The 100,778-nt window shown below is 68.2% G+C and carries 106 protein-coding genes, 3 tRNA genes and 10 pseudogenes (1 of these 119 running past the window's edge); 88 read left to right on the top strand and 31 right to left on the bottom strand.

Going from position 1 to position 100,778, the window contains the following annotated elements; translation table 11 throughout:
- Window positions 1-254 (top strand): EF-Tu C-terminal domain-related protein (locus RUMESO_RS01380; protein WP_037277413.1); only part of this gene is annotated, 254 nt, incomplete at its 5' end.
- 136 nt (window positions 255-390) lie between these two features.
- On the opposite strand, the gene RUMESO_RS01375 is transcribed toward RUMESO_RS01380, so the two are convergent.
- A complete protein-coding gene (locus tag RUMESO_RS01375; RefSeq protein WP_037277411.1) occupies window positions 391-1,044 on the bottom strand; it encodes a glutathione S-transferase family protein in 654 nt (217 codons plus the stop codon).
- Window positions 1,045-1,165: 121 nt separating this feature from the next.
- Complete coding sequence (locus RUMESO_RS01370) at window positions 1,166-1,888, bottom strand: lysophospholipid acyltransferase family protein (RefSeq protein ID WP_051520890.1); 723 nt, start codon at window positions 1,886-1,888, stop codon at window positions 1,166-1,168.
- 113 nt (window positions 1,889-2,001) lie between these two features.
- Here RUMESO_RS01370 and RUMESO_RS01365 point away from each other — a divergent pair, with 113 nt between their 5' ends.
- From RUMESO_RS01365 to RUMESO_RS01105, 53 genes and pseudogenes are all read left to right on the top strand, one after another.
- Window positions 2,002-2,688, top strand: a complete 687-nt coding sequence (locus RUMESO_RS01365; protein ID WP_051520889.1) for a tellurite resistance TerB family protein — start codon at window positions 2,002-2,004, stop codon at window positions 2,686-2,688.
- 45 nt (window positions 2,689-2,733) lie between these two features.
- Window positions 2,734-2,809 (top strand) — tRNA-Trp (locus tag RUMESO_RS01360).
- A 162-nt stretch (window positions 2,810-2,971) separates the two neighbouring features.
- On the top strand, window positions 2,972-3,343 hold the full coding sequence (locus tag RUMESO_RS01355; RefSeq protein ID WP_037277409.1) for a hypothetical protein: 372 nt from the start codon (window positions 2,972-2,974) through the stop codon (window positions 3,341-3,343).
- A 123-nt stretch (window positions 3,344-3,466) separates the two neighbouring features.
- On the top strand, window positions 3,467-3,982 hold the full coding sequence (locus tag RUMESO_RS01350) for a DUF3224 domain-containing protein (protein WP_037277407.1): 516 nt from the start codon (window positions 3,467-3,469) through the stop codon (window positions 3,980-3,982).
- Between the two features lie 24 nt (window positions 3,983-4,006).
- Entirely contained in the window at window positions 4,007-4,219 is a 213-nt protein-coding gene (locus tag RUMESO_RS01345; protein WP_037277406.1) for a hypothetical protein, read from the top strand.
- Window positions 4,220-4,286: 67 nt separating this feature from the next.
- Window positions 4,287-4,484: a preprotein translocase subunit SecE gene (secE, locus tag RUMESO_RS01340; protein ID WP_037277404.1), complete on the top strand. Its 198-nt coding sequence runs from the start codon at window positions 4,287-4,289 to the stop codon at window positions 4,482-4,484.
- Between the two features lie 168 nt (window positions 4,485-4,652).
- Entirely contained in the window at window positions 4,653-5,186 is a 534-nt protein-coding gene (gene nusG, locus RUMESO_RS01335; protein WP_037277403.1) for a transcription termination/antitermination protein NusG, read from the top strand.
- Window positions 5,187-5,329: 143 nt separating this feature from the next.
- A complete protein-coding gene (gene rplK, locus RUMESO_RS01330) occupies window positions 5,330-5,782 on the top strand; it encodes a 50S ribosomal protein L11 (RefSeq protein WP_037277402.1) in 453 nt (150 codons plus the stop codon).
- 2 nt (window positions 5,783-5,784) lie between these two features.
- Window positions 5,785-6,486 (top strand): 50S ribosomal protein L1, encoded by a 702-nt coding sequence (gene rplA / locus RUMESO_RS01325; protein ID WP_037277401.1) that lies wholly within the window; start codon window positions 5,785-5,787, stop codon window positions 6,484-6,486.
- 263 nt (window positions 6,487-6,749) lie between these two features.
- Window positions 6,750-7,265, top strand: a complete 516-nt coding sequence (gene rplJ, locus RUMESO_RS01320) for a 50S ribosomal protein L10 (RefSeq protein WP_037277400.1) — start codon at window positions 6,750-6,752, stop codon at window positions 7,263-7,265.
- 69 nt (window positions 7,266-7,334) lie between these two features.
- Window positions 7,335-7,715, top strand: coding sequence for a 50S ribosomal protein L7/L12 (gene rplL, locus RUMESO_RS01315; protein WP_037277399.1), 381 nt, complete (start codon window positions 7,335-7,337; stop codon window positions 7,713-7,715).
- A 245-nt stretch (window positions 7,716-7,960) separates the two neighbouring features.
- Window positions 7,961-12,098: pseudogene (rpoB, locus tag RUMESO_RS01310) on the top strand (DNA-directed RNA polymerase subunit beta).
- Between the two features lie 81 nt (window positions 12,099-12,179).
- The gene (rpoC, locus tag RUMESO_RS01305; RefSeq protein ID WP_037277398.1) at window positions 12,180-16,427 is read left to right on the top strand and encodes a DNA-directed RNA polymerase subunit beta'; all 4,248 of its coding nucleotides are present in this window, start codon (window positions 12,180-12,182) and stop codon (window positions 16,425-16,427) included.
- A gap of 453 nt (window positions 16,428-16,880) precedes the next feature.
- Window positions 16,881-17,774 (top strand): DMT family transporter, encoded by an 894-nt coding sequence (locus tag RUMESO_RS01300; RefSeq protein WP_037277396.1) that lies wholly within the window; start codon window positions 16,881-16,883, stop codon window positions 17,772-17,774.
- 305 nt (window positions 17,775-18,079) lie between these two features.
- A complete protein-coding gene (gene rpsL, locus RUMESO_RS01295; RefSeq protein WP_037277395.1) occupies window positions 18,080-18,451 on the top strand; it encodes a 30S ribosomal protein S12 in 372 nt (123 codons plus the stop codon).
- Between the two features lie 11 nt (window positions 18,452-18,462).
- Window positions 18,463-18,933: a 30S ribosomal protein S7 gene (gene rpsG, locus RUMESO_RS01290; RefSeq protein ID WP_037277394.1), complete on the top strand. Its 471-nt coding sequence runs from the start codon at window positions 18,463-18,465 to the stop codon at window positions 18,931-18,933.
- Between the two features lie 90 nt (window positions 18,934-19,023).
- Window positions 19,024-21,141, top strand: a complete 2,118-nt coding sequence (gene fusA / locus RUMESO_RS01285) for an elongation factor G (RefSeq protein WP_037277393.1) — start codon at window positions 19,024-19,026, stop codon at window positions 21,139-21,141.
- A gap of 88 nt (window positions 21,142-21,229) precedes the next feature.
- Window positions 21,230-22,405, top strand: coding sequence for an elongation factor Tu (tuf, locus tag RUMESO_RS01280; protein WP_037277391.1), 1,176 nt, complete (start codon window positions 21,230-21,232; stop codon window positions 22,403-22,405).
- A 128-nt stretch (window positions 22,406-22,533) separates the two neighbouring features.
- On the top strand, window positions 22,534-22,848 hold the full coding sequence (gene rpsJ / locus RUMESO_RS01275; protein ID WP_037277390.1) for a 30S ribosomal protein S10: 315 nt from the start codon (window positions 22,534-22,536) through the stop codon (window positions 22,846-22,848).
- Window positions 22,849-22,861: 13 nt separating this feature from the next.
- Complete coding sequence (gene rplC, locus RUMESO_RS01270) at window positions 22,862-23,716, top strand: 50S ribosomal protein L3 (RefSeq protein ID WP_037277389.1); 855 nt, start codon at window positions 22,862-22,864, stop codon at window positions 23,714-23,716.
- Window positions 23,716-24,333, top strand: a complete 618-nt coding sequence (gene rplD, locus RUMESO_RS01265) for a 50S ribosomal protein L4 (protein ID WP_037277387.1) — start codon at window positions 23,716-23,718, stop codon at window positions 24,331-24,333. Before rplC ends, rplD begins: the two co-directional genes overlap by 1 nt.
- Complete coding sequence (locus RUMESO_RS01260) at window positions 24,330-24,629, top strand: 50S ribosomal protein L23 (protein ID WP_037277386.1); 300 nt, start codon at window positions 24,330-24,332, stop codon at window positions 24,627-24,629. The genes rplD and RUMESO_RS01260 overlap by 4 nt, the downstream gene beginning before the upstream one ends.
- A 125-nt stretch (window positions 24,630-24,754) precedes the next feature.
- A pseudogene (gene rplB / locus RUMESO_RS01255) lies at window positions 24,755-25,595 on the top strand (50S ribosomal protein L2).
- Window positions 25,596-25,598: 3 nt separating this feature from the next.
- Entirely contained in the window at window positions 25,599-25,877 is a 279-nt protein-coding gene (gene rpsS, locus RUMESO_RS01250; RefSeq protein WP_037277385.1) for a 30S ribosomal protein S19, read from the top strand.
- A gap of 3 nt (window positions 25,878-25,880) precedes the next feature.
- Window positions 25,881-26,273, top strand: a complete 393-nt coding sequence (gene rplV, locus RUMESO_RS01245) for a 50S ribosomal protein L22 (protein WP_037277384.1) — start codon at window positions 25,881-25,883, stop codon at window positions 26,271-26,273.
- Entirely contained in the window at window positions 26,273-27,010 is a 738-nt protein-coding gene (rpsC, locus tag RUMESO_RS01240; RefSeq protein ID WP_037277383.1) for a 30S ribosomal protein S3, read from the top strand. The genes rplV and rpsC overlap by 1 nt, the downstream gene beginning before the upstream one ends.
- Window positions 27,011-27,023: 13 nt before the next feature.
- Window positions 27,024-27,437, top strand: coding sequence for a 50S ribosomal protein L16 (rplP, locus tag RUMESO_RS01235; protein WP_037277381.1), 414 nt, complete (start codon window positions 27,024-27,026; stop codon window positions 27,435-27,437).
- An 88-nt stretch (window positions 27,438-27,525) separates the two neighbouring features.
- Window positions 27,526-27,732 carry a 50S ribosomal protein L29 gene (gene rpmC, locus RUMESO_RS01230; protein WP_037277379.1) on the top strand — a complete coding sequence of 69 codons (207 nt, stop codon included), beginning with the start codon at window positions 27,526-27,528 and terminating at the stop codon, window positions 27,730-27,732.
- A 4-nt stretch (window positions 27,733-27,736) separates the two neighbouring features.
- The gene (gene rpsQ / locus RUMESO_RS01225) at window positions 27,737-27,976 is read left to right on the top strand and encodes a 30S ribosomal protein S17 (RefSeq protein ID WP_037277377.1); all 240 of its coding nucleotides are present in this window, start codon (window positions 27,737-27,739) and stop codon (window positions 27,974-27,976) included.
- 71 nt (window positions 27,977-28,047) lie between these two features.
- Entirely contained in the window at window positions 28,048-28,416 is a 369-nt protein-coding gene (rplN, locus tag RUMESO_RS01220) for a 50S ribosomal protein L14 (protein WP_002722508.1), read from the top strand.
- Window positions 28,416-28,724, top strand: coding sequence for a 50S ribosomal protein L24 (gene rplX / locus RUMESO_RS01215; protein WP_037277374.1), 309 nt, complete (start codon window positions 28,416-28,418; stop codon window positions 28,722-28,724). Before rplN ends, rplX begins: the two co-directional genes overlap by 1 nt.
- Entirely contained in the window at window positions 28,724-29,287 is a 564-nt protein-coding gene (rplE, locus tag RUMESO_RS01210; protein WP_037277373.1) for a 50S ribosomal protein L5, read from the top strand. Before rplX ends, rplE begins: the two co-directional genes overlap by 1 nt.
- Before the next feature lie 20 nt (window positions 29,288-29,307).
- The gene (rpsN, locus tag RUMESO_RS01205) at window positions 29,308-29,613 is read left to right on the top strand and encodes a 30S ribosomal protein S14 (RefSeq protein WP_037277371.1); all 306 of its coding nucleotides are present in this window, start codon (window positions 29,308-29,310) and stop codon (window positions 29,611-29,613) included.
- A 10-nt stretch (window positions 29,614-29,623) separates the two neighbouring features.
- Window positions 29,624-30,016: a 30S ribosomal protein S8 gene (gene rpsH / locus RUMESO_RS01200; protein WP_037277368.1), complete on the top strand. Its 393-nt coding sequence runs from the start codon at window positions 29,624-29,626 to the stop codon at window positions 30,014-30,016.
- Between the two features lie 10 nt (window positions 30,017-30,026).
- Window positions 30,027-30,565: pseudogene (gene rplF, locus RUMESO_RS01195) on the top strand (50S ribosomal protein L6).
- A gap of 12 nt (window positions 30,566-30,577) precedes the next feature.
- A complete protein-coding gene (gene rplR / locus RUMESO_RS01190) occupies window positions 30,578-30,937 on the top strand; it encodes a 50S ribosomal protein L18 (RefSeq protein WP_037277363.1) in 360 nt (119 codons plus the stop codon).
- A 120-nt stretch (window positions 30,938-31,057) separates the two neighbouring features.
- Window positions 31,058-31,627, top strand: coding sequence for a 30S ribosomal protein S5 (gene rpsE / locus RUMESO_RS01185; RefSeq protein ID WP_037277361.1), 570 nt, complete (start codon window positions 31,058-31,060; stop codon window positions 31,625-31,627).
- 2 nt (window positions 31,628-31,629) lie between these two features.
- Window positions 31,630-31,818 carry a 50S ribosomal protein L30 gene (gene rpmD / locus RUMESO_RS01180; RefSeq protein WP_037277359.1) on the top strand — a complete coding sequence of 63 codons (189 nt, stop codon included), beginning with the start codon at window positions 31,630-31,632 and terminating at the stop codon, window positions 31,816-31,818.
- 90 nt (window positions 31,819-31,908) lie between these two features.
- Window positions 31,909-32,400, top strand: a complete 492-nt coding sequence (gene rplO, locus RUMESO_RS01175) for a 50S ribosomal protein L15 (protein WP_037277358.1) — start codon at window positions 31,909-31,911, stop codon at window positions 32,398-32,400.
- Between the two features lie 105 nt (window positions 32,401-32,505).
- On the top strand, window positions 32,506-33,873 hold the full coding sequence (gene secY, locus RUMESO_RS01170; RefSeq protein WP_082483289.1) for a preprotein translocase subunit SecY: 1,368 nt from the start codon (window positions 32,506-32,508) through the stop codon (window positions 33,871-33,873).
- Window positions 33,874-33,905: 32 nt separating this feature from the next.
- On the top strand, window positions 33,906-34,589 hold the full coding sequence (locus tag RUMESO_RS01165) for an adenylate kinase (RefSeq protein WP_037277353.1): 684 nt from the start codon (window positions 33,906-33,908) through the stop codon (window positions 34,587-34,589).
- Window positions 34,590-34,793: 204 nt separating this feature from the next.
- Window positions 34,794-35,162 (top strand): 30S ribosomal protein S13, encoded by a 369-nt coding sequence (gene rpsM / locus RUMESO_RS01160; protein ID WP_037277352.1) that lies wholly within the window; start codon window positions 34,794-34,796, stop codon window positions 35,160-35,162.
- Between the two features lie 12 nt (window positions 35,163-35,174).
- Window positions 35,175-35,567 carry a 30S ribosomal protein S11 gene (gene rpsK, locus RUMESO_RS01155; protein ID WP_037277351.1) on the top strand — a complete coding sequence of 131 codons (393 nt, stop codon included), beginning with the start codon at window positions 35,175-35,177 and terminating at the stop codon, window positions 35,565-35,567.
- Window positions 35,568-35,689: 122 nt separating this feature from the next.
- Window positions 35,690-36,706: a DNA-directed RNA polymerase subunit alpha gene (locus RUMESO_RS01150; protein ID WP_037277349.1), complete on the top strand. Its 1,017-nt coding sequence runs from the start codon at window positions 35,690-35,692 to the stop codon at window positions 36,704-36,706.
- 137 nt (window positions 36,707-36,843) lie between these two features.
- Entirely contained in the window at window positions 36,844-37,269 is a 426-nt protein-coding gene (gene rplQ / locus RUMESO_RS01145; RefSeq protein ID WP_037277348.1) for a 50S ribosomal protein L17, read from the top strand.
- A 104-nt stretch (window positions 37,270-37,373) separates the two neighbouring features.
- On the top strand, window positions 37,374-38,693 hold the full coding sequence (locus RUMESO_RS01140; protein WP_037277347.1) for a replication-associated recombination protein A: 1,320 nt from the start codon (window positions 37,374-37,376) through the stop codon (window positions 38,691-38,693).
- 81 nt (window positions 38,694-38,774) lie between these two features.
- Window positions 38,775-39,134, top strand: a complete 360-nt coding sequence (locus RUMESO_RS01135) for a fluoride efflux transporter FluC (protein ID WP_037277345.1) — start codon at window positions 38,775-38,777, stop codon at window positions 39,132-39,134.
- Window positions 39,131-40,162 carry an RluA family pseudouridine synthase gene (locus RUMESO_RS01130; protein WP_037277344.1) on the top strand — a complete coding sequence of 344 codons (1,032 nt, stop codon included), beginning with the start codon at window positions 39,131-39,133 and terminating at the stop codon, window positions 40,160-40,162. Before RUMESO_RS01135 ends, RUMESO_RS01130 begins: the two co-directional genes overlap by 4 nt.
- Entirely contained in the window at window positions 40,159-40,884 is a 726-nt protein-coding gene (locus RUMESO_RS01125; RefSeq protein ID WP_037277343.1) for an ATP12 family chaperone protein, read from the top strand. Before RUMESO_RS01130 ends, RUMESO_RS01125 begins: the two co-directional genes overlap by 4 nt.
- A gap of 195 nt (window positions 40,885-41,079) precedes the next feature.
- Window positions 41,080-42,103, top strand: a pseudogene (locus tag RUMESO_RS01120) (amino acid ABC transporter substrate-binding protein).
- Between the two features lie 70 nt (window positions 42,104-42,173).
- On the top strand, window positions 42,174-43,400 hold the full coding sequence (locus RUMESO_RS01115) for an amino acid ABC transporter permease (protein ID WP_037277342.1): 1,227 nt from the start codon (window positions 42,174-42,176) through the stop codon (window positions 43,398-43,400).
- Window positions 43,400-44,716, top strand: a complete 1,317-nt coding sequence (locus RUMESO_RS01110; protein ID WP_037277341.1) for an amino acid ABC transporter permease — start codon at window positions 43,400-43,402, stop codon at window positions 44,714-44,716. The genes RUMESO_RS01115 and RUMESO_RS01110 overlap by 1 nt, the downstream gene beginning before the upstream one ends.
- A 9-nt stretch (window positions 44,717-44,725) precedes the next feature.
- Window positions 44,726-45,502, top strand: coding sequence for an amino acid ABC transporter ATP-binding protein (locus RUMESO_RS01105; RefSeq protein WP_037277339.1), 777 nt, complete (start codon window positions 44,726-44,728; stop codon window positions 45,500-45,502).
- A 240-nt stretch (window positions 45,503-45,742) separates the two neighbouring features.
- Here the strand turns inward: RUMESO_RS01105 and nfi are convergent, their stop codons facing one another.
- The 7 genes and pseudogenes from nfi to yidC form a co-directional block, all read right to left on the bottom strand.
- Entirely contained in the window at window positions 45,743-46,453 is a 711-nt protein-coding gene (nfi, locus tag RUMESO_RS01100) for a deoxyribonuclease V (RefSeq protein ID WP_051520888.1), read from the bottom strand.
- Between the two features lie 5 nt (window positions 46,454-46,458).
- Window positions 46,459-46,959, bottom strand: coding sequence for a SixA phosphatase family protein (locus RUMESO_RS01095; protein WP_037277337.1), 501 nt, complete (start codon window positions 46,957-46,959; stop codon window positions 46,459-46,461).
- Complete coding sequence (locus RUMESO_RS01090; protein ID WP_037277334.1) at window positions 46,956-47,603, bottom strand: hypothetical protein; 648 nt, start codon at window positions 47,601-47,603, stop codon at window positions 46,956-46,958. Before RUMESO_RS01090 ends, RUMESO_RS01095 begins: the two co-directional genes overlap by 4 nt.
- Entirely contained in the window at window positions 47,600-48,499 is a 900-nt protein-coding gene (argB, locus tag RUMESO_RS01085; protein ID WP_037277332.1) for an acetylglutamate kinase, read from the bottom strand. The genes RUMESO_RS01090 and argB overlap by 4 nt, the downstream gene beginning before the upstream one ends.
- Before the next feature lie 8 nt (window positions 48,500-48,507).
- Window positions 48,508-49,160, bottom strand: a pseudogene (gene yihA, locus RUMESO_RS01080) (ribosome biogenesis GTP-binding protein YihA/YsxC).
- Window positions 49,157-49,912, bottom strand: a complete 756-nt coding sequence (locus tag RUMESO_RS01075; RefSeq protein WP_037277330.1) for an MOSC domain-containing protein — start codon at window positions 49,910-49,912, stop codon at window positions 49,157-49,159. The pseudogene yihA and the gene RUMESO_RS01075 overlap by 4 nt, the downstream one beginning before the upstream one ends.
- A complete protein-coding gene (gene yidC / locus RUMESO_RS01070; RefSeq protein WP_037277328.1) occupies window positions 49,909-51,789 on the bottom strand; it encodes a membrane protein insertase YidC in 1,881 nt (626 codons plus the stop codon). The genes RUMESO_RS01075 and yidC overlap by 4 nt, the downstream gene beginning before the upstream one ends.
- Before the next feature lie 342 nt (window positions 51,790-52,131).
- Between yidC and RUMESO_RS27630 the strand changes: the two genes are divergently transcribed.
- On the top strand, window positions 52,132-52,263 hold the full coding sequence (locus RUMESO_RS27630; RefSeq protein WP_281177512.1) for a hypothetical protein: 132 nt from the start codon (window positions 52,132-52,134) through the stop codon (window positions 52,261-52,263).
- On the opposite strand, the gene ttcA is transcribed toward RUMESO_RS27630, so the two are convergent.
- The 4 genes from ttcA to rpmH are packed head-to-tail and all read right to left on the bottom strand — an operon-like array spanning window position 52,239 to window position 53,839.
- Complete coding sequence (ttcA, locus tag RUMESO_RS01060) at window positions 52,239-53,123, bottom strand: tRNA 2-thiocytidine(32) synthetase TtcA (RefSeq protein WP_037277326.1); 885 nt, start codon at window positions 53,121-53,123, stop codon at window positions 52,239-52,241. The two genes, RUMESO_RS27630 and ttcA, sit on opposite strands and share 25 nt — an antisense overlap.
- A gap of 16 nt (window positions 53,124-53,139) precedes the next feature.
- Window positions 53,140-53,361, bottom strand: a complete 222-nt coding sequence (gene yidD, locus RUMESO_RS01055) for a membrane protein insertion efficiency factor YidD (protein WP_037277324.1) — start codon at window positions 53,359-53,361, stop codon at window positions 53,140-53,142.
- Complete coding sequence (rnpA, locus tag RUMESO_RS01050) at window positions 53,358-53,714, bottom strand: ribonuclease P protein component (protein WP_037277474.1); 357 nt, start codon at window positions 53,712-53,714, stop codon at window positions 53,358-53,360. Before rnpA ends, yidD begins: the two co-directional genes overlap by 4 nt.
- Window positions 53,705-53,839, bottom strand: coding sequence for a 50S ribosomal protein L34 (gene rpmH, locus RUMESO_RS01045; protein WP_037277473.1), 135 nt, complete (start codon window positions 53,837-53,839; stop codon window positions 53,705-53,707). The genes rnpA and rpmH overlap by 10 nt, the downstream gene beginning before the upstream one ends.
- Window positions 53,840-54,033: 194 nt before the next feature.
- Between rpmH and RUMESO_RS01040 the strand changes: the two are divergent.
- The 9 genes and pseudogenes from RUMESO_RS01040 (at window position 54,034) to RUMESO_RS01005 (ending at window position 65,089) form a co-directional block, all read left to right on the top strand.
- Window positions 54,034-55,507 (top strand): annotated as a pseudogene (locus RUMESO_RS01040) (sensor histidine kinase).
- A gap of 94 nt (window positions 55,508-55,601) precedes the next feature.
- Window positions 55,602-55,678 (top strand) — tRNA-Arg (locus RUMESO_RS01035).
- Window positions 55,679-56,170: 492 nt separating this feature from the next.
- Complete coding sequence (locus RUMESO_RS01030) at window positions 56,171-58,705, top strand: glycosyltransferase (RefSeq protein WP_082483288.1); 2,535 nt, start codon at window positions 56,171-56,173, stop codon at window positions 58,703-58,705.
- 12 nt (window positions 58,706-58,717) lie between these two features.
- Window positions 58,718-59,656, top strand: coding sequence for a hypothetical protein (locus RUMESO_RS24785; RefSeq protein ID WP_156362579.1), 939 nt, complete (start codon window positions 58,718-58,720; stop codon window positions 59,654-59,656).
- An 8-nt stretch (window positions 59,657-59,664) separates the two neighbouring features.
- Window positions 59,665-60,702 (top strand): GSCFA domain-containing protein, encoded by a 1,038-nt coding sequence (locus RUMESO_RS01025; protein ID WP_037277321.1) that lies wholly within the window; start codon window positions 59,665-59,667, stop codon window positions 60,700-60,702.
- On the top strand, window positions 60,699-61,733 hold the full coding sequence (locus tag RUMESO_RS01020; RefSeq protein ID WP_156362577.1) for a hypothetical protein: 1,035 nt from the start codon (window positions 60,699-60,701) through the stop codon (window positions 61,731-61,733). The genes RUMESO_RS01025 and RUMESO_RS01020 overlap by 4 nt, the downstream gene beginning before the upstream one ends.
- A 101-nt stretch (window positions 61,734-61,834) precedes the next feature.
- On the top strand, window positions 61,835-62,296 hold the full coding sequence (locus RUMESO_RS01015) for a hypothetical protein (protein ID WP_037277318.1): 462 nt from the start codon (window positions 61,835-61,837) through the stop codon (window positions 62,294-62,296).
- Window positions 62,293-63,528 (top strand): hypothetical protein, encoded by a 1,236-nt coding sequence (locus RUMESO_RS01010; protein WP_037277317.1) that lies wholly within the window; start codon window positions 62,293-62,295, stop codon window positions 63,526-63,528. Before RUMESO_RS01015 ends, RUMESO_RS01010 begins: the two co-directional genes overlap by 4 nt.
- Window positions 63,529-63,823: 295 nt before the next feature.
- Entirely contained in the window at window positions 63,824-65,089 is a 1,266-nt protein-coding gene (locus tag RUMESO_RS01005; protein WP_037277315.1) for a nucleotide sugar dehydrogenase, read from the top strand.
- Between the two features lie 247 nt (window positions 65,090-65,336).
- Here RUMESO_RS01005 and RUMESO_RS28250 read toward each other — a convergent pair.
- Window positions 65,337-65,459 (bottom strand): annotated as a pseudogene (locus RUMESO_RS28250) (transposase domain-containing protein); the annotation flags it as partial.
- A 335-nt stretch (window positions 65,460-65,794) separates the two neighbouring features.
- Between RUMESO_RS28250 and tnpA the strand changes: the two are divergent.
- From tnpA to RUMESO_RS26710, 4 genes and pseudogenes are all read left to right on the top strand, one after another.
- Window positions 65,795-66,148 (top strand): IS66-like element accessory protein TnpA, encoded by a 354-nt coding sequence (gene tnpA / locus RUMESO_RS01000; RefSeq protein WP_037277313.1) that lies wholly within the window; start codon window positions 65,795-65,797, stop codon window positions 66,146-66,148.
- Window positions 66,145-66,492: an IS66 family insertion sequence element accessory protein TnpB gene (gene tnpB / locus RUMESO_RS00995; protein ID WP_037277312.1), complete on the top strand. Its 348-nt coding sequence runs from the start codon at window positions 66,145-66,147 to the stop codon at window positions 66,490-66,492. The genes tnpA and tnpB overlap by 4 nt, the downstream gene beginning before the upstream one ends.
- A 58-nt stretch (window positions 66,493-66,550) precedes the next feature.
- Entirely contained in the window at window positions 66,551-68,050 is a 1,500-nt protein-coding gene (gene tnpC, locus RUMESO_RS00990) for an IS66 family transposase (RefSeq protein WP_037277310.1), read from the top strand.
- Window positions 68,051-68,080: 30 nt separating this feature from the next.
- Window positions 68,081-68,743 (top strand): annotated as a pseudogene (locus RUMESO_RS26710) (transposase); the annotation flags it as partial.
- Window positions 68,744-68,769: 26 nt separating this feature from the next.
- On the opposite strand, the gene RUMESO_RS00975 reads toward RUMESO_RS26710, so the two are convergent.
- Together RUMESO_RS00975 and RUMESO_RS00965 are read right to left on the bottom strand one after the other, a co-directional pair.
- Window positions 68,770-69,977 (bottom strand): IS3 family transposase gene (locus RUMESO_RS00975; RefSeq protein WP_245639100.1). Its coding sequence is split into 2 segments (ribosomal slippage): window positions 68,770-69,653 and window positions 69,653-69,977, totalling 1,209 coding nucleotides; the frame shifts between segments, so codons are not numbered across the junction.
- A gap of 323 nt (window positions 69,978-70,300) precedes the next feature.
- Entirely contained in the window at window positions 70,301-70,618 is a 318-nt protein-coding gene (locus tag RUMESO_RS00965) for an Arc family DNA-binding protein (protein WP_037277307.1), read from the bottom strand.
- 84 nt (window positions 70,619-70,702) lie between these two features.
- Between RUMESO_RS00965 and RUMESO_RS23710 the strand changes: the two genes are divergently transcribed.
- The 5 genes from RUMESO_RS23710 (at window position 70,703) to RUMESO_RS00945 (ending at window position 73,489) form a co-directional block, all read left to right on the top strand.
- Window positions 70,703-70,861, top strand: a complete 159-nt coding sequence (locus RUMESO_RS23710; protein ID WP_082483287.1) for an Arc family DNA-binding protein — start codon at window positions 70,703-70,705, stop codon at window positions 70,859-70,861.
- A 132-nt stretch (window positions 70,862-70,993) separates the two neighbouring features.
- A complete protein-coding gene (locus tag RUMESO_RS00960) occupies window positions 70,994-71,572 on the top strand; it encodes a hypothetical protein (protein WP_037277306.1) in 579 nt (192 codons plus the stop codon).
- 97 nt (window positions 71,573-71,669) lie between these two features.
- Window positions 71,670-72,206, top strand: coding sequence for a hypothetical protein (locus tag RUMESO_RS00955; RefSeq protein ID WP_037277305.1), 537 nt, complete (start codon window positions 71,670-71,672; stop codon window positions 72,204-72,206).
- A 9-nt stretch (window positions 72,207-72,215) separates the two neighbouring features.
- Complete coding sequence (locus RUMESO_RS00950; protein WP_037277304.1) at window positions 72,216-72,401, top strand: hypothetical protein; 186 nt, start codon at window positions 72,216-72,218, stop codon at window positions 72,399-72,401.
- Window positions 72,398-73,489, top strand: coding sequence for a tyrosine-type recombinase/integrase (locus tag RUMESO_RS00945; protein WP_169791111.1), 1,092 nt, complete (start codon window positions 72,398-72,400; stop codon window positions 73,487-73,489). The genes RUMESO_RS00950 and RUMESO_RS00945 overlap by 4 nt, the downstream gene beginning before the upstream one ends.
- A gap of 28 nt (window positions 73,490-73,517) precedes the next feature.
- Here RUMESO_RS00945 and RUMESO_RS00940 read toward each other — a convergent pair.
- Window positions 73,518-73,593, bottom strand: a tRNA-Ile gene (locus RUMESO_RS00940).
- Window positions 73,594-73,693: 100 nt separating this feature from the next.
- Between RUMESO_RS00940 and purM the strand changes: the two genes are divergently transcribed.
- The 4 genes and pseudogenes from purM (at window position 73,694) to RUMESO_RS00920 (ending at window position 77,099) form a co-directional block, all read left to right on the top strand.
- A complete protein-coding gene (gene purM, locus RUMESO_RS00935) occupies window positions 73,694-74,734 on the top strand; it encodes a phosphoribosylformylglycinamidine cyclo-ligase (protein WP_037277466.1) in 1,041 nt (346 codons plus the stop codon).
- On the top strand, window positions 74,731-75,327 hold the full coding sequence (gene purN, locus RUMESO_RS00930) for a phosphoribosylglycinamide formyltransferase (RefSeq protein WP_037277303.1): 597 nt from the start codon (window positions 74,731-74,733) through the stop codon (window positions 75,325-75,327). The genes purM and purN overlap by 4 nt, the downstream gene beginning before the upstream one ends.
- A 40-nt stretch (window positions 75,328-75,367) precedes the next feature.
- Window positions 75,368-76,536, top strand: a pseudogene (rnd, locus tag RUMESO_RS00925) (ribonuclease D).
- Window positions 76,537-76,688: 152 nt separating this feature from the next.
- Entirely contained in the window at window positions 76,689-77,099 is a 411-nt protein-coding gene (locus RUMESO_RS00920) for a SufE family protein (RefSeq protein WP_037277301.1), read from the top strand.
- Between the two features lie 320 nt (window positions 77,100-77,419).
- Here RUMESO_RS00920 and RUMESO_RS00915 read toward each other — a convergent pair whose 3' ends face one another.
- Both RUMESO_RS00915 and RUMESO_RS00910 read right to left on the bottom strand, forming a co-directional pair.
- Window positions 77,420-78,067 (bottom strand): DUF1638 domain-containing protein, encoded by a 648-nt coding sequence (locus tag RUMESO_RS00915; RefSeq protein WP_037277299.1) that lies wholly within the window; start codon window positions 78,065-78,067, stop codon window positions 77,420-77,422.
- Window positions 78,045-78,746, bottom strand: coding sequence for a corrinoid protein (locus RUMESO_RS00910; protein ID WP_037277297.1), 702 nt, complete (start codon window positions 78,744-78,746; stop codon window positions 78,045-78,047). Before RUMESO_RS00910 ends, RUMESO_RS00915 begins: the two co-directional genes overlap by 23 nt.
- Window positions 78,747-78,903: 157 nt before the next feature.
- On the opposite strand from RUMESO_RS00910, the gene RUMESO_RS00905 reads away from it, so the two are divergent.
- Window positions 78,904-79,986 (top strand): PA0069 family radical SAM protein, encoded by a 1,083-nt coding sequence (locus tag RUMESO_RS00905; RefSeq protein ID WP_037277294.1) that lies wholly within the window; start codon window positions 78,904-78,906, stop codon window positions 79,984-79,986.
- Between the two features lie 317 nt (window positions 79,987-80,303).
- Here RUMESO_RS00905 and bmt read toward each other — a convergent pair whose 3' ends face one another.
- Window positions 80,304-81,317, bottom strand: a complete 1,014-nt coding sequence (gene bmt, locus RUMESO_RS00900; protein WP_037277292.1) for a betaine--homocysteine S-methyltransferase — start codon at window positions 81,315-81,317, stop codon at window positions 80,304-80,306.
- Window positions 81,318-81,449: 132 nt separating this feature from the next.
- Window positions 81,450-81,773: a DUF1476 domain-containing protein gene (locus RUMESO_RS00895; RefSeq protein WP_037277289.1), complete on the bottom strand. Its 324-nt coding sequence runs from the start codon at window positions 81,771-81,773 to the stop codon at window positions 81,450-81,452.
- Window positions 81,774-81,927: 154 nt separating this feature from the next.
- On the opposite strand from RUMESO_RS00895, the gene purC reads away from it, so the two are divergent.
- The 6 genes and pseudogenes from purC (at window position 81,928) to RUMESO_RS00865 (ending at window position 90,161) form a co-directional block, all read left to right on the top strand.
- Window positions 81,928-82,692: a phosphoribosylaminoimidazolesuccinocarboxamide synthase gene (purC, locus tag RUMESO_RS00890; protein ID WP_037277285.1), complete on the top strand. Its 765-nt coding sequence runs from the start codon at window positions 81,928-81,930 to the stop codon at window positions 82,690-82,692.
- 6 nt (window positions 82,693-82,698) lie between these two features.
- On the top strand, window positions 82,699-82,938 hold the full coding sequence (gene purS, locus RUMESO_RS00885) for a phosphoribosylformylglycinamidine synthase subunit PurS (protein WP_037277283.1): 240 nt from the start codon (window positions 82,699-82,701) through the stop codon (window positions 82,936-82,938).
- An 81-nt stretch (window positions 82,939-83,019) separates the two neighbouring features.
- A pseudogene (purQ, locus tag RUMESO_RS00880) lies at window positions 83,020-83,687 on the top strand (phosphoribosylformylglycinamidine synthase subunit PurQ).
- 70 nt (window positions 83,688-83,757) lie between these two features.
- Window positions 83,758-85,488, top strand: a complete 1,731-nt coding sequence (locus tag RUMESO_RS00875) for a sensor histidine kinase (RefSeq protein WP_037277282.1) — start codon at window positions 83,758-83,760, stop codon at window positions 85,486-85,488.
- A gap of 13 nt (window positions 85,489-85,501) precedes the next feature.
- Entirely contained in the window at window positions 85,502-86,836 is a 1,335-nt protein-coding gene (locus RUMESO_RS00870) for a sigma-54-dependent transcriptional regulator (protein ID WP_037277281.1), read from the top strand.
- Window positions 86,837-87,230: 394 nt separating this feature from the next.
- On the top strand, window positions 87,231-90,161 hold the full coding sequence (locus tag RUMESO_RS00865; protein ID WP_037277279.1) for an Rne/Rng family ribonuclease: 2,931 nt from the start codon (window positions 87,231-87,233) through the stop codon (window positions 90,159-90,161).
- A 35-nt stretch (window positions 90,162-90,196) separates the two neighbouring features.
- Here RUMESO_RS00865 and RUMESO_RS00860 read toward each other — a convergent pair whose 3' ends face one another.
- The 8 genes from RUMESO_RS00860 to tyrS form a co-directional block, all read right to left on the bottom strand.
- Window positions 90,197-90,436 carry a sulfurtransferase TusA family protein gene (locus RUMESO_RS00860; RefSeq protein ID WP_037277277.1) on the bottom strand — a complete coding sequence of 80 codons (240 nt, stop codon included), beginning with the start codon at window positions 90,434-90,436 and terminating at the stop codon, window positions 90,197-90,199.
- Window positions 90,433-90,867, bottom strand: a complete 435-nt coding sequence (locus tag RUMESO_RS26705; protein ID WP_037277275.1) for a cupin domain-containing protein — start codon at window positions 90,865-90,867, stop codon at window positions 90,433-90,435. The genes RUMESO_RS00860 and RUMESO_RS26705 overlap by 4 nt, the downstream gene beginning before the upstream one ends.
- On the bottom strand, window positions 90,864-91,229 hold the full coding sequence (locus RUMESO_RS26700) for a hypothetical protein (RefSeq protein ID WP_037277273.1): 366 nt from the start codon (window positions 91,227-91,229) through the stop codon (window positions 90,864-90,866). Before RUMESO_RS26700 ends, RUMESO_RS26705 begins: the two co-directional genes overlap by 4 nt.
- A gap of 72 nt (window positions 91,230-91,301) precedes the next feature.
- Window positions 91,302-92,042 (bottom strand): sulfite exporter TauE/SafE family protein, encoded by a 741-nt coding sequence (locus tag RUMESO_RS00845; protein WP_037277271.1) that lies wholly within the window; start codon window positions 92,040-92,042, stop codon window positions 91,302-91,304.
- Complete coding sequence (gene eno / locus RUMESO_RS00840) at window positions 92,042-93,316, bottom strand: phosphopyruvate hydratase (RefSeq protein ID WP_037277270.1); 1,275 nt, start codon at window positions 93,314-93,316, stop codon at window positions 92,042-92,044. The genes RUMESO_RS00845 and eno overlap by 1 nt, the downstream gene beginning before the upstream one ends.
- Before the next feature lie 32 nt (window positions 93,317-93,348).
- Window positions 93,349-94,251 carry a DMT family transporter gene (locus RUMESO_RS00835; protein WP_037277464.1) on the bottom strand — a complete coding sequence of 301 codons (903 nt, stop codon included), beginning with the start codon at window positions 94,249-94,251 and terminating at the stop codon, window positions 93,349-93,351.
- A 23-nt stretch (window positions 94,252-94,274) separates the two neighbouring features.
- The gene (locus RUMESO_RS00830) at window positions 94,275-94,697 is read right to left on the bottom strand and encodes a Fur family transcriptional regulator (RefSeq protein WP_037277269.1); all 423 of its coding nucleotides are present in this window, start codon (window positions 94,695-94,697) and stop codon (window positions 94,275-94,277) included.
- 313 nt (window positions 94,698-95,010) lie between these two features.
- Entirely contained in the window at window positions 95,011-96,258 is a 1,248-nt protein-coding gene (tyrS, locus tag RUMESO_RS00825; RefSeq protein ID WP_037277268.1) for a tyrosine--tRNA ligase, read from the bottom strand.
- A 60-nt stretch (window positions 96,259-96,318) separates the two neighbouring features.
- Between tyrS and RUMESO_RS00820 the strand changes: the two genes are divergently transcribed.
- Together RUMESO_RS00820 and RUMESO_RS00815 are read left to right on the top strand one after the other, a co-directional pair.
- On the top strand, window positions 96,319-97,413 hold the full coding sequence (locus RUMESO_RS00820) for an anhydro-N-acetylmuramic acid kinase (protein WP_037277266.1): 1,095 nt from the start codon (window positions 96,319-96,321) through the stop codon (window positions 97,411-97,413).
- Between the two features lie 237 nt (window positions 97,414-97,650).
- Window positions 97,651-98,316, top strand: coding sequence for an outer membrane protein (locus RUMESO_RS00815; RefSeq protein WP_037277264.1), 666 nt, complete (start codon window positions 97,651-97,653; stop codon window positions 98,314-98,316).
- A 40-nt stretch (window positions 98,317-98,356) separates the two neighbouring features.
- On the opposite strand, the gene RUMESO_RS00810 is transcribed toward RUMESO_RS00815, so the two are convergent.
- Entirely contained in the window at window positions 98,357-99,571 is a 1,215-nt protein-coding gene (locus RUMESO_RS00810) for a pyridoxal phosphate-dependent aminotransferase (protein WP_037277262.1), read from the bottom strand.
- Window positions 99,572-99,606: 35 nt separating this feature from the next.
- Window positions 99,607-99,876 carry a hypothetical protein gene (locus tag RUMESO_RS00805; protein WP_037277259.1) on the bottom strand — a complete coding sequence of 90 codons (270 nt, stop codon included), beginning with the start codon at window positions 99,874-99,876 and terminating at the stop codon, window positions 99,607-99,609.
- 98 nt (window positions 99,877-99,974) lie between these two features.
- Here RUMESO_RS00805 and RUMESO_RS00800 point away from each other — a divergent pair, with 98 nt between their 5' ends.
- Window positions 99,975-100,460: a cupin domain-containing protein gene (locus RUMESO_RS00800; protein ID WP_037277258.1), complete on the top strand. Its 486-nt coding sequence runs from the start codon at window positions 99,975-99,977 to the stop codon at window positions 100,458-100,460.
- 175 nt (window positions 100,461-100,635) lie between these two features.
- A protein-coding gene (cysS, locus tag RUMESO_RS00795) for a cysteine--tRNA ligase (protein ID WP_082483286.1) crosses the window boundary here: on the top strand, window positions 100,636-100,778 show its 5' end (the start). The gene runs 1,390 nt beyond the window's last position; the window shows 143 of its 1,533 coding nt (coding positions 1-143); the start codon lies at window positions 100,636-100,638; its stop codon lies off the right edge, out of view.

The following is a 100,778-nucleotide window of genomic DNA, read 5'->3' as shown; positions in this document are numbered from 1 at the left end:
TCCTGACCAAGGAGGAGGGCGGGCGCCACACGCCGTTCTTCGCCAACTACCGGCCGCAGTTCTACTTCCGCACCACCGACGTGACCGGCACCGTGCAGCTCCCCGAGGGCACCGAGATGGTGATGCCGGGCGACAACCTGAAGTTCAACGTCGAGCTCATCGCCCCCATCGCCATGGAGGACGGCCTGCGCTTCGCCATCCGCGAAGGCGGCCGCACCGTCGGCGCCGGCGTCGTGTCGAAGATCATCGCGTAAGGCTAGGGCCCAGGCTCTGGACCAAGGGGCGTCCTTCGGGGCGCCCCTTTTTCGTTTTCGGGCCCATGCGGAGAAGGAGGGGGCGCCCGCCCAGCGCGATCCTTCGGGAAAGGTCGGCCCCGAGCCGCTGCGGCGGTCAGGACCTCGGCGACTCTCCGGTGAACACCGCCCGCTGCGCCTCGAACGCCCGCTGGTAGGCGGGCCGCGCCTGGGCTCGGGCAACATAGGCGGCGAGGTTCGGGTATTCGTCCAGCAGGCCCGATGCGCCCAGCCGGAGCAGCGCGTGCACCATCAGGAGGTCGCCCGCGCTGAACCCGCCGTCGAGCCAGTCGGCCCCACCCAGATGGGCCGAGAGATCGCCCAGCCGGACGCGGATGCGGTCGTCGACGAGGGGCAGGCGCTCCTTGGTCCAGGGCTTGTCGCGCTCCGCGATCACGGCGGTCGCGCGCTCCAGGATCGGCGGCTCCACGGTGCCGAGCGCGGCGAACATCCAGGCGATGGCGCGGGCGCGGGCGTTCGGGTCGTCCGGCAGCAGCCCGGCACGGCGCTCCGCGACGTGGAGGACGATGGCGCCCGACTCGAAGAGGACGAGGTCGCCCTCCTCGTAGGTCGGGATCTGGCCGAAGGGGTGACGCGCCCGGTGCTCGGGCTCCTTCATCTCGCGGAACGAGACGAGGCGGACGTCGTAGGGCTGGCCGACCTCCTCGAGCGCCCAGCGGACGCGCATGTCGCGGGCCAGTCCCTTGCCGCCGTCGGGCGAGCGTTCGAAGGCGGTGATGATAGGGGTCACGGCGGGGCTCCTCCTGCGCGGGAAGGATGGCCTGGGAGGCAGGCTGTCAAGGCAAAGGCGCGGCGGAGGCGGGCCGGTCCTGGGGCCAGCCTTCCGACGTGCTCGCGGGCCGGAGCCCGCCCTACGGGCGATCCGGCTCGGGCCGGCGACTGATTCCGCCCTCCGGCCCCAGCCCGGCCAGCGCGCGGGCCTCGGCGCTGGCGGCGTTCAGCGCCTCGGTGAGGCTTTGCAGCATCCCGGCATGGGTCGCGGGATCGACGCGGCGGGGGAGGTCGCGGCGCCACAGGCGCCAGACGACGGCGCCCTGGCTGAAGGGCTTGGGCAGGATCGTGCGGTCCCAGCTTCCTAGGCGCAGGTGGCGGCGGGTGGCGGCGCCGTAGACGAAGACCGGCCGCCCCGTGGCCCGCGCCCATTCGAGCGGCGCGTCCTTCATCACGCGCGCCGGACCCTGCGGCCCGTCGCCGGTGAGGCCGACGCTCTGCCCCTCGCGCTGGCGGCGCAGGACCTCGCGCGAGGCCGACATGTTGCCCTTGCGGGAGTCCATGGCGACCGGGACGAGGCCCACGTGCCGCAGGAGCCCCCCCGCGACCCGGCCCGCGAAGCGCGGGGTGTGGAGGGCGGCGACGGGCCCCCAGTCGCGGCGCCAGTGGACGCCGACCATGGCGAGCCCCTCGTGCCAGAGCACCACGACGATCGGCCCCTCGCGCAGCGCGGCCTCGACCTCGGATTCGCCGCGCCGCTCCCACCGGGTGGTGGCGACGCAGAGGCGGACCCAGAGGCCCAGGAGGCCACCGAGACCGTCCGTGATCCAGGGCTGCCGTTCGAGCCATTTGCGCGGGCGCATCGTGGTCCCTCCCCCGGGCGGCGATAGCGCGGGCGCGCGGGGACGGGCAAGCCTTGGAGGAGCGGACCGTGCGCCCTATCTGCCCCTTCGGAAGTCAGCCAAGGAGGCCCGCCATGACCGACGCCACCGCCCGCACGATTCTCGAACGTCTCCTGACCGAGGGCCGGGCCCTCGCCCAGCAGGCCGAGGACGCGGCCGCCGAGCGCCTGGGGGTGGGCGACGACCCGGCCTCGCGCCAGCGGCTGCGGCAGACCGGCCTCGCCGGGGGCGCCGCTCTGGGCGTGGCCGCGATGCTGCTGGGAAGCCGGCGGCGCAGCAGCTTCTCGCGGAACGCGCTGCTGATCGGCGGCCTGGGCGCGCTGGGCAAGATCGCGATGGACGCCTGGAGCAAGGGGGGCGGGCAGCACGCGCTCCCCTCCGAACGGGCCATCGGGCAACTCGGCGACCGGGACGCGGAGGACCGGGCCCACACGATCCTGATCGCCATGGTCGCCGCCGCCAAGGCCGACGGCCACATCGACGAGGAGGAGCAAAGCGCCATCGAGGCCGAGATGGACGACGCGCCCGAGGCGGTCCGCGCCCTCATGGACGAGGCGCTGCGGGCGCCCTCGGACCCGGAGAGCATCGCCGCCCGCGTCACCGGCGGCCAGGAGAGGCGCGAGGTCTACGCGGCCTCGGCGCTCCTGTGCGGGCGGGATCATCCGATGGAAGTGGACTACCTCGACAGGCTCGCCCGGGCGCTGGGGCTGTCGGAGGAGGAGGCGCGGCGGATCGAAGGGGACGTGCTGGCCACGGCCTGACCCTCTTGATCCCCGGCGGCGGGTGGGCTAGTGCGGGGTCGGCCTAGGGGTATAGCTCAGCCGGTAGAGCGACGGTCTCCAAAACCGTAGGTCGCGGGTTCGAACCCTGCTGCCCCTGCCACGTTCCTCCCGATCCTGTTCGCGCGGCGGCGCCCCGAGGGGGCTCGGCCGGGTCGCCGGGCTTCTGGGCGCGCGCGCCACAGTCCGCCGCATTTCGGACGCGGGGCGGTGCAAATTCCGCTCCACCTCGGGTCTACCAAGGGGGCGAGCACGGAGCCCGCCCATGTCCGAGATCGCCGACCTGACCACCCGCCGCGCCCGCGTCCTGGCGCAGGCCTTCATGACCTCCTACCAGCGCCAGCGCGACGCGATGCGGATCGTGGGCCTGCCCTCGGCCGAGCTGGCGGAGGGGGACGACGGCGACACCATCGTCGCGGACGTGGCCGCCTGCATGACGGTGGCGACCTCGCTGCCCCGCGTGGGGCTGACGCCCGCCGTGCTCGACCGGATGCGGACGGCGGAGGAGGGGGCCTTCCACGTCCTGAGCAAGGCGGCCGAGGCCTACTTCGGCTCCGAGGCGCTGCGGCGCGAGCTCGGGCGCATCGCGGTGGAGCCGTTCCGCCTCCTGCGCGAGGCCCTGCCCGGGACCGCCTGAGGGTAGGCCCCCGGGCCCAGGACCACGACGATCACACAGGCGTGAGGATTCGTGCTAACCTTCCCCCGTCGGCTCCCTCCCCAGGGGGTCCGGCGCGGTGCATTGCAGAGGGAGGTTGACGACATGACGACACGAGCAACCGGCCCGGTCCTTGGGGCCATCCTGCTCCTGGCCGGCGGGGCCTCCGCAAGGGCGGAGGAGATCACCGTCGACGACGCCTACTTCGCCTATGGCGGGACGGGGACGACCTACAGCCTGGCGGACGACCACCTCTACTGGGTCGGCGACCTCACGGGGATGTCGACCACCCATGGCGCCGGCGACCCCCGCTTCGACAACGTGGCCGTGCAGTGCCCCGGCTGGCTCGACATCGACATCGGCGCCAACCGGCAGAAGGGCGCGGGCTTCTGCACCCACATCGCCCCGGGGGGCGCCACCTTCGTCTCGGAATGGAGCTGCGAGGGGACGATCGACCCCGACACCTGCACCGGCTCCAACACGGTGGTGAGCGGCAGCGGGACGGGTGCGCTGGAGGGCCTGACCGGGACGGGGACCATCGCCGCCACGGCCACCATCGTCCATGCGAACGGGGCCACATCGTCCTACACCATGGTGGACATGACCTACGTCCTGCCCTGACCGGGCGGGGCCGGTCGCCGCGGCATGGGCGCCTCGGACGCGAGTGGGACCCTCCCGCATCGGCCGGATCGCCTGATCCTCACCCTGGCCCTCGAAGGGGCCAGCTTCGCCCGCCTCGACGCCGAGAGGCGGGCGTTCGTCCCGCCGCGCCTGAACCGCATCCCTGCCCATGCGATGCTGTTCCACCACCTCCCCGGGGCCGGCGGCCGCAGCCGAGGTCCCTTCGCGGGCGCGTGACGGCGGCGCCCTTGCGCTCGGTCCGGGGCGCGCGTATGTCGCGCGGGTTCCGCCTGGAGGACGCCGCATGGCCACCAACCCCGTCGAGTTCATCAACCAGGCCCGCGCCGAGATCGGCAAGGTCGTCTGGCCCACGCGGCGCGAGGTCCTGCTGACCACGGGCATGGTCCTGTTCCTGGCGGCGCTGGCGGCGGTGTTCTTCAGCCTGGTGGACCTGCTGATCCGGACGGGGCTCACGGGACTGCTCTCCGTCGTGGGCGGCTGAGGAAGGGCCTTGCGCTCGGCGCCCCAGGGGCGTAAGAGCGCCGGGCTCTGAAGGGGACGGGCGCGGGTGCGGCGAATCGCGCCCCCGCCCCGTTTTCGTTTGGAGCGGGGGCCAAGGCCCTCACGGGAAGGGGCCGGCAACGTCCGGTCGGGCATGGGTGCGGCAAGAATGGCGAAACGCTGGTATTCGGTCTCGGTGCTGTCGAACTTCGAGAAGAAGATCGCCGAGCAGATCCGCGCCAAGGCCCAGGAGCAGGGCCTGACGGACCGCATCGACGAGGTGCTCGTCCCCACCGAGGACGTGATCGAGATGCGCCGGGGCAAGAAGGTCCAGGCCGAGCGGCGCTTCATGCCGGGCTACGTGCTCGTGCACATGGAGCTGTCGGACGAGACCTATCACCTCATCACCTCGATCAACCGCGTCACCGGCTTCCTGGGACCCCAGGGCAAGCCGATGCCGATGCGGGACAGCGAGGTGAACGCGATCCTGAACCGGGTGGAGGAGGGCGAATCGACGCCGCGCAACCTCATCCGCTTCGAGATCGGGGAGCGGGTCAAGGTCAACGACGGCCCGTTCGAGGACTTCGACGGCATGGTCGAGGGCGTCGACGAGGAGCATCAGCGCCTCAAGGTCTCGGTCTCGATCTTCGGCCGCGCCACGCCGGTCGATCTGGAATTCTCCCAGGTGACGAAGCTCGCCTGAGGAGGTCGGCCCCGGAAACGGGGTCCGTGGGAGGGAAAGGGGACGCGTCCCCGGGACCCGGACCACGCAAGTAAGGCCCCCTCGGCGCGCCGGGGCGGGAGTTGGACAAGGGGGCTTGTCCCCCACGATGAAGGAGAGGCCACATGGCCAAGAAAGTCATCGGGTCGCTGAAGCTGCAGGTGAAGGCCCAGCAGGCGAACCCCTCCCCGCCGGTGGGCCCCGCCCTCGGCCAGCGGGGCATCAACATCATGGCGTTCGTGAAGGAATTCAACGCCAAGACCGCGGACATCGAGGCGGGCGCCCCCGTTCCGGTGGTCATCACCTACTACGCCGACAAGTCGTTCTCCCTTGAGCTGAAGACGCCCCCGGCGTCCTTCTTCCTCAAGAAGGCGGCCGGTCTGAAGCCGGTGGGCAAGCGCAACCGTCCCAAGGCCTCGACCAAGCCGGGCAAGGAAGTGGCGGGCACCGTGACCCTCGCGCAGGTGCGCGAGATCGCGACCGCCAAGATGAAGGACCTGAACGCGATCTCCGTCGAGGCGGCCATGCAGACGATCATGGGCTCGGCGAAGTCGATGGGCATCGAGGTGAAGGGCTGATCATGGCGAAGCTTGGCAAGCGTATCCGCGCCGCGCGCGCGGCCTTCGAGGGCAAGGACAACCTGCCGCTGGCCTCGGCCGTGGAGCTCGTGAAGGCGAACGCCTCCGCGAAGTTCGACGAGACCGTGGAGGTCGCGGTGAACCTGGGCGTCGACCCGCGCCACGCCGACCAGATGGTCCGCGGCACGGTCAACCTGCCCAACGGCACCGGCAAGACGGTCCGCGTGGCGGTCTTCGCCCGTGGCGAGAAGGCCGACGAGGCCCGCGCGGCCGGGGCCGACATCGTCGGCGCCGAGGACCTGATGCAGACGATCCAGGGTGGCACGATCGACTTCGACCGCTGCATCGCGACCCCGGACATGATGCCGATCGTGGGCCGCCTGGGCAAGATCCTGGGCCCGCGCAACCTGATGCCGAACCCGAAGATCGGCACCGTGACCCCCGACGTGGCGGAGGCCGTGCGCGCCGCCAAGGGCGGCCAGGTGCAGTTCAAGGTCGAGAAGGCGGGCATCGTGCACGCCGGCATCGGCAAGGCCTCGTTCGATGCCGAGAAGCTCGCGGAGAACATCCGCGCCTTCGTCGACGCCGTGAACCGCGCCAAGCCCACGGGCGCCAAGGGTGCCTACATGAAGAAGGTCTCCATCGCCTCGACGATGGGCCCGGGCGTGTCGGTCGACCTCGCGTCGGCCACGGACAACGCCTGACGAGATTCCCTCCGGGCCGCAGGGCACGGGGGGTCTGGCGGGGCCTGCAAGGGCCCCGTCCTGTCCGAGACGGAGGGCGGGGGACGGTCGAGAGATCGGGCCCGGAAGTCCTTCCCGAGACGGGACGCGAGACCAGGATTTCCGTTTTGGGGGCTTCCCCGGGGCGGGCGATCTGAGGCTCGGGTTCCGTAACAAGGACCCGAACGCAGCCCCGCGAGGGGGTGCACCTAGAGCCGGGGGAAACCCCAACTTGGAGTGAAACTGTGGATAGAGCCAAGAAAGAGAAAGTGGTCGAGGAACTCGGCCAGATCTTCGAAAGCTCTGGCGTCGTGGTGGTCGCCCGCTACGAAGGCATGACGGTTGCACAGATGCAGGACCTGCGCGCGAAGATGCGTGATGCGGGCGGGTCCGTTCGCGTGGCCAAGAACAAGCTCGCCAAGATCGCCCTTGATGGGAAGCCCGGCGTCAGCATGGCTCCCCTCCTCACGGGCATGACCGTGTTCGCCTATTCCGAGGACCCCGTGGCTGCGGCCAAGGTCGTCGATGCCTACGCCAAGACCAACGACAAATTCGTGGTCCTGGGCGGGGCGATGGGGAACGCGGCTCTCGACCCGGCCGGGGTCAAGGCCGTTGCCCAACTGCCGTCGCGCGAGGAGCTCATCGCTTCGATCGTGGCGTGCATCGGGGCACCGGGCGCGACCCTTGCCGGTGCGATTGGCGCGCCGGCCGCGAACATTGCGGGCATTCTCTCGACCATCGAAGAGAAGGCCGCCGCCTGAGCAGCGACGTGATGCCGCGGGGGGCCTTGGCCCCTTGCGTTGGAACCCTTATCTGAACGGAAAGCACAAATGGCTGATCTCAACCAACTGGCCGAGCAAATCGTCGGCCTCACCCTCCTGCAAGCCCAGGAGCTGAAGCAAATCCTCAAGGACCAATACGGCATCGAGCCCGCCGCCGGCGGCGCGGTGATGATGGCCGCCGGTCCCGCCGCGGGCGCCGCCGCCCCGGCCGAGGAAGAGAAGACCGAGTTCGACGTCGTCCTCAAGGACGCGGGCGCCCAGAAGATCAACGTGATCAAGGAAGTCCGCGCGATCACCGGCCTCGGCCTCAAGGAAGCCAAGGACCTCGTGGAAGCCGGCGGCAAGGTCAAGGAAGGCGTCTCCAAGGCCGACGCCGAGGCCATGAAGAAGAAGCTCGAAGAGGCTGGCGCCAAGGTCGAGCTGGCCTGATCGGAATGCGCCTCGGCGCGAACTGATCGACCGAATTGGGCTGGGGCCGCCGGACGGCGGCTCCAGCCTGACCCGTCTTGGAGGCCGGCCCCCGATGGGCCCGCATCTTGGACCGGTCGAACGGGTCGTGAGGCTGCCCTTGGGAAGGCGGTCTCGGATGGACCTTCGAGGAAGTCCGCTCTCACTGAGAGGCGCGCCGCGGCCCCGGCGTCGTGCCCCTCGCAGAGAAAAGGGTGACGTTGCTCATGCCCCAGTCCGTCCGTGGCCAGAAGCGCCTCCGCAAGTACTACGGCAAGATCCGCGAAGTGCTGGAGATGCCGAACCTCATCGAGGTTCAGAAATCCTCCTACGACCTGTTCCTGAAGTCCGGCGAGGGCGACAAGCCCAACGACGGCGAGGGCATCCAGGGCGTCTTCCAGTCGGTCTTCCCCATCGAGGACTTCAACGGCACCGCCCGGCTCGAGTTCGTCCGCTACGAGCTGGAGAAGCCCAAGTACGACGTCGACGAATGCCAGGCGCGCGACATGACCTATGCCGCGCCGCTGAAGGTCACGCTGCGCCTGATCGTCTACGAGGTGGACGAGATCACCGGCGCCAAGACCGTCAAGAACTTCAAGGACCAGGAAGTGTACATGGGGGACATGCCCCTCATGACGCCGAACGGCACCTTCATCGTGAACGGCACCGAGCGGGTCATCGTCTCCCAGATGCACCGGTCCCCCGGCGTGTTCTTCGACCACGACAAGGGCAAGACCCACTCCTCGGGCAAGCTGCTGTTCGCCTGCCGGATCATCCCCTACCGCGGCTCCTGGCTCGACTTCGAGTTCGACGCCAAGGACCTCGTCTTCGCGCGCATCGACCGTCGCCGGAAGCTGCCGGTGACGACGCTGCTTTATGCGCTCGGCATGGACCAGGAAGACATCGTCTCCGCCTATTTCGATACCGTGGACTTCCGGCTCGAGCCCCGGACCCGCCAGTGGGTCACGAAGTTCTTCCCCAGGCGCGTCTCGGGCACCCGTCCGACCTATGACCTGGTGGATGCCGCGACCGGCGAGGTGATCGTCAAGGCGGGCGACAAGGTCACGCCGCGCATGGTCAAGAAGCTGCAGGACGAGGGTCAGGTGACCGAGCTCCTCGTGCCCTTCAAGTCCATCGCCGGCCGCTACGTCGCGCAGGACCTCATCGACGAGAACACCGGCGCCATCTTCGTCGAGGCGGGCGACGAGCTCACGCTCGAGGTCGACCGCGACGGCGAGATCATCGGCGGCACCGTCAAGGCGCTGCTCGACGCGGGCTTCACCTCGATCCCCGTGCTCGACATCGACAACGTGAACGTGGGTCCCTACATCCGCAACACCATGGCGGCGGACAAGAACATGAACCGGGAAACCGCGCTCATGGACATCTACCGCGTCATGCGCCCGGGCGAGCCGCCGACAGTCGACGCGGCCTCGGCGCTCTTCGACACGCTGTTCTTCGACAAGGAGCGGTACGACCTCTCCGCCGTCGGCCGCGTGAAGATGAACATGCGCCTGGACCTCCAGAAGCCCGACACCCAGCGGACGCTCGACCGCGAGGACATCATCGCCTGCATCAAGGCGCTGGTGGAACTGCGCGACGGCAAGGGCGAGATCGACGACATCGACCACCTCGGCAACCGCCGTGTGCGCTCGGTCGGCGAGCTCATGGAGAACCAGTACCGCGTGGGCCTGCTCCGCATGGAGCGCGCCATCAAGGAACGGATGAGCTCGGTCGACATCGACACCGAGATGCCGCAGAACCTCATCAACGCGAAGCCCGCCGCGGCCGCGGTGCGGGAGTTCTTCGGCTCCTCGCAGCTCTCGCAGTTCATGGACCAGACCAACCCGCTCTCCGAGGTCACGCACAAGCGGCGTCTCTCGGCGCTCGGGCCGGGCGGCCTGACGCGGGAACGCGCGGGCTTCGAGGTGCGCGACGTGCACCCGACCCACTACGGCCGGATGTGCCCGATCGAGACGCCGGAAGGCCCGAACATCGGCCTCATCAACTCTCTGGCGACCTACGCCCGCGTCAACAAGTACGGCTTCATCGAGACCCCCTACCGCAAGGTGGTGGACAGCAAGGTCACCGATGACGTGCAGTACATGTCCGCGACCGAGGAGATGCGCCACGTCATCGCCCAGGCGAATGCCAACCTGACCCAGGAAGGCTCCTTCGCCAACGAGCTGGTGAACACCCGGCAGGCCGGCGACTACACCCTCGCGCCCCGCGAGCAGGTGGACCTCATCGACGTGTCGCCCAAGCAGCTCGTGTCCGTGGCCGCCTCGCTGATCCCGTTCCTCGAGAACGACGACGCGAACCGCGCGCTCATGGGCTCGAACATGCAGCGGCAGGCGGTGCCGCTCCTCCAGGCCGAGGCGCCGCTCGTCGGCACCGGCATCGAGGAGGTCGTGGCGCGCGACTCCGGGGCGGCGATCATGGCCCGCCGGTCGGGCATCATCGACCAGGTGGACGCGACCCGCATCGTGGTCCGCGCGACCGAGGATCTCGAGCTCGGCGACGCCGGGGTCGACATTTACCGGATGCGCAAGTTCCAGCGCTCCAACCAGAACACCTGCATCAACCAGCGCCCGCTGGTGAAGGTGGGCGACACCGTCCGCAAGGGCGAGGTCATCGCCGACGGCCCCTCCACGGAGTTGGGCGAGCTCGCGCTCGGCAAGAACGTGGTCGTCGCCTTCATGCCCTGGAACGGCTACAACTACGAGGACTCCATCCTCATCTCGGAACGCATCGTGCAGGATGACGTGTTCACGTCCATCCACATCGAGGAGTTCGAGGTCGCGGCGCGGGACACCAAGCTCGGGCCCGAGGAGATCACGCGGGACATTCCCAACGTCGGCGAGGAGGCGCTGCGCAACCTCGACGAGGCGGGGATCGTCTATATCGGCGCCGAAGTGGGGCCGGGCGACATCCTCGTGGGCAAGATCACCCCGAAGGGCGAGAGCCCGATGACGCCGGAGGAGAAGCTCCTCCGCGCCATCTTCGGGGAGAAGGCGTCCGACGTGCGCGACACCTCGCTGCGTCTGCCTCCGGGCGACTACGGCACGGTGGTCGAGGTGCGGGTCTTCAACCGGCACGGCGTCGACAAGGACGAGCGCGCGCTCCAGATCGAGCGCGAGGAGATCGAGAGCCTCGCCCGTGACCGGGACGACGAGCTCGCCATCCTCGACCGCAACATCTACGCGCGCCTTCGCACGCTCCTGATCGGCAAGACCGCCGTGAAGGGCCCGCGCGGCTTCAAGGCCAACTCGACCATCACCGAGGACTCGCTCAAGGAGATCGGGCGCGGCGCCTGGTGGCAGTTCGCGCTGGCCGAGGAAGGGGACGCCAAGATCGTCGAGGCCCTGAACGAGCAGTACGAGGTGCAGAAGCGCACGCTCGACGCCCGCTTCGAGGACAAGGTCGAGAAGGTCCGTCGCGGCGACGACCTGCCCCCGGCGTGATGAAGATGGTCAAGGTCTTCGTCGCGGTGAAGCGCAAGCTGCAGCCCGGCGACAAGATGGCCGGCCGTCACGGCAACAAGGGCGTCATCAGCCGCGTGGTGCCGATCGAGGACATGCCGTTCCTGGCGGACGGCACGCCCGTGGACTTCTGCCTCAACCCGCTCGGCGTGCCGTCGCGGATGAACGTGGGGCAGATCCTCGAGACCCACATGGGCTGGGCCTCGCGTGGCCTCGGCATCCAGATCGACGAGGCGCTGCACGAGTACCGCCGGTCGGGCGACCTGACCCGGTGCGCGAGGCCATGCGCATCGCCTATGGCGAGGAGGCCTATGAGGAGGCGCTCTCGCAACTGGGCGAGGACGAGCTGGTCGAGACCGCCGAGATCGGGTCCAAGGGCGTGGCCGTGGCGACGCCGGTCTTCGACGGCGCCAAGGAGGGCGACGTGGACGACGCGCTGAAGCGCGCGGGCTTCGACACCTCGGGGCAGTCGGTCCTCTTCGACGGCCGCACGGGCGAGCAGTTCCAGCGGAAGGTCACCGTCGGGGTGAAGTACCTGCTGAAGCTGCACCACCTCGTGGACGACAAGATCCACGCGCGTTCGACCGGTCCCTACTCGCTCGTCACCCAGCAGCCGCTGGGCGGCAAGGCGCAGTTCGGCGGCCAGCGCTTCGGCGAGATGGAGGTCTGGGCCCTCGAGGCCTACGGCGCCGCCTACACGCTGCAGGAGATGCTGACCGTGAAGTCGGACGACGTGGCGGGCCGGACGAAGGTCTACGAGGCGATCGTCAAGGGCGAGGACAACTTCGAGGCCGGCGTGCCGGAATCGTTCAACGTGCTCGTGAAGGAAGTCAGGGGCCTCGGCCTCAACATGGAGCTCATGGACGCGGAGACCGAGGAGTAACGACTCCTCCGGCCTTCGGGGCGGCCCCTTGCGGGGGGCCGTCCGTGTCCCCATTTCCATCGCCCCCCGGAAGGGAACGAGATGAACCAGGAACTGACGAACAACCCGTTCAACCCCCTGACCCCCGCCAAGACCTTCGACGAGATCCGTGTCTCCCTGGCGTCGCCGGAGCGGATCCTCTCGTGGTCCTTCGGCGAGATCAAGAAGCCCGAGACGATCAACTACCGCACGTTCAAGCCCGAGCGTGACGGCCTGTTCTGCGCGCGCATCTTCGGGCCGATCAAGGACTACGAGTGCCTCTGCGGCAAGTACAAGCGCATGAAGTATCGCGGCGTCGTCTGCGAGAAGTGCGGCGTGGAAGTGACGCTCCAGAAGGTCCGCCGCGAGCGGATGGGCCACATCGAGCTCGCCGCCCCGGTGGCGCATATCTGGTTCCTGAAGTCGCTCCCCTCGCGGATCGGCCTCATGCTGGACATGACGCTTCGTGACCTCGAGCGCATCCTCTACTTCGAGCAGTACGTCGTCATCGAGCCGGGCCTCACCGACCTCAAGCAGAACCAGCTTCTGACCGAGGAGGAGTTCCTCGACGCGCAGGACCAGTACGGCACCGACGCCTTCCAGGCGAACATCGGCGCCGAGGCGATCCGCGAGATGCTGGCCGCCATCGACCTCGAAGGCGAGGCCGAGCACCTGCGCGCCGAGCTCAAGGAAGCCACCGGCGAGCTCAAGCCCAAGAAGATCATCAAGCGGCTCAAGATCATCGAGAGCTTCATCGAGTCGGGCAACCGGCCCGAGTGGATGATCATGACCGTGATCCCGGTCATCCCGCCCGAGCTGCGCCCGCTGGTGCCGCTCGACGGCGGTCGCTTCGCCACGTCGGACCTGAACGACCTCTACCGCCGGGTCATCAACCGGAACAACCGCCTCAAGCGGCTGATCGAGCTGCGCGCGCCGGACATCATTGTCCGCAACGAGAAGCGGATGCTCCAGGAGTCGGTGGACGCGCTCTTCGACAACGGCCGTCGCGGCCGCGTCATCACCGGCGCCAACAAGCGCCCGCTGAAGTCGCTGTCCGACATGCTCAAGGGCAAGCAGGGGCGGTTCCGCCAGAACCTGCTCGGCAAGCGCGTGGACTTCTCGGGCCGCTCGGTGATCGTGACCGGGCCCGAGCTGAAGCTGCACCAGTGCGGCCTGCCCAAGAAGATGGCGCTCGAGCTGTTCAAGCCGTTCATCTACTCGCGTCTTGAGGCCAAGGGGCTGTCCTCGACGGTCAAGCAGGCCAAGAAGCTCGTGGAGAAGGAGCGTCCCGAGGTCTGGGACATCCTCGACGAGGTCATCCGGGAGCATCCGGTGCTGCTGAACCGCGCGCCGACGCTGCACCGCCTGGGCATTCAGGCCTTCGAGCCGATCCTGATCGAAGGCAAGGCGATCCAGCTCCACCCGCTCGTCTGCTCGGCCTTCAACGCCGACTTCGACGGCGACCAGATGGCCGTGCACGTCCCGCTGTCGCTTGAAGCGCAGTTGGAAGCGCGCGTCCTGATGATGTCCACGAACAACGTGCTGTCGCCCGCGAACGGCAGCCCGATCATCGTGCCGTCGCAGGACATGGTGCTCGGCCTCTACTACACCACCATCGAGCGCGAGGGGATGCCCGGCGAGGGCATGGTCTTCCGTGACATCGAGGAGGTGGAGCAGGCGCTCTCCGCCGGCGTCGTGCACCTGCACGCCAAGATCACCGCGCGGATCAAGCAGATCGACGAGGAAGGCAACGAGGTCTGGCAGCGCGTCGAGACTACGCCCGGCCGCCTGCGTCTGGGCAACCTGCTGCCGCTCAACGCCAAGGCGCCGTTCTCCCTCGTCAACCGCCTCCTGCGGAAGAAGGAGGTCCAGCAGGTCATCGACACCGTCTACCGCTACTGCGGCCAGAAGGAATCGGTCATCTTCTGCGACCAGATCATGGGGGCGGGCTTCAAGGAGGCCTTCCGCGCCGGGATCAGCTTCGGCAAGGACGACATGGTGGTTCCGGACGCCAAGTGGCGGCTGGTCGAGGAGACCCGCGAGCAGGTCAAGGACTTCGAGCAGCAGTACATGGACGGCCTGATCACCCAGGGCGAGAAGTACAACAAGGTCGTGGACGCCTGGTCGAAGTGCAACGACAAGGTCACGGCCGCCATGATGGAGACCATCTCGGCCGTCCAGAAGGACGAGAACGGCGCCGCCAAGGAGCCGAACTCGGTCTACATGATGGCCCACTCCGGCGCCCGGGGCTCGGTCACGCAGATGAAGCAGCTCGGCGGGATGCGCGGCCTGATGTCCAAGCCCTCGGGCGAGATCATCGAGACGCCTATCATCTCGAACTTCAAGGAAGGCCTCACGGTGCTCGAGTACTTCAACTCGACCCACGGGGCCCGGAAGGGTCTGTCGGACACCGCGCTCAAGACCGCGAACTCGGGCTACCTCACCCGCCGTCTCGTGGACGTGGCGCAGGACTGCATCATCCGCATCCCCGATTGCGGCACCGACCGGGCGATCACCGCGACGGCCGCCGTGAACGACGGCGAGGTCGTGTCCTCGCTCGCCGAGCGGGTGCTGGGCCGGGTGGCGGCGGACGACGTGCTGCGGCCGGGCTCGGACGAGATCCTGGTCGCGGCGGGCGAGCTCATCGACGAGCGGCGCGCCGACCTCATCGAGACCTCCGGCGTGAGCCGGATGCGCATCCGCAGCCCGCTCACCTGCGAGAGCGACGACGGCGTCTGCGCGGCCTGCTACGGGCGCGACCTCGCCCGGGGCACCATGGTCAACATCGGCGAGGCCGTGGGCATCATCGCGGCCCAGTCGATCGGGGAGCCGGGGACCCAGCTCACCATGCGGACGTTCCACATCGGGGGCGTGGCGCAGGGCGGGCAGCAGTCCTTCCTCGAGGCGAGCCAGGCCGGGACCATCGAGTTCCGCAACGCGCAGCTCCTGCTCAACGCGGCGGGGGAGCAGATCGCCATGGGGCGGAACATGGTCCTCGCGATCATGGACGACCAGGGCGAGGAGCGGGCCCTCCACAAGGTGGGCTACGGGACCAAGGTCTTCGTGAAGGAAGGCGCCCGCGTCGAGCGGGGCGAACGCCTGCTCGAATGGGACCCCTACACGCTCCCCATCATCGCCGAGAAGGGCGGTGTGGCGCGCTACGTGGACCTCGTGGGCGGCATCTCGGTGCGCGAGGAGACCGACGAGGCCACCGGCATGACCCAGCGGATCGTGTCCGACTGGCGGTCGGTGCCCAAGGGCGGCGACCTCAAGCCGGCGGTCCTGATCGTGGACGCGGACGGGAACACCGTGCTGAACGACGCCGGGAACCCCGTCTCCTACCAGATGTCCGTGGACGCGATCCTGTCGGTCGAGGACGGCCAGCAGATCCAGGCCGGTGACGTCGTCGCGCGCATCCCGCGCGAGGGCGCCCGGACCAAGGACATCACCGGGGGCCTGCCGCGGGTGGCCGAGCTCTTCGAGGCGCGTCGCCCGAAGGACCACGCCATCATCGCGGAGATCGACGGCTACGTCCGCTTCGGCAAGGACTACAAGAACAAGCGCCGGATCACGATCGAGCCGACCGACGAGAGCCTCGAGAAGCGCGAATACATGATCCCCAAGGGCAAGCACATTCCCGTCCAGGAAGGTGACTTCATCCAGAAGGGCGAGTTCGTGATGGACGGCAACCCCGCCCCGCACGACATCCTCGCGATCCTGGGGGTCGAGGCTCTGGCCGACTACATGATCAACGAGGTGCAGGAGGTCTATCGCCTGCAAGGCGTGAAGATCAACGACAAGCACATCGAGGTCATCGTCCGGCAGATGCTCCAGAAGTGGGAGATCGCGGACTCGGGCGACACCACGCTCCTCAAGGGCGAGACGGTGGACAAGGCCGAGTTCGACGAGGCCAACGACAAGGCCATCGCGCGGGGCGGACGCCCGGCGCAGGGCGAGCCTATCCTGCTCGGCATCACCAAGGCGTCGCTCCAGACCCGTAGCTTCATCTCGGCGGCGTCGTTCCAGGAGACCACCCGCGTCCTCACCGAGGCGGCGGTCCAGGGCAAGGTCGACAAGCTCGTGGGCCTCAAGGAGAACGTCATCGTCGGCCGGCTCATCCCGGCCGGCACCGGCGGCGCCACCGCGCGGGTCCGCAAGATCGCGACGGACCGCGACCATGCCGTCATCGAGCAGCGCCGCGAGGAGGCCACCGCGGCCGCCCAGCTCGCCGCGCCGCAGGCGATGGACATGGGCGAGGCGCAGGACCTCGACAGCCTGCTCGTGGACACGCCGGAGGAAAGCCGGGAGTGATCCCGCGCCGGGTATGATGTTGGAGAGGCCCCCGGAGACGGGGGCCTTTTCGTTTGGACGGAGGAAGTCGAGGGGCATGGGGCTGATTCGCTGCTGATGCCCCCAGGATGCCGGAGAAGGGTTAACGAAGTCCGTCAGCAACGGGCGTTGCGTCGGGGTGGGGGTCGGGCGTTAACCATTCCGGTCTGTCGCGTGGAAGCTGCGAGACATCCCAGAGGCTTCCATCGGAGGCGCGTCGCGGGTCCCGTTAACCTGTCGTCCTGCAGGTGTCTGCTCGGGTCGCTGCGTGGCAGAGCCATCGAAGGGTGGGCTCCGGCCCGCCATCAGACTTGGGCAGGCGGTGCTCCCGTAGCCGGCGGCGCATGGCGGGCCGGAGCTCGCCCTACGGGTGGTGCGTTTCCGGGATCGCCCGGTCTGGCCTCCGCCCCGCGCGGCTGATAGCCCACCGGGGCCATGACCTCCTCCCCGAACCTGCACGGCGCCGCGCTGATGGTCGCCGGCATGACCTCCTTCACGCTCTCCGACGCCTGCATGAAGGCGCTCGGGACGGCGATGCCGCTGTCGCAGTCGCTCCTCCTGCGCGGGGCCGCGGTCACGCTGATCCTGGCGCTGGTGCTGGGGAGGGCCCTGGCCGAGCCGGTCGGGCGGCGGGACTGGGGAATCATGCTCCTGCGCGCGGCGGCCGAGGCGGGGGCGGCGTGGTTCTTCTTCCTGGCGCTGGCGCGGATGCCGCTGGCCAACCTGTCGGCGGTGATGCAGGCCTCGCCGCTGGCGATCACGCTGGCGGCCTGGCCGGTGCTGGGGCAGCGGGTGGGGGCGGGGCGGCTCCTCGCCATCCTGGGGGGACTGGCCGGCGTCCTCCTGATCGTGCGGCCGGGGGCGGAGGGCTGGGGCTGGCCGGTTTGCCAGGCCCTGGGCTCGGTGGCCTGCGTGACGGTGCGGGACCTCGCCTCGCGCGGGCTGGGGCCCAAGGTGCCGACGCCGCTGGTGGTGCTGGTGACGGGGGCGGGGGTGGCGCTGTCGGGCGCCCTGGTCGCGCCGTTCCAGGGGGGCTGGGTGGCGCTCGACGGGCGGGCGGCGCTGCTGCTGGCGGCCACGACGGTCTTCGTGATGGGCGGCTACGGCGGGATCACGGCGGCCATGCGGCGGGGCGAGGTGAGCTTCGTCGCACCCTTCCGCTATGCGGGGCTGCTCGTCGCCATCGTCGTGGGGGTGGCCGCCTTCGGGACCTTTCCCGACTCGCCGACGCTGCTGGGCGCCGGGGTGGTGGTCGCGACGGGGCTCTTCACCCTCCTGCGCGAGGCCCGGCGGCCCCGGCCCGAGGAGGAGGCCGCGCCCGGCGTCTGACGGGGCCGCGACAGCCGGGCGCAGCCGGGCCGGGCTCTGTTGACATCCCGCCCTGTTGCCCATATGTCGCCCGCACCCTGACGAGGGGCGTGGTCCGTGCCGCGCGTCCGTCCGGGTGCCGAAGATTATCAGGTGCACGATCCGGGCCGGCAACGCCCCGATCCTCTGCGAGCCAAACCGCATCGGTCGCAGGTAGCGAGAACGATGCGGGCTTTTTGTGCTTCACGCGTGCCGTGGGGCTTCATCGACGGCGGAGCCCTTCGGGCCCGCGGCACAGAAACGGTAGGAAACGGGAAACAAACCCCATGCCGACGATCCAGCAGCTGATCCGGAAGCCCCGGCAGCGCCAAGTCACCCGGTCCAAGTCGCAGCACCTTGAGGGCTGCCCCCAGAAGCGCGGCGTCTGCACCCGCGTCTACACGACGACCCCGAAGAAGCCGAACTCGGCCATGCGGAAGGTCGCCAAGGTGCGCCTGACGAACTCGTTCGAGGTGATCTCCTACATCCCCGGCGAGAGCCACAACCTGCAGGAGCACTCGGTGGTGCTCATCCGTGGCGGCCGCGTGAAGGACCTTCCCGGCGTGCGCTACCACATCCTGCGCGGCGTCCTCGACACCCAGGGCGTCAAGAACCGCAAGCAGCGCCGGTCGAAGTACGGCGCCAAGCGTCCGAAGTGAGGATCTGAAGAATGTCCCGTCGTCACGCCGCCGAGAAGCGCGAGATCCTGCCCGACGCCAAGTACGGCGACCGGGTGGTCAGCAAGTTCATGAACAACCTGATGGTCGACGGCAAGAAGTCCGTCGCCGAGACCATCGTCTACAACGCCTTCGACCGGGTGCAGCAGCGTGCCCGCAAGGAGCCCGTGGAGGTCTTCCACGAGGCGCTGGACAACGTGAAGCCGGCCGTCGAGGTCCGCTCCCGCCGGGTCGGCGGCGCGACCTACCAGGTCCCCGTCGAGGTGCGCCCCGAGCGCCGCGAGGCCCTGGCGATCCGCTGGCTGATCGACGCGTCCAAGAAGCGCAACGAGAACACCATGGAAGAGCGCCTCGCGGGCGAGCTCCTCGACGCGATGAACGGCCGGGGCACCGCCGTGAAGAAGCGCGAGGACACCCACAAGATGGCCGACGCCAACAAGGCGTTCAGCCACTACCGCTGGTAACACCGGCACGGGGGCGCGCCCGGCGTGCCCCCGCCCATCCGTGACACGAACGCCCGGGGCCCCGCCTCGGACCAAGCGAGGAAAAGGCCCATGGCCCGCGAATACCCTCTGCGCCTGTACCGTAACTTCGGGATCATGGCGCATATCGACGCCGGCAAGACGACGACGACCGAGCGCATCCTCTACTACACCGGCAAGTCCCACAAGATCGGCGAAGTCCATGACGGCGCCGCGACGATGGACTGGATGGAGCAGGAGCAGGAGCGCGGCATCACGATCACGTCCGCCGCCACGACCACGTTCTGGGAGCGCACCGAGAACCCCGGTGAGCACGTCGGCGAGAAGCACCGCTTCAACATCATCGACACGCCCGGACACGTGGACTTCACCATCGAGGTCGAGCGCTCGCTCGCCGTGCTCGACGGCGCCGTCTGCCTGCTCGACGCCAACGCCGGCGTGGAGCCCCAGACCGAGACCGTCTGGCGCCAGGCCGACCGCTACGAGGTCCCCCGGATCGTGTTCGTCAACAAGATGGACAAGATCGGCGCGGACTTCTTCAACTGCGTCCGCATGATCAAGGACCGCACGGGCGCGACCCCGTGCCCCGTCGCGCTGCCGATCGGGGCCGAGGACAAGCTCGAGGGCATCATCGACCTCATCACGATGGAAGAGTGGACCTGGAAGGGCGAGGACCTCGGCGCCTCCTGGACCCGCCAGCCCATCCGTGACGAGCTCAAGGGCCTCGCCGACGAATGGCGCGGCAAGATGGTCGAGCTCGCCGTCGAGATGGACGACGACGCCATGGAGCGGTACCTCGAGGGCGAGGAGCCCGGGGTGGAGGAGCTGCGCAAGCTCATCCGCAAGGGCTGCCTGAGCATGGCCTTCGTCCCCGTGACCGCCGGTTCCGCGTTCAAGAACAAGGGCGTCCAGCCCATGCTGAACTGCGTGATCGACTTCCTGCCGAGCCCCCTCGACGTGCCCGCCTACCAGGGCTTCAAGCCGGGCGACGAGACCGAGACGCGGAACATCCCCCGCTCGGCCGACGACGAGCAGCCGTTCTCGGCGCTGGCGTTCAAGATCATGAACGACCCCTTCGTGGGCTCGCTCACCTTCACGCGCATCTACTCGGGCACCCTCAAGAAGGGTGACGGCATGCTCAACTCGACCAAGGGCAAGCGCGAGCGCGTGGGCCGGATGATGATGATGCACGCCATCAACCGGGAAGAGATCGACGAAGCCTTCGCGGGCGACATCATCGCGCTGGCGGGCCTCAAGGACACCACCACGGGCGACACGCTCTGCTCCGAGAAGGAGCCGGTGGTCCTCGAGACCATGACCTTCCCCGAGCCGGTGATCGAGATCGCCGTCGAGCCCAAGACCAAGGCCGACCAGGAGAAGATGGCGACCGCCCTCGCTCGCCTGGCCGCCGAGGACCCGTCCTTCCGCGTCGAGACCGACATCGAGTCGGGCCAGACGATCATGAAGGGCATGGGCGAGCTTCACCTCGACATCCTCGTCGACCGGATGCGTCGCGAGTTCAAGGTCGAGGCGAACATCGGCGCGCCGCAGGTGGCCTACCGCGAGACCATCTCGCATCCGGTCACGCACACCTACACGCACAAGAAGCAGACCGGTGGCTCGGGCCAGTTCGCCGAGGTCAAGCTCGACATCAACCCGACCGCTCCGGGCGAGGGCTACTCGTTCGAGTCGAAGATCATCGGCGGCACCGTGCCCAAGGAGTACATCCCGGGCGTCGAGAAGGGCATCAAGTCCGTCATGGACTCGGGCCCGCTGGCCGGCTTCCCGGTGATCGACTTCAAGGTCGCGCTGGTGGACGGCAAGTTCCACGACGTGGACTCCTCGGTCCTGGCCTTCGAGATCGCCTCGCGCATGTGCATGCGGGAAGGCCTCAAGAAGGCGGGCGCGAAGCTCCTCGAGCCGATCATGAAGGTCGAGGTGGTGACCCCCGAGGAGTACACGGGCGGCGTCATCGGCGACCTGACCTCGCGCCGGGGCATGGTGCAGGGGCAGGACAGCCGCGGCAACGCGAACGTCATCAACGCCTTCGTGCCGCTCGCGAACATGTTCGGCTACATCAACACGCTGCGCTCCATGTCCTCGGGCCGCGCGCAGTTCACGATGCAGTTCGACCACTACGAGCCGGTCCCCGAGAACATCTCGCAAGAGATCCAGAAGAAGTACGCCTGACGGCGACGCGGGGCGGCGATGCCCGCCCCGCACCCCCAGACTGCCGGGCCCCGGCCTGGTGAATGTGTGACGAACAGGAGAAGCCATCATGGCGAAGGCGAAGTTCGAGCGGAACAAACCGCACGTGAACATTGGGACGATTGGTCACGTGGACCATGGCAAGACGACGCTGACGGCGGCGATCACCAAGTACTATGGGGACTTCAAGGCCTACGACCAGATCGACGCGGCGCCGGAGGAGCGGGCGCGGGGGATCACGATCTCGACGGCGCACGTGGAGTATGAGACGGCGAACCGGCACTACGCGCACGTGGACTGCCCCGGGCACGCCGACTACGTGAAGAACATGATCACGGGCGCCGCGCAGATGGACGGCGGCATCCTGGTCTGCGCGGCCTCGGACGGGCCGATGCCGCAGACGCGCGAGCACATCCTCCTGGCGCGCCAGGTGGGGGTGCCGGCGCTGGTGGTGTACATGAACAAGATCGACCTGGTGGACGACCCCGAGCTGATCGAGCTGGTGGAGATGGAGCTGCGCGAGCTGCTCTCGTCCTACGAGTTCCCGGGCGACGACATCCCGATCATCAAGGGCTCGGCGCACCAGGCGATGATCGGCGAGTCGAAGGAGATCGGCGAGGACTCGATCCGGGCGCTGATGGCGGCGGTGGACGAGTACATCCCGACGCCGGTGCGGGCCGTGGACCAGCCGTTCCTGATGCCGATCGAGGACGTGTTCTCGATCTCGGGCCGGGGCACGGTGGTGACGGGCCGCGTGGAGCGGGGCGTGATCAACGTGGGCGACGAGGTGGAGATCGTGGGCATCCGCGAGACCCGCAAGTCGACCTGCACGGGCGTGGAGATGTTCCGCAAGCTCCTGGACCGCGGCGAGGCGGGCGACAACATCGGCGCGCTTCTGCGCGGCGTGAACCGCGACGACGTGGAGCGCGGGCAGGTGCTGTGCAAGCCCGGCTCGGTGAAGCCGCACACCAAGTTCGAGGCCGAGGCCTACATCCTGACCAAGGAGGAGGGCGGGCGCCACACGCCGTTCTTCGCCAACTACCGGCCGCAGTTCTACTTCCGCACCACCGACGTGACCGGCACCGTGCAGCTCCCCGAGGGCACCGAGATGGTGATGCCGGGCGACAACCTGAAGTTCAACGTCGAGCTCATCGCCCCCATCGCCATGGAGGACGGCCTGCGCTTCGCCATCCGCGAAGGCGGCCGCACCGTCGGCGCCGGCGTCGTGTCGAAGATCATCGCCTGATCCTCGCTTGACTTACCCGAGGGCGCGCGCTAGACGCGCGCCCTCAGCATTAGACGACCGGTCCGACGTGGCCCGGCAATCCCGCCGGTTCACCTCTCGACCGTTTTGAGCCTTGAAAGGCAAGACCGATGGCCGTCCAGAGCCAGACCATCCGCATCCGCCTCAAGGCGTTCGACTACCGCGTGCTGGATGCCAGCACCGCCGAGATCGTGTCGACCGCCAAGCGCACCGGCGCCAATGTCCGTGGCCCCATCCCGCTTCCGAACAAGATCGAGAAGTTCACGGTGCTGCGCGGCCCGCACATCGACAAGAAGTCCCGTGACCAGTTCGAGATCCGCACCCACAAGCGGCTCCTGGACATCGTGGACCCCACCCCGCAGACCGTGGACGCGCTGATGAAGCTCGACCTCGCCGCGGGCGTGGACGTCGAGATCAAGGTCTGAAGAGGGTCATCGGATGCTCCGTTCGGGCGTGATCGCAAAGAAGGTGGGGATGACCCGCCTGTTCCTGGAAGACGGCAAGCAGGTTCCCGTCACCGTCCTCCAACTCGACAACGTTCAGGTCGTCGCGCAGCGCACGGTCGAGAAGGATGGCTACAGCGCCGTCCAGCTCGGCGCCGGCGCCGCCAAGGCCAAGAACACCACCCAGCCCATGCGCGGCCACTTCGCCAAGGCGCAGGTCGAGCCCAAGCGCAAGATTGTGGAGTTCCGGGTCGACCCGGACAACCTGATCGGCGTGGGCGAGGAGATCATCGCGGCCCACTACTTCCCCGGCCAGTTCGTCGACGTGTCCGGCACGTCGATCGGCAAGGGCTTCGCGGGCGTCATGAAGCGGCACAACTTCGGCGGCCTCCGGGCGTCGCACGGCGTGTCGGTCTCGCACCGCTCGCACGGCTCCGTGGGCCAGTGCCAGGACCCCGGCCGCATCTTCAAAGGCAAGAAGATGGCCGGCCACATGGGCACCACCCGCGTGACCACGCAGAACCTGCAGGTCGTCCGCATCGACACCGACCGCGGCCTTGTGATGGTCAAGGGCGCCGTGCCGGGCAACAAGGGCGGCTGGGTCACCGTCAAGGACGCCGTCAAGAAGCCGGCGCCCGAGAACCTGATCTTCCCGGCCGCGCTGCGCTCGGCCGAGCGTGAGGCCAAGCGCCTCGCCGAGGAGGCCGCCGCCCAGGCTGCCGCCGAGGCGGAAGCCGCCGCGCGCGCCGCCGCCGAGGCCGAGCAGGCCGCCATCGAGGCCGCGGAAGCCGCCGCCAAGGAAGCCCCGGCCGGCGAAGAGCCCGCCGCTGACGAGGGGAGCGCCCAGTAATGCAGGCCCAAGCCATCACCCTCGCCGGCGAGAGCGCCGGCACCGTGGAGCTGGACGACGCGATCTTCGGCCTCGAGCCGCGCGCCGACATCCTGCACCGCGTCGTCCGCTGGCAGCGCGCCAAGGCCCAGGCCGGCACGCACTCGACCCTCACCCGGGCCGAGGTCAGCTACTCGACCAAGAAGATCTATCGCCAGAAGGGCACCGGCGGCGCTCGCCACGGGTCGAAGAAGGCGTCGATCTTCCGGCACGGCGGCGTCGCGAAGGGCCCGACCCCTCGCAGCCACGCGCATGACCTGAACAAGAAGTTCCGGAAGCTCGGGCTGATGCACGCGCTCTCCGCCAAGGCGCGTGCCGGCGAGCTGGTCGTGGTCGAGAACCTCGACATCACCGAGGCCAAGACCCGCATCCTCGCGAAGCAGGTCGAGTCGCTCGGCTGGAAGCGTGCCCTCGTCATCGACGCGGCGGTCAACGACAACTTCGCCCGCGCCGCCCGCAACATCGAGACCCTGGACGTGCTGCCGGCCATCGGCGCCAACGTCTACGACATCCTGCGCCGCGACACGCTCGTGCTCACCCGCGCCGGGGTCGAAGCCCTGGAGGCCCGCCTGAAATGACCGCGACCCCCGCCCAGTACGACATCATCCGCCGCCCGGTCATCACCGAGAAGGCCACGCTCGCGTCCGAATCGAACGCGGTCGTCTTCGAGGTCGCGCCGGAGGCGACGAAGCCCCTCATCAAGCAGGCCGTCGAGGCCCTGTTCGGGGTGAAGGTGAAGGCGGTCAACACCGTCGTCACCAAGGGCAAGAACAAGCGTTTCCGGGGCCGCCCCGGCACGCGCAACGACGTCAAGAAGGCCTACGTGACCCTCGAGGAGGGTCACACCATTGACGTCTCCACGGGTCTCGCGTAAGGGACCGCACCTGACCGGCCCCGGGCGCAACCCCGGGGCCTCGTCATTCCAAGCCGGGGACCTTCGGGGCCCTTCATCTAACGGACGCACCGTACGGTGCGCGAAGCAGACGGAAGACAGAAAGCATGGCACTCAAGTCGTACAAGCCGACGACGCCTGGCCAGCGTGGGCTGGTTCTGATCGACCGTTCGGAGCTCTGGAAGGGGCGCCCCGTCAAGGCGCTCACCGAAGGTCTGCACAAGACCGGCGGCCGGAACAACACCGGGCGGATCACGATGTGGCACAAGGGTGGCGGCGCCAAGCGCCTCTACCGCGTCGTCGATTTCAAGCGTCGCAAGTTCGACGTCCCCGCGACCGTGGAGCGGATCGAGTACGATCCCAACCGGACCGCGTTCATCGCCCTCATCCGCTACAATGATGGCGAGCAGTCCTACATCCTCGCACCCCAGCGCCTCGCGGTCGGTGACACCGTGGTGGCCGGCGCCAAGACCGACGTGAAGCCCGGCAACGCGATGCCCTTCTCGGGAATCGCCGATCGGGACCATCGTCCACAACGTCGAGCTGAAGGCCGGCAAGGGCGGGCAGATCGCGCGCGCCGCCGGGACCTACGCGCAGTTCGTCGGCCGCGACGGCGGCTACGCCCAGCTCCGCCTGTCGTCGGGCGAGCTGCGGATGGTCCGGCAGGAATGCATGGCCACCATCGGCGCCGTGTCGAACCCTGACAACTCGAACCAGAACCTCGGCAAGGCGGGTCGCTCGCGCCACATGGGCATCCGCCCGACCGTGCGCGGCGTCGCCATGAACCCGATCGACCACCCGCATGGTGGTGGTGAAGGCCGGACCTCGGGCGGCCGTCACCCGGTCACCCCCTGGGGCAAGGGCACCAAGGGCAACCGCACCCGCAATCCCAACAAGGCGTCGCAACGGCTCATCGTCCGCTCGCGCCACGCGAAGAAAGGCCGCTGATCCATGTCGCGTTCCGTTTGGAAAGGCCCCTTCGTCGATGCCTACGTCCTCAAGAAGGCCGAGGCCGCGCGGGGGTCGAGCCGCAACGAGGTCATCAAGATCTGGTCGCGCCGCTCCACCATCCTGCCCCAGTTCGTGGGGCTCACCTTCGGCGTCTACAATGGCAAGAAGCATATCCCGGTCAACGTCACCGAGGAGATGATCGGCCAGAAGTTCGGTGAGTACTCGCCGACGCGCACCTACTACGGCCACGCCGCCGACAAGAAAGCCAAGAGGAAGTAAGCCATGGGTCAGGAGAAGAATCCGCGCCGCGTGGCGGAGAACGAGGCGCAGGCGAAGTCGCGCATGCTGCGCATCTCACCGCAGAAGCTGAACCTCGTGGCCGCCATGATCCGGGGCAAGAAGGTCGAGAACGCTCTCGCGGACCTCACCTTCTCGAAGCGCCGCATCGCCGGCGACGTCAAGAAGTGCCTCCAATCGGCCATCGCCAACGCCGAGAACAACCACAACCTCGACGTCGACAGCCTGGTCGTCGCCGAGGCCTGGGTCGGCAAGAACCTGGTCATGAAGCGGGGCCGCCCGCGTGCCCGTGGCCGCTTCGGCAAGATCATGAAGCCGTTCTCGGAACTCACCATCACCGTGCGTCAGATCGACGCTGTCCAGGGGGAGCAAGCCTGATGGGCAACAAGGTCAATCCCGTCGGCATGCGTCTGCAGGTCAACCGGACCTGGGACAGCCGGTGGTTCGCCAACTCCAAGGACTTCGGCGACCTGCTGCTTGAGGACGTCCGCATCAAGGACTTCATCAAGAAGGAAGCCAAGGCCGCCGGCATCAGCCGCATCATCATCGAGCGTCCGCACAAGAAGTGCCGCGTCACGATCCATGCCGCCCGCCCCGGCGTCATCATCGGCAAGAAGGGCGCCGACATCGAGACGCTGCGCAAGAAGGTCGCGGCGCTCACGAAGTCCGAGCTGCACCTCAACATCGTCGAGGTCCGCAAGCCCGAGCTCGACTCGGCCCTGGTCGGAGAGAGCATCGCCCAGCAGCTCGAGCGTCGCGTCTCGTTCCGCCGCGCCATGAAGCGCGCCGTGCAGAACGCGATGCGCATGGGCGCCCTCGGCATCCGCGTGAACGTGTCGGGCCGCCTGGGCGGCGCCGAGATCGCGCGGACGGAGTGGTATCGCGAGGGCCGCGTGCCCCTGCACACCCTTCGCGCCGACATCGACTACGCGCTGAGCGAGGCCGAGACGCCCTACGGGATCATCGGCATCAAGGTCTGGATCTTCAAGGGCGAGATCATGGAGCACGATCCGCAGGCGCGCGACCGCAAGGCCGCCGAGCTGCAGGACTCGGCCGTTCCGCGTGGTGCCCGTCCCGAGCGTCGCGACCGTGATCGCGAACGCGGCGACCGGTAAGGAGTAGAGAAAAATGCTTCAACCGAAGCGCACCAAGTTCCGCAAGCTCCACAAGGGCCGCATCCATGGCGACGCCAAGGGCGGCTCGGACCTCAACTTCGGCACCTTCGGCCTGAAGGCGACCGAGCCCGAGCGCGTCACCGCGCGCCAGATCGAGGCCGCCCGCCGGGCGCTGACCCGTCACATGAAGCGCCAGGGTCGCGTCTGGATCCGCGTCTTCCCGGACGTGCCGGTGACCTCCAAGCCCATCGAAGTGCGCATGGGCAAGGGCAAGGGCTCGGTGGACTACTGGGCCTGCCGCGTGAAGCCCGGCCGCATCATGTTCGAGGTTGACGGCGTGCCCGAGGATGTGGCAAGGGAAGCCCTCCGACTCGCGGCGATGAAGTTGCCGGTCAAGACGCGCACCATCGTCCGCGAGGACTGGTAGGGATTTCGCGGGGCCCCCGTCGTTCGGGGGCCCTGTGCATTGGAAAAGCGGCGGCCTGGCTGCCGACTTCTGAGAGGAAGATACGGCGATGAACGCCAAGGACCTTCGCGGGCAGACGCCCGACCAACTGCGCGACCAGTTGGCGCAGCTCAAGAAAGAGAGCTTCAACCTCCGCTTCCAGCAGGCGACGGGTCAGCTCGAGAACACCGCGCGGATGCGGTCCGCTCGCCGCGAGGCCGCCCGCGTCATGACCATCCTCAACGAAAAGGCGGCCCAGGCCGCGCAAGAGGCCTGAGCCCATGCCCAAGCGCATCCTCCAGGGCGTCGTGACCTCCGACAAGAACGACAAGACGGTGACCGTCCTCGTCGAGCGTCGCTTCACGCACCCGATCCTCAAGAAGACGATCCGACGGTCCAAGAAGTACCGCGCCCACGATGAGCTGAACCAGTTCAAGACGGGCGACTCGGTCCGCATCATCGAATGCGCGCCGAAATCGGCATCGAAGCGCTGGGAGGTCCTCACGGCCGAGCAGGCCTGAGCGACCCTTCCGGTTCAAACGAAACCCAGGGGACACGGGCTCCCAGCCCCCCTTAGGTCGGGAGAAACCACATGATCCAGATGCAGACCAATCTGGATGTCGCTGACAACTCCGGCGCCCGCCGGGTTCAGTGCATCAAGGTCCTGGGCGGCTCGCACCGGCGCTACGCGTCGGTGGGCGACATCATCGTCGTCTCCGTCAAGGAAGCGATCCCCCGGGGTCGCGTGAAGAAGGGCGATGTCCGCAAGGCCGTCGTCGTGCGCACCGCCAAGGAAGTCCGCCGCGAGGACGGGACGACCATCCGCTTCGACCGCAACGCCGCCGTCATCCTGAACAACCAGGGCGAGCCGGTCGGCACCCGCATCTTCGGGCCGGTCGTGCGCGAGCTGCGCGCCAAGAACTTCATGAAGATCATCTCGCTCGCCCCGGAGGTGCTGTGATGGCCGCCAAGCTCCGCAAGGGTGATCGCGTCGTCGTGCTCGCGGGCCGCGACAAGGGCAAGACCGGCGAGATCGAGCAGGTCCTCCCCAAGGAAGGCCGCGCCGTCGTCGGCGGGATCAACATGGCGATCCGCCACGTGAAGCAGTCGCAGACCAGCCAGGGCGGCCGCGTGCCCAAGGCGCTGCCCATCGACCTGTCGAACCTCGCGCTCGTGGACGCCAACGGCAAGGCCACGCGCGTCGGCTTCCGCTTCGACGAGGCCGGCAACAAGGTCCGCTACGCCAAGACCACGGGGGACGTGATCTGATGCTCGACGCAGCCAACTACACCCCGCGCCTTAAGGCCGTCTATCGGGAGCGCATCCGCGCCGCCCTGAAGGAAGAGTTCGGCTACAAGAACGACATGATGATCCCGAAGCTCGAGAAGATCGTGCTGAACATCGGGGCCGGGTCGGAAGCCGTGCGCGATTCCAAGAAGGTCAAGTCCGCCCAGGAGGACCTGTCCACCATCGCCGGCCAGCGGGCCGTCATCACCAAGGCCAAGAAGTCGATCGCCGGCTTCCGGGTCCGCGAGGAGATGCCGCTCGGCACGATGGTCACGCTTCGGGGCGACCGGATGTACGAGTTCCTCGACCGCATCATCACCGTCGCCATGCCGCGCATCCGCGACTTCCGCGGCGTGAAGGGCACCAGCTTCGACGGTCGGGGCAACTACGCCTTCGGCCTCAAGGAGCACATCGTCTTCCCGGAGATCAACTTCGACAAGGTCGACGAGGTCTGGGGCATGGACGTCGTCATCTGCACCACCGCGAAGACCGACGCGGAAGCCAAGGCGCTGTTGAAGCACTTCAACATGCCCTTCAACAGCTGAGCCGCGGGAGAGAGAACACCATGGCCAAGAAATCCATGATCGAACGCGAGCGGAAGCGGCAGAAGCTGGTCGACCAGTACGCCGCCCGCCGGGCCGCTCTCAAGGCCTCCGCCGCGGACAAGAACGCCTCCGTGGAGGAGCGGTTCAAGGCGACGCTCAAGCTCGCCGAGCTGCCCCGCAACTCCTCGGCCACCCGCCTGCGGAACCGGTGCCAGCTCACCGGCCGTCCGCGCGCCTATTACCGCAAGCTGAAGATCAGCCGGATCATGCTGCGCGAGCTCGGCTCGAACGGCGAGATCCCCGGGCTGGTGAAGTCGAGCTGGTAAGGAGGTCACGATGAACGATCCTATCGGCGATATGCTGACCCGCATCCGCAACGCGCAGTCGCGGGGCAAGAACGAGGTCCTCACGCCGGCCTCCAAGTTGCGGGCCTGGGTGCTCGACGTGCTCAAGGACGAGGGGTACATCCGGGGTTACGAGCAGGTGACCGGCGCCGGGGGCCACCCCGAGCTGCGCATCGAGCTCAAGTACTTCGAGGGCACGCCCGTGATCCGCGAGATCAAGCGCGTCTCCAAGCCCGGCCGTCGCGTCTACATGGGCGTCAAGGAGCTGCCGCAGGTGCGTCAGGGCCTGGGCGTGTCCATCGTCTCGACGCCGCGCGGCGTGATGTCCGATGCGCATGCGCGCGCCGCCAACGTCGGCGGCGAAGTGCTCTGCACCGTGTTCTGAGGAGGCTTCCATGTCCCGTATCGGCAAGAAGCCCGTTCCGCTCCCGTCGGGCGTCACCGCCACCATCGACGGCCAGACCATCTCGGTGAAGGGCCCGAAGGGCACCCTGTCCTTCAAGGCCACCGACGACGTGACGATCGCGCAGGACAACGGCGCGGTCACCATAACGCCGCGCGGCCTCTCCAAGCGCGCCCGCCAGCAGTGGGGATGTCGCGCTCCATGGTGGAGAACCTGGTCACCGGCGTGACGCAGGGCTTCAAGAAGGAGCTCGACATCACCGGCGTGGGCTACCGCGCCAACATGCAGGGCAACACGCTCCGGCTCGCGCTCGGCTATTCGCACGACGTGAGCTACGAGCAGCCCGCCGGCATCAAGATCACCACGCCGTCGGCCCGTAACGACGTCATCGTGATCGAGGGCAACGACGCGCAGCAGGTGGGCCAGGTCGCCGCGGAGATCCGCGAGTTCCGGGGTCCCGAGCCCTACAAGGGCAAGGGCGTCCGCTACCGCGGCGAGTTCATCTTCCGCAAGGAAGGCAAGAAGAAGTAAGGAACGCACATCATGGCCAGCACGAAGCTCGAGCTGTTCCAGAAGCGCCGGATGCGCGTTCGGAACAAGCTCAAGGCGGTGAACGAGGGCAAGCTCCGCTTGTCCGTCCACCGTTCCAGCAAGAACATCTCGGTCCAGCTCATCGACGACGCCCGTGGCGTGACGCTCGCGTCCGCCTCGACGCTAGAGAAGGATCTGGGCCTGGTCGGCAAGAACAACGTCGAGGCCGCGGCCAAGATCGGCGCGACCATCGCCGAGCGCGCCAAGGCCGCCGGCGTGACGGAGGCCTATTTCGACCGGGGTGGCTTCCTGTTCCACGGCAAGATCAAGGCGCTTGCCGACGCGGCCCGTGAGAACGGGCTGACGATCTGAAGCGGCGGACGTCTGTCCGCACCTGCAGGGTGGGCGAAGAGCCCGCCCTCGATGACCGGGGCCGAAGGGCACTGCGGTTGATCCAAGCGGCGCGATGCGCCACCATCAAGGGAATGCCTTATGGCAGAACGTGAACAACGCCGCGACCGTCGGGACCGCGAGGACGCGGCCCCCGAGTTCGCCGATCGCCTCGTCGCGATCAACCGGGTCTCCAAGACCGTGAAGGGGGGCAAGCGCTTCGGCTTCGCCGCTCTCGTGGTGGTGGGCGACCAGAAGGGCCGCGTCGGCTACGGCAAGGGCAAGGCCAAGGAAGTGCCCGAGGCGATCCGCAAGGCGACCGAGCAGGCCAAGCGCAGCATGGTCCGCGTTCCCCTCCGGGAAGGCCGGACCCTGCACCACGACATCGAAGGGCGCTGGGGCGCCGGTCGCGTCGTGATGCGCACCGCCGTCGCGGGCACCGGGATCATCGCGGGCGGTCCGATGCGGGCCGTGTTCGAGATGCTGGGCCTTCAGGACGTCGTGTCCAAGTCGCTGGGCTCGAACAACCCCTACAACATGATCCGCGCGACCATCGACGGCCTGACCAAGGAAGCGTCGCCCCGGTCCGTGGCGCAGCGTCGCGGCAAGAAGGTGGCGGACATCCTCCGCACCCCCGAGACCGCCGCGCAGCCCGAAGCCGTGGAGGCCTGAGCATGGCGAAGACCATCGTCGTCAAGCAGATCGCCTCGCCGTCCCGCCGTCCCGACGTGCAGCGCCAGACCCTCGTCGGTCTTGGCCTCAACAAGGTCGGCAAGACCCGCGAGCTCGAGGACACGCCCTCGGTCCGTGGCATGGTCCGCGCGATCCCGCACCTCGTCACCATCGTCGAGGAGCGGGGCTGAGAACCCCCAGGGTGCCCTCGGGGGCGCCCTGTTTCCCGTGTGCGCCCCGCCCGTCGCTCGGCGGAGCGTCTTCCGGAAAGGAGAAGCGACATGAAACTGCATGAGCTCCGCGACAACGACGGCGCGGCGAAGAAGAAGAAGCGCGTGGGCCGTGGTCCCGGCTCGGGCGTCGGCAAGACCGCCGGGCGCGGCATCAAGGGCCAGAAGTCCCGTTCGGGCGTGGCCCTGGGGGGCTACGAAGGCGGGCAGATGCCGCTCTACATGCGGCTGCCCAAGCGCGGCTTCAACAAGCCGAACCGCAAGGAATACGCGGTCGTCAACCTGGGCCTGATCCAGAAGTTCATCGACGAGGGCAAGATCGACGCCGCCCAGCCGATCACCGAGGCGGTGCTCGTCTCGTCCGGCGTGCTGCGCCGGTCGCGCGACGGCATCCGCGTGCTGGCCAAGGGCGCGATCACGTCCAAGGTCACGATCGAGGTGACCGGCGCCTCCTCCGGCGCGGTGGCGGCGGTCGAGGCGGCTGGCGGCTCGCTCAAGGTCGCGCAGGCGGCCGAGGCGGCTCCGGCGGACACCGCCGCGTGAGAAAGGGCCTCGGCCCCCTCGCACCCCGCGTCCATTCCGGATAAGTTCCCCTTCGCGCCGCCGCCGGTTCCCCGGTCGGCGGCGCGGTCTTGACGGAGAAAGCTAGTGGCAAGCGCAGCGGAACAGATGGCCTCGAACATGAGCTGGGCGGCCTTCGGCAAGGCCACCGAGCTCAAGCAACGCATCCTCTTCACCCTCGGCCTGCTGGTGATCTACCGGGTCGGGACCTACATCCCGGTCCCCGGCATCGATGGCGCGGCGCTCCAGGACTTCATGGACAACGCGGCCGCCGGCATCGGCGGGATGCTCGCGATGTTCACCGGGGGCGCGCTGTCGCGCATGGGCATCTTCGCCCTCGGCATCATGCCCTACATCTCGGCCTCGATCATCGTCCAGCTCGTCGCCTCGATGTACGAGCCCTGGAAGAACCTCAAGAACGAGGGGCAGCAGGGCCGCAAGAAGCTGAACCAGTACACCCGCTACGGCACCGTGCTGCTGGCAGGGTTCCAGGCCTACGGTCTGGCCGTGAGCCTCGAGGCCGGGAACCTCGCCCACAGCCCGGGCTGGGAGTTCGTCGCCGCCTGCATCGTCACGCTGGTCGGCGGCACGATGTTCCTGATGTGGATCGGCGAGCAGATCACCGCGCGCGGGATCGGCAACGGCGTCTCGCTCATCATCTTCGTGGGCATCATCGCCAACATGCCGGGCGCCATCGCCCGCTTCCTGGAGCAGGGGCGGACGGGTGCGATCAGCCCGCTGGTGATCCTGGTCGTGGCGCTGATGGTCGTCGCGGTGCTGGGCTTCATCGTCTTCATGGAGCGGTCGCTCCGCAAGATCCACATCCAGTATCCGCGCCGGCAGGTCGGGATGAAGGTCTACGACGGCGGCTCGTCGCACCTGCCGATCAAGGTGAACCCCTCGGGCGTGATCCCGGCCGTCTTCGCCTCGGCGCTGCTGCTGCTGCCGACGACGATCGCGACCTTCTCGCATTCGACCTCGGGGCCGATCATGTCCACCTTCCTGGCCTATTTCGGGCCGGGGCAGCCGCTCTACCTGCTGTTCTTCGTCGCGATGATCGTGTTCTTCACCTACTTCTACACCCACGAGGTCGCCTTCAAGACCGAGGACGTGTCGGAGAACCTGAAGAACCAGAACGGCTTCATCCCCGGCATCCGGCCCGGCAAGAAGACGGCGGACTACCTGACCTACGTGGTGAACCGCGTGCTGGTGCTCGGCTCGGCCTATCTCGCGCTCGTGTGCCTGCTGCCCGAGATCCTCAGGTCCCAGCTTGCGGTGCCGTTCTACTTCGGCGGCACATCCGTGCTCATCATCGTGTCGGTGGGGATGGACACGATCCAGCAAATCCAGTCCCATCTGCTGGCGCATCAGTACGAAGGGCTGATCGAGCGGTCGCAACTGCGCGGACGCTCGAAGGCCCGGACGCCGCGCACCGGCGGGCCGGCCCGCCGCTGAGACAGTCGCGAAGAGGGGAGGGCCTGTCGCCCATGAACATCGTCCTGTTGGGACCGCCGGGCGCCGGCAAGGGAACGCAGGCGCGCCTGCTGGTGGAGCGGCGCGGCATGGTGCAGCTCTCGACCGGCGACATGCTGCGCGCGGCGCGGAAGTCGGGGACCGAGATGGGCCGCCGCGTGGCCGAGGTCATGGACAAGGGCCACCTCGTCACCGACGAGATCGTGATCGGGCTGATCCGCGAGCGGCTCCTGCAGGGCGACCTGGGTGGCGGAGTCATCTTCGACGGCTTCCCCCGGACGCTGGCCCAGGCCGACGCCCTCATGGAGATGCTGAAGGCGGAAGGATTGCGGCTCGACCATGTGGTCGAGATGCGGGTCCAGGACGACGAGGCGCTGGTGCTCCGGGTCTCGGGTCGGTCGACCTGCGCCACCTGCGGCGAAGTGTACCACGACGTGACGAAGCCCGTGCCGGCCGATGGCCATTGCGTGAAGTGCGGTGGGACCACCTTCACGCGCCGGGGGGACGACAACCCCGAGAGCATGAGGACCCGGCTCTTCGCCTACTACAAGGAGACGGCGCCGCTGGTGGGCTACTACCACGCGCTGCGTCTCCTGCGGACGGTCGGCGGCATGGGCGAGATCGAGGAGGTCGCCTCCGAGATCGAGGCCATCCTGGCCCGTCCATCGGCCCACGCCCGGATTCCGCAGGAGGCCTGATCCGCCGCGGAGCGGAGGGGGTTGACGCTGCCGGTGCATCCCCCTAAGACGCCCCATCCCAGCCGGGGAATCGCCGGCCGTGGGCTGCGCGCCATTGGCTCGCTGTCCCGGCCTGACCACCTCTGAGGAGCGGTGCCGAGCCGGCGCCGCAGGTTGTGAAAAAAGGCTCCGGCACCACGGAGCCGCAACGAAAGGACCACGCACGTGGCACGTATCGCCGGGGTCAACATCCCGACCAAGAAGAGGGTTCCGATCGCCCTCACCTACATCCATGGCATCGGCCCCACCTCGGCCAAGGACATCTGCGCCGCCGTCGGCATCGACGAGAGCCGCCGCGTGGACAGCCTGACCGACGCCGAGATCCTCGCCATCCGCGAGAAGATCGACGAGAACTACGTGGTCGAGGGCGACCTGCGCCGCGAGACCACCATGAACATCAAGCGGCTGATGGACCTCGGCTGCTACCGTGGCCTGCGCCACCGCCGCAACCTTCCGGTCCGCGGCCAGCGCACCCACACCAACGCGCGCACCCGCAAGGGTCCCGCCAAGCCGATCGCCGGCAAGAAGAAGTAAGGGGTAGAACAGATGGCTCGTGATACCCGCCGCGGCGGCAAGAAGAAGGTCTCGAAGAACATCGCGGCGGGCGTGGCCCACGTGAACTCTTCGTTCAACAACACCAAGATCCTCATCTCGGACGTGCAGGGCAACGCGATCGCGTGGTCCTCGGCCGGGACCATGGGGTTCAAGGGGTCGCGCAAGTCCACGCCCTACGCCGCCCAGATGGCCGCCGAGGACGCGGGCCGCAAGGCGCAGGAGCATGGCGTCAAGACCCTCGAGGTCGAGGTGCAGGGCCCGGGCTCGGGCCGCGAGTCGGCGCTTCGGGCCCTCGCGGCGGTGGGCTTCTCCATCACCTCGATCCGCGACGTGACGCCCATCGCGCACAACGGCTGCCGCCCGCCGAAGCGCCGCCGCGTTTGACGCCGCACATCATCCTTGGGCGGGGCTGCGCTGCGCGCGGCCCCGCTTCGCCGTTTTTCACAGTCAACCTCGGGAGTGGAGCCTTGTTGGACATGAAGGGCACCGCGAGAATGGAGGGACGCATGATCCACAAGAACTGGTCCGAGCTCATCAAGCCGCAGCAGCTTGAGGTCCGGCCCGGCAACGATCCGCAGCGCCAGGCGACCCTCGTCGCCGAGCCGCTGGAGCGGGGCTTCGGCCTCACGCTCGGCAACGCGCTGCGCCGTGTGCTGCTGAGCTCACTGCAAGGCGGGGCGATCACCTCGGTCCAGATCGACAACGTCCTGCACGAGTTCTCCTCGGTCGCGGGCGTGCGCGAGGATGTGACCGACATCGTGCTGAACCTCAAGGGCGTGGCGCTCAAGATGGACGTGGACGGGCCCAAGCGGCTGACCGTCCAGGCCAAGGGCCCGGGCGCGGTGACGGCGGGCGACATCTCGGAATCGGCCGGCATCGAGGTCCTGAACAAGGACCACGTGATCTGCCACCTCGACGAGGGCGCGTCGCTCTACATGGAGCTGACCGTCAACACCGGGAAGGGCTACGTCTCGGCCGACAAGAACAAGCCCGAGGATGCGCCCATCGGCCTGATCCCGATCGACGCCATCTACTCGCCGGTCAAGAAGGTCAGCTACGACGTCCAGCCCACCCGCGAGGGACAGGTGCTCGACTACGACAAGCTGACCATGAAGATCGAGACGGACGGCTCGCTGACGCCGGACGACGCCGTGGCCTACGCCGCGCGCATCCTGCAGGACCAGCTCTCCATCTTCCTCAACTTCGAGGAGCCCGAGTCGGCGACGGCCTCGGCGCTGGAGGCGGGGCTGGAGTTCAACCCGCTCCTCCTCAAGAAGGTGGACGAGCTGGAGCTGTCGGTCCGTTCGGCCAACTGCCTCAAGAACGACAACATCGTCTACATCGGCGACCTCATCCAGAAGACCGAGGCCGAGATGCTGCGGACGCCCAACTTCGGGCGGAAGTCGCTCAACGAGATCAAGGAAGTGCTGTCCGGCATGGGTCTGCACCTCGGCATGGAAGTCGAGGACTGGCCGCCGGACAACATCGAGGACCTGGCCAAGAAGTTCGAGGACCAGTTCTGACATTTCGGGCCGGGCAACGCCGGGTCCGAGGGCAAGGGGCGGCGGCCAACTCCGTCGCCCTTGGGCATCCCGCCCCAACAAGGTGAGCGGCGAGACGTGAGCGCCGCCGGACAAAGCATAGCAAACGGAGAACCATCATGAACCACGGCAGTGGCTATCGCCGCCTCAACCGCACCCACGAGCACCGCAAGGCCCTCTGGGCCAACATGGCCGGCTCGCTGATCGAGCACGAGCAGATCAAGACGACGCTCCCCAAGGCCAAGGAGCTGAAGCGGATCATCGACAAGCTCATCACCCTCGGCAAGCGCGGCGACCTGCACGCGCGTCGTCAGGCGGCGGCGCAGCTCAAGCAGGACATCCACGTCCAGAAGCTCTTCGCGACGCTCGGGCCCCGCTACCAGGAGCGCCAGGGCGGCTACTGCCGCGTGCTGAAGGCGGGCTTCCGCTACGGCGACATGGCGCCCATGGCGATCATCGAGCTCGTGGACCGCGACCGCGACGCGAAGGGCGCCGCCGACCGCGCCTACCTCGCCGCCCAGGAGGAGCTGGCCGACGCCGAGTGAGCCCGGCCGAGGTCCGACGGATCGAGGCCCCGTCCCGCGTGGACGGGGCCTTTTTCATGTGCCCGGGCCTGTTGCGGCCGTGGCCGAGCGGATAGGTTCCGGGCATGGCTGACCTCTTCGACCTCCAACCGCAGGACGACGGCCCAACGCCGGGCACCCCCCGGCCGCTCGCCGACCGGCTGCGGCCGCGCCGGCTCTCCGAGGTCATCGGGCAGGACCATCTGCTCGGGCCGGACGGGCCCATCGGGGCGATGCTGGCCTCGGGCGCGCTGTCCTCCATGATCCTCTGGGGGCCGCCGGGGGTAGGCAAGACGACCATCGCGCGGCTTCTCGCGGACGAGACGAAGCTGCACTTCGAGCAGATCAGCGCGATCTTCACGGGGGTGCAGGATCTTCGGAAGGTCTTCGAGGCGGCCAAGCTGCGCCGACGGCAGGGGCGGGGGACGCTGCTGTTCGTCGACGAGATCCACCGCTTCAACAAGGCGCAGCAGGACGGTTTCCTCCCGCACATGGAGGACGGGACCATCGTCCTCGTGGGGGCGACGACCGAGAACCCGAGCTTCGAGCTGAACGCGGCCGTCCTGTCCCGCGCGCAGGTGCTGACGCTGCACCGGCTCACGCTGGCCGATCTGGAGATGCTGGCGCAGCGGGCGGAGAAGGAGCTGGGACGGCGGCTGCCGCTCGACGGGCCCGCGCGCGAGGCGCTGCTGGAGATGGCGGACGGCGACGGGCGGGCGCTCTTGAACCTCATCGAGCAGGTCGTGTCGTGGAACCTGAAGGCGCCGCTGGATGCCAAGGGGCTGGGTGCGAGGCTGCGGCGGCGGGCGGCCAACTACGACAAGAGCGGGGACGGGCACTACAACCTGATCTCGGCGCTGCACAAGTCGGTGCGGGGCTCGGACCCGGACGCGGCGCTCTACTGGTTCGCACGGATGCTGGAGGGGGGCGAGGACCCGCGCTTCCTGGCGCGCCGCATCACCCGGATGGCGGTGGAGGACATCGGCCTCGCCGACCCGCAGGCGCATCGTGTCTCCCTTGATGCCTGGGAGACCTACGAGCGTCTCGGCAGCCCCGAGGGGGAGCTCGCGCTGGCGCAGGCGGTGATCTACCTCGCGCTCGCGCCCAAGTCGAACGCGGGCTACGCGGCCTACAAGGCGGCGCGGGAGGCGGCGCGCAGGACGGGGTCGCTCGCGCCGCCCATGCACATCCTGAACGCGCCGACGCGGCTGATGAAGGAGCAGGGGTTCGGCACGGGCTACCAGTACGACCACGACGCCGAGGACGCCTTCTCGGGGCAGGAGTATTTCCCGGAGGGGATGAAACGGGGCGTCTACTACGTGCCGGTGGACCGGGGCTTCGAGCGGGACCTGAGGAAGCGGGTGGACTTCTTCGCGGGGCTCCGGGCCAAGCGGCAGAAGGGGTAGGGGCGCCGAAATCGCCTTCCCGGGCGGTTCGGCGGGCGCTGGCCCGTTGACACCGGCGGCGCGCACCCCAAGAAGCCCCGCATGACCTATGTCCTTCCCCTCGTAGCCCTGGGCGGCGCACTGGGCGCCTCGCTGCGCTACCTGGCCAGCCTGCTCTGGCCCGCCCCTTGGGGCGTCATGGCCATCAACGTCTTCGGCTCCTTCGCCATCGGCACCCTGGCCGTGCCGCTGCTGCTGTCGGAGAGGGGGCCGCATCCGCTGGCGCCTCTGATCATCACGGGCGTGCTGGGCGGGTTCACCACCTTCTCGGCCTTCTCGCTCGACACGCTGGGGCTGATCTCGGCCGGGCGGGTCGGGACGGCGATGCTCTACGTGGGCGGTTCGGTCGGGCTGTCGCTCCTCGCCTGCGGGCTGGGGCTCTGGATCGGGAGGCTCGCATGAGCGGCGTGCGGATGCTGACGGTTGGCGCGGACGAGGGGGACCAGCGGCTCGACCGCTGGCTGAGGAAGCAGTTCCCGAACCTCACCCAGGGGGCCATCGAGAAGATGTGCCGCAAGGGCGAGCTGCGGGTGGACGGCGGGCGCGTGACCTCGGCGACGCGGGTGGCCGAGGGGCAGACCGTGCGTGTCCCGCCGCTCCCCGACGTCCAGCAGCCCGCACCGCCGCCCTCGCGCCTCGCGCGCTCGGACGAGGCGATGATCCAGGCGGCGGTGATGTGGAAGGACGAGCACATCATCGTGCTCAACAAGCCCCCGGGGCTCGCCTCGCAGGGCGGCTCGGGGCAGGGGGACCGGCACGTGGACGGCCTGACCCCGGCGCTCATGTTCGGCTACAAGGAACGGCCGAAGCTCGTGCACCGGCTGGACCAGGACACGTCGGGGGTGCTGCTGCTGGCGCGCACCGACCGCGTGGCGCGGGGGCTCTCCGAGGCGCTGCGGCACCGCAACGTCCGCAAGATCTACTGGGCGGCGGTGGCCGGGGTGCCCACGCCCCGCGCCGGGACGATCCGCTTCGGCCTCGTCAAGGAAGGCGGGCGCGGGAACGAGAAGATGCGCGCCGTCCATCCGCGCGAGGTCGAGGCGACGCCGGGTGCCAAACGCGCGGTCACCGAGTTCGCCACCATCGAGAACGCCGGCGGGCGGCTGTCCTGGGTCGCCATGCAACTGGTGACGGGCCGGACGCACCAGCTTCGCGCCCACATGGCCGAGATCGGGCACCCGATCCTGGGCGACGGGAAGTATGGCGGCAGCGCGCAGGAAAATCTCGGTGATGGCTGGGGCGCCGGGGTTGGCGGCGACCTGTCGCGGAAGCTGCATCTCCACGCCCGGACCCTGATCGTCGAGCACCCGATCACCAAGGCCATGCTGACCCTGACCGCGCCGCTGCCCCCCCACATGAAGGCCACCTGGGACTACCTGGGCTGGAACGAGAAGGACGCGCCGCTCGACCCCTTCGAGAACCGCGAATGAGCGGCTGGACCCCCAAGCGGTTCTGGACCGAGGTCGCCGTCGTGCCCGAAGGCGAGGACTTCGCCGTGACGCTCGACGGGCGGCCGGTGCGGACGCCGCTCAAGGCGCAACTGAGGGTGCCGACGCGACCCTTCGCCGAGGAGGTGGCGCAGGAATGGGCCGGGCAGGGCGAGGTGCTGGACCCCAACACCATGCCGGCCACGCGGCTCGCCAACGCCGCCATCGACAAAGTGCGCGCCCAGCGGGACGAGGTGGTGGAGATGCTGGCCTCCTACGGGGCCTCGGACCTGCTCTGCTACCGCGCCGAGGGGCCGGACAAGCTGATCGCGCGCCAGCAGGCGGGCTGGGACCCGCTCCTCGCCTGGAGTGCCGAGGCGCTGGGGGCGGACCTCGCCGTGGGGTGCGGGGTGATGCCGGTCGCGCAGGCGCCGGGGGACCTCGAGCGCCTGAGGGAGCCGCTGGAGGCGATGGACGCCTTCGAGCTCGCGGCCTTCCACGACCTCGTGACGCTGTCGGGGTCGCTGGTGCTGGGGCTCGCGGTGGCGCTCGGGCGGCTCTCGGCCGAGGAGGCCTGGCGGCTGTCGCGCCTCGACGAGGACTTCCAGATCGAGGAATGGGGCGAGGACGAGGAGGCGGCCGAGGCGGCGGCGCGGCGCCGGGCGGCCCTCCTCGACGCGGCGCGATTCCACGCGCAACTGACCCCGCGCCGCCCACGGCCCTGACGGAAGCGGCGCGGCGGGCGCTTCCGTGGCGCCGAGATGGGCCGTTTCGTCAGGGAACGCTTGACCCGAAGGGGAATCAGCCGACAGTTGGGGGAGTTGAGGAAACAACCTCACCTCCGTCCCGGTGCGCCGGGGCGCGTGGCTGACAGGAACGCGCCGGAACGACGCGGCGCGGCACAACGGGAAGGGAGACCCATGAAGAAGATCATGTCCTTGGGGGCGCTGGCGGTGCTTGGCCTCGCCGGGGCCGCGCAGGGCGGCGACGCTCGACGACGTCAGGTCGCGCGGCACGCTGAACTGCGGCGTCAACCCGGGCCTCACGGGGTTTGCCGCGCCCGACGCGAGCGGCCGCTGGGAAGGCTTCGACGTGGACCTCTGCCGCGCCGTCGCCGCCACCATCTTCGGCGACCCGGAGAAGGTGACCTTCACCCCGCTCTCGGGCGAGACCCGCTTCACCGCGCTCGCCGCCGGCGAGGTCGACATGCTGGCCCGGAACTCGACCTGGACCTTCTCGCGCGATACCGACCTCAAGCTCGATTTCGTCGCGGTCAACTACTACGACGGCCAGGGCTTCCTCGTGCCCAAGGCGCTGGGCGTGGCCTCGGCCAAGGACCTCGACGGCGCCACGGTCTGCATCCAGACCGGCACCACCACCGAGCTGAACCTCGCGGACTTCTTCCGCGTCAACAACATCACCTACGAGCCCGTCCCGATCCAGAACGACGCCGAGGGACGGCAGCAGTACCTCGCGGGGGCCTGCGACACCTACACGACCGACGCCTCGGGCCTCGCGGCGGCGCGCTCGACCTTCGAGACGCCGGACGACCACATCATCCTGCCCGAGATCATCTCCAAGGAGCCGCTGGGCCCGGCCGTGCGCCATGGCGACAACCAGTGGGCCGACCTCGTCCGCTGGACCTTCTACGCCCTCGTCGCCGCCGAGGAACTGGGCATCACCCAGGCCAACGTCGAGGAGATGGCGGCGGCGGCGGGCGACAACCCGGAGATCAACCGTCTCCTCGGCACCGAGGACGAGCTCGGGCCCATGATGGGTGCCGACATCAGCCCGCAATGGGCTGTGAACGTCATCAAGGCCGTCGGCAACTACGGCGAGGTCTTCGACCGCCACCTGGGGCCGAACACGCCCCTCGGCATCGAGCGCGGGCTCAACGCCCAGTGGACCCAGGGCGGCCTGATGTACGCCCCGCCGTTCCGGTGATCGCAGAGGGGGCGTCCCGCAAGGGGCGCCCTCGTCGCATCCGAGGGGACCAGGGAAGGGGACGCCGCGCATGACCATCGCACAGGCCGGACCGCCGCGACAGGCCTTCAGGCTCAGCCAGCTTCTCTACGACACGCGCTACCGCAGCCTGACGATCCAGGTGATCGCCCTGTTCCTGCTGGCGGCGCTGATCGCCTACCTGATCCGCAACCTGGTCGTGAACCTGCACGACCTCGGCAAGGACTTCGACTTCGGCTTCCTGAACCGGCGGGCGGGCTACGACATCGCCCAGACGCTGATTCCCTACACCAACAACGACACCCACCTCCGCGCGGCGATGGTGGGGATCGTCAACACGCTGCTCGTGGCGGGGCTGGGGATCGTCACGGCCACGATCGTCGGCATCCTCGCCGGCGTGCTGCGGCTGTCGAAGAACTGGCTCGTCGGGCGGCTCATGACCGTCTACGTCGAGACCTTCCGGAACGTCCCTCTGCTCCTCTGGATCATCCTGGTCTATGCCGTCCTGAGCGAATCCACCCCGGCGCCCGCCGCCTTCCGCGGCGACGAGCCGGAGGCGTCCAAGCTGTTCGGCCTGGTCGCCTTCACCAACCGGGGCACCTACTTCCCGAGCCTCGTCTGGGGCGAGGGGGCGGGGACGCTGGCGATCATGCTCCTCCTGTCGATCCTGGCCGCGCTCCTCTGGCAGGGCTATGCGCGCCGGAGGCAGGCGGCGACGGGGCAGCCCCTGCCGTCGCTCTGGGTCATGGTCGCGATCCTGGTGCTGCCGGTGACGGTGGCCTTCGTCCTGCTGGGCGCGCCGGTGTCCGTCGAGGTGCCGACGGTGCGCCCGACGGGGATCGCGCGGTTCCAGGGCGGGATCAACGTCCTCAACTCGCTGGTGGCGCTCTGGGTGGCGCTGACGCTCTACACCGGCGCCTTCATCGCCGAGATCGTGCGGGCGGGCATCCTCGCCGTGTCCAAGGGGCAGACCGAGGCGGCCTTCGCGCTGGGGCTGCGGCCGGGGCGGACGACGCGGCTCGTGATCCTGCCCCAGGCGCTGCGGGTGATCGTGCCGCCGCTGATCTCGCAATACCTCAACCTCATCAAGAACTCCTCGCTCGCCGTGGCGGTGGGCTACCCGGACGTGAAGGCGACGCTGGGCGGCGTGACCATGAACCAGACCGGGCGCGAGCTGGAGAGCATCCTGCTCCTCGCGCTGTTCTACCTCGTGGTGAGCCTCGTCATCTCCCTGGTGCTCAACATCTACAACCGCCGCATCTCGCTGAAGGAGCGCTGATGTCCGAGCTCCACGCCCAGACGGTCGCGCAGGTCCGCGACACGATGCTGCCCCCGGTGCCGCCGCCCCGGCGCGAGACCGGCGCGATCCGCTGGCTGCGCCAGAACCTATTCTCGGGGCCGCTCAACATCATCCTCACGGTGCTGGCGATCTGGCTCCTGTGGGTGGCGCTGCGCGACGTCGTCCCCTGGGCCTGGAGGGGCGTCTGGCGCGCGAGCAGCCTGAACGAGTGCCGGGCGATCCGCGACCAGCTCTATCCGGAGGGGACCTCGGCGGCCTGCTGGGCGGTGCTCACGGACCGCTGGCGGCAGCTCGTCTTCGGCTTCTATCCGGCCTCGCAGATCTGGCGGCCGCCGCTGGCGCTGGTGGTGTTCCTGCTGGCGGTGTCGCCGATCCTGTTCGCGCGGCTCCCGCGCCGCCTGCTATGGCTCACCCCGGCGGCGCCGTTCCTCATCTTCTGGCTCCTCTGGGGCGGGACGATCTGGGGGCCGGTCGCGGCGGCGCTGGGCTTCGCGCTGGGCGTGGCCGCCTTCCTGGCGCTGTCCCGCGCGCGGTACCCGATCCTCGCGCTGCTGGCCGGGATCCTCCTGCCGGTCCTCTACTGGAGCTTCGTGGCAGGGCCCCTCGCGCGGGCGCTGGCCGGGGTCGCGCCGCTCGCGCTGCCGGCGGTCGCCTCCAAGGACTTCGGGGGCTTCACGCTGTCGATCATCATCGGCCTCTCGGGCATCAGCCTGTCGCTGCCGCTGGGCGTCCTCCTCGCCCTCGGGCGGCGATCGGACATGCTCATCATCTCCAAGGCCTCGGTGTTCTACATCGAGGTCATCCGGGGCGTGCCGCTGATCGTCTGGCTCTTCGTGGCGCAGCTCATCCTCAACTACTTCCTGCCCAGGGGCACCAACTTCGACCTGATGCTGCGCGTCATCATCATGGTGACGCTCTTCGCCGCCGCCTACATCGCCGAGGTGATCCGCGGCGGCCTCGCCGCGCTGCCCCGGGGGCAGTACGAGGCCGGGGACGCGCTGGGGCTGACCTACTGGCAGGCGATGCAACTCATCGTGCTGCCGCAGGCGCTCAAGATCTCGATCCCGGGGATCGTCAACAGCTTCATCGGCCTCTTCAAGGACACGACGCTGGTCTCGATCATCGCCATGTTCGACCCGATCCGCATGGCCTCCTCGATCCGCGCGACGACCGCCTGGGGTGGCATCTACTGGGAGCTCTACGTCTTCATCGGGCTCACCTTCTGGGTCTTCTGCTTTTCCATGTCCCGCTACTCGATCTGGCTCGAACGCCGGCTCGAACGTGGCCACCGCTAGGAGCCTTCCATGACCGACGCCGCTCTCGCCGCCCCGCCGCCCGTCACGGAGGAGGTGGCGGTGCAGATCACCAAGATGAACAAGTGGTACGGGTCCTTCCACGTCCTGCGGGACATCGACCTGACCGTCTACCGGGGCGAGCGGATCGTGATCTGCGGGCCGTCCGGGTCGGGCAAGTCCACCCTGATCCGCTGCATCAACCGCCTGGAGGAGCACCAGCAGGGCCAGATCGTCGTGGACGGGACGGAGCTGACCTCGAACCTGCGCAACGTCGACAAGGTCCGGTCCGAGGTCGGGATGGTGTTCCAGCACTTCAACCTCTTCCCGCACCTGACCGTGCTGGAGAACTGCACGCTGGCGCCGATCTGGGTCCGCAAGGTGCCCAAGCGCGAGGCCGAGGAGACGGCCATGCACTTCCTCAAGAAGGTTCGCATCCCCGAGCAGGCCGCCAAGTATCCCGGCCAGCTCTCGGGCGGGCAGCAGCAGCGGGTGGCCATCGCCCGCGCGCTCTGCATGAGGCCGAAGATCATGCTCTTCGACGAGCCGACCTCGGCGCTCGACCCCGAGATGATCAAGGAGGTGCTCGACACCATGATCGAGCTCGCGCGCGAGGGGATGACCATGCTCTGCGTGACGCACGAGATGGGCTTCGCGCAGGCGGTGGCGAACCGGGTCATCTTCATGGACCAGGGTCAGATCGTGGAGCAGAACACGCCCCGCGAGTTCTTCAACAACCCGCAGTCGGAGCGGACCAAGCTGTTCCTGAGCCAGATCCTGGGGCACTGAGGGAGGCGCCGGCCGCGCGGAGTGCCCTCGCGGGATTTCCCTCGGCTCTTAACCGTATCTTAACCCCTCTGTGCCAAGGTGACCCTGTCCCTGGGTCGCCGCCCGGCGGGGTAGGGGAAGTTGCGCCTGCATCCTGGGCCATGACTAACACGTTCATCGTAGGGCGGGCTTCAGCCCGCCACGCGCCGCCGACGATACGCTGACCGATGGCCGGAATCCCATGGCGGGCTGAAGCCCGCCCTACGGGCGGTCCGGGTCGGTTGAGCGGCCAAAGAGGTCCGGCCCCGGCTCGAACGCCCCCGCCGCGTTGTGGGCGAGGCGGATCGGCTGCGGCAGCCGATACTTGGGCGAACACGCCATCACGATGTCGATGGCGCTCGCGAGGTCGATGAGGTGGCCGGGCGAGACGAAGACTGGGCTGGTGCTCGCGCGGGTGCGGAGGGCGGCGCCCACGACCTCGTCCTTGTCGAGGAGCGGGGCCCAGGCGCCCTTCTCGGGCGGGACCTCGTCATGGCGCCCCGTGAGGCGCGTCTTGGAGCAGCCGATGGTGGGGCGCCCGAGCCAGAGGCCCATGTGGCAGGCGATGCCGATGCGGCGGGGATGGGCGTAGCCGCTGCCATCGAAGACGAAGACGTCGGGCTCGACAGTCAGCTTGCCGAACGCCTCCTCCAGCACCGGCCCCTCGCGGAAGGACAGGAGGCCCGGGACGTAGGGAAAGGGCGTGGGGCGGACCGCCCGCGCGACCTCAATGGTCTCGAAGCCGGGGAAGGTGGCGACGACGACCGCCGCCTGCGAGACGTTCTCCTTCACGCTCACGTCCACGCCGGCCACGAGCCGCACCCCGGCGAGGTCGAGCGGCCGGTCGGTCACGACCTCGGCGCGCAGCTCCTGCTGGAGGGCGACGGCCTCCTTGGGCGTCAGGTCCCAGCGGTGGCGGCGGTGGAGGTCCATGCGCGTCAGCCCAGGTCGGCGGGCGTCGCGAAGGCCAGGACCTTGCCGCGTCCCTCGCCGATGGCGAACCACGAGTCGGCCTCGAAGCGGAGGGCGGCCACGGCGCAGGTCGGAAAATCGGCCCAGCGGAGATGCACCGGCGCCTCGCGGGCGAGGTTGGCGGCGAGCGCGGCGATGCCGGGGTTGTGGCCCACGAGGGCCACGCGCTCCGCCTCGGCCTGTTCGAGCGCCCGCAGCATCGTCTCGGGCGTCGCGTGATAGAGCTCGGCCAGATAGGCCAGGCGGGGCGGCTCGGACCATTCGGGGAGCATGAGGTCCAGCGTCTCGCGCGTCCGCACGGCGTCCGAGCAGAGAACCTCGCCGGGGACGAGGCCCTGCCCGGCGATCCACCGACCTATCAGCGGGGCGTCGTGGCGGCCGCGCTTGGCCAAGGGGCGCTCGTGGTCGGCCTGGGCGGGGCTGCCGGGCTCGCTCTTGGCGTGGCGGATGAGGAGGGTCAGGGTCATGCCGGGTGGAACGCCTTCATGTGGAAGGCGGATTGCGCCGGGTCCCGCCGCCCCGCCCCCACCGGGCAGGCGCGCCGGACCAGGCAGCCGCCCTGGAGGCAGTCGCGCCCCCCGGGGCTATCTAGCACGGCATGGCAGGCAGCCACGTCGTAGGCCTCGGCGGTGAGCGCGTTCGCCGGGCAGGCGCTCAGGCAGGGCTTCGGGCAGTCGTCGCAAGGGCGCGTGGAGTGGGCGGACGGCGCCTCCTCCTCCAGCAGCACGCCGCCCCGATAGGAGATCCAGAGCCCCGCCGTGTCGTGGACGAGGAGCCCCACGGGCGAGGGCCAGGCACGGCCCGAGCGGCGGGCCCAGCCGGTGAAGGGGCGCCAGGGCGGACCGCCGAAGGGGAACACGGCCTTGGTGCCGAGCGCGCAGGCGACGCGGCCGATGACCCGGCGCGACCAGCGGTCGAGCGGATCGGGGGCGCCGTCCGACATCTCCGGCGAGGCCGAGAAGATCGGCCAGAACCCGGGCTCGTCGGGGGCGAGGAGGGCGACGCAGCGGAATCGCTCCGGCACGCCGTCCTCGGGGCGAAGCGGGGCCACGCCCGCGACGAGGAGGCCCTCGCGGGCGGCACCCTCCTCGAGGTCGGGGAGGAGGCTCATCGCCGCCTGCGCTGGGCCTCGGACTCGGGTCCCCGGATGATCGAGCCCGCCCCATGGTCGGTGAAGAGCTCGATCAGCGAGGCGTTGGGCAGGCGGCCGTCGAGGATCACCACGGCGCGGACCCCGGCCTCGATGGCGGAGAGCGCGGTCTCGGTCTTGGGGATCATGCCGCCCTTGACCACGCCGGTCGCGATCATCTCGCGCAGGCGGTCGGCGGAAAGGTTGGTCACGACCTCGCCGCTCTCGTCCTTCACGCCCGCCACGTCGGTGAGGAGCAGCAGGCGGTCGGCCTGGAGCGCCCCCGCGATGGCGCCGGCGGCGGTGTCGCCGTTGACGTTGAAGGTCTCGTTCTCGGCCATGCCGGTGGCGACGGGGGCCACGACCGGGATGATCCCGGCGTTGTAGAGGTCGCGCAGCACCTGCACGTTCATCTCCACCGGGCGGCCGACGAAGCCCAGCTCGGGGTCGTCGGCCACGCAGACCATGAGGTCGTCGTCCTTGCCCGAGAGGCCCACCGCGCGCCCGCCCGCGTCGTTGATCGCCTGCACGATCCGCTTGTTGACGAGGCCGGAGAGGATCATCTCCACCACCTCGACGGTGGCCTTGTCGGTCACGCGCTTGCCGCGGACGAAGGTCGACTCGATGCCGAGCTTGTCGAGCATGGCGTTGATCATCGGCCCGCCGCCGTGGACCACGACCGGGTGGATGCCGACCTGCCGCAGCAGCACCATGTCGCGGGCGAACTGGGCCATGGCCTCGTCGTCGCCCATGGCATTGCCGCCGAACTTCACGACGACGACGGCGCCGGAGTAGCGCTGGAGGTAGGGCAGGGCCTCGGAGAGGGTGCGGGCCGTGGCGATCCAGTCGCGCTTGGCTGGCCTGACGTGCGTGTCCATGGAGTCCCTCAACTGATGCCGGCGATGATGGCGCGGAGCGTGGCGATGCCCTCGCCCGTCTCGGACGAGGTCATGACCAGCTCCGGATAGGCGGCGGGGTGCTTCTGGAGGGCGCCGCGCACCTGCTCCAGCACCTTGCCGCGGTCGCGCGGACCGATCTTGTCGGCCTTGGTCAGCACCGCCTGGAAGGTCACGGCGGACTTGTCGAGGAGGCTCAGGATCTCGTCGTCGACGGCCTTGATGCCGTGCCGCGCGTCGATCAGCACGAAGGCGCGGCGGAGCGTCTGGCGGCCCTGGAGGTAGGACTTGAGGAGCGCCTGCCACTTGGCGACCACCGCCACGGGCGCCTCGGCGAAGCCGTAGCCGGGGAGGTCCACGAGGTAGTGGCTCTCGCCCAGGGTGAAGTAGTTGACCTCCTGCGTGCGCCCCGGCGTGTTGGACGCGCGCGCCAGTGCCTTGCGCCCCGTCAGCGCGTTGATGAGGCTCGACTTGCCGACGTTGGAGCGGCCGGCGAAGCAGACCTCGGCCCGGTCGGCGGGGGCAGGCCGGACATCGCGACCACGCCCTTGAGGAAGTCGACCTGTCCCGCGAAGAGAAGGCGGCCGCGTTCCAGGGACGCCTCGTCAGGGACAGGGGCCTCGGGGAAGGTGAGCTTGGTCACAGGACCTCCACCCGGTCGGCCGGCCGGATCTCGCCGCCTTGGATCACCTCGGCATAGACGCCGAAGATCTGGCCGTCGCGCGACTCGCGCAGGGCGCGCAGCGTGTCCACGTCGATCTCGCCCGTGTCAGGGTTGGCAGAGGTCGCCTTGCAGCGGCCGATCCTCTCGCGGACCTTCAGGAGCGCTTCACCGATCCGAAGCTCCTTGCCGACCCAGCCCTCCTCCTCCCAGGGCGCGAGCCCGTCGAGCCAGAGGTTGCCACGCCAGCGGTGGATGGAGAGGTCCGCGCCCAGCTGCCGGCCCAGGTCGGCGAGGGAGGCTAGGTTCAGCACGGAGACCGAGGGCCAGTCGCTGTCGGTCATGGCGCGGCCCGGCGCGCGGACCACGCGCGCGGGGGCGAAGCGCGCATCGCTGGGGCTGATCGGGGCCACCCAGTCCAGGAACGGCGCGGTGTCGCCCTCAGGGTCGAAGCTGACCTCGCCCAGGTCGGGGTGGGCCAGCGTCATCAGCCCCGCCTCCTCGTCCCAGCGGGCGACGATCACCATCACGGCCGGCGTGCGCGCCCCGCGCTGGAAGTTGCCGCAGGGCGCCCAGGCCGGGAACTCCGGGTCGAAATGCGAGGCCTGGTGGGCCACCGCCCAGGTCCGGTCCCAGGGCAGCGCCTCGCCCGGGACGAGCCGGACCGAGGCCAGCTCCTCGCGCCCATGCCCCTTGATCGGGTGGCGCAGGATGTGGGCGAGCGTGGCGGTCATTTCCCGGCCGGGGTGCTCCGCCGCAGGCTCGAGCGGATGTTGCCGAAGATGTCGGGCTTGGTCCCGTGGCTCCGCATGATGAGGTACTGCTGGGTGAACGTGATGAGGTTGTTCGCGATCCAGTAGAGCACGAGGCCGGAGGCGAAGCTGCCCAGCATGAACATGAACACCCAGGGCATCCAGGCGAAGATCATCTTCTGCGAGGGGTCCGTGGGGGCGGGGTTCAGCTTCTGCTGGAGCCACATCGAGATGCCGAGCAGGATCGGCAGGAGGCCCAGGGAGAAGATGTAGAAGATCGAGCCCGGCTCGGGCGTGGCGTAGGGCAGGAGGCCGAAGAGGTTCAGGATCGAGGACGGGTCGGGCGCCGAGAGGTCGCGGACCCAGCCCACGAAGGGCGCGTGGTAGAGCTCGATGGTGACGAAGATCACCTTGTAGAGCGAGAAGAAGATCGGGATCTGGATCAGCACCGGCAGGCAGCCCGAGGCCGGGTTCACCTTGTTGTCCCGGTAGAGCTTCATCATGCCCTGCTGGAGCGCCATGCGGTCGTCGCCGGCCTTCTCCTTGAGCTTCTCCATCTCGGGCTGGAGCTCGCGCATCCGGGCCATGGAGCTGAAGGACTTCCAGGCCAGCGGCAGCACCAGCGCCTTGATGACGAGGGTGAGCCCGATGATGGCGAAGCCCATGTTGCCGACGACCTTGTGCAGGTTGTGCAGCAGCCAGAACATCGGCTTGGTGAAGAACCAGAACATGCCCCAGTCGATGGAATCGATGAAGCGGTCCACGCCGGCGTTGTTCTGGTAGGCGCGGATGGTCTCCCACTCCTTGGCGCCGGCGAACACGCGGGTCTCGACCGTCACCTCCTGGCCGGGCGCGACGGTCCGGGGGGCCTCGCGGGCGAAGGTCTGGAACACGTCCCCGCCGGGCAGGTAGCGGGCGACCGAGCGGAACGGGGTTCCGGCCTGGGGGATGAGCGTGGTCATCCAGTACTTGTCGGTGAACCCGATCCAGCCGCGATCCGCGACCTCGATCGCCTCCTGGTGCGAGCCGTCGGTGGCCTCGTCGAGGTCGGGGAGGTTCTTGTAGGTGATCTCCTGGAGCTCGCCGTCCGACATCCGCACGACGCCCTCGTGCAGGATGTAGTTCGACCGCGTCTGCTCGCGCCCGTCACGGGCGATGAAGGCATAGGGCGAGAGCGTCGCAGGGGCCGCGCCGGAGTTGGCGACGGTGTCCTGCACGGTGAACATGTACTTGTCGTCCACGCTGATCCGCCGCGTGAAGACGAGGCCCCGGCCGTTGTCCCAGGTGAGCGTGACGGGCGAGTCGGTGGTCAGCGTGGCGACGAGGTCGGCTGCCTGGGCGGCGGTGTCGGCCGCCTCGTCCCCGGACGCGGCCTCGGGGGCCGGCGGCGGCGCGCCTTCGGCGAGGGTCCAGACGGTGTCGGGGCCGGGCACGTCCTCGGGCGCGAGGTCCCCGTCGGCGGACCAGCCGTTGACGACGTAGTAGGGATAGGGCGAGCCCTCGGGCGTCAGCAGCTTCACGAGATCGTCGCCGTCGAGGGTGACGCGGTAGCCTTTGAGGGCGAGGTCGTCGAGGCGCGCGCCATGCAGCGAGAGCGAGCCGGTCAGCGAGGGCGTGTCGATGGCCACGCGAGGCGCGTCGGCGGCGGCCGGGGCGCTCTCCTCGGCCACGTCGGCGGCGACGGCGCCCGCCTCGTTCGCGTCGGGCGCGGCGACGGCCTCGGGCACCTCCTGCGACGTCACGGTCGCCGGGTCGGGCGAGGGAGCCTGCTCCTTGGGCGGGAAGAGGAAGAACCACACCAGGATCACGACGAAGCTCAGCGCCGTCGCCAGGAGGAGGTTCTTGTTCTGGTCGTCCATGGAAGGATCCCCGCCACGATTTTATCCCGGCGCTTCAAGACCCGCAGGGGGGAAAGGTCAAGCGGTTTTCCCCGCGCCCAAGGGACGCGCCGGGCGGCGGGCACCTCGGCGGGCGGTTGCCGGGGAGGCGGGCCCAAGTCCGTGGATCCCCTGGGCGAGCCCGCCAGCCCTGCTAGGTCCGCTCGCATCGAGCGAGCGGGATTTCAAGGGTGCGTCGTCATGAATGATCCAGGCGTATTGAGCCCCTGCCTGGACTGCGGCGGGGACGACATCGACGTCAGCGCCGCCAGTCCCGGCCTCGCGCCGGCCTATGTGCGATGCCGCGATTGTGGGACGGCCGTGATGGGCGACACGACCGAGCGCGCGCTCTGGATCTGGAGCCTGCCGCGGCAGGGCGACGCCTCGGGCGCCGGCCAGGAGCCCTGGGCCGGGCTTCCCCCGCAGGGACTTCAGCGCAGCTTCGGCACGTCCTGAAGGTCGTCCACGGACCGCCGGCCCTCGGGGTCGCGCAGGAGCCCCGCGAAGTCGAAGAGGTCGGGGTCGAGGAGGTGCGAGGGGCGGACCTGCGTCAGCGCCCGGAACATCTTCTGCCGCCGGCCGGGGACCTTGCGCTCCCACTCGTCGAGCAGCGCCTTGACCTGCATCCGCTGGAGCCCCTCCTGCGAGCCGCAGAGGTCGCAGGGGATGATCGGGTAGCTCATGCCCTTGGCGAAGCGCTCGCAGTCGGCCTCGGCCACATGGGCGAGGGGGCGCAGCACGAAGAGGTCGCCCTCCTCGTTGAGGAGCTTGGGCGGCATCGTGGCGAGGCGTCCGCCGTGGAAGAGGTTGAGGAAGAAGGTCTCGAGGATGTCGTCGCGGTGGTGCCCCAGGACGACCGCCGAGCACCCTTCCTCGCGCGCGATGCGGTAGAGGTTGCCGCGCCGGAGCCGCGAGCAGAGCGAGCAGTAGGTCTTGCCTTCCGGGATCTTGGAGGTGACGACCGAATAGGTGTCCTGGTACTCGATCCGGTGGGGGACGCCCATCCTGGCCAGGAACTCCGGCAGCACGGTCGCCGGGAAGCCCGGCTGCCCCTGGTCGAGGTTGCAGGCCAGCAGGTCCACCGGCAGGAGGCCCCGCCACTTCAGCTCGTGCAGGATGGCGAGCAGCGTGTAGCTGTCCTTGCCGCCCGAGAGGCAGACGAGCCAGCGTGCCCCGGGCTCGACCATGCCGAAGCGGTCGATGGCCTCGCGCACGTCCTGCACGAGGCGCTTCCTCAGCTTGCGGAACTCGGTCGACTTCGGCGCGCCGAAGAAGAGCGGGTGGATGTCGTTGGGGGCGTCGGTGTCGTCGAGCATGGGCCCGGTCCTAGCCCTAGTCGGGCACGTCGTCCACGCCGAACCCGCCCCAGGGATGGCACCGCGCGAGGCGGCGGAGCGTCAGCCAGCCACCCTTGAGGGCGCCGTGCTTTTGCAGGGCCTCCAGCGCGTAGGCCGAGCAGGTGGGCGTGTAGCGGCAGTTGTGGCCGACGTAGGGGGAGAGGAGGAGCCGGTAGGCCCGGACGGGGAGCGCGAGGACCCAGGCCGCCGGCGTCATGCCTTGGCGTGCACGCGGGCGAGCGCGTGGCTCAGGTCGGCGAGGAGCTGGTCGAAGGGCAGGGTGGCGGTGACCTCGGGCCGGCCGATCAGGACGTAGTCCCAGCCCTCGCGCCCCTCGGCGGGCAGGACGGCGCGCGCCACCTCGCGCAGCCGGCGCTTGGCGCGGTTGCGGGCGACGGCGTTGCCGACCTTCTTGGAGCAGGTGAACCCCACGCGTAGGCCTTCAGGCTCGCCCCCCTCGCGGGGACGGGCCTGGAGCGTGAAGCCGGTCGTGGACGCGCGCAGGGCCGAGGAGGCGCGGACGAAATCCGCGCGCTTCGTCAGGACCTGCGGGAAGCGGCTCAGGCGCAGAGGACCTTGCGGCCGCGGGCGCGGCGGCGGTTCAGGACCGCGCGGCCGTTCTTGGTCGCCATGCGGGCGCGGAAGCCGTGACGGGCCTTGCGGACGCGGTTCGAGGGCTGGAAGGTACGCTTCATGTCGCAAACTCCTGTGGCGCGACCCGGCCCCCTGGCCCGCGCGCGATATCCGAAGCCCGTCCCATAGTGGTCGTGCGACGCCCTGTCAACGCAAGGGCGCGGACCTGGGACGCCGGTCCGGTGTTATCTCCGCACGGCATACACAAATCCGCGAGCCTGCCCTACATGAGGAGCGGAGGCCGGGAGGGCCCGGAATGCTGAACTCGCTCTCGGGGCGATTCCTGATCCTGACCATGGCCTTCGTCATCCTGGCGGAGGTGCTGGTCTTCGTGCCCTCCGTCGCCCGTTCGCGCGTGAACTACCTCGAGCTGCGGCTCGAGGCGGCGCAGATCGCGTCCCTGGCCAAGCTCGCCTCCGACTCGCTCGACGAGGCGCTGGAGCAGGAGCTTCTCGACAACGCGGGCGTCTACAACGTCGTCCTGCGGCGGGACGAGGTGCGGCAGCTCGTGCTGAACTCGTCCATCCCCGAGCCGATCGAGGCCACCTACGACCTGCGCGACGCCACCGCCATGTCGCTGATCCGCGATGCTCTGACCACGCTGGCCGATCCCGGGGACCACATCATCCGGGTCATCGGCCGACCGGTGCAGGAGGGGGGCTCCTGATCGAGATCACGCTGGACCAGGGGCCGCTGCGCCACGCCATGATCGAGGACGGGCTGCGGGTCCTGACCCTCTCGGCCGTCATCATCGTGCTCCTGGCGGCGCTGCTCTTCTTCGCGGTCCGGGTGCTGATGCTGCGGCCCATCGGCCGGCTCGTCGGGCACATGCGGGGCTACGCGGCCGCCCCCGAGGACACGCGGCTCATCATCTCGCCCACGGCCTCGGTGACGGAGCTACGCGAAGCCGAGGAGGCGCTGCGGTCGATGCAGACCCAGCTCACCACGGCGCTGCGGCAGCGGGCACGGCTCGCGCAGCTCGGCTCGGCGGTGGCCAAGATCAGCCACGACCTCCGCAACATCCTGGCCTCGGCCCAGCTCTTCGCCGACCGGCTGGAGGAGACCGAGGACCCGCTGGTGCGGCGGATGGCGCCCAAGATCGTGGCCTCGCTGTCCCGCGCGATCTCCCTGTGCGAAGCGACCCTGGCCTTCGGCCGCGTCGAGGAGCCCCGCCCCGCCTGACGCGCGTGCCGCTCGCCGCCGTGGTGTCCGAGGTCATCGACGGCGAGCGGCTCGCGGCGGGCGAGGCGGACATCTCCTTCTCAGAGGACATCCCGGCGGGCATGGTGGTCCGCGCCGACGGCGAGCAGCTCTACCGCGTGATCCTGAACCTCGTCCGCAACGCGCGCCAGGCCATCGCGGCGAGCGGGCGACCCGGCGAGATCGGCCTCTCGGCCGTGGAGGACGACGAGGCCTGGTGGATCTTCGTCACCGACACCGGCCCCGGCCTGCCGCCCAAGGCGCGCGAGCACCTCTTCCAGGCCTTCCAGGGCGGGGCGAGCAAGGGCGGCACCGGCCTCGGCCTTGCCATCGCCAACGAGATCGTCCGTGGCCATGGCGGGCGGCTGGAGCTGCGCCGGTCGGACGAGCGGGGGACCGAGTTCGCGATCCGCCTGCCCAAGGAGACGGCCCAGCTCGCGCCGCCACCGCCCTTCGCCGACGACCTGCCGGCCGAGGAGGCCGAGGAGGTTCCCCCGCTCCACCGGGGTGGGACGGAGGCTGCGGAGTAGGGGTCCGGCGGACCTTGCGGCAGGTCGGCCGCAAGATGCGGAATGGCCCTTGCAAAGCCCAGAGGGCACCGCTACATCGCCCCCACTCTGCCGCGCGCTGGTAGCTCAGTTGGATAGAGTACTTGACTACGAATCAAGGGGTCGGGGGTTCGAATCCTCCCCAGCGCGCCAGAGTCTTCCGACACGCCAGCCGGACGCGGCGCCTTTCGGCGGTCGACTGGGCCATCGTCGAAGTCACTGCCAAACCGACCTCACGCTCGTTGTTCCATCCGTCTTGACCCTTGCCAACACCTGGACTAACGGACCCGCAAGGACGTCGCATGAAAACGTCAGTCAACCGTGTGACGACAACGTGAAACGACGCACAAGTCGCATTTGGAGACATTTGGCGGACGTTGGCCACCCTGCTCGATGGCGACGAACGGTGACGCGAATTGGCGGCATGGACGGTAGCGGCGGAGACAGTCAAACGGGTCGACGTTCGATATTAGGTTTCTGAAGTCCTAAAGAAGCTGCACTTCTGGTCCGGGCAATGCCAGAAGAGACCAATCATCATAAGTCATTTCCGAAATGGAGTTGCGCTCAGTCCATTAGGCATAGCTTATTTATAATCCTGCGTAGAGTATCGTTCGATCTGTGTAAACATCCTGTGAGACCCAGACTATGAAACTGCCGACCGAAAAGGAACTTGCCGACTTGCGCAGGTCGGAATTCTTTGATCCTTCCTGGTATCGACGCACCTATCCGGACGTCGATGTGCTCGGCATGGATCCCGCCGAGCACTACTTGAAATACGGGACCCGGATGTGCCGAGATCCTGGACCTAACATTTCGTCGGTCTTCCTCCGCGTCGCGTTCAATATGGGCGTGGAGCATGAGCCGATCGCGCGGCTGCAGTGGTTGACACAGAAAGGCATCGACGTCACGACACCCGAGCGCAAGAATCTGCTAAAAGCGGCGCATTCCCTTGCTCTGCGTGGCGAACATGCACGCGCGATTGCTCTGGCAGAACAGTACATGCCCGAGGATCTCGCTCACACCATACATATCCTGAGGGCTAACGCGGCGATCTCGGTCGGGCACGAGGCCGCTTGGCTAGAACACCTGAATTCCTATCTCAACCATTTCGACGTTGCTCCCGTCCGCTTGGACGGCAGCGGGACCGTGATCGACCGCCTGTCGACCACGGCGCTGCCGGAGGTGACTGGCGGACCGCTGATCTCGGTCATCATGCCAGCCTGGAACGCGGAAAAGACGGTCCGAATGGCGGCGGGATCAATTCTGAACCAAACGTGGCGCAACCTAGAGTTGCTGATTGTGGACGATTGCTCCGATGATGGAACTTGGACCATCCTGCAGCAGATCGCGGCCAGCGATGACCGAGTGAGGATCCAAAGAAGTAGGGTCAACGCCGGGCCTTACGTGTCCAAGAACGTTGCCTTGATGCAGGCGCGCGGCGAGTGGATCACTGGCCATGATGCTGACGACTGGGCGCATCCCCAGAGACTGGAACGTCAGATTTCGTTCCTTCGGGCAAGGGACCAATCGGCCTGTCTAGCAGGTATGCTGCGCATGACAGCGCAGGGCAACTTCGTGCGCCTGAACTCTCTTGGCAAGAATACTCAGGACGGGGCTTGTCGTAGTGCATTCATCTCCCTGATGGTGGAATCTACCTTTTTTCACGACCTGCTGGGATCTTGGGACCAAGTGAGGGTCGGAGGCGACTCCGAGATGATCCGGCGGATCGAAAAATTGAATGGCAAAGATATCGCTCAACTCGACTCCGTGACCATGCTGTGCCTAGATAATCCCGAGGGTCTTACAAACCACCCAGTCCTTGGCTTTGTTGACGGCCAAAGGGCTTCTCCGTTCCGAATCGAGTACATGAAGTCGTATGCGGCTTGGCACCAAGAACTGCACAAGCTGAAATCTCGGCTAGCGTTTCCGTCGGTTAAGCGCGCGTTTGCAGCCCCGGCCGAAATCCTGAATGGGACTGAAGTAGTTGGCGAGTTGATGCGTGAGTTGTCCACGGCCGACGCTGCCGTCTGCCCTGAGTTATTTGATGTCGCCATTGTCACTAATCTTGTATTTCCAGGCGGAAACACGTCATCTACCTTGGATGAGTTGTCGTTCTTTCAGGCTCATGGTCTCAAGGTGCTTCTTGTCCACAGCCCGACTAATGGATGCTTGGGCAAGCCGATCTCGCATCGGTACAATGAATACAAGTCCATCATCAGGCACTGGACGCAAGTCGGTAACATCAAGGCGAAAGTTCTGATCTGCCGTCACCCTGGCGTGATCACGTCAGATTCCTTCCGCCACCTTGTGGGTAGGATAGAGGCCGTTCATGTCTTCGCAGTGATAAACAACTCGCACTTGCGCCCAGACGGAGGTCTCATTTACGATATTGGATCGATGGCCGAGATGATCGGAAAGATTAAGTCCGAACGAACGACGATCTGTCCGATCAGCCCTGTCATGCGCGAGGAACTGGTCAGCTATAGCAAGGCGACCGGGATGGAATTCGATGTCTCGCCCATAGATTGGACGCCAACCTTCGATCTGGCGATGTATCGCCAACCACCCAAGCCGACGATGGCGCGACCGTTCCAAATCGGTCGTCATGGGAGGGATGGCCCCGAGAAGTGGCATGAGGACAGGGAAAAACTGTCTCTTGTCTACCCCAGCAGCCCCGATTTTGAAATTCGTATCCTCGGAGGTGCATCGCGGGCGAAGAAGACCCTCGGAGCGCTACCGAGCAACTGGGAGGTTCACGAGTTCGGGGCAATCGAGCCCTACGACTATCTCAGCACCCTCGATGCTTTCGTCTACTTCCCGCACACGGGCTTGACGGAGGGCTTTGGCCGGACGGTGGTAGAGGCCATGCTGGCAGGGGTTCCTTGCATCCTGCCGTCAAGCTTCCGCGGAACGTTCGGCGATCTCGCCATCTACTGCGAGCCAGAGGCTGTCGAGAGTGTGGTGCGTTGCCTGGCTGCAGACGATCAGGGCCGCCTCGGCTATCTGCTTGAGGTACAAAACATCGCTGTCGAACGCTTCTCAAGCGCCGTCATCGCCGGTCGGCTGGCGGGAACCCGCCTGGATGTCATCGCCGGCGAGCCCACAGGTGGTTTGCAACTCTCTGTTGAAGGTCGCAACTTCAAGCGCATGATTGAGTCCTCAGTGGTCGCGGAGGTCTAAGGTACGTACGAGATGGAATTCCAGGAGATCGACAATGTAGGCGCCCTTAAACGCAGTGGCTTCTACCGACTGCGCTTTGGTGGCCCTGAGATATCGGTGAGATTCAAAAGGGGAACAGCAGACGGGCTTATCGTGGTCTTCCATGGCGCCGTGAACCGACAGACGCGCACTATCCCGTGCTTCCAGCCGTTTCTGCCCAATGTAGGTGGATTTCATCAGCTGACCATATCTGATGCAACTCTGGAGCTTAGCGACTCGCTGCGTGCGGGTTGGTACGCAGGCGGCCGTTGTCTGCGCCTTCAGGATGGGCTGGTAGAGACGATCGCAAAAGTCAGCGATAGGCTTGGAAGCAAGCGTCGTATCTATGTGGGTGGTTCGGCTGGCGGCTTCGCCGCCCTATATTGCTCGTATTTTGACTCTGACAGCGTCTGCGTCGCTGCGAATCCTCAGGTCGATTTGAAGGCCTACTTGCCTTCGGCTGTCGCTGCTTGGCTTGACGCAGCTTGGCCAGGTGCGGAATCCGTCAGCGACATTGAGGGTCAGGTCTGCCTCCGTCTCGGCGAGCTTTATGCAGGCGGTTTCAAGAACCTTGTTGTGTATCTGCAAAGTTGCGGCGACGATCGGCATTTTTCGGGACAATTACCCGGGTTCTTTAATTCCGCGATCGGTACACCTGATCGCTTCATCTTGCAATGCGGATATTACGGAATTCCGGGGCACAGTAACTCTGTCCCATCTTCGGTCTACTATCCCTGGGTGCAGGCGGCCGTCTTGGCACCAAGCTCCGAGAAACAGGCGCTTCTGGACGCATATCACCAGATCGTCTCGGCGGCGTCAGTTGGACCGAGTTCTGTAGGATCGACCTCGCCGGAGAAGACGAGAGCCTTTTCGGCCCAGGATCTTCTCAAGGCCGATCTCCTCCGCGACTTGCAACTGGCCCACGACTCCTGAAGGTTGACATGGCAGGCTCATCTCACCCCTATGCCACACAGCCCCCGCGGGCCTTCTGGAAGGCCGCAGTCGGCACCCGGCACTATGCGGACCTCTCTGAACTTTGGCCCTCGATGCCATTGGTTCGCGCCGATCGCGTGGCGACAGCGGGAAGCTGCTTCGCACAGCATATTGGCCGGAGTCTCGCGAGCAGGGGCGCGGCCTATATGGATATGGAGCCTGCGCCTCCTGTCTTCTCGTCTCAGGCGGAGGCACGTCGGTGGGGTTACGGGGTCTTCTCCTGCCGGTACGGCAATATCTACACCTCACGCCAACTCGTGCAGTTATTCGACGAGGCCCATGGCTGCCGGACGCCGGTCGAGCGAGTCTGGGAGAAGGATGGCCGGTACTTCGACGCCTTAAGGCCAGGCATAGACTCTGTCGGCCAGGATAGCGCCGAGACGGTGCTAGCCCTACGCACGAGGCATCTCGCGGCAGTGCGCCAGATGTTCGCAAACCTAGACGTGTTCGTTTTCACGATGGGCCTGACCGAGGGCTGGGAATCGACCGCGGATGGCACGATGTTCCCCATGGCTCCCGGCACTGTTGCAGGCACTTATGAGCCCGAACGCTATGCGTTTCGCAATCTTCGTCACAACGATGTCCGCGGCGACATGCTCGCCTTCTGGGAGCGGCTGCGCAGTGTGAACCCGGCTGCGCGCATGCTGTTGACCGTCTCGCCAGTCCCCCTGGCCGCAACAGCAACCGCGAACCACGTTCTTGTAGCTACGACTTATTCCAAGTCGGTGCTCCGGGCCGTCGCGGGGGAACTGTCCGAGGATATTGCCGATATTTACTACTTTCCCTCCTTCGAAATCATCTCGTCACATCCTGGCCGGGGGATGTTCTTCGAACCCGATCTGCGTAACGTCAACCAGTTCGGCGTCGACTTTGTCATGGATCACTTCTTCTCCAACGGGCTGGAGGCCGAATTCGCGGCCCAGAGTCTGGCCGAGGATGATCTGGAGCTCATCTGCGACGAAGAGAAACTGGACATTAACGTGTGATTTCTGACTTGACTACCGGAACTGAACGTAGCGACCTGTCCCAATGGTTTCCAACCAGCGGCACGCGTCCGCGGCTCGTGCTGCATATCGGACAGACCAAATCGGGAAGCACGTCTCTTCAAAACTACCTGGAGGATCAAAGAGAGGCCCTTCTGGGCGAGGGCATTCTCTTTCCTGCCAGCGTATTCGAGCGACGAAATCCGTTCGACAACACACGGACCGCCGGGCATCTCATGTTCGTGCGCAACCTCGTCGCGAACCGGCTTGAAGCATTTCATGAAGAGCTTGCCCGGCACAAAGCGCCTATTGTGGTTCTATCGATCGAGAACCTGATGATGGATCGGCCCGATGCCGAACTTGCCCAGATAGGCGATTACTTCAAAGATTGGGACGTGCAGGTCGTGGCCGTTCTGCGAGATCAGTGCAGTTGGCTTCGGTCGCGCTACGTGGAGAGTGTAGTTAGCGGCTTCAAGTGTCTGACGGACAGCTTTGAACACTTCACTCTCGATATGCTCGACAGTGGCGCTCTCGAATACGACCTACGCCTCCGGCACGTCTCCCGCCTTCTTCACGCAAAGACCGTGAGCGTCATCGACTACAATCGAACACAGGAGAGCGGCGGCGTCGTCCCCGCTTTCCTGAAGGCGGCGGGCCTGCCAATTACATCCACGACGCTGGCTCTGTCTCTCCATGCTAACGTCAGCGAGAAGGCGGGAATCCTTGTCGAGGCCAAGCGGCGCCTGAACATGCTCACTCGCTCACTGGCCCGACTTGTGCAACTCGAGCTCGAGACCGAGATGCGTCAAGCGGCGAGGGCTTTGGTCCAGCGCAGGCCAGCGGCCGGGACGCATTCGATCCACCCATCGTGCTCTCGCCAGTCGTTTCTGCGACTCTTGAGGCCTCGAACGCCCGACTGGCGGACGACTTCGGATTGCCGCTCCCGTTCGGCGTCGGCGATCTTGGTGCGCCGAGCGGTTTCTCTCGGATTCGAGAGGAAGCGGTGGAGGAGATGCTGCGCTTTGGGGTCTTGACTGCCTGCAGTCTAGAAGCAAGGGCTCGCGGCAAAGCCCCTGGCCGAAAGCCTGGCGCGGCCGCCGTCTGCACGCTGAGTCCCAGCGGACTGGAACGACTGTTGGACCTACTTTCGGATGCGGCGATCAGCCTGCATCTCGGCTCGCCGCAGACGGCGCTGATCGCATCCACCTTTCGTGGCAAGCTGCCGATCCTGATGATGCAGCGATCGAGTAGCAGCTTACGCATGGCTCGCGAGATACATTGGCTCGACCTGCCGTCCCATCTCGTCGTTCTCGATGTGGCGCAGACAAGCCACGAGCGATACTTCGAGCCGCTCACGGTGCTCTCAGCCTGTTCTCTTCCACAGCCAGAGCTTCTGGTGGTAGGGCCAGACCTGGACCCACAGGCTGTCTGGTCTCAGCTTCGGTCATGTGAAACGTTGACAAGGGTCATGTTCGTAAAACCCATCATGAAGTCCCTGTTCCGCTTGCAGCAACATTCTTCGCTCCTTAAGGCGGACATAGGAGAGGACTTCGCGGTCCTCACTCTCAGAGCCAACGCCTCGAGGGATCAAGAGTGACGTCCGAGATTGACATCTGCGATACTAACCCGGCTGCCGAGTTCCTGAGACCAGCCACGATACAGACCCTGTTCTGGCGTCCGCGGCTGATGACGCAGTCTCCTTCGCTTGCGTATGTACCATTCCTTTTCTGGTTAAGCAGCACCCTGAGACCCCGCAGCATCGAAGTCCTCGGCGTCGGCGACGGGTCATCCTACTTCGCGCTCTGCCAGGCACTCGACAAGCTAAGTATTTCGGGCCGATGCCGGGGGTTTGGCTACTGGACCGGTGAGACGCCCGGTCTGCGGCTGCAGACTCCTCCTGTCATCTTGCGCAAGCACGAGGCTATGCTCTACGAGGATATCTCAAGCCTTTCCGCAGGTCGGAGGCCGACAGAGGATCTCTCCCGGAACGGGATGGAGAACCTTGATCTATTGCTCGTCGACCTCGACAACCTGCCCGAGGGCGAGAACCTGGACGGCCAGGTTTGTTTGAGCCGGCTTCATCCGAACGGCGTACTGGTCCTGCACGGCACCAATGATCTGGACCGCCGCAAGGGTGACGGCGCCGACCTAATGAAACTAATCGAGACGTGCCAAAGGATCGAGTTCCAAGCAAACGCAGGCATGACTGTGATCTTCAAGGGCAAGGAGCTTCCTTTTGCGCTGAGGGCACTGATCGACTCCTGCTCCGACGGGGTGCTCCCGACCGATATCGAGGCAGTATTCCGCAGGTCGGGACAGTCGCTCGAAGCAATGGTCCAAGCCCAAGCATCGGATGCCGCCGCCGCTCAGACACAGCAGGAGCTGCTCACGACGCAGGCAGCACTCGACGCCGCCGAAGCCGCTTTGAAAGAGATGACAGCCGTCTACGAGCAGTGCAGCCGGAATCTGGCCCAGGTACAGGGAGAGGTGTTCACCCTCCATGTGGCACAGGCCGAGATGGAGGAGAGCCTCGCGCGGGAGAACGCCCGATTGCGCTCTGAAAGCGAGGCGCGTGGCGCCGCCGAAAGAACCATGCGCTTCGAGGAGACGGCAGCGCTCACACGACTGCTGGAAGAGGCCCGTGTTGCAGCAAACGTCGCCAGAGCGGAGGCGGCCCGGACCCGCAAGTCACTGCAAGCCGAAGTGGACCGCCTGCGTGCACAGAGTGAAGCCTGGGAACAGAGAGTTGAGGCGCTACTTAGGAGCAGCTCGTGGCGGATCACCGCGCCGGTCCGCCTGATTAAGCAATCGCTTACACGGCATCGGTGAGGACTGTCGCCGCGCTGGACCGCGGCAGATCCCCTCGGATCAGGTCAGTCCTCTCAGCCAGTCCGGCCAAGGCAATATGATGGGGCAAAGGGTTGCGTCGGTCGCGGGAGTCAGTCCCGTCTTATGCAGTGAGACGCGCTTGGAGGTTCTATGGATGCCGGATGTTGGTCCACAGGAGCCAGGTTCATAGAAGGCGCGGCAACCCCGCTGGAGGTCCGTAAGGAACCTGCTAGACGGGTGCACCTCAGTCTTGCTTCCCAGAGCTATGAAGTCAACGGAAAGGAGTCACTCGCTTATGTTTGAAAGTACCAAGATTGCCGTCATCGGCCTTGGCTATGTCGGCCTGCCACTGGCTGCCGAGTTCGGCAAGAAGTACACAACGGTTGGTTTCGACATCAATTCTGAGCGGGTCGGGGAACTCCGGGCCGGCCGTGACAGCACGGGCGAGGTGGAGCCTGCCGACCTCGAGGCCGCGAGCCGCCTTAGCTTTACGTCGGATATAGAGGATCTTCGTCAGTGCAACGTATATATCGTTGCTGTCCCTACACCCATCGACTCCTCGCGCCGCCCAAACCTGGGTCCGCTCATCTCGGCCTCCCAAGTGGTAGGACAGGTGATCACATCCGGTGATGTGGTGGTCTATGAGTCCACCGTCTACCCCGGCGCCACTGAGGAGGACTGTCTTCCGGTGGTGGAGAGGGTGTCGGGCCTGACCTACAACAAGGATTTCTTTGCTGGCTATTCGCCCGAGCGGATCAACCCGGGCGATAAGCAGAACACTCTGACCAAGATTCTGAAGGTGACCTCCGGCTCCACACCCGAGATTGCCGACTTCGTGGACAGCCTTTACCGCAGCATCATTCCAGCCGGCACCTTCCGGGCCAGCAGCATCAAGGTGGCCGAGGCGGCCAAGGTGATCGAGAATACTCAACGCGATGTCAACATTGCGCTCATCAACGAGTTCTCCATCATTTTCTCGCATCTTGGCATCGATACAGCCGAGGTAATCGAGGCCGCCTCGACCAAGTGGAACTTTATGCGTCTTATGCCTGGGCTTGTGGGGGGGCACTGCATCGGCGTGGATCCATATTATCTCATGCACAAGTCCGAGGCCGTGGGCCACATTCCCGACATCATCCGCGTATCGCGGGTAATTAACAACGGCATGGCACGGAATGCTGCCTCGCGGTTGGTTCGGACCATGGTGAAGAAGGGGCTCCAGGTGAAGGGCTCGCGTGCGCTTGTCCTGGGCGTCACCTTCAAAGAGAATTGCCCTGACACACGCAATACCAAGGTAGTCGACCTCGTATCAGCGATGTCCGACTGGGGGATTGAATGCGACATCTACGATCCCTGGGCCGACCCTCAGCAGATCAAGGAGGAGTATGGGCTCAGCCTCAAGGAGCCCCATGGGCTCTATGATGCCCTGGTGCTCGCCGTGCCGCATACCGAGTTTCGGCAGGCTGGGGCGGAGACGCTCAAGCGGCATCTCACTCCAGAGGGAGCATTCTTCGACCTGAAGTCAGTCTTCGGATGCGATGACAGCGACTTGAGACTCTGAGCATGAGGGCGGTGCGGAGCACGATGCCCGGCCAACCGTGTGACGCTTCAGAGCCCCACTGGTTCACTGGGTTGGCCGGACCCGACCGCCCCGGCTGAGGCTGGAGGCTTGAAGTGGGATTGGCGTGTGAGAGCACGTGGAGCGACGGGGGAGCGGCTCAGGGACACGGAGCCGATCGCCCATTGTGATGAGTTGGGCGGCGAAGGTGGCCGGAGCTTGGTAGCTCAGTAAGCGTTCGGCCTGACCGCTACTGCCGCCAAGACCAGGGCAGCAGCTTGTCGATCCTGTTGATCTTGTGGTCGGGCAGGCGCGCGAGGGTGTCGGCGAGCCAGGCTTGTGGATCGACGCCGTTGAGCTTGGCGGTCTCGATCATAGGCAATAGCCGTCGCCTTGCCGCCCACCTCGGAACCGACGAAGGGATGATTCTTCGGCCGAGCACGACGGCAAGCATGCTGAGCTCGGCGGCGTTGTTGTCCAATTCCAGGATTCCGTTCTCGAGCTAGGGCTTGAGCCGTGCTGCTGTGACCCCCGACATCTCCCCCAAGTGAAGCTAGAGTTCGGCCCAGAGGAAGGACCGGACCATGAAGCGACCGAAGTTCAGCCAGGAGCAGATCATCGGTAAGCGTCCGGTCTTGCTGCTCTGACGCGCGGAGGTGTCGAGAGATAGTGTCCACTTGCTGATAATGGACACTATCGAGGTCTCGGGTGGCGCAAGGACGGAAGCGGCGGGTCTGGTCGGACGAGGAGAAGCGGGCGATCTGCGCGCAGACGCGGGTGCCGGGCGTCTCAGTGAGCCAGGTCGCGCGGCGCTACAACGCGAACACCAACCTGGTCTTCACCTGGCTCAGAGACCCACGGTTCGCCCCCGACAAAGCGGCCGAGGGGACGGGCACCTTCCTGCCCGTCGAGATCGTCGCGGAGCGTGGCTGCCCTGAGCCTGCAACACCAGCCATCGAGAACCGGATCGAGATCGACTTGGCCGGTGGCCACCGGCTGCGGGTCAGTGGCCCCTACGACCCGGAAGCACTGGCGCGGCTGATCCGGGGCCTCTCGGCGTGATCCCGGTCCCGGCGAACACCCGGGTCTGGCTGGCGGCCGGGGTGACCGACATGCGGCGCGGCTTCGCGGCGCTGGCGGCGCAGGCGGAGACGCTGCTGAAGCAGGACCCCTTCGCGGGCCATCTCTTCGTGTTTCGCGGCCGGCGGGGTGACCTGGTCAAGGTGATCTGGTGGGATGGCCAGGGGGCCTGCCTGTTCGTGAAGAGGCTGGAGAAGGGCCGCTTTGTCTGGCCCGCGGCCACCGAGGGCAAGGTGGCGCTGACCCCGGCGCAGCTCGCGATGCTGCTCGAGGGGATCGACTGGCGTGCGCCGCAGCGGAGCTGGCGGCCCCTGACCGCCGGATAGGAACGGGAGCGGAGCGAACAGGATTCCCTCACTGAAGCCGGCCGGATAGGCTTCGGCCATGCTGGACGAGGCCCACGCGCTGCCGCACGACCCCGAAGACCTGCGGGCCTTTGCGGCGCGGCTGCTGGCCGAGGTGAAGGCGCAGGCGATCCTGATCGAGAAGCTGCGGCATCAGCTCGCCGGCCACCGCGCCCACCGGTTCGGCGCCTCGTCGGAGACGGCCGAGCAATTGCAGCTTGCCCTGGAGACCAGCGAGATCGCCTCAGCGGCGATGGCGGCCAGGCTGCGGCTCCCGGATGTGGAAGAGAAGGACAAGCCCACGCGCCGCCCGATCCCGGAGCACATCCCGCGCCAGGAGGTCGAGCTCACGCCGGCGGGCGACTGCTGCGCCGGCTGTGGTGGCACCCTGCGTCGCCTCGGCGAGGATGTGACCGAGGAGCTGGAGTATGTGCCCGGCCGCTTCATCGTGAACCGCATTGTCCGTCCCCGGCTGGCCTGCTCGGGCTGCGAGCGCTTCACCCAGGCGCCGCTGCCGTCGCGCCCGATCGAGCGGGGACGTCCTGGCCCCGGGCTACTCGCGCATGTGCTGGTCAGCAAGTATGCCGACCATCTGCCGCTCTACCGGCAGAGCCAGATCTTCGATCGCGACGGCCTCGACCTCGACCGCTCCACGCTGGCGGACTGGGTCGGCAAGTCCACGGCCCTTCTTGAGCCCTTGGCCGAGGCGATCGGCCGGCACGTGCGGGCGGGCAAGGCGATCTTCGCGGACGACACGCCGGTGGCGATGCTCGCCCCCGGCACCGGCAAGACGCAGACCGCGCGGCTCTGGATCTATGGTCGCGACGAGCGCCCCTGGGGCGGCGAGGCCCCACCTGCTTCGTGGTATCGCTTCTCGATCGACCGCAAGGGCCAGCACCCAAGGGATCACCTCTCGGGCTATGCGGGCTGGATGCATGCGGATGGCTACGCCGGCTTTGAGGACCTCTACCGCGCCGGCGCCATCCGCGAGGCCGCCTGCCTGGCCCATGTCCGGCGCAAGTTCGTCGACGTGCATCGGGCGCAAGGCTCGCCGATCGCCGAGGAGGCGATCAGGCGCATCGCTCAGCTCTATGCTGTCGAGGCGGAGGCCCGGGGCTCGCCGCCCGACCGGCGCATCGCGATCCGGCAGGCCAGGGCACGGCCGATCTTCGAAGACCTGGAGACCTGGCTGGCCGCGCAGCTTCCCGCCATCTCCGGCAAGAGCCCGCTCGCCACGGCGATCCGCTATGCGCTGGTCCGGATGATGCGGCTCAGGCCTTACCTCGAGCACGGCATCCTCGAGATCGACAACAACGCGGCCGAGCGGGGGATGCGCGCCATTGCTCTCGGCCGGAAAAACTACCTCTTCGTCGGCTCGGAGGCGGGCGGGAAGTCCGCGGCCATCGCCTATACCCTGATCGAGACGGCCAAGCTCAACAACGTCGACCCACAGGCCTGGCTCGCCGACACCCTGGCGCGCCTGCCCGACCACAAGATCACCAGGGTCGAAGAGCTGCTGCCCTGGTCCTGGCGGCCCTAGCGGTCAGGCCGGACGCTTACGATCATCGGGATCCTGCGCGAGCAGGGCCGACGCACTGCGTCGGCGGGAGCGCGACGGCCGAGGTGTGCCGCCGGCACGGCATCAGCAGCGCCACCTTCTACGCCTGGAAGGCCAAGTTCGGGGGCATGGAGGTCTCCGAGGCCAAGCGGCTGAAGGCGCTTGAGGACGAGAACGCCAAGCTCAAGCGGCTGCTGGCCGACGCCATGCTCGACAACGCGGGCCTGAAGGATTTGCTGTCGCGAAAGTGGTGACGCCAGGCGCGAGGCCGTGGCTCATCTCGTGAAGGTCCATGAGATGAGCCAGCGGCGGGCGTGTTCTATCACGGGGGCTGATCGGTCGACGGTTCGTTACCAAAGCCGCAGACCAGCCGACGCGGAGTTGTGCGAGCGGCTGCGGGCCTTGGCCGCCGAACGACGCCGGTTCGGCCACCGTCGTCTGCATGTGCGCCTTCGGCGAGAGGGCTACGTGGTCAACCGCAAGCGCACGCAGAGACTCTACCGCGAGGAGGGCCTTTCAGTTCGGAAGCGGAGGGGCCGGAAACGGGCCACAGGGACGCGAGCGCCGCTCCTCACCCTAGCCGTACCGAACGCCCGCTGGTCGGTGGACTTCGTCCATGACCAGTTCGCGGATGGCCGGCGCTTCCGCGTCCTCAACGTCGTCGACGACGTCACTGATCTGGCCCCCGTTTGACCGAACACTCAGGCGGTTGCGGTTTGGGCGGCGATGAACTCGCGAGGCGAGCGCATTTTCAGCCCGGAGTGCGGGTGGTGGGCGTTGTAGTCCTCGAACCAGCTTGGGAGCAATCCGAGGACAGCGGCAGCGTCCGGCAAGGGCGTGACCTGGACGTAGTCGCGCTTCAGGGTGCGGACGAAGGCCTCGGAGATGCCATTGCTTTGGGGGCTCTTCACGGGCGTGAAGCAGGGCTTCAGCCCGAGCTGGCGGGCGAAGATGCGGGTGTCCTTGGCGGTGTAGCACGAGCCGTTGTCGCTGAGCATCTCCACGGGCTGGGGTGCCCGATGGGCGCCAAAGCGCTTCTCCACCGCTTCCAGCATCATGTCGCGGATATCCGAGCCGCCGATGCCGGCGTTCGCCACGGCGCACCAGGCGATGATCTCCCGGTCATGCGCATCGATGATGAAGGCGCCTCGGACGACCTCACCGTTCCAGCAGGTGAACTCGAAGCCGTCGCTGCACCAGCGCAGGTTGGAGCGCATGACGATGACCTTGCCGTCGTGAGCGAGGTCCGGCCGCTCGGTGTAGTGCCGGGCCAGGAGAAGGCTGTGCGACTGCATGATGCGGTAAACGCGCTTGTGGTTCACCGGGGCCAGTCCGTCGGACCGGAGCTGCCGGTTCAGCACCGCCGTGATCCGGCGGTAGCCATAGGTCGGCCGGGCTGTGACGAGGGCCGTGATCAGCGGCAGCAGCGCTGCGTCCTGCGCCTTGTGGTAGCGCCGACGCGGCTTGGTCGTCCCCTTCAGCCGGTCATGAAGGTTCGAGCGGGATACCCCGAGCACCTCCGCGACGGTCTTCATCGGCCACCGTCCTTCACAGGCGATTGCGCAAGCCACATCGGTTTTTTTGGGCGCGCCTTGTCCAGGGCCTCCTTCAGGATCTCGACTTCCAGGGTCTTGCGGCCGAGCTGGCGCTCGAGTTCGCGGATGCGCTCCTCGAGCTGACGGACGGCTCGGTTGCTGGTGACCTCGTCATCGTTGGACACGGCGACAGCTCCCCCCTCCAGCATCAGGCGTCGCCAACGATAGAGCAGGTTCGGAGCCACGCCATTGCGGCGCGCCACCACCGAGATGCTGGATCGCTCGTCTAGGGTCTCTTCGACGATCCGCAGCTTCTCGGCGCCACTCCAGCGACGGCGACGGCCACCGTCGGTGATGATCTCAACGTCAGACATAAGCACGTGCTTAGGGCTGTCCCTAAGCCTCCATGGTCATGCCCAGGTGTCCGGTCAAAATGGGGGCCAGTTCACTGGGTTGCCTCCTAGCCCGAAGCATCTCCGTTAGCCGGCGAGTGGGTAAACCCCGGCACGACGTAGGCCGCTCATAGGATGGCGGGCCGTGCGTCGATGAGGTCGGAGCGGACGCTCCGGCCCATGATATGAGTGGGGACTCAGGGAGGGGTCGGGGCGGATGCTCCGGCCCCTTTGTCTACGCGCGTAGACGGTCTCGACCCTATAGAGGTGGTTCAGGAACATCTCCATCGCTCAGCGCGAGACGGCTAGTCCTTCTCGGGCTCGCTGGTAGCCGGATTAGCATAGATCGGGACGGTCTTAAGCTCACGCTCCAGCCAGGCTTTGATCCTCTCCAAGTCAGCAACCGTCACATGATTAGGGTCGATCCCAAGTTCATCTGTCATGAGCACGAACCAGAAGCCGTGCTCGGGAGGTGGCGGATATTTCTCCAGCAATGCTGCCACGATCTCAGCGTTCATCGACCTGCTGTTGGCCTCGGCTGCGCGAGCAACACGGTCCTTGAGGTCCGGCGGCATCCTGAGGCCGAAGGGTGCGATGCGAGGGGCTTGGCTATCGTCGCTCATGGCTTCACTTGGTAGCCATTTTCCTCTTGTGTGCAATGACTACCAATGGTAGTTAGTTACCAGTGGTAGTCATGAGAGGAGACCATGGACCAGGAGCGCGCACCGTTCGGCCTACGGATGTCGGAGGCCCTTAAGCAGAAGGTAAGGGAGTTTGCCGAGAAGAACGGCCGCAGCCTGAACCGCGAGATCATCTACAGGCTTGAGCAAGCCTACAAAGCCGAAGCAGCTCTGCACAACGAGTGAAGGCCGCCGGGAGGTGGGCTCCCAACGGCCTTCGTGAACCCAACGGGAGAGAAAGGTTCTTCCATGAACGTAACATCTCAAGGGGCTGGTTTCCAGCCCACGACCCGCCGCGCCCTGCTGAAAGGTGCTGCCATGTTGACCGCCATTCCCGTCGCCACCGCAGCGGTGGCCATGCCCCTCTTCGACGTGGTCGGCGACCCCGACCTCTCCACGGTGGAGGGGCGCATCGCAGCCGTCTGTCGGTGGTTCGACCTCACGCCCCCTGCCCTGACGCCGGGCGAGGACCCGCTTCAAAGCGAGGAGGTGCTCGACTGGATGATTGCCTCGGACGTCTCCATCGACTGGCTGGTGCGGGGCGACGTGAAGGGCCTCGTCATCGCCTTCCGCAACGATGAGGCGCGGCGGCGCGCGGCGTTGTCCGAGACGCCCATCCAGCGGCTCTTCCGCGAGTGGGAAGCCGCCATGGAGCGGTGCTGTGCCCCGGGCCTCAGCGACGAGGAGGGCGACGCCCTCGACAAAGACCTGCGGCACCCGCTTGAGGACGCCATCGCGACCGCAACCCCGACCGACATGCGCGACCTCGCCATCAAAGTCGTGATTGGCTCGGGCGACGGCTGCTGGGGCTTGGACGATGCGCTCACCCTGGAGTGCGCCGCCATCGCGGGCCGCAATTTCGACCAGCTGCCGCGCTGCCTGTTCAAGGAGGGCTGAGGTCAGCACAAGTGTCGTCTTTGGTATTCACTCGAATATTCTCTTGCGCGTCTGTCTGAATCTGCGTATGAATATGCAGGTAAATAAGAGGGACACCATGACGACCCAGCGTGAAGCCATCGAGGCGTTCGTCGCCACCATGGACAAGTACACCTACCTCCAGCCGGTGGTCGCCGAGGCGATCGGAGCAGCACAGACCGACCTCAACACCTGGCGGTCTCGCGAGCTTCTGCGCACCGGCTGGCGCAAGGAAGGCGGGCGCATCGTCTACACCGGGCGCGGCCTCCTCTTGGCGGGGCTCATGAACGAGTGGGCCTGGCTCTTTGACCCGTCTCGCGCCCGCTTCCTGTCCGAGCAATTCATCGACGTGCTCGTTCCTTCTGACGACTACGACGTGAATCTGAAGACCTTGCTCTCGTACACGGTGATCACCGAGTTCAACAAAGGACCGGATCGGCGGCCCGAACACCAGTCCGAAATCAACAAGTGGGAGCAGCTCAACCTCGCGCTGACCCCACATTCCACCCCTAAGACCATCTCCTGTGACCGCCGCATTATCGCTTTCAACGTTGGCAAACTGTGTCGGGAGTGGGCGATGAAAGCCCAAGCCCTGCTCAATCATCCCGGACTTTGAGGCTCGTCCATGGCCACCCGCCCCGCACTCCTCAAGCAGTCCGACCTCACCCGCTACCTCAAGGCCATGCGCGCCGCTGGCGTAACTGGCCGCGTCGAGGCGGACCCGAGGACCGGTCGGCACATCATCGTATTCGGGGAGGCCGACATCGACCTCGACGCCTCCCCGAACCCCTGCGACCGGCTGCTTAAGTGAAGCGCAAGCACAACCCGTTCCCGGGTGTGTCACGCGTCACCGACCGTCACGGCCGGGTGCGCTTCCGGTTCCGGCGCAAGGGCTTCGACACCTACCTCCCCGGCTCCTATGCGTCGGCCGAGTTCCGCGCGGCCTATGAGGCCGCTGTCACTGGTGCCAAGACCCCGATACGTTCCAAGGCGGCGCTCGGCACCTTCGGCTGGCTCATCGAGTTCTACTTGGCCAGCGGCCGGTTCAAGGACCTCTCCGAGCAGGCCCGCCGGGTATTCCGCCACGAGCTGGATTGGATCCGCCGCGAGATCGGCGACCTTCCCTTCGCGCGCTTCGGCGTTCGCCATGTCGAAGCCCTCATGAGCAAGAAGGAAGGTCCTGCGGCGGCGAACCGGGTCAAGAAGAACCTGTCGATCCTCTTCAACTTCGCCATCAAGCACGAGATGGGGATCACCGCGAACCCGGCCCGCCATGCCGAGCGGCGCAAACAGAACCCGGACGGGTATCACACCTGGACCGACGCCGAGATCCTGCGGTTCCTCGACGTGCACGGACCCGGCACTCAGGCGCGGCTCTGCCTCCTCCTCGCTCTCAACACCGGCATGGCGCGGCAGGACCTCTGCCGCGCGGGCTGGCAGGACGTGACGGGCTGGGGCGGACCAGAGCCACGGATCGCTTACCGGCGCGGCAAGACGGGGCAGGGGGCTGACCTGCCGATCTTACCCGAGTTGGCCGAGGAACTGGCGCAGCTGCCCCGCGACCGCATGCTCTTCCTCACGCATGGCGCGCGCGGTCTGCCTTACAAGCCCGAGACGCTGGGCAACTGGTGGCAGGACCGACGTCGCGAGGCAGGCGTCCCTGGCTCGCTCCATGGGCTGCGCAAGGCTGGTGCGACTCGACTGGCCAATGCCGGCGCGGGAGAGCGCGAAATCATGGCCTTCCTGGCTCACGCCACGCCCAAAGAGGGCGCCACCTACACCAAGAAGGCCGACCGGGCGCGACTCGCCGACAGCGGCCTTGCGAAGCTTCAAGACGCAAATCCCGGGCGCAAGTTGTCCACCCTTCGCCCGAAGTTGGACAAAGGAGACGCTAAGTAAATGTCCCACAAGGGAAATTTCGTTGGCGTGGTAGGCCGGGAGGGACTCGAACCCCCAACCAAAGCGTTATGAGCGCTCGGCTCTAACCATTGAGCTACCGGCCCGCCGGTCCTTCCCGTCGCACCCGCCGCCCCTGGCGTCAAGCCGCTCTGGTCCTGCGACGCGCTCTCGGCTATCGGAGGCGCGGGCAATGGGGAGCGGACCATGAGCGGCAACGGGCTGACCTATGCGCAGGCAGGCGTGGACATCGACGCCGGCAACGCGCTCGTGGAGCGGATCAAGCCCTTCGCCCGACGCACCGAACGCTCCGGCACCATGGCGGGCCTCGGCGGCTTCGGCGCCCTCTTCGACCTCCGGGCCGCTGGCTACTCCGACCCGATCCTCGTCGCCGCGACCGACGGGGTGGGCACCAAGCTCCGCATCGCCATCGAGACCGGCCACCTCGACGAGGTCGGCATCGACCTCGTGGCCATGTGCGTCAACGACCTCGTCTGCCAGGGGGCCGAGCCGCTCCTGTTCCTCGACTACTTCGCGACCGGCAAGCTCCAGGTCGAGGAGGCCGCCCGCGTCATCGCCGGCATCGCGCTGGGCTGCGAACGTTCCGGCTGCGCCCTCGTCGGCGGCGAGACGGCCGAGATGCCGGGGATGTACCACGGCGGCGACTTCGACCTCGCGGGCTTCGCCGTGGGCGCCATGGAGCGCGGGACCGACCTTCCCCGTGGCGTGGAGGAGGGCGACGTCCTCCTCGGCCTTACCTCGGCCGGCGTCCACTCCAACGGCTTCTCGCTCGTGCGCCGCGTCAAGGAGGTCTCGGGGATGTCGTGGGACTCACCCGCTCCCTGGGGTGGCGCCTCGCTGGGCGAAGAGCTCCTCGCCCCCACGCGCCTCTACGTGAAGCCCGCCCTTGCGGCGATCCGCGCGGGTGGCGTCCATGCGCTCGCCCACATCACCGGCGGCGGCCTGACCGAGAACCTGCCCCGCGTCCTCCCCGAAGGCCTTGGCGCCCGGATCGACCTCTCGTCCTGGCGGCTTCCCCCCGTCTTCGCCTGGCTTCGTCAGGCGGGCGGCATCGCGGAGGCGGAGATGCTCAAGACCTTCAACTCCGGCATCGGCATGGTCGCCGTCGTCGCCGCCGACCGGGCCGAGGCGCTGGCCCGCCTTCTCATCGAGGCCGGCGAGACGGTCGTCCCCCTCGGCACCGTGACGGCGGGGCAGGGGGTCAGCTACTCGGGCCAGCTCGCGTGAACCCCAAGCGGGTCGCCATCCTGATCTCGGGCGGCGGCTCCAACATGGTGGAGCTGCTGCGCACCATGACCGGGGACCACCCGGCGCGGCCCGTGCTGGTCCTGTCGAACGACCCCGCGGCCGGGGGCCTCGCCAAGGCGCGCGACCTCGGCGTCGAAACCGCCGTCGTGGATCACCGGCCCCACGGCCGCGACCGCACCGCCTTCGAATCCGCCCTGCAGGCGGCGCTGGCCCCCTACGCTCCCGACATCCTCTGCCTCGCGGGCTTCATGCGAATCCTCACGCCCGGCTTCGTCGCCCCGTGGAAGGGTCGGATGCTCAACATCCACCCCTCGCTCCTGCCGCTCTATCCCGGCCTCCACACCCACGCTCGCGCGCTGGCCAACCGCGACCGGGAGCATGGCTGCACCGTCCACGAGGTCACCGAGGAGCTCGACCACGGCCCCATCCTCGGCCAGGCCCGCGTCCTCGTGCTCCCCGGCGACACGCCCGACACCCTCGCCGCCCGCGTGCTCGGGCGGGAGCACGTCCTCTACCCGGCGGTGTTGCGCCGTTACGCAGCCGGCGACCGCACTCCAGTGCTGCTGCCCTGACGCGCTTTCCTTCGCGGCCTCAATGACCTAAGCGTCAATCATGCAGATCATCACGACCACCGAGCAGCTTGCCGACTTCTGCGACCGCGCCGCGCAGCACCCCTTCGTGACCGTGGACACCGAGTTCCTGCGCGAGCGGACCTACTACTCCAAGCTCTGCCTCCTCCAGATCGCCTATCCCGGCGACGGGGACGAGACCGCCGCCATCGTGGACCCGCTCGCCGGAGAGGGCTTCAGCCTCGCGCCGCTCTACGAGCTGTTCCGGAACCCCGACGTGGTGAAGGTCTTCCACGCCGCGCGCCAGGACCTCGAGATCTTCTACGTGGATGCCGGGATCATCCCCGCGCCGCTCTTCGACACGCAGGTCGCGGGCATGGTCTGCGGCTTCGGCGACCAGGTCAGCTACGAGACGCTGGTCCGCAAGATCTGCAAGGCCGAGGTGGACAAGTCCTCGCGCTTCACCGACTGGTCGCAGCGCCCCCTCAGCGACGCCCAGCTCCGCTACGCGCTCGCGGACGTGACGCATCTCCGTGCCATCTACGTCTACCTCTCCGAGCGTCTGAAGCGCTCCGACCGCGAATCCTGGGTGACCGAGGAGATGGCCGTCCTCCAGGGACCCCGCCACCTACCGCACTGACCCCCGCCGACGCCTGGGAGAGGGTTCGCGCCCGCCCCGGCTCCAACAAGATGCTCGCCGCGCTGGTCGAACTCGCCCGCTTCCGCGAGGAATACGCGCAGGGCAGGGACGTGCCCCGCTCGCGCGTCTTCAAGGACGACGCCCTGGTCGAGCTCGCCACCACCCGGCCCACCAACGAGGCCGAGCTGTCGAAGTCCCGGCTGCTGTTGCGCGAAGGGCGTCGCGGCGACATCGCCGAGGGCATCCTCGCCGCCGTCAAGCGCGCGGGGACCCTCAGGCCCGAGGACCTGCCTCGCCCGGACGGTGGCCGTGAGCAGCTCCAGGTCAACCCGGCGCTCGCGGACCTGCTTCGCGTCCTCCTCAAGGCCAAGTCCGAGAGCGAGGGCGTCGCCGCGCGCCTCATCGCCTCCTCCGCCGACCTCGACGCCATCGCGGCGGGCGAGCGGAGCCTCCCCGCGCTGACCGGCTGGCGCCGCGAGGTCTTCGGCGAGGATGCGATCCGCCTCTGCGAGGGCAAGGTGGCGCTCGCGGCCAAGGGACAGAATGTGGTGACGGTGCGCTTGCAGGGCTGAGGCGCGCCTGGACGACCCCTCGGGGGGCTGTCGTCAGCGCCGAAGGCCCGGCCCCGGCCACGGGCCGGCCAGGGCATTCGGCATCGCCCGAACCTCTGGACCTTGCCGCCCTCGGCCCTTACCTACCTGCCGTCACCACCGGAGCCCCGCCAATGGCCACCCCCGCCTTCGAGGACATCGCCGAGACCTTCGAGTTCCTCCCCGACTGGGAGGACCGCTACCGCGAGGTCATCGCGCTCGGCAAGGCCATGGAGCCCATGCCCGAGGCCCTCAAGGTCCCCGCGACCAAGGTCACCGGCTGCGCCTCGCAGGTCTGGATCCACCCCGAGATCGCGGGCGGCACGTATGCCTTCCAGGGCGACAGCGACGCCTCCATCGTCCGAGGCCTCATCGCGATCCTCAAGGCGCTCTACACCGGCGTCCCCCTGGAGGAGGTCGGGAAGGTCAACGCCCCCGCCGAGTTCGCCCGCCTCGGCCTCGACAGCCACCTGAGCGCGCAGAGGTCGAATGGCCTCAAGTCGATGATCAAACGCATCCAGGAGACGGCGCGCGAGGCCGCGTAGGGCCCCGACCCCCGAGTCCGCCGAGCACGCCACGGACTGTCGTAGGGCTGGATTCAGCCCGCCATTCCAACCGAGCGAAGAATTCTGCTCGCGTTAACCGAATCGTAACCTTTGCCTGCTAGAACCGACCTCGGGACCCCGCCAGGGTCCTCGCAGCCCGAAGTGCGTCCGGCAATATCGAGCCGTGGCCGACCGGAACGTTCCCGCCGAAACGTCATAGGGCGCGCTTCGGCGCACCATTGTCCGCCCGCCCGAGCGGCGCGCTGCAGCGCGCCCTACGCCAGGCCAGCCGCCGTCAAACGAGTCGTAACCGTCCCTCGCTACAACCGCCCCAGGACCCCGCCCAGGTCTCCATAGCCCGTGAACCGCCGCTCGAAGGCAAGCCCCAGCCGCTCCGCGCAGGCCCGTGCCTTCTCCGTCAACGCCGGATCGTCGGTCTGCGCCTGATAGACCAGGGTCTCGTAGTTGCCGAAGTAGAGGTCCCGCAATTCCGGGTGCCGGTCGAGGCCCAGCGGCTTCCACACGAAGGCATCGAACTGCCGCACCAGGAAGTCCGTCAGGTAGAAGGCCGTCGCCTCCTCCCGCGCGGCGAAGGCCTCGTTCCCCTCGTAGAAGCTGTAGCAATGCGGCCCGGGGACCATCTCGACCCCCAGCCGCTCGCAGGCCGCCTGGAGCAGCCCCCCGGTCCCGCAATCGCCATAGACCACGAAGACGGAATCGTAGCGCCCCCGCGCCTCCGCCACCGTCGCCTCGACGGCCGGCACGATCCTCTGCGGCGTGTTGTGCAGGATCGCGGGGAGGCACTGGAGGTCCAGATGCTCCCACCCGTTCGCGACCTTGAGCGCCAGGATCTCGCGCGCCAGCGCCCCGCAGGCGATGAGCAGGACGCGACCCCGCCCCTCGGCGGTCAGGCCCGCGTCCCTCAGCGCCTCGTCCGAGGGCGCCTCAGCGCGCCCCGGCACCGACATTGTGCCTGCGGGCCACCTGGGCCTTCGCGGTCTCCACGGCCACGGCGGCGTCGCGGCAATAGGCGTCCGCCCCGATCGCGCGGCCGAACTCCTCGTTCAGCGGAGCGCCACCCACGAGCACGATGTAGTCCTCGCGGATGCCCTTCTCCTTCAGGGTGTCGATCACGACCTTCATGTAGGGCATCGTGGTGGTCAGCAGCGCCGACATGCCGAGGATGTCCGGCTTCTCGGTCTCCAGCGCGTCGAGGTACTTCTCGACCGCGTTGTTGATGCCGAGGTCCACGACCTCGAAGCCCGCGCCTTCCATCATCATCGACACGAGGTTCTTGCCGATGTCGTGGATGTCGCCCTTGACGGTGCCGATGACCATCTTGCCCACGCGCGGGGCGCCGGTCTCGGCCAGCAGCGGCTTCAGGATCGTCATCCCGGCCTTCATGGCGTTGGCCGCCAGGAGCACCTCGGGCACGAACAGGATGCCGTCACGGAAGTCATCGCCGACGACCTTCATGCCGCCGACCAGCGCCTTGGTCAGCACGTCGTAGGGGGTCCAGCCACGGTCCAGAAGGATGTGGGTGGCCTCCTCGATCTCCTCCTTGAGACCGTCGTAGAGGTCGTCGAACATCTGCGCGACGAGCTCCTCGTCGTCGAGTTCGCTCAGGATGATCTCGTCGTCGGCCATTTGGGATCCTCGATCTAAGGTTGCGGCCTATGTGCGCCCGGGGCGCCAGGGGGTCGCGGCGGAAACCGACACCGAGTGCCGCGCAACCGACCAAAGGGCAAGCCCCCGCGTGCGACTCACCTTGTCACGTTCTTCATTTGTTCTAACAATGCGCGTCATGACCGAGGAGCCGTCCCCAGTCCCCGCCGACCGGCGCCCCGGCCGTGCCGCCGCCTCGAACGCGACCGGCCGGTTCGAGCCCTATGCCCGCGTCGCCGTCGATGACGGCTGGGACCGGGACGAGATCCTGCCGCCCCTCCGCACCGAGGTGTCGGAGGAACGTCCGCGGAAGGTCATCACGGCCAACAACTCGCCGGACGTGCCCTTCGAGCAGTCGCTGAATCCTTATCGGGGTTGCGAGCACGGCTGCATCTACTGCTTCGCCCGCCCGACCCACGCCTATCTCGGCCTGTCCCCGGGCCTCGACTTCGAGACCCGGCTCATCGCCAAGCCGCAGGCGCCCGCTGCCCTCGCGAGGGAGCTTCGGGCGAGGGGCTACGTCCCCAAGGTCCTCGCCATCGGCACCAACACCGACCCGTACCAGCCCATCGAGCGCGACCGGCGGATCATGCGCGGCCTCCTCGAGGTGCTGTCGGACCATGGCCACCCCGTCGCGATCACCACCAAGGGCACGCTGATCGAGCGGGACCTCGACCTGCTCGCGCCCTTGGCGGCCCGGGGCCTTGTCCATGTCGGCCTCTCGGTCACGACGCTCGACCCGGCCACCTCCCGCGCCATGGAGCCGCGCGTGCCACCCCCGGCTCGCCGCCTCGCCACCATCCGGCGCCTCACCGAAGCCGGGGTCCCGGTCCGCATCCAGGTCTCGCCCGTGGTCCCGGCGCTCACCGACCACGAACTCGAATCGATCCTCGCCGCCGGGGTCGAGGCGGGCGCCAGGGCGGCGAGCATGATCGTCCTGCGCCTCCCGCGCGAGGTGGCGGGACTCTTTCGGGACTGGCTGGGGGAACGGTTCCCCGACCGCGCCGCCCGCGTCATGGGCCGGGTGAGGGAGCTTCACGGTGGCCGCGACTACGACCCCGAATGGGGCACGCGCATGACGGGGCAGGGGGAATGGGCGCGGCTTCTCTCAGCGCGGTTCGACCTCGCGAAGCGGAGGCTCGGCTTCGCGCCCCTGCCGCCCCTCCGCATGGACCTGTTCCGGGTCCCCAGGGACCCGGACCCTCAGCTCTCGCTGTTCTGACGCCGCTCGATGGCGAGCTTCACGAGGTCGGGCAGCGCCTCGACCGGCAGCACGAAGCACACGTCCGACCAGCCCCAGCGACACGGGGATCTTCGACTCGAACAGAAGCTCCGTCCCGTCCTCGCTCAGCCGTGTCGTGACGTCCGCGTCGACCTTCCCATAGCGCCGCCGCGTGTGGCCCTTCCGAAGGACCTGGTTGCCTTCCAATTGCATCATCATCTCCTGGACTCTTGCCAAGGAGATATGGGGATCGGAGGGCAAAAATATAAGTGGCGGCCGGGATTTGCCGGCCGATTCTCACTCGCTGCGGGAAGGTCTCAGCCCCGCCCGCGCCGGCCCCCGCGCCGCGCCGCCGGCTCGTCCGCGCCGGTCCCGTCGCCGGCCGAGGAGAAGCCGCCCAGCTTCTCCGCGATGACCTCGAGCGTCGGCCGCTCGCCGCGCGGGCGACTCTCCAGCGCCTCGCGCATCCGGCGCAGGTGGTCGGTCATGGTGCCGCAGCAGCCGCCGATGATCGTGGCCCCGGCGTCCCGCGCGAGCACGGCATATTCGGCCATCAGCTCGGGCGTGCCGTCGTAGTGGATGTGCCCCTCGTGGTAGCGCGGGATGCCCGCGTTGCCCTTGGCGATGATCGGCCGCTCCGGCCCTGCCGCCGCGAAGCCCAGCACCGTGCGCAGCAGGTCCGAGGCGCCCACACCGCAGTTGGCCCCGAAGGCCAAGGGCTGGTGCGGCAGCTTGCCCACCATCTTGACCATCTCGGCCGAGGTGATCCCCATCATGGTCCGCCCGGCGGTGTCGAAGCTCATGGTCCCGCACCAGGGCATCCCGGCCAGCCGGAAGGCCTCGGCCGCCGCCTTGAACTCCTCGGCGGCGCTGATCGTCTCGACCCAGAGCACGTCCGCGCCACCCTCCTTCAGGGCCTCGGCCTGCTCGTGGAACATCTCCACCGCCGCCTCGTGGGTGAGCGTGCCCATGGGGGCCATGATCTCGCCCGTGGGGCCCATGTCGCCGGCCACGACCACCGGGCGGCCCGCCTTGTCGGCCACCTCGCGCGCGATCTCGGTCGCGGCCCGGTTCAGCTCGCGCACCCGCCCCTCGGCGCCGTGCAGCTTCAGGCGCGAGGCGTTGCCGCCGAAGGTGTTGGTGAGGAAGATGTCGCTCCCCGCGTCCACCCAGCCCTGGTAGAGCGCGCGGATGCGCTCGGGGTGGTCGAGGTTCCACATCTCGGGCGCGTCGCCGGCGGTCAGTCCCATGTTGAACAGGTTCGTCCCGGTGGCGCCGTCGGTCAGAAGCCAGTCGCGGGTCTCGAGCAGGCGGGACAGGGCGTCGGTCATGGTGGTGCCTTCCGAATGGGAACCGGCCGCCACCCCTGTCGGGGCGCGGCCCTTTAGTGACTCAACTCGCCCGCGCGGCGCACGGGCCTGGGCCTGATGAATAGGGCAAGTCGGCCCGCCGGGCGACCCCCGTCAGGAGTTGCCCACTTCCTCCATGATCTGCGACTTGGCCTGGGCCATGAGCGTGCGCATCTGGGCCCGGATGTCGGCGTCGTCGGCCTTGCCGATCAGGTCGGCGCGGAGCTTGCGGAACACGTCCTCCTCGCCGGCCTCCTGGAAGTCCGAGGTGATGACCTCGCGGGCATAGGCCTCGGCCTCGGCGCCCGTCCTGCCCATGAGCCCCGCGGCCCAGAGGCCGAGAAGCCGGTTGCGCCGCGCCTCGGCCTTGAACTGCATCTCGGCGTCGTGGGCGAACTTGGCCTCGAAGGCGTGCTCGCGGTCGTCGAAGGTCGTCATGGCCCCGGCCTTTCCTCCTGGCTGAAGGGCGGGCATCCTGTCGCGCCCGCCGGTCTCGCTTCCCGTATGGCCCCGGGGTGGCTTGCCCGCAAGGGGGGTTGCCGTAAGAGGCCCCCAATCCCAGATCACGGGCGCCCCCGCCCGAGGAGCCCCCATGGCACCACGCCGCAAGAAGATCTACGAAGGCAAGGCCAAGATCCTGTACGAGGGCCCGGAGCCCGGGACCCTGGTCCAGTACTTCAAGGACGACGCGACGGCCGGCAACGGCGCCAAGAAGGAGGTGTTCGAGGGCAAGGGCGTCCTCAACAACCGCCTGTCCGAGTTCTTCATGACCGGCCTGAACCAGATCGGCGTGCCCACGCACTTCATCCGTCGCCTCAACATGCGCGAGCAGCTCGTCCGCCAGGTCGAGATCATCCCGCTCGAGGTGATCGTGCGCAACTTCGCCGCCGGCAGCATGGCGACGCGCCTCGGCCTGACCGAAGGCCAGCAGCTTCCCCGGCCGATCGTGGAGTTCTGCTACAAGGACGACCGCTTGGGCGACCCGCTCGTGCCCGAGGAATACATCATCGCCTTCGGCTGGGCCGCGCAGCAGGATCTCGACGACATCGTGGCGCTCGCGCTGCGGGTGAACGACTTCCTGTCGGGCGTCATGCACGGCGTCGGCATCAAGCTCGTGGACTTTAAGATCGAGGTCGGGCGCATCTGGGACGGCGACTTCCCGCGCCTCGTCGTCGCCGACGAGATCAGCCCCGATTCCTGCCGCCTCTGGGATATCGAGACGGGCCGCAAGCTCGACAAGGACGTGTTCCGCAAGGACCTCGGCTCCCTGACCGAGGCCTATACCGAGGTCGCGCGGCGGCTGGGCGTCCTGCCCTCGAACGTCACGCACCGTCCCAAGCCCACGCTCATCAACTGAGGCGCCATGAAGGCCACCGTCACCGTCATGCTCAAGAACGGCGTTCTCGATCCGCAGGGCGAGGCCGTGCGCCGCGCTCTCGGATCCCTGGGATTCGAGGGGGTGGAGGGTGTCCGGCAGGGCAAGGTGATCGAGCTCGACCTCGGCCTGGCGGACCGTTCCGCCGCCGAGGCCGAAGTGCGCCAGATGTGCGAGAAGCTCCTCGCGAACACCGTGATCGAGAGCTATCGGATCGAAATCGCCTGAACGACGCCGCCCCGGGCCACCGGGGTTGACGTTGCGCCAGCCCGACGCCTTAAGGGCCGCGCCGCTTGAGGGGAGTCCGCCATGAAGGCCGCCGTCGTCGTCTTTCCCGGGTCCAACTGCGACCGCGACCTTGCCGTCGCGCTGCGCAACGCGGGGCCGATGTCACGATGGCCTGGCACAAGGACGATGCGCTTCCGCGCGGGACGGACCTCGTCGCGGTGCCGGGCGGCTTCTCCTTCGGCGACTACCTCCGCTGCGGCGCCATTGCCGCGCGCTCGCCCATCGCGGCGGCCGTCGTGGCCCATGCCGGGCGGGGCGGCTACGTCCTGGGCGTCTGCAACGGCTTCCAGGTGCTGACCGAGATGGAGCTGCTCCCCGGGGCGCTCATGCGGAACGCAGGGCTCAAGTTCATCTGCCACCCCGCCGCGCTGCGGGTGGAGACCACGGACAGCCCCTTCACCGAGGGCTACCACAAGGGCGAGACCGTCACCTTCCCCGTGGCGCACCACGACGGCAACTACTTCGCCGACGACGAGACGCTCCGGCGCCTGCGCGGGGAGGACCGCGTGGCCTTCACCTACCGCGACCCGGTGAACGGCTCGGTGGAGGACATCGCCGGCATCCTCTCTGAGAACCGCCGCGTCCTGGGCCTCATGCCGCACCCGGAACGGGCGGTCGATCCGGCCCATGGCGGCACCGACGGGCTGACCCTCTTCCGCGGCCTCGTGGACCAGGTCGTGGCCGCCTGAGGCGGATTCCTTGAGATTCGCGCCGTTTCGTCGTAAGTCGGGCGGCATGAATGCCGCCCGTGACCTTCCCATGCCGCGCCAGGGCCGTTCCTGGTGGCCACGGATCGCGCTCGCGCTCTTCTGCCTCGCGGCGGTCGCCATCATCTGGGTCTCCAACCAGGTCCTGACCCAGCGCTACACGGAAACCCTCAAGAACCGCGCCGAGGTGCGCTACACGATCTACGTGGGCCAGCTCGTCTCCGAGCTGCAGCGCAACTCCATCGTGCCCCAGCTCCTCGTCCGCGACCCCGAGCTGATCGAGGCGCTGCGGACGGGCGACAACAACGCGGCCGGCCTGCGCCTGCGGATGCTGGTCGAGGAGATGGGCGCCTCGTCCTTCATGCTCTACGACCGCGACGGTCGCGTGGTCGCCTCGACCGAGCCCGGCCACCTGGGCGAGGTCCACGGCCGGGACCCCTACTTCGAGGACGCCGTGGCCTCGGACGGCACCGTCTTCACGACCCTTCGCCGCCCCACGGGCGAATACGCCTTCCTCTACTCGCGCCACGTCGAGGACGCCGGCGAGATCCTGGGCGTCATCTCGGTCGAGGTAGACCTCGCCCGTCTCGAGCGGAGCTGGGCCGGCACCCAGGATGCCGTCATGGTCACCGATGGCAACGGCACGATCGTCCTCGCCACCGAGCCGCGCTGGCGCGGCATGGCCGAGGAGGCCGCGCTCGAGGCGACCTCCGTGCCGTCGTCGGTGGACCGGGCGCTGCGCGTCACCCAGGACCTGGCCATGGTCCAGCCCGACGCCTACGTGAGCGGCGAGGCCGTGCTGCGGCGCGAGCTGAGCATCCCCTTCCAGGGCTGGCACCTTGTGGGCTTCACCGCCCATGCCAGCGTCCGCGAGAAGGTGAACGGCTTCCTGGCGCTCGAGATCATGGGCTTCGCGATCCTCCTCGCCCTCGCGTTCTTCATGTCCTCGCGCAAGACCGCCTCGCGCCTCGTCACCACGCAACGCGAGTCCGCGGAGCTCCGGCAGCTCAACGCCCGCCTCCAGCGCGAGATCGCCGAGCGGGAGCGGATGGAGAAGACGCTCCAGGTCGCCGAGCAGACGCTGGCACAGTCCTCCAAGCTCGCCGTGCTGGGCGAGATGTCGGCCGCGGTGAGCCACGAGCTGAACCAGCCGCTCGCCGCGATGAAGACCTACCTCGCCGGGGCGCGGCTCCTCATTCAGCGCAAGCGGCCGGAGGAGGCGCTGGCCTCCTTCCAGCGGATCGACGACCTGATCGACCGGATGGGCACGATCACCCGGCAGCTCAAGTCCTACGCCCGCAAGGGCTCCGAGGCCTTCGAGCCCTTCGACGTGCGCGACGCGGTGTCCACCGCGCTCGCCATGATGGAGCCGCAGCTCAAGACCCGCCGCGTCGCGATCACCCGGACGGTGCCCGACCGCCCGGCCCTGGTGCTGGGCGACCGCCTGCGGCTGGAGCAGGTCATCATCAACCTCCTGCGCAACGCGCTCGACGCCACGCGGGGGGCGAGGGAGCCTGCGGTTGACATAATCCTGGCCTCCGGGCAGACGGTTAGTTTAACGGTTCGCGACAATGGGCCTGGAATCGAAGATCTGGACGCGCTGTTCGAGCCTTTCTATACGACCAAGCAGCCCGGAGAAGGGGTGGGCCTCGGGCTCGCCATATCCTCCGGCATCGTGAACGACCTGGGCGGGCGGCTCACCGCGCGCAACGGAGCCGATGGTGGCGCGGTGTTCGAGGTCGTCCTCCCCGCGCTCGATGCCCCCGCAGCCGCCGCCGAATGAGGAAGGACCGACGATGTCCAAGACCATGAAGATCGCCGTCGTCGACGACGAGAAGGACATGCGCCAATCGATCAGCCAGTGGCTGGCGCTCTCCGGCTTCGACACCGAGACCTACGGCTCCGCCGAGGAGGCGCTCAAGACCATCAGCCCGGACTTTCCCGGCATCGTCGTCAGCGACGTGCGTATGCCCGGCATGGACGGGATGCAACTGCTCCGCAAGATCAAGAGCATCGACTCCACGCTCCCCGTCATCATGATCACCGGCCACGGCGACGTGCCCATGGCGGTCGAGGCGATGCGCGTCGGCGCCTTCGACTTCCTGGAGAAGCCCTTCAACCCCGACCGCATGACCGAGCTGGCCAAGAAGGCGACGCAGGCCCGGCGCCTCGCGCTCGACTCCCGCGCGCTGCGGCGCGAGCTGTCGGACAAGGACGCGCTGATGAGGAAGCTCATCGGCGCCTCCCCGGCGATGGAGCGTCTGCGCGAGGACATCCTCGACCTCGGCCAGGCCGAGGGCCACATCCTGATCGAGGGCGAGACCGGCACCGGCAAGACCCTGGTCGCCCACGCGCTCCACGCCGTCAGCGCACGCGCCTCCCGCAAGTTCGTGCTGCTGAGCTGCAGCGCCTTCGACGACGAGACCCTGGGCCGCCGCCTCTTCGGTCCGCCGCTGCAGGACGAGCCCCTCCCGGCGATGGAGGAAGCACGCGGCGGAACGCTGGTCCTCGAGGACGTCGAGGCGCTCTCCGCCACCATGCAGGCCCGCCTCCTGACCGCGATCAACGAGCAGGGGACCCCGGCCGAGACGCGGATCATCGCGATCTGCAACCTTCAGGAGGAGGGGAAGTCCTGCGAATCGGTGCTGCGGCCCGATCTCTTCTACCGCCTGGCCGCGCTGCGGATCACCGTCCCGCCCCTTCGCCAGCGTGGCGAGGACATCCTGACGCTCTTCACCCGGCTCTCCGAGCAGTTCGCCGAGGAATACGGCTGCGACTCGCCCGAGGTGAGCGCGCAGGAGGCCGCGCAGCTCCTCCAGGCGCCCTGGCCCGGCAACGTCCGCCAGCTCATCAACGTGGCCGAGCGCGCGGTTCTCCAGAACCGGCGGGGGACCGGGACCATCGCCTCGCTCCTGATGACCGACACCGAGGACACGGCGCGGCCCGCCATGACGACCGAGGGCAAGCCCCTCAAGGAGTTCGTGGAAGCCTTCGAGCGGATGCTGATCGACAACACGATGCGCCGCCACAAGGGCTCCATCGTCGCGGTGATGGAGGAGCTCTGCCTGCCGCGCCGCACCCTCAACGAGAAGATGGCCAAGTACAACCTGACCCGATCGGACTACCTCTGATCGTCTCCCGATTGACCATTGTGCAACAGGCCCCCCCTTCGCTATGTAGGGGGGAACGGGTGCGCGCGTCGTCGCGTCCCGCCGATGAATTTCCGTCCTCCTGGCAATCGGTCCTTCGTGGCCTCGGGCGGCACGGACTGGACAGGGCCCCTCGGGGCTCGATGGAACCCCCGGCCGCGTCGCCAGTGTCGGCGCCAAGGGGTCGTGAACGGGCGTCGCGGTCCCCGCGGCGTCGGAGAAGAACCCGCGATGCTGCTCGCGCTCGATGAACTGGGGCCAGGACCGATCCCGAGGGATCAGGCTCCCGTGTCCGCGCGCGCCATCGCCATCATTGGACACGCCCGGCCGTCGCGCACCCTCCAGGGGGCGCCGCCGGTCGCGCGTGCAGGATCACATGGCCAAGAAAATGCTCATCGACGCCACCCACCCGGAGGAGACCCGGGTCGTGGTGGTGGACGGCAACCGGGTTGAGGACTTCGACTTCGAGTCGGCCTCGAAGCGCCAGCTTGCCGGCAACATCTACCTCGCCAAGGTCACGCGGGTAGAGCCCTCGCTCCAGGCCGCCTTCGTGGATTACGGCGGCAACCGCCACGGCTTCCTCGCCTTCGCGGAAATCCATCCCGACTACTACCAGATCCCCGTCGCCGACCGTCAGGCCCTCCTTGCCGAGGAGCGGGCCCTGGCCGAGCAGGGTGACGAGGAGGACGCCGCCGAGGAGGTCGAGGAGTCCCGTTCCGAGGATCGGGGCGGTGAGCGTCGCCATGGCCGTCGCGGCCGGGTGCGCAGCCGCGCCCGGGCGCTCAGCCGCGAGGAGGGCGACGCCGTCGCCACCCGCGAGCCTGGCCAGGACCCCGCCGGCATGGAGACCATCGACCTGGGCGAGGGCGACGAGGACTCCCGAGGCGAGGACGAGGGCCTCTCGCCGATGGCGACGGTGTCCGAGACACCGGTCGAGACGCCCGCCCCTGAGGACCGCGCCGGCGAAGCCGCGGCCGAGGAGGCCGAGGACTCCTCCGACGATGGCGTCGAGGTCGTCGAGAAGGATGAGACCATCGAGACCGTGGCCGAGGAGGAGGACCACCTCGACCTCCGCCCGCGCCAGAAGCCGCAGCGCGCCCGCCGCTACAAGATCCAGGAGGTCGTCAAGGTCCGGCAGATCATGCTGGTCCAGGTCGTCAAGGAAGAGCGCGGCAACAAGGGCGCGGCGCTCACGACCTACCTCTCGCTCGCCGGCCGCTACTGCGTCCTGATGCCCAACACCGCGCGCGGCGGCGGCATCTCCCGCAAGATCACCAATGCCGCGGATCGCAAGAAGCTCAAGGAGATCGCGAGCGAACTTGACGTGCCGGAGGGCGCGGGTCTCATCATCCGCACGGCCGGCTCGCAGCGCACCAAGCCCGAGATCAAGCGTGACTACGAATACCTCCAGCGCCTCTGGGAGCAGATCCGCGAGCTGACGCTGAAGTCGATCGCGCCCGCCAAGATCTACGAGGAAGGCGACATCATCAAGCGGTCGATCCGCGATCTCTACTCCAAGGACATCGACGAGGTCGTCGTCGAGGGGCCGGAGGGGTATCGGAACGCCCGCGACTTCATGAAGATGATCATGCCGGCCCACGTGCAGAACGTGGCCCACCACCACGAGCCCCTGCCGCTCTTCGCCCGCTACGGCGTGGAGACCTACCTCGCCTCGATGTTCAACCCGGTCGTGCAGCTTCCCTCGGGCGGCTACATCGTGATCGGCGTCACCGAGGCGCTGGTCGCCATCGACGTGAACTCGGGCCGGGCCACGAAGGAAGGCTCCATCGAGCAGACGGCGCTCAAGACGAACCTCGAGGCCGCCGACGAGGTGGCGCGCCAGCTTCGCCTGCGCGACCTCGCGGGCCTGATCGTGATCGACTTCATCGACATGGAGGAGCGGAAGAACAATGCCGCCGTCGAGAAGCGCTTCAAGGACAAGCTCAAGACCGACCGCGCCCGCATCCAGGTGGGCCGCATCTCGGGCTTCGGCCTTCTGGAGATGTCGCGCCAGCGCCTGCGTCCGGGGATGCTCGAATCCACGACTCAGCCCTGCCCGCACTGCCACGGCACCGGCCACCTGCGCTCGGACGACAGCGTCGCGCTGATGATCCTCCGCCAGCTCGACGAGGAGGGCGTGCGAGGCCGGACCAAGGAGGTCCTGATCCGCGTCCCCGTGGGCATCGCCAACTACCTGATGAACCACAAGCGCGAGCACATCGCCGGCATCGAGCAGCGCTACTCGATGGCGATCCGGGTCGAGGCCGATACCCGCCTGATTTCGCCCGACTTCGCCCTTGAGAAGTTCAAGACCGCGACCCGCGCCGTGCCCGACACCAAGGCGATCGTCATGGCCGGCAGCGCCGAGCTGATGCCCGAACTCGACGAGGTCGTCGAGGACGATGTCATCGTCGAGGACGACGCGGAGGAGACCATCGCCGAATGGCCCGAGACCGCCGAGGCCGCGCCCGCCGGCGCCGAGGATGACCGTCCGCGCAAGAAGCGCCGTCGGCGCCGTCGTCGCCGCAACGGCGAGCGGGGCGAGGGCGTGTCCGGCGAGGCCGTTCTCGCGGAAGGTGATGACGAAGGGGACGAAGGCGAGGACGAGGACGCGCCCGACGTCGCTGAGATCGCCGAGGCTGCCGTTCCCGACGTCACTCCTGACGTTGCGGCGGAGCCCGTGGCCGAGGTCGCGGCCCCGGTCGAGGAAGCTCCGATCGCCGGGGCTGCGCCTGCCGTCGAGGCTGCGCCTGCCGCCGAGGAGGCCCCCGCGCCCCGTCGCCGGACTCGCAGCCGCAAGGCCGCCGAGCCAGCGCCGGAGGAAGCGCCTGCCGAGGAGACCGCTCCCGCGCCCAAGCGCCGCAGCCGGGCCCGCAAGGCCGACGCCGTGCCCGCGGGAGCCACCGCTCCCGAAGGCGAGGCCGTTGCTCCTGCTTCCGAGGAGCAGCCCAAGCCCGCCAAGCGCCCGCGCCGCTCGCGCTCCGGCGCCGCCGTGGCGGGAGAGGCCGAGGTGGCCCTGCCGGTGCCCGCGAACCCGGACGACGAGGTCGAGGCTGCCTTGGCGCTCGATGACGAGCCGGCCATCGACGTGCCCTTCCCGCCGGGCGATGCGCCCGCGACGGCCGAGGAGGCCCGAGACGAGGCCGAGCGGCTCTTCGAGCCTGCACCAGAGCCGGCCGCCAACGCGCCGGCGACGGATTCGGCGACCGAGCCGGAAGCTCCCGAGGCTCCGCAACCCGAGGCCGAGACTCCAGAGGCTGAACCCCAATCCGACCGCCCGCGCCGTCGCGGCTGGTGGTCGCGCTAGTTCCCGAAGGGGGCCCCGACCGAAAGGCGGGGCCCTCACTCCTTCGGGACCCCGCGCCGGATCAGATGAACCTGCGCCCCGTCCTCCACGGCCTGCCCCAGATGCTCGTGACCGGCTTCGACGCAGAAGTGGGGCAGGTCAATCGCCGCCATTGGGTCGGTGGCAAGCACCCGCAGCACCTCGCCCGGCTGCATTCCCAGCAGCACCTTCCGCGCCCGCAGGACGGGAAGGGGGCAGATCAGCCCCCGCGCATCCACCTCCCGGTCCGACGTCATGCCGCCCCCGGGATGTCGAAGCCCGCCGGAGCGAGGGTGAAGCCCTCGAACCGGAACCCCGGCGAGACCGTGCAGCCCACGAGCGTCCAGTCCCCCGTGGTCCGCGCCGCCTGCCACCAGTCCTTCGGCACGACGACCTCGGGCGACTGCCCAGCCAGCACGTCCGGCCCCAGGACCCGCGCCGAAGCCGGTCCCTGGTCGCTCTCGGCCAGCGACAGCACCAGCGGCGCGCCCGCGTGGAAGTGCCAGATCTCCACTGAATCCACCCGGTGCCAGTGGCTCCTCTCGCCTCGCTTCAGCAGAAACAGGATGCAGGTCCCCGCCGGCCTCTCGCCCGGACCGGCCTCGGCCACCCAGGTCTGCCGAAACCAGCCTCCCTCCGGGTGGAGCCGGAGTGCCAGCGCCTCGATGATCCGCTCCGCCTCGGTCACGGCCCGTCCTCCCCGCTCTGCGCAGCCTGGATGTGCAGCACGACCATCATGCGGTGCAACAGCGGGTAGAGGATGATCGCCGTCACCGCCGGATAGACCGCGCCGCCGAAGATCGCATAGGCGCTCGCGAAGAGCTTGGCCTGGTCGCTCGGCATCGCGTTCGCCGGCCCCATGCCGGTCAGGATCATGGCGGCGTTGAACAGGCTGTCGATCCAGCCCAGCCCGGCCAGGCGGTGGTAGCCCAGCACCCCGATCCCGAGCGACACCGCGAGGAAGGCGACCCCGAAGAGCGTGAAGCGCAGGACGCGGCGCAGGAACTCCGCCCGGCTGTGGAGCCTCAGTCGCTGCGGGTGAACGGTCATGCGGGCCTCGATCCTGCCGGCCTCGGGGTCGTGCCCCCAGCATAGCCCAGCCAGCGGCCGGCGCCACGCCGCTCACCTCAGCGCCTGCCAGACGAGGAGCAACCCTCCCACCGACACCGCCCCATCGAGGATCGCCGTCTGCGCCCCGTCGCCCATCCGCAGCGCGAGCCGCTTCGCCACGAAGCCGCCGGGGAAGCCCGCACCGCCGATGGCCAGGGCGAGCAGGATCAACCCGGGACTCAGGGCGCCGGCGGCCGCGAAGGTGAGCGTCTTGACCGTGGCGAGCCCGATGGAGATGGCCGCGTCCGTGGCGATCACCGCCGGCCCGCTCAGCCCCGTTGCCAGGAGGATGGTGAGGAGGATCACCCCCGACCCGGAGGTCCCGCCCACCACGGCGCCGTAGCCCGCGCCGGCCGCCGCCATGCCGGTCGGGCCGAGCCGCCAATCCACCCGCCGGGCCCAGCGCCGGAGCGGCACGAGCACCACGAGCGTCGATCCGATCACCAGGGCCGCCCCGCGCCCGCCCAGCGCCGAGAAGCCCCAGGCCCCCAGCACCGTCCCCGGCAGCGCCGCCAGCCCGATCCGCAGGGCCGTCCCCCGGTCCAGCCAAGGCCGGTAGGCCAGCACCCTCCCGGCGTTCGTGAAGAGGGACGAGAGCCCGATCACCGGCACCACCGCCTCGGCCCCGATCAGGGGGACGAGGATCGGCGGCAGGATCAGCCCCGTCCCGTAGCCCGCGACGCCCCCCAGCAGGGAGGCGCCGAAGGCCACCAGGGCCACGAGGATCAGCGCCTCGGGCCCGACCGGCAGCATCAGCGCAGGATCGAACGGCCCGCGTATTCCGCCGTGTCGCCCAGCATCTCCTCGATGCGGATGAGCTGGTTGTACTTGGCCAGCCGATCCGACCGCGACAGCGAGCCCGTCTTGATCTGGCCGCAGTTGGTGGCCACGGCAAGGTCGGCGATGGTGGCGTCCTCGGTCTCGCCCGAACGGTGCGACATCACGCAGGTGTAGCGCGCCCGGTGCGCCATATCGACGGCGCGCAGCGTCTCGCTCAGCGTGCCGATCTGGTTCACCTTCACGAGGAGCGAGTTCGCGACCCCGCGCGAGATCCCGTCCCGCAGCCGGTCCGGGTTCGTCACGAAGAGGTCGTCGCCCACGAGCTGGACCTTGCTGCCGAGCGCCTGGGTGAGCATCGCCCAACCCTCCCAGTCGTCCTCGCCCATCCCGTCCTCGATGGAGATCAACGGGTAGTCGGCCACGAGTCCCTCGAGGAAGCGCACGTTCTCCTCGGAGGAGAGCGACTTGCCCTCGCCCTCCATCTCATACTTGCCGCCCTTGTAGTACTCGGTCGCCGCGCAATCGAGCCCGAGGAAGATGTCCTCGCCGGGCGCGTAGCCCGCCTTCTCGATGGAGCGCAGGATCACGTCCAGCGCCTCGCGAGCCGAGCGCAGGGCCGGTGCGAAGCCGCCCTCGTCGCCCACGCCCGTCGCCAACCCGGCGTCATGCAGCTCCTTCTTGAGCGTATGGAACACCTCCGAGCCCATGCGGACGGCCTCGCGGATGTTGTCCGCCGCAACCGGCAGGATCATGAACTCCTGGATGTCGATGGGGTTGTCCGCGTGCTGCCCACCGTTGATGATGTTCATCATCGGCACGGGCAGCACCCGAGCCGCCGTCCCGCCCACGTAGCGGTAGAGCGGCTGCGAGGTGAAGTCCGCCGCCGCCTTGGCCGCCGCGAGGCTCACCCCAAGGATCGCGTTGGCGCCCAGCCGGCCCTTGTTCGGCGTCCCGTCGAGCTCGATCATCAGGGCGTCGATGCCGGCCTGCTCGGTCGCGTCCATGCCGACCACGGCCTCGGCGATCTCGCCGTTCACGGCGGCCACGGCCTCGAGGACGCCCTTGCCCTTGTAGCGGCCCTTGTCGCCGTCCCGCTTCTCCACCGCCTCGTGCGCGCCGGTCGAGGCACCCGAGGGCACGGCGGCGCGGCCCAGCGTCCCGTCCTCGAGGATCACGTCCACCTCCACGGTCGGGTTGCCGCGGCTGTCGAGGATCTCGCGCGCGTGGATGTCGATGATCGTGCTCATGGAGGGCTCCTTGGCTTGAGGTCGCGCGACCCCTAGCGCGGGGCGGACGCGGGGGAAAGGCTCTCCCTCGCGGCTCGGGCGCGGGCCCGCTCGCGCAGGAGGCTGTAGATGCCCGAGGCCACGATCAGGGCGCTGCCGCAGATGGTCCAGGCGTCCGGGGTTTCGGCGAAGACGGTGATCCCGATGACCATGGCGAAGAGCAGGCGCGAGTAGCGGAACGGCATGATGGCCGACAGCTCGCCGACCCGTGTCGACTGGGTGAGCCACCAGTAGCCGGCCGCCCCGCTGGCGAGGCCGCCGGCGAACCACGCGACCTCCTGCCCGTCGGGCCTCACGGCGCCTCCCAGGACCACCACCTCCGCGAGGCCCACGAGCCCCACCACCCCGAAGCCCCAGGCGACGAGCAGCATGGAATCGATGCTCCGGGGGATTCGCCGGGTGAAGAGGTCCCGCCCGCTCAGCCCCACGACCGCGAGCAGCGCGAACATCGAGGCCGGCACGAAGGCCTCCGACCCCGGCCGCACGATCATCAGCACGCCCGCGAAGCCGACCGCGATGGCGGTCCAGCGCCGCCAGCCGACATGCTCGCCCAGGAACAGCGCGGCGCCCATGGTCACGGCCAGCGGCGTCGCCTGGAAGATGGCGGTCGTCGTCGTCAGCGGCGACAGCGCGACGGCCAGCACGTAGCCGAAGGTCCCCAGCATCTCGCCGAGGTTCCGTCCCAGCACGGCCCGGTGCAGGAACCCGCGCGAGAAGACCCAGAGCCCCCGCCGGGCGGCGATGGCCCCGAACAGGACGAAGCCCCCGAGCCCCAGCGCCAGCAGGATCTCCCCCGGCGGCAGCCGTGCGGCCATCAGCTTGATGAACATGTCCTCGAGGGCGAAGCCGCCCATGCCGAGGACCATGAGGACAATCCCGCGCTGGTTCGCCGTCATCCGCGCGGCCCGGCCGGCCAGCGTCACGACCGCGTCGCCCGGCCCACGGGCACCGCGTAGAGCTCCAGCCGGTGCCCCACGAGCCGGTAGCCCAGCCGCTCCGCGATCCTCTCCTGCAAGGCCTCGATCTCCGGGTCCACGAACTCGATCACCTCGCCCGAATGGATGTCGATGAGGTGGTCGTGGTGGTCGCGGTCGGCGGTCTCGTAGCGGGCGCGGCCGTCGCGGAACTCGTGCCGCTCCAGGATGCCCGCCTCCTCGAAGAGCTTCACCGTCCGGTAGACCGTGGCGATGGAGATGCCTGGGTCCACCTTCGACGCCCGCGCATGGAGCTCCTCCACGTCCGGGTGGTCCTCGGCAGCCTCCAGCACGCGGGCGATGATGCGCCGCTGCTCGGTCAGGCGCAGGCCCTGGGCCTCGCAGCGCTCAATGATCGACTGGGGCATGAGGGCCTCTCCTCGGGCGGGGTGGTCGCCGTCGATTACCGGGTCGCGGACCGGGGCGCCAGTCGTCCGGCCCTATCTCGGGAATTGCGCGACCCTGTTCCCGTGGGAACAGCGAATCCTCGTCGCGCGGGGCTATCGTCCTCTCAGTTACGGTGCCTTGTGTTGGACCCAGGCCGGCGCGTCGCCTCCCCCGACGAACCGGAGATTTGAAGGACGGGTCCGTCGTTCCGGTATTTCAGCGAGCATTCTTCTCGTTCGGGTGGGGCCCGGTCGGATCGCTCCGGTCGGGCCGCACCCTATTTTCCAGGCCCGTCTACCCGACGCGCACGAGGGCGTGCCGCTTCCGCCCCGCCGTAAGCTTGAGCCCGTCCTGAAGCTCCGAGAGCGTCATCAGCCGCGGCTCGGTCACGACCTCGTCGTTGATCCGCGCCCCGCCCTCGGCGAACAGTCGCTTCGCCTCCTTGCCGCTCGTGGCCAGGCCCGCCTGCACGAAGAGAGCGGTGTTGGCGATACCGCCCGCGATCTGCGCCTCGGTCAGCACGACCGTCGGAAGGTCGTCGCCCACGCCGCCGGCCTCGAAGACCTCGCGCGCCGTCCGCTCCGCCGCCTCCGCCGCCTCTCGACCGTGCAGGAGCGCCGTCACCTCGTTGGCGAGCACGACCTTGCCCTGGTTGATCTCCGAGCCCCCGAGGCTCCCCAGCCGGTCGCACTCCTCCACCGGCAGCTCCGTGTAGAGCTTCAGGAACCGCCCCACGTCGGCGTCCGTCGTGTTCCGCCAGAACTGCCAGAACTCATAGGGCGACAGCATCTCCGGGTTCAACCACACCGCGCCGCCCTGCGACTTGCCCATCTTCCGCCCGTCCGAGGTGGTCAGCAGCGGCGTCGTCAGCCCGTAGATCTCCGCCCCGTCCACGCGGCGGGTGAGGTCGATCCCGTTGACGATGTTCCCCCACTGGTCCGACCCGCCCATCTGCAGCAGGCACCCGTAGCGCCGGTTCAGCTCCAGGAAGTCGTAGGCCTGGAGGATCATGTAGTTGAACTCGAGGAACGACAACGACTGCTCGCGGTCGAGGCGGCTCTTGACGCTCTCGAACGACAGCATCCGGTTGACGCTGAAGTGCCGCCCGATGTCCCGCAGGAAGTCGAGGTAGTTCAGCCCGTCCAGCCACTCGGCGTTGTTCAGCATGATCGCGTCGCTCGGCCCGTCGCCATAGGCGATCAGCTTGCCGAAGGTGCTCTTGAAGCCCTCGATGTTGCGGTCGATCTGCTCCGGCGTCAGCAGAGGCCGCTCCTCCGACCTGAACGACGGGTCCCCCACCTTGGTCGTGCCCCCGCCCATCAGCGTGATCGGCTTGCCCCCGCACTTCTGCAGCCAGCGCAGCACCATGATGTTCATCAGGTGCCCGACATGGAGCGACGGCGCCGTCGCGTCGTAGCCGATGTAGGCCGGCACGACCCCCCTGAGCAGCGCGGCGTCCAGCGCCGCGAGGTCGGTGCAGTCGGCGTAATAGCCACGCTCGATCAGCACGCGCAGGAAGTCGGACTTGGGCTGATGAGTCATGGCCTTGTTCCCTCTCGAAGGTCGGCGCAGTCTATAGGCTTCGCCGATCGGGAGGAAAAGATGACGCAAACCCTGACCGCCCTCGGCGCCATGTCGGGCACCTCGCTCGACGGCGTGGACGCCGCCGTCCTCGTGACCGACGGCGAGACGGTCGAGTCCTTCGGGTCCAGCGGCTACCGCCCCTATGGCGACGCCGAGCGCGCCACGCTCCGCGCTGCCCTGGGCCGATGGGACGGCGACGCGGTCGAGGCCGCCGCCCGCGTCGTGGAGCGCGCCCATGCCGAGATCCTCTCCGGCTTCCCCGGGGTCGCGCTGGTCGGCTTCCATGGCCAGACCCTTGCGCACGAGCCCCGGGGGCGCGGCACGCTGCAGGTCGGCGACGGCGCCTGGCTCGCCCGGGTGCTCGGCCTCCCCGTCGTCTGGGACTTCCGCTCCGAGGATGTGCGGCACGGCGGGGAAGGGGCCCCGCTCGCGCCCTTCTACCACTGGGCGCTCGCCCGCTGGATCGGCGCCACCGAACCCGTCGCCTTCCTCAACCTCGGCGGCGTCGGCAACGTGACCTGGATCGACCCATCGCGGGAAAGGCCCGAGGAGGAGGGCGCGCTCCTCGCGTTCGACACCGGCCCCGCGAACGCCCCCCTCGACGACCTCATGCTCCGCCGCCGGGGCCTCCCGCGCGACGAGGACGGCGGGCTCGCGGGGCAGGGCAAGCCCTCGCGCGAGGTGGTCGAGCGGTTCCTCAGGCACCCCTACTTCGGCCGTCGCCCGCCCAAGTCGCTCGACCGCGACGACTTCCCCGCGCTCGCCTCGCTGGTCGAGCACCTCCCGGATGCCGATGCCGCCGCGACGCTCGTCGCCTGCACGGCCGAGGCGGTCGGCCAGGCCATGATGCGCTGTCCCCGACCGCCCTCGCGCCTCCTCGTCACCGGCGGCGGGCGTCGCAACGCCACGATGATGGCGATGATCGCCCGGGCGGCCCAGTGCCCCGTGGAGCCCGTGGAATCCGCGGGCCTCGACGGGGACATGCTCGAGGCCCAGGCCTTCGCCTTCCTGGCCGTCCGGGTCGCCCGGGGCCTGCCCACCTCCGCGCCAGGGACGACCGGCGTGCCCGAGCCCACCTGCGGCGGAAGGCTGAGCCGCCCGACCGAAGGATAGCCGCAGTCGGGCCTCGTGGCGCTCGGACCTCGCGGGGCGGTGCCTGTCCATGCGACCGCTTCGCCACCCCTCATAAGGTCAGCGGACCGAACTGCAACAGGTGTTGCTGTGTGGCAACATATGGGTAAGGGATTCGTCACTTTCTGGAATCCCTGGTCTTCGATCATACGTAGGCTGACGACCCCGGGCCCTTCCCGTCGGTCATGGTCGTCAATTGACCAGAAGAGGTAACACCAAATGATTTCCCGTCTTTCCCTCGCCGCCGGCGCGGCGCTCCTGGCCGCTCCCGCTTTCGCGGGCGGCTTCGCCCCGACCGCCTCCTCCCCCGCTCCGGTCGCTCCCGTGGCGGTGATCGCGCCTGCCGCCGTGACGCCCGCCTCGACGGGCTCGGACTGGTCCGGCTTCTACGTCGGCGGTCAGTTCGGCTTCGGCAACCTGAGCATCGACGACAACGTTTCCGCCACTGACGACGAGGACTTCGACGGCGCCGTCTACGGTATCCATGCCGGCTACATGTACGATTTCGGCCGTGTCGTGGTCGGCGGCGAGATCGACTGGGATGCCACCAACATCAACGTCGACGCCGCTGGCAGCCCCGACGGCGTGGACCTCGACTCCGTCGCCCGCGCCAAGCTCCGGCTGGGCTACGACGCCGGTCGGGCGCTGCCCTACCTGACGGCTGGCTATGCCCGGGCCATGGTCTCGAGCGACGACGACGCCATCGACGCCGCTCTCGACGACAGCTACGACGGCCATTTCTACGGCATCGGCATCGACTACGCCGTGAGCGACCGGATCTCGGTGGGCGCCGAGGTCCTGCGCCACAACTTCGACGATGCGCCGTTCGACGGCATCGACACCGACGTGACGACCGCCACGCTGCGGGCCTCGTACCGCTTCTGACCCATCACGGCCGGCGCCTCCCGGGGCGCCGGCCCCGCCGTCACCCGATCTGGGGCAGGTGCGCCCCGCTCCGCGCCCGCTCGGCCGCGAGCCGCGCCGCCAGCTCCAGCACCTTGCGGACCGCCGCCTCGTAGACCTCGTCCGCCACCGTCATGGCGATGCGGACATGGCCCGCCCCGGCGCTCCCGAAGCTTTCCCCCGGCAGAACCGCGATCCGCTCCTCCTCGAGGAGCTGCAGCGCGAACCCTTCGCCCGAGAGCCCCGTCGCCCGCACGTCCAGCATCGCGTACATGGCCCCCCTCTGGGGCGCCGCCCTGACCACGTTCTGCCCCGCGAGCAGCCTTTGCGTGATCTCCCGCCGCCGCGCGAAGGGCGCCGCGATCCGTTCCTCGTACTCCGGCCCCTGCGCCAGCGCGAAGACGCCCGCGTCCTGGATGAACCCCGGTATCCCGTAGTTCGACACGGTGGACAGGTCCCAGAGCCACTCGATCGCCTCCTCCGGTCCCACGACCCAGCCGAGCCGGCTCCCCGTCATCGCGTGGCTCTTGGACAGCGATCCGATCACCAGGGTCCGCGCTTCCATCCCCGGCAGCGCCCGGGGGCTCAGGTGCCGCCCTTCCCAGACCTGGCTGTCATAGACCTCGTCCGAGATCACCCAGAGGTCCCGCGCCTCCGCGACCCGCTGGAGCCCGCGCAACGTCCGCTCCGAATAGACCACTCCCGTCGGGTTGTTGGGCGAGTTCACCAGCACCGACCGCGCCCCCTCGGCGGCGTCCGCTAGGTCCTCCTCCAGCGGCTCGAACCCCGCCTCGGCCCGCGCCGTCACCGGGACCGGCTCCAGCCCGGCGGATCGGATCGTTCCCGGATAGGTCGCGTAGTAGGGGTCGACGAACAACGCCCTGTCGCCGGGATCGCCGACGAACTGATGCGTCGCGAAGAGCGCCGCCTGCCCCCCCGGAGTCACGATCACGTTCTCGGCCCGCGTCGGCACCCCGGTCAGCCGCTCCGTCCTTTCCGCCACCGCCTGCCGCAGCTCCACGATGCCGGGGATCGAGGCGTAGCCCGTGTGCCCCGCCCGCGCCGCCTCGCGCATCGCGTCGAGGATCGCGGGATCGGTCTTCACGTCATGCTCGCCGATGGTGAGCTCGATGACCTCCACCCCTGAGCGGATGAGGTCCTTGGCGCGGTAGAACAGGTCCCACCCGTCCGAGCCGCCGCCGGTGATGCGCTGGATGCGTTGCGATGCCTTGGCCATGATGGCCCCTGGGTTGGGGCGGCCCGGGCCCGAAGTCAACCGCTGGTGCGGTCCAGCGTCACCTGCACGTCCCCGGGCAGCGCGTGACGCAGCGACTCGTAGGCCACGACGATCCTCTCGCGCAGGTGCCGGTCGTCGAGCGGGGGCAGGGCGACCCAGCCCGCGCCCTCCCGCACCTCCACCGACTCGCTTACGCGGGCGAAAGGCTCGTGCGCCAGGGTCCAGACATCCTCGCCTCCCTCGCCCTGGACCTTCTCGGTTCCCGGCAGCTCGGCGCAGATCAGATTCACGGTCTCGCGGCTCATGCCACCCAAGATGGGGCGAAACCCCGGCCGGTAAAGCCCGTTTCCATTCTTCCCGCCGCATGGCACCCTTTCCGTGCCGAATGCCCGGAGCCGCCCCGATGCCCGACGACCAGCCCTGCCGCCCGATCGCCCTCCCGGCGGCCTCCGCCCCGCCTCGCACCAAGCCCTCCAACTACCCGGAGCCCTTCTTCAGCCGCATGGCCGGGCGGGAGAAGCGCCCCCTGGGCGACCTCTTCGGCCTGCGGAACTTCGGCGTGAACCTGACCCGCCTCGTCCCCGGCGGCGAGTCCGCGCTCCTCCACCGCCACAGCCGGCAGGACGAGTTCGTCTACATCCTCGAAGGCGAGCCCACCCTCGTCACCGACCAGGGCGAGGTTGCGCTTTCTCCCGGCCACTGCGCGGGCTTCCCGGCGGGCGGCGTCGCCCACCAGCTCGTCAACCGGACCGGTCGCGACGTCGTCTACCTCGAGATCGGCGACCGCACCCCGGGCGACGAGGGCAGCTACCCCCACGACGACCTCCAGGCGACGCTCGGCCCCGACGGCAAGTGGATCTTCACGCACAAGGACGGCCAGCCCTACTGAGCGGAATCCCGTGGACGCCGGGGCAGGGGGCTGCTAAGTGGGCCGCCATGACGACCCGTGGCATCCTCATCTGCTGCATCATTCCCTGCTGACACCTGTCACGCGGGCCGCATCGTCGCACTCCCCAGGTGAGAACGAGACCAGCCCGCGGGCCTGAACCCCCGTGCGAGGCGCCATGACGACGATCCGCCTGACCAACACCAAGACCCGCCGCAAGGAGGTCTTCGAGCCGTTGGACCCCCAGAACGTCCGGATGTACGTCTGCGGCCCGACCGTCTACGACCGCGCCCACCTCGGCAACGCCCGCCCCGTCGTCGT

The organism is Rubellimicrobium mesophilum DSM 19309 (genome assembly GCF_000600335.2).
Taxonomy (GTDB): domain Bacteria; phylum Pseudomonadota; class Alphaproteobacteria; order Rhodobacterales; family Rhodobacteraceae; genus Rubellimicrobium; species Rubellimicrobium mesophilum.
Note: the sequence above shows the minus strand (reverse complement) of the source record. Positions and strands in the feature narration are given on the sequence as shown.

Coding starts and splice junctions, on each gene's coding strand:
- RUMESO_RS01370 (WP_051520890.1), bottom strand. CDS start 1,888: ATGCGCCCGCGCAAATGGCTCGAACGGCAGCCCTGGATCACGGACGGT.
- RUMESO_RS01365 (WP_051520889.1), top strand. CDS start 2,002: ATGACCGACGCCACCGCCCGCACGATTCTCGAACGTCTCCTGACCGAG.
- RUMESO_RS01355 (WP_037277409.1), top strand. CDS start 2,972: ATGTCCGAGATCGCCGACCTGACCACCCGCCGCGCCCGCGTCCTGGCG.
- RUMESO_RS01350 (WP_037277407.1), top strand. CDS start 3,467: ATGACGACACGAGCAACCGGCCCGGTCCTTGGGGCCATCCTGCTCCTG.
- RUMESO_RS01345 (WP_037277406.1), top strand. CDS start 4,007: ATGGGCGCCTCGGACGCGAGTGGGACCCTCCCGCATCGGCCGGATCGC.
- secE (WP_037277404.1), top strand. CDS start 4,287: ATGGCCACCAACCCCGTCGAGTTCATCAACCAGGCCCGCGCCGAGATC.
- nusG (WP_037277403.1), top strand. CDS start 4,653: ATGGCGAAACGCTGGTATTCGGTCTCGGTGCTGTCGAACTTCGAGAAG.
- rplK (WP_037277402.1), top strand. CDS start 5,330: ATGGCCAAGAAAGTCATCGGGTCGCTGAAGCTGCAGGTGAAGGCCCAG.
- rplA (WP_037277401.1), top strand. CDS start 5,785: ATGGCGAAGCTTGGCAAGCGTATCCGCGCCGCGCGCGCGGCCTTCGAG.
- rplL (WP_037277399.1), top strand. CDS start 7,335: ATGGCTGATCTCAACCAACTGGCCGAGCAAATCGTCGGCCTCACCCTC.
- rpoC (WP_037277398.1), top strand. CDS start 12,180: ATGAACCAGGAACTGACGAACAACCCGTTCAACCCCCTGACCCCCGCC.
- RUMESO_RS01300 (WP_037277396.1), top strand. CDS start 16,881: ATGACCTCCTCCCCGAACCTGCACGGCGCCGCGCTGATGGTCGCCGGC.
- rpsL (WP_037277395.1), top strand. CDS start 18,080: ATGCCGACGATCCAGCAGCTGATCCGGAAGCCCCGGCAGCGCCAAGTC.
- rpsG (WP_037277394.1), top strand. CDS start 18,463: ATGTCCCGTCGTCACGCCGCCGAGAAGCGCGAGATCCTGCCCGACGCC.
- fusA (WP_037277393.1), top strand. CDS start 19,024: ATGGCCCGCGAATACCCTCTGCGCCTGTACCGTAACTTCGGGATCATG.
- tuf (WP_037277391.1), top strand. CDS start 21,230: ATGGCGAAGGCGAAGTTCGAGCGGAACAAACCGCACGTGAACATTGGG.
- rpsJ (WP_037277390.1), top strand. CDS start 22,534: ATGGCCGTCCAGAGCCAGACCATCCGCATCCGCCTCAAGGCGTTCGAC.
- rplC (WP_037277389.1), top strand. CDS start 22,862: ATGCTCCGTTCGGGCGTGATCGCAAAGAAGGTGGGGATGACCCGCCTG.
- rplD (WP_037277387.1), top strand. CDS start 23,716: ATGCAGGCCCAAGCCATCACCCTCGCCGGCGAGAGCGCCGGCACCGTG.
- RUMESO_RS01260 (WP_037277386.1), top strand. CDS start 24,330: ATGACCGCGACCCCCGCCCAGTACGACATCATCCGCCGCCCGGTCATC.
- rpsS (WP_037277385.1), top strand. CDS start 25,599: ATGTCGCGTTCCGTTTGGAAAGGCCCCTTCGTCGATGCCTACGTCCTC.
- rplV (WP_037277384.1), top strand. CDS start 25,881: ATGGGTCAGGAGAAGAATCCGCGCCGCGTGGCGGAGAACGAGGCGCAG.
- rpsC (WP_037277383.1), top strand. CDS start 26,273: ATGGGCAACAAGGTCAATCCCGTCGGCATGCGTCTGCAGGTCAACCGG.
- rplP (WP_037277381.1), top strand. CDS start 27,024: ATGCTTCAACCGAAGCGCACCAAGTTCCGCAAGCTCCACAAGGGCCGC.
- rpmC (WP_037277379.1), top strand. CDS start 27,526: ATGAACGCCAAGGACCTTCGCGGGCAGACGCCCGACCAACTGCGCGAC.
- rpsQ (WP_037277377.1), top strand. CDS start 27,737: ATGCCCAAGCGCATCCTCCAGGGCGTCGTGACCTCCGACAAGAACGAC.
- rplN (WP_002722508.1), top strand. CDS start 28,048: ATGATCCAGATGCAGACCAATCTGGATGTCGCTGACAACTCCGGCGCC.
- rplX (WP_037277374.1), top strand. CDS start 28,416: ATGGCCGCCAAGCTCCGCAAGGGTGATCGCGTCGTCGTGCTCGCGGGC.
- rplE (WP_037277373.1), top strand. CDS start 28,724: ATGCTCGACGCAGCCAACTACACCCCGCGCCTTAAGGCCGTCTATCGG.
- rpsN (WP_037277371.1), top strand. CDS start 29,308: ATGGCCAAGAAATCCATGATCGAACGCGAGCGGAAGCGGCAGAAGCTG.
- rpsH (WP_037277368.1), top strand. CDS start 29,624: ATGAACGATCCTATCGGCGATATGCTGACCCGCATCCGCAACGCGCAG.
- rplR (WP_037277363.1), top strand. CDS start 30,578: ATGGCCAGCACGAAGCTCGAGCTGTTCCAGAAGCGCCGGATGCGCGTT.
- rpsE (WP_037277361.1), top strand. CDS start 31,058: ATGGCAGAACGTGAACAACGCCGCGACCGTCGGGACCGCGAGGACGCG.
- rpmD (WP_037277359.1), top strand. CDS start 31,630: ATGGCGAAGACCATCGTCGTCAAGCAGATCGCCTCGCCGTCCCGCCGT.
- rplO (WP_037277358.1), top strand. CDS start 31,909: ATGAAACTGCATGAGCTCCGCGACAACGACGGCGCGGCGAAGAAGAAG.
- RUMESO_RS01165 (WP_037277353.1), top strand. CDS start 33,906: ATGAACATCGTCCTGTTGGGACCGCCGGGCGCCGGCAAGGGAACGCAG.
- rpsK (WP_037277351.1), top strand. CDS start 35,175: ATGGCTCGTGATACCCGCCGCGGCGGCAAGAAGAAGGTCTCGAAGAAC.
- RUMESO_RS01150 (WP_037277349.1), top strand. CDS start 35,690: ATGATCCACAAGAACTGGTCCGAGCTCATCAAGCCGCAGCAGCTTGAG.
- rplQ (WP_037277348.1), top strand. CDS start 36,844: ATGAACCACGGCAGTGGCTATCGCCGCCTCAACCGCACCCACGAGCAC.
- RUMESO_RS01140 (WP_037277347.1), top strand. CDS start 37,374: ATGGCTGACCTCTTCGACCTCCAACCGCAGGACGACGGCCCAACGCCG.
- RUMESO_RS01135 (WP_037277345.1), top strand. CDS start 38,775: ATGACCTATGTCCTTCCCCTCGTAGCCCTGGGCGGCGCACTGGGCGCC.
- RUMESO_RS01130 (WP_037277344.1), top strand. CDS start 39,131: ATGAGCGGCGTGCGGATGCTGACGGTTGGCGCGGACGAGGGGGACCAG.
- RUMESO_RS01125 (WP_037277343.1), top strand. CDS start 40,159: ATGAGCGGCTGGACCCCCAAGCGGTTCTGGACCGAGGTCGCCGTCGTG.
- RUMESO_RS01115 (WP_037277342.1), top strand. CDS start 42,174: ATGACCATCGCACAGGCCGGACCGCCGCGACAGGCCTTCAGGCTCAGC.
- RUMESO_RS01110 (WP_037277341.1), top strand. CDS start 43,400: ATGTCCGAGCTCCACGCCCAGACGGTCGCGCAGGTCCGCGACACGATG.
- RUMESO_RS01105 (WP_037277339.1), top strand. CDS start 44,726: ATGACCGACGCCGCTCTCGCCGCCCCGCCGCCCGTCACGGAGGAGGTG.
- nfi (WP_051520888.1), bottom strand. CDS start 46,453: ATGGACCTCCACCGCCGCCACCGCTGGGACCTGACGCCCAAGGAGGCC.
- RUMESO_RS01095 (WP_037277337.1), bottom strand. CDS start 46,959: ATGACCCTGACCCTCCTCATCCGCCACGCCAAGAGCGAGCCCGGCAGC.
- RUMESO_RS01090 (WP_037277334.1), bottom strand. CDS start 47,603: ATGAGCCTCCTCCCCGACCTCGAGGAGGGTGCCGCCCGCGAGGGCCTC.
- argB (WP_037277332.1), bottom strand. CDS start 48,499: ATGGACACGCACGTCAGGCCAGCCAAGCGCGACTGGATCGCCACGGCC.
- RUMESO_RS01075 (WP_037277330.1), bottom strand. CDS start 49,912: ATGACCGCCACGCTCGCCCACATCCTGCGCCACCCGATCAAGGGGCAT.
- yidC (WP_037277328.1), bottom strand. CDS start 51,789: ATGGACGACCAGAACAAGAACCTCCTCCTGGCGACGGCGCTGAGCTTC.
- RUMESO_RS27630 (WP_281177512.1), top strand. CDS start 52,132: ATGGGCGACACGACCGAGCGCGCGCTCTGGATCTGGAGCCTGCCGCGG.
- ttcA (WP_037277326.1), bottom strand. CDS start 53,123: ATGCTCGACGACACCGACGCCCCCAACGACATCCACCCGCTCTTCTTC.
- yidD (WP_037277324.1), bottom strand. CDS start 53,361: ATGACGCCGGCGGCCTGGGTCCTCGCGCTCCCCGTCCGGGCCTACCGG.
- rpmH (WP_037277473.1), bottom strand. CDS start 53,839: ATGAAGCGTACCTTCCAGCCCTCGAACCGCGTCCGCAAGGCCCGTCAC.
- RUMESO_RS01030 (WP_082483288.1), top strand. CDS start 56,171: ATGAAACTGCCGACCGAAAAGGAACTTGCCGACTTGCGCAGGTCGGAA.
- RUMESO_RS24785 (WP_156362579.1), top strand. CDS start 58,718: ATGGAATTCCAGGAGATCGACAATGTAGGCGCCCTTAAACGCAGTGGC.
- RUMESO_RS01025 (WP_037277321.1), top strand. CDS start 59,665: ATGGCAGGCTCATCTCACCCCTATGCCACACAGCCCCCGCGGGCCTTC.
- RUMESO_RS01005 (WP_037277315.1), top strand. CDS start 63,824: ATGTTTGAAAGTACCAAGATTGCCGTCATCGGCCTTGGCTATGTCGGC.
- tnpC (WP_037277310.1), top strand. CDS start 66,551: ATGCTGGACGAGGCCCACGCGCTGCCGCACGACCCCGAAGACCTGCGG.
- RUMESO_RS00965 (WP_037277307.1), bottom strand. CDS start 70,618: ATGAGCGACGATAGCCAAGCCCCTCGCATCGCACCCTTCGGCCTCAGG.
- RUMESO_RS23710 (WP_082483287.1), top strand. CDS start 70,703: ATGGACCAGGAGCGCGCACCGTTCGGCCTACGGATGTCGGAGGCCCTT.
- RUMESO_RS00960 (WP_037277306.1), top strand. CDS start 70,994: ATGTTGACCGCCATTCCCGTCGCCACCGCAGCGGTGGCCATGCCCCTC.
- RUMESO_RS00955 (WP_037277305.1), top strand. CDS start 71,670: ATGACGACCCAGCGTGAAGCCATCGAGGCGTTCGTCGCCACCATGGAC.
- RUMESO_RS00950 (WP_037277304.1), top strand. CDS start 72,216: ATGGCCACCCGCCCCGCACTCCTCAAGCAGTCCGACCTCACCCGCTAC.
- purM (WP_037277466.1), top strand. CDS start 73,694: ATGAGCGGCAACGGGCTGACCTATGCGCAGGCAGGCGTGGACATCGAC.
- RUMESO_RS00920 (WP_037277301.1), top strand. CDS start 76,689: ATGGCCACCCCCGCCTTCGAGGACATCGCCGAGACCTTCGAGTTCCTC.
- RUMESO_RS00915 (WP_037277299.1), bottom strand. CDS start 78,067: ATGTCGGTGCCGGGGCGCGCTGAGGCGCCCTCGGACGAGGCGCTGAGG.
- RUMESO_RS00910 (WP_037277297.1), bottom strand. CDS start 78,746: ATGGCCGACGACGAGATCATCCTGAGCGAACTCGACGACGAGGAGCTC.
- RUMESO_RS00905 (WP_037277294.1), top strand. CDS start 78,904: ATGACCGAGGAGCCGTCCCCAGTCCCCGCCGACCGGCGCCCCGGCCGT.
- bmt (WP_037277292.1), bottom strand. CDS start 81,317: ATGACCGACGCCCTGTCCCGCCTGCTCGAGACCCGCGACTGGCTTCTG.
- RUMESO_RS00895 (WP_037277289.1), bottom strand. CDS start 81,773: ATGACGACCTTCGACGACCGCGAGCACGCCTTCGAGGCCAAGTTCGCC.
- purC (WP_037277285.1), top strand. CDS start 81,928: ATGGCACCACGCCGCAAGAAGATCTACGAAGGCAAGGCCAAGATCCTG.
- purS (WP_037277283.1), top strand. CDS start 82,699: ATGAAGGCCACCGTCACCGTCATGCTCAAGAACGGCGTTCTCGATCCG.
- RUMESO_RS00875 (WP_037277282.1), top strand. CDS start 83,758: ATGCCGCGCCAGGGCCGTTCCTGGTGGCCACGGATCGCGCTCGCGCTC.
- RUMESO_RS00870 (WP_037277281.1), top strand. CDS start 85,502: ATGTCCAAGACCATGAAGATCGCCGTCGTCGACGACGAGAAGGACATG.
- RUMESO_RS00865 (WP_037277279.1), top strand. CDS start 87,231: ATGGCCAAGAAAATGCTCATCGACGCCACCCACCCGGAGGAGACCCGG.
- RUMESO_RS00860 (WP_037277277.1), bottom strand. CDS start 90,436: ATGACGTCGGACCGGGAGGTGGATGCGCGGGGGCTGATCTGCCCCCTT.
- RUMESO_RS26700 (WP_037277273.1), bottom strand. CDS start 91,229: ATGACCGTTCACCCGCAGCGACTGAGGCTCCACAGCCGGGCGGAGTTC.
- RUMESO_RS00845 (WP_037277271.1), bottom strand. CDS start 92,042: ATGCTGCCGGTCGGGCCCGAGGCGCTGATCCTCGTGGCCCTGGTGGCC.
- eno (WP_037277270.1), bottom strand. CDS start 93,316: ATGAGCACGATCATCGACATCCACGCGCGCGAGATCCTCGACAGCCGC.
- RUMESO_RS00835 (WP_037277464.1), bottom strand. CDS start 94,251: ATGACGGCGAACCAGCGCGGGATTGTCCTCATGGTCCTCGGCATGGGC.
- RUMESO_RS00830 (WP_037277269.1), bottom strand. CDS start 94,697: ATGCCCCAGTCGATCATTGAGCGCTGCGAGGCCCAGGGCCTGCGCCTG.
- tyrS (WP_037277268.1), bottom strand. CDS start 96,258: ATGACTCATCAGCCCAAGTCCGACTTCCTGCGCGTGCTGATCGAGCGT.
- RUMESO_RS00820 (WP_037277266.1), top strand. CDS start 96,319: ATGACGCAAACCCTGACCGCCCTCGGCGCCATGTCGGGCACCTCGCTC.
- RUMESO_RS00815 (WP_037277264.1), top strand. CDS start 97,651: ATGATTTCCCGTCTTTCCCTCGCCGCCGGCGCGGCGCTCCTGGCCGCT.
- RUMESO_RS00810 (WP_037277262.1), bottom strand. CDS start 99,571: ATGGCCAAGGCATCGCAACGCATCCAGCGCATCACCGGCGGCGGCTCG.
- RUMESO_RS00805 (WP_037277259.1), bottom strand. CDS start 99,876: ATGAGCCGCGAGACCGTGAATCTGATCTGCGCCGAGCTGCCGGGAACC.
- RUMESO_RS00800 (WP_037277258.1), top strand. CDS start 99,975: ATGCCCGACGACCAGCCCTGCCGCCCGATCGCCCTCCCGGCGGCCTCC.